Below are 112,924 nucleotides of genomic sequence, written 5' to 3' on the forward strand. Positions count from 1 at the left end.
CCGAAGTGATATTTTCGATTACATCGAGATGTTCTATAACCCCAAGCGTCGACACAGCAGTGCTATGCAGCTGTCTCCAGTAGAGTATGAGAAACGCTACTTCCTGAGCTTGGAGAGTGTCTAGGAAACCAGGGGCGATTCACCACCTCACTCATAATTACTCCCTTTGCCAAGGTCCTCAAGTGCATTTTGAGCTGGCCTGGGCTAAGCTCCCTAGATTAAATATCACCAGGCAAACACTTGCCCTGCAATCAATTCATTCTTCATCCCAAAAAACTCCCGGCGTTACATAAGCGCCATCCTTTAGGACCTCACACCAACCAAAATACCGATGAAACATTTTCAGGTCGACTATCAGATAACGATCCCCCTCAAGCGGCGCCAGACTGACTTCTGAGAATGCATAGTGAGAGCACTCTCCACCTGTCCCTGGGATAACCCGTTGTTCAAGTGCCGCCCTGTCCCACTCCATTACCGTTCCGCTGACGACGGGCAAAGGGTCGAAAAACTCGATCACAAAAGTCTCCGAAACTTTACAAAGGCAGGGGAGATATCGTAGCTCCAGCAGTCTTTTACTTATAAGGTCCTGCTCAAAACGAATCGTCAAAATCATGTTTTCAATGCACTCCATTGCACAGCAATTTCGCCAGAAAAATTCTTCTCATACACTTTCACTGGGGTGAAATTTTGAACGCCATTCGAATTACGTACGGCTACAAGGCAACTCGTATGGGACATGGAAAACCCTCAGGACTGACCGCAAAGAAAAGCATGTCTGATGTTGTTCAGCCACTCCGCAAGGCTGACACCTTCGGAGCTCGGAGCGTAAAAACACCCAATTTTCCACGTTACAAGGTGTTCGAGATCATCCATGGAAAGCTTGGAAGCCAAGAGAACCTCTATCTCCTGTGCTCCTGCTAACAGAGTGGCTTGCGGCTCATGCTTCAGCATGTCGGCTAAAGCTTCACTGCTGTCAGTGTACTCTTCCGGCCAATCTTGATGAAGATAGCAACCGAGTAGTTGAGTGAGTGCGGGAAATTCCATAACATTTACCTCCTCGGGATTTCTGTGCTCCATATAGGGACCCCGAAAATGGACATTTTTATTTTCGACGCACTAATTAAATATCATCTTGGCATACGGCAGCAAAAATCAGAGCAGGACAAGTAAACCTGCCCCTACTGAAACAAGATATTTGCCGCCCATCTGCGTCTCTCTCATCAACCAAACCCTAACCAGAACTAACTAAGCCCTAACTAGGACAAACTCCAAAAACACCCCGCGACCGGCCATGCTTCCAATAACTTCCCGACTCACTTCCACCGACTTCGCAGCGAAATCCACTTCATTCAATGATGCGGAAAAGTCAATAATACAATCCATACATGGAACTCTCTTACCCCCCTTGATTTCAAACCCTTCCATGCCAAGAACTGCAATAGCATTACTTTTGCAGTAGTCAACCAATTTAATTCCATCGCCGACATCAAACAAAGGGGTGCCATTCCATATCAGTGTAGGTGTAATAGGCAAACTTTCAACAAACACTTCTGCAATCAGCCCCATGGCGCAACCCACTCAGGATCGTTTTTATTAGAGACCTGGACGATCGCCCCCGTGCGATCATTCCTCACTACATACGAGAAGGGGACATACTTATTTTTCACACTCTAATTTCGACTTACCCCGCTTCCAGCGCTAAACGTCCTCACTGACATCTTAAGCACCAAGCTTGATCGCCGTCTTGGCCATGCAAGGGCAGAAACTAGAGTAGAAAAATAAATCTGTCCCCTTTTCTCGGTCCCTTTTCTCGATCGAAGAACACAAACGGTGCTTACTTATCTGAATTCAGCTTTAGGCGCAAGAGCCAACCTCACTCAAAAAGCCTCTTGCCAACAGTCGATCAGATTCATTTTTTGCGGCCTTACCCAGAACAGGAGTCAGATAGTAGAGCAGCAACTCCCTGTCAGAAGTGCTAGCTGGAAGATTCTCCCTGACGCACTCAATAAAAGTCTTTACAGACATAAACGAGGAAAACACCTCGTACCCCCTAGCACTGGAAAACGGTATCTTCTTAAAATAGTAACCAGCCAAACGCCTTTGATCGGATCGCTTCCAGGATCGATGAGGAATCAGCAACAGCGCCTCACCATAGTCCTTGGATTCTAACGGATAGGCCCCCATTAGCCATTCAGCAGCCTGCTCTGAGCTCAGTGCTGCAAGGTGTTGACACAGCTGCTTTTGCTGTTCATTCATAATGCCACCTACCTTGGCTTAAACAAATCCTGCGGCAAACCCGAGTTGGCGCGCAACTGGTGGTTCTGGCTGTCGCCGGTCTGCTTGAAGGCAAAGCCGTTGGCCTGGGCCAGGGAGCGGTATTCGCTCTCGCTGTAGCTGTAGGTGAAGTTCCACCAGCCCCACGGCAGGTTGTAATACAGCACGCCGTTCTTCGAGCCCTGGGTGTGGTCGCTGACCACGTCGTGGCCGCCGCGCAGCATCAGCTGGTCGGCCAGGCCCAGCGGGCTGTCCCATTCCAGGCCGAGGTTGAGCATCTGCTCGCCGGTGCTGCGCTGGCCTTCGTTGTTGCGCGACAGCGAAGCGCGCCAGGGTTTCTGTTGGGTGTTGCGCACCAGCACTTCGCTACCGCCGACGGCCTTGCCCGGGGTCAGCTCGATCTGCGCCTTGTTCGACGGCAGGCGGTTGAGCTGGTCGACCATCTGTTCGACTTCGCGCAGGTTCAGGCGCTGTTCGACTTTGCCGGGGAAAACCATGACCAGCTCGCGATCGCTCAGGCCGCTGTTCGGGTCCGGGCGCAGCCCCTCCAGGCGCCCTTCCACCACCAGTACCTGCAGATGGCCCGAGGACAGGTCCTGCTGCGGCAGGTAGGCACGGCTGGTGACCAGGCCGCGCCCCAGGTAATGGTCGGTGATGGCCTTGAGCAAGGCATTGAGCTGGGTGACGCCCAGGCACTGGTCGATGAAGGGCTTGAGCAGGCCGTCGCGGTCGGCGGCGGACAGACTGTCGGCGCCCTTGAGCTCAATGGTGTGGATGGTGAAGCAGCGGCTGTCGGCCGCCGGTTGCGCTTCACCGGGTTCGGCGGCCTTGCCGGGCAGGTTGCGCAGCTCTTCGAGGCGGCGCTGCTGCTCTTCGAGCAGACGGTCCTGGCGGTCGCGGATCAGGTCCTGGTCGCCGGGTGAAACGGCCCAGGCCAGAGGGCTGCATAGCAGGCCGACAAGCGCACAGAGGGCCGTTTTGCGCCCTGAAACTAGACATCCCGCCATGACCAATCCCTGGTGAACAGTGCAAAGTGGCGGGCATACTATTTTGCCATCATATTGGCGTCAATTTGCCATCATCCGGTTTTTTGTAACACCGCTCTCCGTGTTGAATGAAACCATTGAGATAGAGCTGTTGCGCTACAGAGAAAAATTTTTGCCCTGTCGCCGTGAACGATGTGGAGCTGCCGTGCAGCTCCACGACTTGGGCCTTACGGCATCACCGGCGGCACATACTGCAAGGTCGTGCCCAGCGCCCACAGCAACACCAGCACCAGCGGCACATGCACCAGCAACTGCACGAACGAGAAGCCGATCAGGTCGCGCGCCTTGAGCCCCAGCACCCCCAGCAGCGGCAGCATGTAGAACGGGTTGATCAGGTTCGGCAGCGCCTCGGCGGCGTTGTAGATCTGCACCGCCCAGCCCAGGTGGTACTGCAGGTCGTTGGCCACCAGCATCACGTACGGCGCCTCGATGATCCATTTGCCGCCGCCGGACGGAATGAAGAAACCGAGCACCGCCGAGTACACGCCCATCAGCAGCGCATAGGTGTCATGGGTGGCGATCTGGGTGAAGAACACCGAGATATGGTGCGCCAGGGTCTGGGCGTCCGCGCCCTTGACCTGGGTGAGGATGGCGGCGATCGAGCCATACAGCGGGAATTGGATCAACACCCCGGTGGTGGTCGGCACGGCACGCGTCACCGCGTCGAGGAAGCTGCGCGGACGCCAGTGCAACAAGGCGCCGAGCATGATGAACAGCAGGTTGTAGGTGTTCAACCCGGAAATCGCGGTGATCGCAGGCTTGGTGGCGAACTCCTGGTACAGCCAGCCGGCGGCCAGGGCCACCAACAACAGGATCAGGATAGGGCTGTATTCCAGCCACTCGCCCGGGCGGGTGCGCTGTGGCGAAGGCGGCGCGCTGAAGCTCGGGTCGACGCCGCAGTCCTGGGCGCTGCGGGCGCTGTTCGGCCCGGGCGCGGTGGCATAGGCCACGACCAGCGAGACGACCACCAGCGCGGCAAGCATCACCCCGGACTGCCAGAGGAAGATGGTCTCGGTGAACGGAATCACCCCGGTGATCGACAGGATCGACGGCGGCAGGCTGGCCGGGTTGGCCTGCAGTTGCGCGGCCGACGACGACAGGCCCAGCGCCCACACCGCGCCCAGGCCCAGGTAGGCGGCGGCACCGGCGGCGCGGTAGTCCATCTTCAGGTCGCCGCGACGGGCCAGGGCGCGTACCAGCAGGCCGCCGAACACCAGCGACAGGCCCCAGTTGAGCAAGGAGGCGAGCATCGAGATCAGCGCCACCCAACACACCGCCGAGCGGCCGTTCTTCGGCAGGCGCGCCAGGCGGTCGATCAACCGGGCAGCGGGTGGCGAGCTGGCCACCACATAACCGCCGATGACCACGAAGGCCATCTGCATGGTGAACGGAATCAGGCTCCAGAAGCCGTCACCGAAGGCCTTGGCGGTGTCGGTGGGCTTGCCGCCCATGGCCAGGGCGCCGAGGGACACCAGCATCACCGCCAGGGCGGCGAACACCCAGGAGTCGGGGAACCAGCGTTCGGCCCAGTTGGAGCAGCGCAGGGCAAAGCGGGCGGAGCGGCTGTCTTGGATATCAGCGGCCACGATGTTTTCCTTTTTCTGATTTTTATAGGAATGAAACGGCGTCGCCCCATCGCGGGGCAAGCCCGCTCCCACGAGGGATGCGTGGTCCTTCGTGGGAGCGGGCTTGCCCCGCGATGGGGCGCTTGCAACGGTGCTGCTTAGAAAGTCATTTCCTGCACATCGTCCGGCACGATCAGCTTGCCGGCGGTCTTCTCGATGATTTCCTCGATGCTCACGCCCGGGGCGGTCTCGCGCAGGATGAAGGCACCGTTTTCGATCTCAAGGTAGGCCAGGTCGGTCAGCACCTTGCGGATGCAGCCGGCGCCGGTCAGCGGCAGGCTGCACTTGGGCAGCAGCTTGGACTCGCCGTCCTTGGAGGCGTGGGTCATGGTGACGATGATGTTGTCGGCACCGGCCACCAGGTCCATGGCGCCGCCCATGCCCTTGACCAGCTTGCCGGGGATCATCCACGAGGCGATGTTGCCTTCCACGTCCACCTCGAAGGCGCCGAGCACGGTGAGGTCGACATGGCCACCACGGATCATGGCGAAGGATTGCGCCGAATCGAAGATCGACGCGCCACGGCGGGCGGTGACCGTCTGCTTGCCGGCGTTGATCATGTCAGCGTCGATCGTGGCTTCGGTGGGGAACTCGCCCATGCCCAGCAGGCCGTTCTCCGACTGCAGCATCACTTCCATGCCGTCGGGCACGTAGTTGGCCACCAGGGTGGGGATGCCGATGCCGAGGTTGACGTAGTAGCCGTCCTTCAGTTCACGGGCGACGCGTTGCGCCATTTGTTCGCGGGTCAATGCCATGGTCAGGATCTCTTTGTTGTTCTTGAGGGCGGCGCTCAGGCCTTGACGGTGCGCTTTTCGATGCGCTTCTCGAAGGTGCCGACGATGACCCGGTCGACATAGATGCCCGGGGTGTGGATCTCGCTGGGCAGCAGCACGCCGGGCTCGACGATCTCTTCGACCTCGACCACGGTGATCTTGCCGGCAGTGGCGGCCAGCGGGTTGAAGTTCTGCGCGGTGTTGCGGTACACCACGTTACCGTAGTGGTCAGCCTTCCAGCCTTTGACAATGGCGAAGTCGCCGGTGATGGATTCTTCGAGGATGTATTTGCGGCCGTTGAACTCGCGTACTTCCTTGCCTTCGGCAACCGGGGTGCCGTAACCGGTGGCGGTGAAGAAGGCCGGGATGCCGGCGCCGCCGGCACGCATCTTCTCGGCCAGGGTGCCTTGCGGGGTGAGTTCCACTTCCAGTTCGCCGCTGAGCAGCTGGCGTTCGAACTCGGCGTTCTCGCCGACGTAGGAGGCGATCATCTTGCGGATCTGCCGGTCCTCGAGCAGCACGCCCAGGCCGAAGCCGTCGACGCCGCAGTTGTTGGACACCACGGTCAGGCCCTTGACGCCGCGGCGCTTGATCTCGGCGATAAGGTTCTCGGGGATGCCGCACAGGCCAAAGCCGCCGGCCAGCACGGTCATGTCGTCGCTCAGGCCCGCCAGGGCCTCTTCATAAGTTGCTACACGCTTGTCCAGTCCGGCCATGCTCAGTCGCCTTTTGTAGTTGTTGGAACCGTACGGTCATCTTCACTGTAGTCGACTGATTTGTTAATTTTGTTTTCGTCATCGATTGATAATTTTTACAAAACAAAAGGCCACTTCTCATGAACGTCAAGCAGCTGCGCGCCTTCGTCACCGTGGCCAAGTACCAGAGCTTCGCCCAGGCCGGCGAGCATCTGCACGTCTCGCAACCGGCCCTGAGCCTGACCATCAAGGCCTTGGAGGACAACCTGGGCGGCGCCCTGCTCACCCGCACCACCCGCAGCGTCAGCCTGACTCCCGAGGGCGAGGTGCTGCTGCCCCTGGCCCGGCGCCTGCTGGCCGACTGGGACGACACCGAGGAGATGCTGCGACAGCGTTTTACCCTGCAGCTGGGGCGGGTCTCGGTGGCGGCCATGCCGGCCTTCGCCGGCAACCTGCTGCCGCAGTCGCTGAAGGTGTTCCGCCAGCGCTACCCCAAGGTCAACGTCACCGTGCACGACGTGATCAACGAGCAGGTGCTGGAACTGGTACGCCACCGTCGCGTCGAACTGGGCATCGGCTTCGAGCCTGAAAGCAGCGAGGCGCTGCGCTTTCACCCGCTGTACATGGACCGCTTCGTCGCCGTGGTACCGGCCGACTCGCCCCTTGCCCACCAGCCTCAGGTGCGTTGGCAGGAGCTGCTGGCCGAGGATTTCATCGCCCTGCAACGGCCTTCGGCGGTGCGCCTGCTGCTTGAGCAGCACCTGGCCGCCAACCATGGCAAGCTGGCGGTGGCCTTCGAAAGCCACCAACTGTCGACCATCGGTCGCATGGTCGCCAGCGGCCTGGGCGTCAGCGCGGTACCGGCGCTGTGCATCGGGCAGATGCAGGAGCTCGGCGCCCGTTGCGTGCCGTTGGTCCAACCGACCGTGGAGCGGCGCATCGGCGTGATCGCCCTGGGCGATCACAAGCTGTCCAAGGCCGCCGAGGCGCTGCTCGATGTGCTGCTGACCCATACCCATCCACAGGAGGTGACATGCGTTACGTGAATCTGGCGGGCTCCCGCGTTCCGGCCATCGGCCAGGGTACCTGGTACATGGGCGAAGACCCGGCCCGCAGGGCCGCCGAGGTGGCGGCGCTGCAACAGGGTATCGAGCTGGGCCTGGGCCTGATCGACACTGCTGAAATGTACGCCGAGGGCGGCGCCGAGCAGGTGGTCGGCCAGGCCATCTCCGGGCGTCGCGACCAGGTGTTCCTGGTCAGCAAGGTCTACCCGCACAATGCCAGCCGACGCGCTGTGCCGGCCGCTTGCGAGCGCAGCCTCCGGCGCCTGGGCACCGACTGCATCGACCTGTACCTGCTGCACTGGCGCGGCCAGTATCCGCTGGAGGAGACCGTCGAAGCGTTCGAGCGCCTGGTCGAGCAAGGCAAGATCCGTCGCTGGGGCGTGTCCAACTTCGACCTTGACGACCTGCGCGAGCTCGACAACCCCGCCTGCGCCACCAACCAGGTGCTGTACAACCCAGCCGAGCGCGGCATCGAGTTCGACCTGCTGCCGTGGAGCCGCCAGCAGGGCTTGCCGACCATGGCCTACTGCCCGCTGGCCCAGGCCGGGCGCCTGCTGCGCCATCCGGTGATGACGCAGGTCGCTGAGCGCCACGGTGCTACGCCGGCCCAGGTGAGCCTGGCCTGGGTGACGCGGGGTGAAGGGGTAATCGCGATTCCCAAGGCGGTCAATCCAGAGCATGTGCGCCTGAATGCGGCGGCGGCCGACCTGGTGCTTGCCGAAGAAGACCTGCAAGACATCGAGCAGGCATTCCCCGCTCCGACACGCAAGCAGCGCCTGGCGATGGTCTGAGTTGCCTGCACGAGGGGCCGCGCCGCGGCCCTATCGTAGGCAAGCCGGCTCCCACACCGACCGTGCCACCTTCAAGCCAAGTGCCAATGACTAGTGGAAGTCCCGGCTGCGCACATCCAGCCCCTGCAACAGGGGGCTGATGTCCTCGAGACGCCGGGCGATCAGGTGCCGTACCCCGCTCTCCTGCTCCAGGCGCCCGCTCACCTTGAGCAACTTCGAACCCACCAGTGCCCGCCGCTGGCGCTCGGCCAGGTCGCGCCAGACCACCACATTGATCATCCCGTGCTCATCCTCGAGGGTGACGAAGGTCACACCGCTGGCGGTCTGCGGGCGCTGGCGCCCGACCACGATGCCGGCCACGGCGACAGTGTCGCCATGCTCGACCCCCGCCAGCTCCGTCGAGCTGCGACAGCCCAGTGCCCGCAAGCGTGAGCGCAGCAGGGTCAAAGGATGCGGCCCGAGGGTGGTGCCCAGGGTGCCGTAGTCAGCGGCCAGGTCCTCGGCGACACTCGGCACCGGCAACGCCACCGCCTGCTCGGACACCGGCTCGAGCCCGGCGAACAACGGCAACTGCGATTGCACCGCCGCCACCTGCCAACGTGCCTGGTGACGGTCACCGACCAGCCCGCGCAACGCCCCGGCATCCGCCAGGCGCGCACGGGCACGAGCATCGAGCCCGGCGCGCAGGCACAGGTCCTCGACGTCGCGCCACGGGCGCTGTGCCCGCGCCTGTGCCAGGCGGCAGGCATCGCCTTCACCAAAGCCACGGATCTGGCGCAACCCCAGGCGGATGGCCAACGCCCCCTCGCCCACGGCCTCCAGGGTGCAGTCCCAGTCGCTGTGGAACACATCCACCGGGCGCACCTCGATCCCTTGGCGGCGGGCCTCCTGCAACAACTGGTCGGGACTGTAGAAGCCCATCGGCCAGCTGTTGACCAGTGCGCAGGTGAAGATCGCCGGCTCATGGCACTTGAGCCAACTGCTGGCATAGCACAGCAGGGCGAAACTGGCGGCATGGGACTCGGGGAAACCGTAGCTGCCAAAGCCCTTGATCTGCTCGAAGATGCGCTCGGCAAAGGCCAGTTCGTAGCCATTGCGCAGCATGCCCGCGATCAGCCGCTCGCGGTGCGGCTCCAGCCCGCCATGGCGCTTCCAGGCGGCCATGCTGCGGCGCAGCTGGTCGGCCTCGCCCGGGCTGTAGTCGGCGGCGACCATGGCCAGCTCCATCACCTGCTCCTGGAACAACGGCACCCCCAGGGTGCGCTCGAAGACGGCCTGGAGTTTTTCCGATGGATAGGTGACCGGCTCCTGCTTGAGCCGGCGCCGCAGGTACGGGTGAACCATGTCGCCCTGGATCGGCCCGGGACGGACGATGGCCACCTCGATCACCAGGTCGTAGAACTTCACCGGCTTGAGCCGGGGCAGCATGGCCATTTGTGCCCGCGACTCGATCTGGAACACGCCCATGGTCTCGGCGCGGCCGATCATGGCGTAGGTGGCCGGGTCCTCCTTGGGCAGGGTCGCCAGCGTGTACTCGCGTCCCCGGTGCCGGGTGATCAGGTCGAAGCAGCGGCGCAGCGCGCTGAGCATGCCCAGCGCCAGCACATCGACCTTGAGCAGGCCGACCATGTCCAGGTCATCCTTGTCCCACTGGATCACCGTGCGCTCGGCCATTGCCGCGTTCTCCACCGGCACCAACCGGTCCAGCGGCTGCTCGGAGATGACGAAACCACCGGGATGCTGCGACAGGTGCCGGGGAAAGCCGATCAGTTCCCCCGCCAGCACCAGGATGCGCCGCAGCGAGGGACTGTGCGCATCAAAGCCGGCCTCGGCCAGGCGCCCGGCATCGGGAATACGATCGCTCCAGCGTCCGCAGCACTTGGCCAGGGCATCCACCTGGTCAGCTGGCAGGCCAAGCACCCGGGCCACATCGCGCACCGCGCCGGCGGCATGGTAGCTGCTGACCACCGCAGTGAGTGCCGCCCGGTGTCGGCCGTAACGGCGGAACACGTACTGGATCACCTCTTCGCGGCGATCATGCTCGAAGTCCACATCGATGTCCGGCGGCTCGTTGCGCTCGCGGGAGAGGAAGCGCTCGAACAAAAGGCGGTGCTCCATGGGGTCGAGCTCGGTGATGCCGAGCACGAAACACACCACCGAGTTGGCCGCCGAACCGCGCCCCTGGCAGAGGATACGCTGGCGACGGGCGAAGGCGACGATGTCGTGGACAGTCAGGAAGTAACTCTCGTAGCCCAGCTCCTCGATCAATGCCAGCTCCCGTTCCAGCACCGTGCGCACCTTGTCGCTCGGGCCCTGGGGCCAGCGTTCGGGCAGGCCGCGCCGGCACAGTTCGCGCAACCAGCTGGCCGGGGTCTGCCCTGCGGGCACCAGTTCCCGTGGGTACTGGTAGTTCAGCTGGGACAGGTCGAAGGTGCAGCGCCCGGCAATCCGCAGGGTCGGCGCGAGCAGATCGTCCGGGTACAGTTCGCGCAACTGGTCGAGCGAGCGCAGGTGACGCTCGCCGTTGGCGAACAGGAAACGTCCCGCCTCGGCGACCGCGCACTGTTCGCGGATGGCGGTCATGCAGTCCTGCAGCGCACGCCGCCCGCGCACATGCATGTGCACATCGCCGCAGGCCACGAGCGGGATCTCCAGCCGAGTCCCAAGCGCGCGCAGCTGTGCCAGACGCAGGGTGTCGTCGGCCCCGCGATGCAGGTGCACCGCCAGCCACAGGCGTTCGCCGAACAGCGGCCGCAACCAGGCCGCGTCGCCGTCGTCGGGCTCGGCCACCCACAGCGCCAGCAAGCCCTGGTGATGGGCCTCGAGGTCCTCGACGAGCAACTGGTAGCTGCCCTTCTCCGAGCGCCGCCGGGCGCGGGTGATCAGCGCGCAGAGATTCTGGTAACCGACAAGGTCTTCCACCAGCAGCACCAGCTTCGGCCCCTGGTGCACCCGCACCTCGCTGCCGACGATCAGCTTCAACTGATGCTGCTTCGCCGCCTGCCAGGACCGGACAATCCCCGCCAGCGTGCATTCGTCGGTGATCGCCAGGGCCTGGTAGCCCTGCTCGCGGGCGCGGCGAAACAGTTCGTCGGCACTGGAAGCACCGCGCTGGAAACTGAAGTTCGACAGACAGTGCAGTTCCGCATACGCCGGACCGTTCATGCGAACCAGCCCTGCAACCACAGTGGCCCCGGGGCCGCCAGGTCGCGGAAGGCCCAGCCGCACAGGCCATCGCGGGTCTCGATGCGGTAGTAGTCGCGGCGCACGTCGCCACCGTCCCACCAACCGGACTCGATGCGTTCGGCGGCCCCCAGCAGTTGCAGGCCGGCCTCGCTCAAGAGCTGGGGCGTGGGCAGCAGCCAACCGGGACGACGACCAGGGGCCATCACCCGTTGGCCTTCGGCGCCCTGATCCACGCCTTGCCAGGCGCGCTCGGGGCGATGGTCGGCTTCGGCGCGCAGCCCCCTGACCGCCTCGTCACCGAGCCGCGCCCGCAGCCGTTCACGCAACTGCTCCCAGGGCTGGACCTGCTGTGCGCGCGGGTCGAACAGCGCCTGGCGTTGAGGCACGAAGGGCGGCAGGTCGGCGGCCAGCAGGCGCAGGTTGCGCACCGGCGCCGGGATACGCAGCGGCTCCAGGCGGCCACGGGCCAGCTCGAACAGCAGCGAAGCGTCGCGCTCGGCGGCCAGCAGGCCGACCTTGAGCACGGTGTCCGCGCCTTGGGCGTGCTCCAGGTGCAACTCGAAACGCTGCACGCCGCAGTCGCGCCCGGCGAGGAAGGCCGCCAGGTCACTGATGAGGCGACGCAAGGGGAACAGCAGCGCCTGATGCGACTCGACATCGAAGTTCAGTTCCAGCCGCGCCTCGAAACGATCGGGCGGCTGGTAGAAGTCCAGCCCCAGGTTGCGCAGGCCGAGCAACTGGTCCAGGTGCAGTTGCACCTGGGCGCTGAAGCGCCTGGCCAAGGCATCGCGCGGCAGCGCCAGCACCTGCTCGAGCCGGTGCAGCCCCATGCGGGCGAAGGCCTCGACTGCGTCGACCGGCAGGCCGACACGGTTGACGGGCATCTCCAGCAAGGCGGCGCGGGTCGCCTGCGGGCAGGTCAGCGCCAGGCCGTCATGGCCGTTGGCGAGCATCCTCGCCGCCACCGGGTTGCTGGCCACGACAATGCGCTGGCGCAGCCCCAGCGCCGCCAGTTCCTGGCGCAAGCGCGCCTCGAACAGCGGCCAGGGGCCGAACAGTTGCAGGCTCGAGCCCACCTCCAGCAGCAACGCACGGGGATAGTAAAGACTGACTTGGGCGCTGAAACGGTAGGCCCAGGCCGCCAGCAACTGCTGCAACTGCTCGATACGCGCCGGCTCGACCTCGACGCAGGTGAAACCGTCGGCCAGGGCGCGGGCGGCGGTCAGCGTCTGCCCTGCGCGCAGCCCCAGCTCACTGGCCGCCGGGTTGACCGCCCGCAGCACACGGCGCTGGGGCGGACCGCCCAGCAGCACCAGCGGCGCCTCGGGGTCGTCGCGTTCGCGCAGGACGGTGTCCAGCGCCAGCTGTGGCAACAGGATGCAGGCCCAGAGCATGGCGCATTACTCCCGCCCCGGGCAGGCGATGGGCGTGACCGGCGCCAGGCCGCCCCGGCACTTGAGCACGCGCCACTGCGCCGGACGCAGGTCGAGGGCAATGCGCAGGGCGGCGGGCGAAGGGTTCAGCGCGGCCTGGTGCGGGCGACAGGCGAACGCCAGCGCATCGCCGGTCTCCGCAGCCACCTGCAGGCGCCGCAGGGCACGGTCGTCGGCACGCTCTGGCCAGCACAGCACGGCGGCGCAACTGCCCGAGCGCAGGCACTGCTCGGCGGCCCACAAGGCATCGATCGCCTCGGCGTCGACCTGCACCAGCCAGCGCAGGTCCACCCCGGCGGCCTGCCAGGCCGGCGCATAGGGGATGAACGGCGGCGCCACCAGCACCACCCGCTGCCCCTCGCCCGTCAGCCGGGCTAGCGTCGGCCAGAGCAGCTGCAGTTCGCCGCAACCGGGGCTGGCCAGCAGCAGTTCGCTCAGCGCCGCCGCCGGCCAGCCGCCTTCCGGCAGGCGCTGGTCGAGGCCGGCATGCCCGGTGGGCTGCAGGCCCTGCGGACGTGCCTGGGCCTGCCGCCCGCGCCATACCTGGCGCTGGTCGAGCAAACGGTCGAGGTCGACCACGGCGCCCATCAGTCACGCCTCAGCAGGCCGCAGAACACGCCTTCGATGAAGAATTCGTGCCCTGGGGTCACGTCGATGGGGGCATAGGCCGGGTTGCGGGGCAGCAGGCGATAGCCATCACGGGTGCGCTGCAGGCGCTTGATGGTGACTTCGCCGTCGAGCCGGGCGACCACGATCTGCCCGTCACGGGCCTCGCCCTGCTGGCGAATGCCGACCAGGTCACCGTCGAAGATGCCGTCGTCGACCATCGAGTCGCCACGCACCTTGAGCAGGTAGTCGGGGGTGCGCCGGAATAGGCTGGGGTCGAGCAGCAGTTGCTCGTGGATGTCGAGGTCGGGGCCGATCGGCGCACCGGCGGCGACCTGGCCAAGCACCGGCACCTCGAGGATCTCGGGCCGGCGCAGGGGCTCGGCCAGGCGGATGCCACGCGCCTGGTTGGGCGTGACGTCGATGAACCCGGCCTGGCTCAGGGCGGTGATGTGCTTGCGCGCCACGCTGCGCGAGGCGAAACCGAAGCGCTCGGCGATATCGGCCAGCGACGGTGGCTGGCCTTGATCGGTGATGCGCTCGCGGATGAACGCGAGGATGGCGCGGCGTTTGGGGGATAAAGTGTCCATGGAGCACATTTGTACTCTTTTTTCATAACACTGAACAGCTCCCTTCGTCGCCGGCCCTCCCCACCCTGCCTCAGTAGCGAATGGACAGGGCGATCGCCTCGCTCGGCGTCTGGTGTTTTTCCAGCAGCCCCAGCACGTCCTTCTTCAACTGCTCCTGCCTGTCGATCAGCGCCAGGTCGCGGAACTTGTAGTCCAGGTCGGCATAGCTTTCCGATACGCCGGCATTGAGGTGGTTCTTGCCGAAGGTGTGCACGATGTGCTTGGACTTCCAGATGTCGTACTGGCTGAACACCTGGTCCCGCGGCAGGTGCCTGGCAACCGAGAACGGCACCCGGGTCAGCAGGCAGTAGTTCATCTTGTACTTGTGGAACTGGTAGTGCTCCAGGGAGTGGACGAACGACACGTACCAGATATAGGTGGCGATCACTTCGATGTTGAAGTCCCTGTCGCCGGACTGGCACGGCAGGTTGACGTAACGGCACAGCTCGGCAACCCAGTTGTTGATGTAGGGCTCGGAGCCGTCGCGCAGCAGGTCGTCGTAGCTGGCCGAGACGAACTTCAGCACCGCCGCGTAGTAGTCGCGGTACTGGGCATTGAGCGCATGCTGGCCATTGAGGTACTGGTCGAACGGGATGGCGAACCTGATCTCGAATTTCTGGGTCAGCGCCTGGTCTTCGGTCTCGCGCTTGTTGTACATGTTCAGGGCGTTTTCATAACCGACCTTGTAGAAGGTCTGCGCCGAGTAGTAGCCGATGCAGCTATAGAGGAACTTGTCGGCGATGCCGGTGGTTTCGCGCAGCGACAGCGGCGACTCCTTGAACTGGTGATTGAGCATCAGGATATAGGCGGTGTGCGGGTCCATCAGCTTGTGGAAGTTGCAATCCTTGGGCACCAGGTTGAACAGGAATGCCGCGCCCATTTCGGCGAAGAACAGATGGTGGTGCAGGTGCGCGCCAAGGATGAAGAACACCATGGTGTTGGACATGAAGTACACCTTGGCCAGGTCCCAGTCCGGCTCGCCCGGGCCGACGCTGAAGCCGTCGCGCAGGGTGATGCGCATGCTGTCGGCGGCAAAATCCTCGGCAATGGCGATGCTGGCCACGTCGAACACCGAGCTGGACAGGCGGATCTCCCGGGTGAAGTCACGCATGTCGAAGGTCGACACGCCATCGACCGTCTGCAGGTAGTGGGTGATCTGCGACGACATCAGGAACACCCGCAGGTCCTCGTCCGAGATGGCCGTCGGCTGTGGGAACTGACCCAGCGGTACCTTGTAGTAGTCGCGGTTGGCCTTGATGATCGACTGGATGTAGTTGTGGTAGACCTTGTCCTTTCTCCAGCGGTAGACCAGCTCGGCGGGCAGCTTCTTGGGGATGTAGCCCATGTGGTAGTCGGTGCCCGGGATCGGCGTGCTTTCCATCGAGATGGAATCGCGGTTGTAGTGGCGATAGCCGAAGTAACGAGGCAGCAGCCATTTCAGCTGAACCCACTTCCAGGCCAGGAAGCTGGTGCCGAGATTGACCGCGTACAACGCCAGCAGCAGCGGTACGAACTTCACGTAGTACAGGCCCACGTACACATGCTTCAACGGCTCGGCGCGGGTTTTGCTCATCAGTATGATCACGGGGCTGACGGTGATGAAAAACGCCAGCAGGATGACTTCCAGCATGCTTCAAACTCCTTGTTCGATCGCTTTGTTCTTGTTGCGGCTTGCGCCGTAGCTGTACAGGCAGGCGCCTGTAAAAATCACGTTGACGACGCTCCAGGCGAGCGCCGCGTCAGGGCTGTACCAGCCCGTCAGGTCGAAGGCCGGCAGGTTCATCAGGGGTGTGTCGCCGGCCAGCGTGCGCACGAACAGGTAGAAACCGAAGGTGTAGGCACGGGCCTGGAAGTACAGGTCCGAGCGTCGCAGCAGCAAGGCGTAGGCCACCGGCGCCAGCAACAGCGGCAGGGCGTAGCCGAAGGTGGTGATCCGCGCCGAGTACAGGAAACACAGGTTCCAGGTGGTGTAGAGGTAGGGCCAGTAGGCCGGGACATGCACCACGAAATCACTGTGTCGCCCGGAAACCTCCCAATGCTTGCGCGAGTACGGCAGGCAGACGATCAGCCCCACGGCGGCGACGATGTTGAGGATGTTGCCGGTCTGCCAGTCGATCACCGAGGCCTCGATGATGTTCAGCACGATCACCAGGTAGATCAGCTTGTAGATGAAGCCTTCGATCCTTGGCTTGTAGCGGGCATAGGCCAGGAAACACATGGGCAGCAGCACGCTGATGGTCTTGATGCGCATGAACAGGTTGGCGTTGGGCACCAGCAGCGCCGGCAGCGACAGCACGAAGAAGGTCAGGCCCACCAGGCGGTAGCGCCTGAACAGCTCGGCGACCAGCAGGAAGGCGGCGAAGAAGGCCAGCATCAACAGCAATGTGTTCGGCATGAGGGGTTTCCCTACTCGTTCATGGATCGATGTGCGGCGTGAACGCCGGGCACGGCAAAGCCTGCCGCGCACGCCCGGGCCAGAGGCCGGGGACGGTGGAGCAATGGACAGGCGTTGCAGGTATCAGGTGGCTGGCAAGAGGGCCGCAATGCGGCCTGGCTCAGGCCTTGCCGAGGACGTGGGCTTCAGCTTCCAGCCATTTCCTCACGGCTTCGGGCATCGCCGCGGTGGTGGGCTGCACCTTGAGCTTCTCGGCGATCACCGCGTTGGCGACCAGGCCCTTGCGGCCAACCCAGGCGCCTTTGGAGTAGCCAGTCACGACCACGTCGCCTGCGCTGTTGAAGAAGCTGTACTGGAAGTAAGTCCAGTTCTCGTCGAGGCAGCAGATGCTGAATTCAGCTGTGTACTTCTCGAAAATTGAAAGTTGCTTCTTGTAGACGACCAAGTTGCCGCCGAGCATCGGCTTCCAGCCCAACTTGAAGGCTGGAATGAGGATTTTCGCGCGCAGACAAAGTTCCAGCATGAACAAATCGGCGATGGTCATGTAACGGCCATTGTTCATGTGCTTGTTGATGTCGATATCGTTCGGCCAGACCCGCAACGTGCGGTGCAGCGTGTCGGTCAGGGCCATGGGCGGCTTGAAGAAACCACGCAGAACAGCCAGCAACAGGCGGATGTAAAGGTTCATCCGGTTATCCCTCCCTAGGATTTTTTATTATCGTTCCCTGTTCAACCAACCGTTGATTAATCGGTTGGCTGCAAGCGGCGCATTGCAGGCCTGCTTGTTTGCCTCTCAGCGGTGGCGAAACTAACAGCTTTCACCGGGAGCAACCAGAGGCCAACACCTTAATTACTCTAAAAACGCCAACTGAATAACCGGTCACGTTCGGACTTTATATTCAATTGATGCTGAAACGTTTGTTCTTTTATTGGAAAACTATTCGTCGCGGTGCTCCGCTAGTCCATGTGCTTGCACAATGCCTGGCGTAATGCCTCGGGCACTGCAACCGGCTGCTTGCTCTCAGGGCAGACGCACACCTGGGTCATGCTGGCGCGAAAGCAGACTTCGCCACCGACGCCGCGCGCCTCGACGGCAAAACTGAACGAAGTGGTACCCGGCTCGCCACTGCTGACCTGCACGCTGATCAGATCATCCCAAGCCATGGGTGCCAGGAACTCGATGGACAGGGCCCGCGCCGGCGGCATCACGCCCATGGCGAACAACCTGCGCAGGCCTTCGCCGCCCAGGCAGTGGGAGAGAAACTCGTGGACCGCCTCGATGACGAAATAGGAGATACGCGGTGTATAGACGATCCCGGCGGGGTCGCAGTCGCCGAACAAGATCTTGCGGGTGGTGACAAAAGGCATGGCGTTGGGTGCTCCGTGCTAGGAATGCCTGGCAGGCCATACTAACGCACACGGTAAAACGGCTGGCACCTTGACTTACCCCCGCACTGCCCGCCAAGTACATTTTCCAACCCTGATCCCTTATGATGCTGAATGGTTTCTCCAGCCTCAGGATGCCCAATGCTGACCGCCCTGCTGTTCGACCTCGATGGGACCCTCACCGATACCGACACCTTGCACCTGCAAGCCTTCCGCAAGCTGCTGTTCGACCATGACGGTCGCGAGCTGACGCAGGAGCAGTTCAACACTCAGGTCAGCGGCCGCGCCAACGGCCTGTTGTTCGCCGAACTGTTCCCACAGGCCGATGCCGCCAGCCGCCAGGCCTTGGCCGAGCGCAAGGAAGCACTGTTCCGTGAGCTGTCACCGACACTGGCGCCGATGCCCGGCCTGCTGCGCCTGCTGGACCACGCCGAACGACAGGGAATCGGCATGTGCGTGGTGACCAACGCGCCGCGCCTGAACGCCGAACACATGCTCGGGGCCATGAGCCTGGGCGCACGTTTCGAGCATGTGCTGGTAGCGGACGAACTGGCCCGACCCAAGCCCGATCCCCTGCCCTACCTCACCGGGCTGCAGCGCCTGGGAGCCAAGGCCGGGCAGGCGCTGGCGTTCGAGGATTCGCTGCCGGGGGTCAAGGCCGCCGTCGATGCCGGAATCTTCACCGTGGGGCTGGCGACCACCCAGCCTGCCGAACGGCTGATGGAGGCTGGGGCTAGCCTGGTGATCGAGACGTATGATGATCCGCGGTTGTGGGATCTGATCGAACGGATGCAGCGACAGTGTGATTGATCGGAAAATCCCTCATATCACGACCTTGCTCCAACGCCCCGCCAGGAACAGGTAGTCGACCCAGAACACCTGGTGCAGCAGGACGATCCCCCAGAACACCACCTGGTAGGAGACCTTCCGGGTCTTGTGCCGAAACAGCTGCTGCGCCACCAGCGCGCCCGGCCAGCCGCCCAGCAGCTCACTGGCGTGCAGCACCTTCTCGGGGGTACGCCAAGCCTGGCTGCGGGCTTGCTGTTTGTCCTGCCAGTACAACAACAGGCTGACCAGGCTCGCCGCCAGGTACATTGCCAAGGGCAGCCATGTTCGGCCGCCCAGGCCCATTTGCACACCGCCGAAAAGCGGCAACAGGCATAGTACCACCAGCATCAGCATTTTCAGGCGTAAATGGCGTATGCCCGCCTCGCCCGTGGGCGCGTTATGCCTGCGCGCCATGTCAGCCGTGCGCCGTCGACCAATCGACCCAGCCGAATTCCCAGGTCGCCAGGATCAGCAGGCCGAAGGCGATCCGGTACCAGGCAAACACCGCATAGCTGTGGTTGGCGATGAACTTGAGCAGCCCGCGCACAGCGATCATGGCGAAAATGAACGACACCACGAAACCGAGCGCGAACACCGGCAAGTCACCCGGCTGGAACAACTCACGGTACTTGTACCCCGAATACACTGCCGCACCGACCATGGTGGGCATCGCCAGGAAGAACGAGAACTCGGTGGCCGCCTTGCGCGACAGGCCGAACAACAGGCCACCGATAATGGTCGAGCCCGACCGAGAGGTGCCGGGGATCATTGCCAGGCACTGGACGAAACCGATCTTCAGCGCATGGCTCCAGCGCATCTCGTCGACATGGTCGACCTCCACGCGGTGCTGGCGACGCTCGGCCCACAGCATGATCACCCCGCCCACCACCAGCGCGGCGGCGACGGTAACGGGGTTGAACAGGTACTCGTGGATCAGGTCGGCGAACAGCACGCCCAACACCACCGCCGGGAAGAACGCGATCAGCAGGTTGGCGGTGAAGCGCCGCGCCGGCCCCTGCGTGGGCAGGCCCAGTACCACGTCGAGGATCTTGCGCCGGAACTCCCACACCACCGCCAGGATGGCCCCCAGCTGAATGATGATGTTGAACGCCATGGCGCGTTCGCCGCCAAAGCCGATCACGTCGGCAACGATGATCTGGTGCCCGGTGCTCGAAATGGGCAGGAACTCCGTCAGCCCCTCGACCACGCCCAAGATGATTGCCTGCAAGGCACTCCAAAAATCCATCCTTCCCCCAAGTGCGACGCTGCGCATGGCAGGCCGCTTGTTTTGATTGACTCAATGATGCCGCACGCGGCGCGTGCTTTTTACAGTGACTGTAGCTGCCAAGGCCAGCTGAAAAACGCGGTTGCCTAAAGGTTTCATCTGACGCGGCCGAAATCCTAGCAGAGCCTGTGTTTCAAGGCTTGCGTTAGCTGCTACACGGGATGTCAAGAAAGACTCATTAGCCGTTGGTCGAGTGGGGGCCGGCGGCAAAGCATGCTTGGATGCCCTGGATAAAAAGAACAAAGACTGGAGTAACGCATCATGAAGACCCTGAGGTCGATGTCGATCAGCCGCCGCCTGTGGCTGATCCTGCTGGTGGCCGTGGCCATGCTGCTGGTGCTGGGCCTGCTGATGCTGCGCCAGCTCCACGGCGACCTGTACCAGGCCAAGGCCGAAAAGACCCGCCATGTGGTGCAGACCGCCGCCGGCATCCTGACGTATTACCAGGGCCTGGAGGCCGCCGGCACGCTCACCCGCGAAGCCGCGCAGCAACAAGCCCTGCAAGTGGTGCGCGGCCTGCGCTACGACCAGAACGACTATTTCTGGATCAACGACCTGCACCCGAAGATGATCATGCACCCGGCCAACCCCAAGCTCGATGGCCAGGACCTCTCGGCCATCCGCGACCCGGATGGCTTTGCCGTGTTCAACGAAATGGTCGCCCTGGCCCGCAGCCAGGGCGCGGGGCCGGTCGACTATCGCTGGCCCAAACCGGGCGCCAGCGAACCGGTGGAGAAAACGTCCTATATCCAGTTGTTCAAGCCCTGGGGCTGGATCATCGGCTCGGGGGTGTACATCGACGACGTGCAGGTCGAGTTCGCCCGCCAGCTGCGTGACGCCTCGCTGTTGGGCCTGGGCATTGCCCTGCTGATGGCCCTGCTGGTGATGCTGATCGCCCGCAGCATCGCCCGTCCGCTGCAGGAAGCCGTGCAGGCCATGGGCACCATCGCCAGCGGCGAAAGCGACCTGACCCGACGCCTGGACACCCATGGGCGTGATGAAATCACTCACCTGGGCGAGCACTTCAACCGCTTCAACGGCAAGTTGCAGGGCGTGATCGGCCAGTTGCAGGGCGCCGCCCATGCCCTGGCCGAGTCGGCCGGCCATGTCGGCGACAACGCAGGCGCGGTCCAGGCCCGCAGCACCCAGCAATCGCTGCAAATGGACCAGGTGGCCACCGCCATCAACGAGGTTTCCTACGCTGTGCACGACGTGGCCAAGCACGCCGAACAGGCCTCCAGCGAGATGCGCAACGCCCAGACCCAGGTCGGCCACGGCCAGCAGGCGATCCACGGCAGCCTGCAGCAGATCGACCGGCTCTCGGCGACCATCGAGCAGGCGGTGCAGGTGATCCGCGAACTGGCCAGCCACAGTACGAAGATCGGAGGTGTTCTCGAGGTGATCCGCTCGATCGCCGAACAGACCAACCTGCTGGCGCTCAACGCCGCCATCGAGGCCGCTCGCGCCGGTGAACAGGGCCGTGGTTTCGCCGTGGTCGCCGACGAGGTGCGCCTGCTGGCCCAGCGCACCGCCCAGTCGACCGCCGAGATCCAGACCATGATCGAGCATCTGCAAGGGCAGTCGGAGGCCGCGGTACGAGCCATCGACACCAGCAGCGAAGCTTCGCGCCAGACCGTTGAGCAGGCCCGCGAGGCCGGCAGCAGCCTGGATGCCATCAGCCAGGCGCTGGGCAACCTGGGCGCGCTCAACGCCTCGATCGCCAGCGCCACCCTGCAGCAGTCCCATGTGGTCGAGGAAATCAACCGCAACGTCACCGAAACAGCCGACCTATCGCAGCAGACCGCCGAGGCGGCGCGCCAGTCCAGCGACGCCGGGGTGGCCCTGGCGCGGCTGAGCGAAGAGCTGGAGCAACTGTTGCGCCAGTTCAGGGTCTAGCGGCGGCAAGCGGCGGGCTGATACGTCCGCCCGCTGCTTGAAGCGTCCCGCTCGAAGCGGTTAGCATCCCGCCTTTCCCCGCCCAAGGATCGCCGATGTCCGGCCTCGAACTCTTCGCCGCCGCGCTCGGCGTCATCGCCGTCTGGCTCACCGTCAAGCAGAACCCCTGGTGCTGGCCGATCGGCCTGGTGATGGTGGTGCTGTACAGCTGGATCTTCTACGAGGTGAAACTGTACTCGGACATGCTCCTGCAACTGGTCTACGCGGTGCTGCAGCTGTACGGCTGGTGGCAGTGGACCCGGCCGGACCGCATCGAGGACGCCCGCCAGGTGACCCGCCTGGCCCCCGCGCCAATGCTCAAAGGCCTGGCGGCCGGCCTGCTGGCCAGCCTGCTGCTGGGCGCGGGCATGGCGCACTGGACCGACGCCGCCCAGCCCTGGCTGGACGCCGCCCTCACAGGTTTCAGCCTGGTGGCGCAGCTGTGGATGGCGCAGAAGCGTCTGCAATGCTGGGCGTTGTGGGTGGTGGTGGACGTGATCTTCGTCGGCCTGTTCCTGTACAAGGGCCTGTACCTCACCGCCGCGCTCTATGCCCTGTTCACCCTGATCGCCGTGCGCGGCTGGCTGGAGTGGCGCCGCGATCCGGCGCTGGCGGCGGCATGAAGGTCCTGGTGCTGTGCGGCCCGGAGTCCAGCGGCAAGAGCTGGCTGAGCGGCGAGATCCAGGCGCATTTCGGCGGCGTGCTGGTGGGGGAATATGTCCGCCACTTCATGGACTGTGAGCAACGTGACACCTGCTACGCCGACATCCCCGCCATCGCCCGCGGTCAGCTGACTTGGGAAGACCAGGGCCGAGAGCAAGCGCCGGAACTGCTGATTCTCGATACTCACCTGCTCAGCAACATCCTCTGGAGCCGGGCACTGTTTGGCGACTGCCCGGCCTGGATCGAGGAGGCACTGAAGGCGCACCACTACGACCTGCACCTGCTGCTACGCCCCGAAGGCGTCGAATGGGTCGGTGATGGACAACGCTGCCAACCACGACTGGAAGAACGCCAGGCGTTTTTCGACGACAGCCTGGCCTGGTTGCAAGGTCACCGGCAGAATCTACAGGTCATCGACGGTGACTGGCCGCAACGTAGCGCCAAGGTGCTGAGCTCGGTGCAACGCTTGCTTGACGGAAAAGCACCGGTTTTCCCCACTGAATGTTAAGCCGCTGATACACATCGAACGGCCATAGCCCCCGGATTTGCGCGTAATCCCACCGTTTCGGGGGCAGTGTCACACCGTTGATACACCTGCGGCGAATTCCCCTCGAAGCCCAGTATTGCAGGGTTTGACCCTCTCCTCACCCGAGATCTGTCTCAGCCCTGATACAACAATTCTCTGACGCACCAGCACTTCCCACCCAAGATCCTGATTCTTAAGCAATAACCAAAACCGGCACAGCTTCTGCTCTTCTTCTGGCAACGCGGCCCCTGGCCCAAACGCCGAAGAAGGAATTGCCATCGTGGGGAAACCAGAAAAAGGCAAGATCTGTCACCTCCTGCTGCTCGGTTGCGCGTTGGGGTCCAGCTTCAGCCTGCCTGTCCAGGCAGACAACGGCATCGTCGTGATCACTCGCGAGGTGCAGACCCGCAGTGCGATCCGCGCGCCCATGATCCCCGACCCGAATCCAGTCACCGTCAACACTAACCCGTCCGCGCACATTCTCAGGCAGACCAGTGAGCTGAGCGATGGCGACTTCGCCGGCATCACCAGCGGTGCAGGGATCAACTCGCTGATCACCCAGCAGACCAATACCATCGGCGCCAACATCGGCAACCAGACCCAGTTGCCCAACATCGCCGGCGGACGTGGCTCGGGCTCGGGCGGCAACGGTATCGCCAACATGGTCAATTCGAACGTCCAGCAAGGCCTGGGCGCGCTGAAAGTGCTCGGCGGAGGCCAATGACATGAGGCATTCGCTGCTGATTCTGGCCACGCTGTGCAGTGCTTCGGCCTTCGCCCAATCCCCCGTGACCAACACCGCCACTATCGACAGTTCCGGCGCGCAATACCAAGGCAACCTGGGCGTCAACCAGGCGGCCGGCGACCAGCAACAGCAGGTCAATGCACGGGCCATCGCCATTGGCCACGATGCCAACGCCAGCACACAGATCCGTCAGCGCCTGCGCACTCACGTCGACCCTGCGCTGGATGCGCAGTCCAGCATTCAGGGCACGGCGTTCAGTCACGGCAATGGCATCCTCGGTGTCAACCAGAGCGCCGGCGCCAGCAACCAGCAAGCCAACGCACTGCGCATCAGCGTCAGTGCCCAACCGCAAAGCATCGACGACAGCGTCCTTCTGCAACAGAACGTGGCGCTGGTCAACAGCTCGGATCCAACTGCCCAGACTCCCGGCCATCGCCAGGTCAGCACCAGCGACCAGGCATTCACCGGTAGCCGTGGCGTGGTGCAGTTGAATCAGAGTGCAGGGGTGGGAAACCGAACGGCCAACACCCTGAGCATCCGGGTCGCGGATTGACCCAAACAGGTAACAACAACACTTAACCTAAAATAAAGTACGGAGAACCACCATGAAACCCTCGATGGCACTCAAGCCTCTGGTTTTCGCAATTGCTGCGATCATGGCTGTGGCTGTACAAGCTGGGCAGAATGATCCGCGTGGCCATGGACACAATAATGGCCACGGCCACAACAACGGTCATCACACCCCTCCTCCTACCAAGATCCCGGTGTATGCAACCGCCAATGCCTGGGACAAGCAAAGCAGCACCAACAACCGCATCAACAATGAAGGCACCGTGAACGAAGCCGAAATGAGCAGCTCGGCTTCCGGCACCAGCGGCAACGTCGGTGTCAACGTGGCAGCCGGCGCCGGCAACCAGCAGGACAACGCCGCCGCCATCGCCAATGCCGGTGCCGACTCGAGCCTGGACAACAGCTTCGTGTTCGGCTCCGCCTCGGCCACCGCCGACGTGCGTCAGTACAGCAACAACAACAAGGTCAACAACTACGGTGTCACCAACTCCGGCGTCATGAGCGGCTCGGGCAACAACGGCAGCGGCAACATGGGCATCAACATTGCCGGTGGCGACCTGAACCAGCAGAAAAACACCATGGCCATTGCCAACTCCAATGCGCCACTGGGTAACGCCACCGCTACAGCCTCCGCCGACCAGAACGGCCCAGGCCTGGTCGTGAACAACAGCGCCGACCGCACCTATCGGGTCGATACGCTGACCTTGACCACCACCAGAAGCGGCAGCGCCTCGTACGACAAGGACTCCAGCTACAGCAAGGACAGCAGCGCCTCGTCGAGCTGGGATGCTGCAGGTTCGAACAGCTGGAATGCCAGTGGTTCCAACAGCTCCAGCGCCAGTGGTTCGCGCAGCCATGAATCGAGCTCTTCGGCAAGCGGTTCTCTGAACGCTTCGCTGGATGCCTCGGCCAATGGCAGCGTGACCCATACCCAGGACTTCGGTCGCCACGAACGCAGCCGCACCGACTCGTTCGATGCTTCGCTGAGCGCTTCGATCGACGCGTCGTATGACAAGTCGCACGAGAAGTCTTCCAGCTCCTCGTACGAAAAAGCCCGCGACTCTGCGTTCGAGAAAGCCTACGACTCCTCTTATGAGAAGTCGGGCAGCGCCTCCAACGAATCGTCCAAATCCGGCTCGAAGAGCTACAGCGAATCCAGCTCGTACGACCTGAGCAACACCGTGTCCTTCCAGGTGCTGACGCCTACCGGCTGGGCCAACCCTGTGACCAACACCGCCACCCTGAGTGGCTCGGTGAATGGCGGCAGCGGCAACCTCGGCGTGAACGTGGCAGCCGGTGTGGGCAACCAGCAAAGCAACTCGCTGGCCATCTCCAACACCTCGTTCTGACAGCTGTGACCTTGAGGCCCCCTTCGGGGGGCCTTTCCTCAACAGGATCGGGGGGCACGACCATGCGTATGATCGCCTTGGCGTTTTTGCTGTGCATGGCCAGTTACAGCGAAGCGGCGCAGATGCCGCTTTCGGTTTTGCCGGGGGGCGCGGTGATCTACAAGCCCATCCAGAGCATTCGCGAGCGCAAGTTCGCCGACCTGGTGCAACAGAAGACCGATTTCAGTTGCGGCGCCGCGGCGCTGGCAACCATCCTGCGCCAGGCCTACTGGCTGGACGTGGACGAACACACGATCATCGAGGGCATGCTGGCCCACGCCGACCAGGAACTGGTCAAGGTCCAGGGTTTCTCGATGCTCGACATGAAACGCTACGTGGAAAGCCTCGGCATGCGAGCCCGCGGCTACCGGGTCGCCGCCGACACCCTGAGCAGCGTGCGCATCCCCGTGGTGGTGCTGATGGACATCCGTGGCTACAAGCACTTCGTGGTCCTGCAACGGGTCGACAAGGGCTGGGTCTACATCGGCGACCCGGTGCTCGGCCACAAACGCTACAAGGTCGAAGACTTCCTCAAGGGCTGGAACGGCATCATCTTCGCCGTGATCGGCCAGGGCTACGACAAGACCAATGCCTTGCTCGACCCGCCCCTGCCACTGAGCGCCAAGGATCGCATCAATTCCTTCACCCCGGTCAAGGACGCCGAACTGATGGACTTCGGCTTCATTCGCAGCGACTTCTTCTAACGATAATCGAGCGCAACGCGTCGGGAGCATCCCATGAAGACTGCAGCCTGGCTTACCCTGATCTGCCTGGCCACCGCCTTGCCCATCCAGGCAGAGACGTTCAAGCCCATTGAACTGAAGGATCAGGAGTTGGCGAACCTGCGCGGTCGCTATGTGTTGCCAGGGCGCATCATCAGCTTCGGCGTGGTGATGACCAGCACTTGGCAGAACGCCAACGGCGATGTCATCGGCGCCAGGACCTCGATGCAGGTGCAACAGTCGACCATCAAGCCGCAGTTCTATGTGTCCATGATCGACGAGAAAGGCACCGGCTCGTCCAGCGCCAAGGGCACCGGCACCATTACCGGTGGCGCAGGCCTGAACACCACCGTCGGCGTAACTCAGGTCGTGCGCGCGGCCGGGGACAACAACACGGCCAACAACAACGTCGACATCAGCGTCACCAAGGCCAACCAGGTGCCCGAAACGCCGCAGCAAGGCCAACTGCTTGCCGCCGGTTCCACACTGGTCGGCAGCAACGCTGCCGGCTCCCTGAGCGTCTCTGCGAGCGGAACGGGCGTGCAGCTGAACGTGGTGGCCAACAACAACCAGGGCAGCACCCTGCAGCAGATCGCCCAAGGCGGCTTGATGCAAAACGCCACGCTGCTCGGCAGCGGCAACCAGGTCAGCAACCTCACCTCGCTGAACGTCGTGCTGCGCGACCATGTGCCCGCCGCCGCGCTGAACGGCAATCTTGACCAGCTCAAAGGTCTTCGCGCACTCGGATACTGATCTACGCTGAGTCTCATCTTTGTAGTCAGAAGGGACGGCTAACCCATGCAACGATCGTTGACGTTCAGAGCTGTAGTTTGTTTGAGTACATTGGCCCCTGCGACAATGCTTTACGCAGCTCCGGACCCTCAGGTCGAGGCACTGAAGCAAGAACTGCGCGAGCTGAAACAACGTTACGAAGCCCAGCAGAATGCCTTGATGGTGCTTGAGCAGCGCGTCCGTCAAGTCGAGGAAACCCCGGCGGCACCCCCGCCCAAGCGACTCACCAAGTCACCCTCGACACCGGCCAAAGGCGCGCAGACCGTGGCTTCCGGTGCTCCGGGGAGCAGTGGCAGCTCCTACGGCCAGTCGCTCAAGGATGATTCGGAACCTGCGCAAAGCGTTTCCAACCTGTATGACGAGGCCAGTGGATTCTTCGGTGGCGGCAAGTTCAGCGTCGAGACCGGGATTACCTACACGCACTACGATACCCGTGCGCTGACGCTCAATGGTTTCCTCGCCCTCGACTCGATCTTCCTCGGCAACATCAACCTCGACCGGATCAAGGCGGACAACTGGACCCTGGACCTGACCGCCCGCTACAACGTGGATCAACGCTGGCAGTTCGATATTAACGTACCCATCGTTTATCGCGAATCGACCTATTCCTCCGGCGGCGCCGGTGGTGCCGGGCCGGTCACCTCCGATGCAACGGTCACCCGCGACCCGACCATCGGCGACGTCAACGTTGGCGTGGCCTACAAGTTCCTCGACGAGTCGGAGAACCTGCCCGACGCAGTCGTCACCCTGCGGGTCAAAGCCCCTACCGGCAAGGACCCCTATGGCATCAAGCTGGTCGAAGACCCTACCAACAACAACCTGTCGGTGCCCGAGAGCCTGCCGACCGGCAACGGCGTCTGGGCGATCACGCCGGGTATCTCGCTGGTCAAGACCTTCGACCCGGCCGTGCTGTTCGCCAGCCTGTCCTACACCTACAACATGCAGGATTCGTTCAGCGACATCAGCCCCCAGGTCAACAGCAAGGTCAAAGGTGACGTGAAACTGGGTGACTCCTGGCAGATCGGCGGCGGTATCGCCTTTGCCCTGAACGAACGGATGAGCATGTCGTTCTCGGTCACCGACCAGTTTGCCCGCAAGAGCAAGATCAAGCCCGATGGCGGCGACTGGCAGTCGATCACCAACAGCGACTACAACGCCGCCAACTTCAACGTCGGCCTGACCTTCGCCGCCACCGACAACCTGACCATCGTCCCCAACCTGTCCATCGGACTGACCGAGGATGCACCGGACTTTTCGTTCAGCCTGAAATTCCCCTACTACTTCTGAGCCACCAACCGGGCCCGATCCAGGGCCCGGGATTTGGTTACCGGTTTTGTAGCGTCCAACTTTCCCGGCATCGGCCTGTTATCATCGCGCACAGTTTTGTGACGACTTAATGGCAATAAGGAAAGTTTCGTGAACAACCTGCTCGGTCACCCTCGCGCCCGCCTTGCCACGCTGGCAATCCTGGTGCTGGTGATTCCGCTGACCGCGCGCACCCTGCTGGGCTGGTCCAACCCCTTCGGCTACCTATCGGACCTCGCCATCGGCAGCCTGCTTTTGCTGCTTGCCCATCGTCGCTCCTGGTGGCTGGCCTTGCCGCTGCTGTTGGCCTGGGGTGGCCTGTGGGTGGCATCCGCCGAGCTGGTCAGTGCCGTCGGCCGATTGCCCACGGTCGACGACCTGGCCTATCTGGTCGACCCGCAGTTCATGGAGAACTCCACCGCCGGCGCCCTCGCCCATGCCTGGCTGCCTGCCCTGCTGGTCGCAGGCCTTGGCATATGGCTGACGAGCGTATGGCGGTCGCCTGCCGGCGCACCCTTGCCACGGTGTCTCTGGGCCGTGCCTGTGGCGCTGTTCGGCCTGCACTGGGGCGGCCAGCAACTGGCGCCCTCGGACGCCGACCAGTGGCGACAGTACGGCCTCACCCACCAGGCGCTGTCGGCAGCAATGGGCAAGTTACAGCATCAGGCCCTGCGTGGCATGGGCCATGTGCCGGCTGTCACGGCGCTGTCCAGCGCCGGCCTGACCCAATCCGACCTCAATGGCGCCAAGCTGCTCGACGCCCCGGGCAAGGCGCGCAACCTGCTGATCATCACCGTCGAGGGCATCCCCGGCGCCTACCTGCGCCCCAACCGCGAGGCACTCGGCAGCCGCTTCCAACAGGAGCTGATGCCGCGGCTCAGCCAGTGGGCCGAGCGCGGCATGAACACCCCTGACTATGTGCTGCACACCCACCAGACCATTCGCGGGCTCTACGCGATGCTCTGCGGCGACTACGACAAGCTGGCCAACGGCACGCCCAAGGGCGTCGAACTGCTGACCCAGCAGCAGCGCAACCAGGCGTGCCTGCCGGCCCAACTGCGCGAGGCCGGCTTCGCCACCCATTACCTGCAGGGCGCTGGGCTGCGCTTCATGGCCAAGGACCGAATCATGCCGCATATCGGCTTCGACGCGGTGCATGGCCAAGAGTGGTTCGCCAACGACAACTACCTGGAATTCCCCTGGGGCAAGGACGACCGCGCCTTTTTCGAAGGCGCGCTCGACTATGTCGGCGAGCTGCGCAAGCAACCACAACCCTGGATGCTCACCCTGCTCACGGTCGGCACTCACCAGCCCTACTCGGCGCCTGATGCCTATCTGCAACGCTTCGATACGCCCAAGCAGGCCGCAGTGGCCTACCTTGACGATGCACTGGGTGGCTTCCTCGACAGCCTCGAGAAACAGGGCGTGCTGCAAGACACCCTGGTGATCGTCACCTCGGACGAGTCGCACGGCATCGATGGCGTGCGCCTGGCCTCGGCCTGGGGCTTCAACCTCACACTGGCGCCGGAGCAGGCCCAGCTACCCAGGCTCAAGCAGGGCACCTACGGCCACATTGACCTGAGCACCTCCCTGCTCGACTATTTCGCCCTGCCGATTCCGGCAGCCCTGGGCGGACGCTCGCTGTACCGCGACTACGACAGCGGCCGCGAGATGATCTCCTACACCAACGGCATGCTGCGCTACCACGACGGCCAGGGCACCCTCAGCGAGTGCGACTTCCAGCAACGCTGTCGGCGCTATGCCAGCAGTGGATTCATTGCGGACCAGGCCCAGTTCCTTGGCCGTGGCGAGGACAGCCTAGGACCGCAACTCAATCTGCTGGCCGCCAACCTCGACCAGTCGCTGCTGCAGACCCCGCTCAACCTGCGCTACCAGTTCGGTGGGCCCTCGCCCATCGCCTTGGCTGAGCGCATCAAGGATGACTGGGCGGACAACCTGATCGGCGCGCAATACCTGGAGATGCCCGAGGGGTCGCGTACCCGTGTGCGACTGAAGGTGCGGGCGCTGGATCCCCGGCATGCGGCGTATATCCGCCTCAAGGCCAAGGAACTGGAGCAGGACGTGCAGCTCGGGCTGCCCGAAGAGATCCGCGTGACGGCTGATGAACCGTTGGAAATGGCGTTCGACTTCGACAACCCAACCGTGCGCAAGGCGTTTTCCTTCCATCTGCTGGGGTATGGCGGGGGCGAGGTGGAAGTCAGCGATTTCAGCGTGATTACCGCGCTGCCAGATGAGCCGGAGATGGTGGATGAGCTGGCGGACGGGCATCTTGCCCAGTCGAGCTGAGGTCAGCTAGCGAATCTGGTGCTTGTGCAACAGCCGATAGAACGTTGGCCTGGAAACGCCCAACACCTTGGCCGCGATGCTCAGGTTGTCGCTGTGCCGGTTCAGCACATCGCACAGCGCCTGTCGCTCAGCCCGATGCTTGTAGTCCTCCAGCGTGCCCAGCGGCTGGTCCTGCTCCTGCAGCTCCTGCAGGCCCAGGTCCTGCGCCTCGATCTGCCGGCCCTCGGCCAGCACCAGGCCGCGGCGCACCCGGTTGGCCAGCTCACGAACATTGCCGGGCCAATCGTGGCGCCCCATGGCCGCCAAGGCGCCCTCGCTGAACGAGCGCGGCCGGCGCCCCGTCTCGGCGCTGTAGAACTGGGAAAAATGGCTCGCCAGCATCGACAGGTCGCCATGCCGGTCACGTAGCGGCGCGGTCACCACCTGCAGGACATTGAGCCGGTAGTACAGGTCCTCGCGAAAGCGTGCCAGCGCAATGGCCTTCTCCAAGTCCACGTGCGTCGCCGCCAATACCCTGACGTCCACCGCGATGGGCTGATTGCCCCCTACCCGCTCGATGTGCTTCTCCTGTAGAAATCGCAGGAGATTGGCCTGCAACTCCAACGGCAGGTCACCGATCTCATCAAGGAACAGGGTGCCACCATTGGCCGCCTCGATACGCCCCACCTTGCGCTGGTGCGCCCCGGTGAACGCGCCTTTTTCATGGCCGAACAACTCGGACTGGATCAGGTGCTCGGGGATGGCGCCGCAGTTGATGGCGATGAACGGTTTGTCGCGCCGTTGCGATTGTCGATGCAAGGTACGCGCCACCAACTCCTTACCCGTGCCGCTTTCACCCCGGATCAACACCGGCGATTCGGTCGGCGCCAGCTTGCCCAGCAACTTGCGCAGCTCACGGATCGGACGGCTCTCTCCAAGCAGTTCGTGTTCGGGCTCGTCCACCCGCACCGTGCCCTTGCCGCGCAGCCGCGCCATGCCGAAGGCGCGGCCCAGGGTAACCTGCACTCGCGAGACGTCGAACGGCAGGGTGTGGAAATCGAAAAACCACTCGCAGACGAAATCGCCGACATTCTGCAGGCGCAATTCTTCGGCGCTGAGCACGGCGATCCATTCGGTGTTGCTGCGCTTGATCAGGTCCTTGACCGCCTCGGGGTGCAGCAGGTGCGAGGCTTGCAGTCGTACCAGGCCCACATCGCAGGGCTGCTCCATCGCAGCCTCGAGCGTGCAACTTCGCACATCCCAGCCGACGCTGCGCAGGCCCGGCAAGAGGCGGTGGCAATCATCGCAGGGGTCGACGATCAGCAAGCGGCGCAGGGATGCGGTATCGAGCATGACCTTTCCTTGGCGCCAGATTTTGGTTTTTTATCTATAAACAGTCAGTTGCGACGCCCGAATTAACAGTAGCAATGAACTTGACGCTCCCCACTACCGTTGGTCAGCCCGGTAAGAACTGCGCATGCCACGCCGGGAATTTTCCAACTCGATTACCGTCTTATGCGCGATGGACAGGTAGGGAAACATCGCCGATTTAAAAAATTTTCAACGGTCATGTGACTTGAACCCTGACCTGGAGCATCAGTACGAATAACCCCGCGCTGTACACTTTTGTGGAATAACACCGCGGCACTTTATTTCGCTGTTTGGGACCATGAGAGAGACCGAACCATGAACGCCCCGCTCCGTGTCAACGAAGCACTGCTGATCGCCGACCACGCCTTCGAACCCTTCCAGTGCGTAGCCTGGGATGCCCCTAACGGTACTGGTGAACTGAGCCTGGCAGTGATCGACCGGACCAGCACCCGTATCGGCAGCAAGCAAGTGTCCTCGCGCGTCTATTCCGACCCCGCGCAATGGGCCAGCCTGATCGAGGAAGTGCGCGCCGAACTGTCCGGCAAAGGTTACGACCTGCAACCCTGGTCGATGCCGAAGTAAAAGAGCACGGTACTGCAAGTGCGTGGCCACCACGCACTTGTGCAAGTTTCCCCACATTCGGGGATAACTTGGTCAATTGCGACATCCTGTCGCAGTTACATCCTTATTTGATCACCGCGAACTGCTCGATATGCCGATAGTCGGCCTGCAGTTGTTCGGCAAGTTGGCGTGCCCGGCCAATGCGCACCGCCGCTGTTTCCATATCCACCAGCAATGTGCTGCAAGGTAGCGGTTGCAACGCCGCACCCTGTTGCAGGCGGCCATCAGTCAACACCAGGCAGCGCTGGGTTTCATGGGGAAAGCGCTTGCGCCGGGCCAACAACCACTGACGTGCCTCCTCCAGTGCCGCCGGCAACGGTGTACCACCGCCCGCCCCCAGCGCCTGCAACCAGGGCTGTAACGCCGCCGAGGCTTTCAGGCCATGGCGTTGCCATTGCGGTCGGTTGCCACTGGCTGTCAGCAAGGCCAGCCGTGCACGCTGACGGTAGGCCTCATCGAACAACCCGGCCAGCAGCCCCTTGGCCTGGGCCAGTGCCTGATTGCGCCGGGTCGACGCCGAGGCATCGACGATCACCAGCCACAATTCCGGCGCCAGGGCTTGGCGCTGCTGCCAACACAAGTCGCGGCGCTGGCGTGGCCGGCCCTTGAGCAAAGTCGCCAACCAGGCGATACGCCCGCTATCGCTGGTGCGCGGGCGGCCCCGGGAAGACCCCGTCAAATGGCCGACGCGAGGCCTGGCATCCGCCACCCGATCATGGCGCGAGCGGATGCTCAGGGCTTTTTTGCCCAGTTCGGCACCTCGCGCCGAGCCCCCGTGGCCACCGGCTGGGCAGGCAATGCCCCCCAGTCGCCCTGACCGCCCGGCGCCTCCTGCGCACTCGCCTGCCCGCCAGCCGACGTGGCCTGGGGTGGCGGCGCCTCGGTGCGGCGCCGATGACGCAGGGCAAACTCGGCAACCGCCTGCACATCCGCCTCCTCGATCACCGCGTTACCCCGCCAGGCGGCATGGGCCCGCGCTGCGCGCAACCAGACCAAGTCGGCGCGCAGGCCGTCCACGCCAGCGGCGAAGCAGCGTTCGGTAATCCAGGCCAGGGCCTGGTCGTCCAGGGCGATCGATGCCAAGCGCTCACGCGCCGACCGACAGCGCTCGCGCAACGCCGCCTGCTGCTCGGCCCACAGTTCGCAGAACGCCTGCGGATCGCTGTCGAAGGCCAGCCGGCGCCGAATGATCTGCTGACGCGCCTGCGGCGCTGGCAAACCTTCCAGGGCCACGTTGAGGCCAAAACGGTCGAGCAACTGCGGACGCAGCTCGCCCTCCTCCGGGTTCATGGTGCCGATCAGCACGAAGCGGGCGGCATGCCGATGGGAAATGCCGTCGCGCTCGATGCGGTTGGTGCCGCTGGCGGCCACATCCAGCAGCAGGTCCACCAGGGGATCGGGCAACAGGTTGACTTCATCGACGTACAACACCCCACCGTCAGCATGGGCCAGCACGCCCGGCGAGAACCGTGCCTGGCCCTGGCCGAGGGCGGCATCCAGGTCGAGGGTGCCAACCAGGCGCTCCTCGGTGGCTCCCAGCGGCAGGGTCACGAACGGACCGTCGCCAAGCAGATCGGCCAAGCCCCGGGCCAGGGTGCTCTTGGCCATGCCACGCGGGCCTTCGATCAGCACGCCGCCGATCTTCGGGTCGATGGCGGTCAGGCACAGGGCCAGCTTGAGGTCGTCGGCGCCAACCACGGCGGCCAGGGGGAATTGCACGGGTTCACTCATGTTCAGCTGTCTTCCTCGCCGGCGAGCAACTGCTGCTCGAGGCTTTCACGATAGTCGCCCGGCTCCTGCCACAACCCGCGCTGCTGGGCTTCCAGCAGGCGTTCGGTGAGGTCGCGCAGGGCTTCGGGGTTGTGCTCGCGCATGAAATCGCGGGTGGTCGGGTCGAGCACATAGGCATCGGCCAGCCCTTGGTAATGATGATCGTCGATCAGGTGGGTGGTGGCGTCGAAGGCGAACAGGTTGTCGACCGTGGCCGCCAGCTCGAACGCGCCTTTATAGCCGTGACGCTTGGCACCGTCGATCCACTTGGGGTTGAGCGCCCGGGCACGGATCACCCGGTTGAGTTCTTCCTTGAGGGTGCGCACCCGGGGCCGGTCGGCCTGGCTGTGGTCGCCGTGGTAGCTGGCCCGCGAGGTGCCGGCCAGGGTTTCGGCAGCCGCCAGCATGCCGCCTTGAAACTGGTAGTAATCGTTGGAGTCAAGCAGGTCGTGCTCGTGGTTGTCCTGGTTCTGCAGCACCGCCTGGACCTGGGCCAGGCGCTGGACGAACGCGGCGCGGGCCGGGGTGCCTTCGTCAGCGACGCCGTAGGCGTAGCCACCATGGTTGAGGTAGACCTCGGCCAGATCGTCGCGACTGTGCCACAGGCGACCATCGATAGCGTTCTGCACACCCGCCCCGTAGGCGCCAGGTTTGGCACCAAACACCCGCCAACCGGCCTGTCGCGCTGCCTGCTCGGCCTCGACTCCGGCCTCGAGCAGCGCTTGGCGCTCGGCGCGCACCCGCGCGGCCAGTGGATTCTGGTCGTCCGGTTCGTCCAGCGCCGCCACCGCCTGCACGGCGGCGTCGAACAGGCGGATCAGGTTGCCGAAGGCATCGCGGAAAAAGCCCGATACCCGCAGCGTCACGTCCACCCGCGGCCGGTCGAGCAGGCTCAGCGGCAGGATCTCGAAGTCATCGACCCGTTGGCTGCCGGTGGCCCACACCGGGCGCACGCCCATCAGCGCCATGGCCTGGGCGATATCGTCGCCGCCGGTGCGCATGGTCGCCGTGCCCCACACCGACAGGCCCAACTGGCGCAGGTGATCGCCGTGATCCTGCAGATGGCGCTCAAGGATCAGGTTGGCCGAGGCGAACCCCAGGCGCCAGGCCGTGGCGGTGGGCAGGTTGCGCACATCGACGGTATAGAAGTTGCGCCCGGTGGGCAGCACGTCCAGGCGGCCGCGGCTGGGCGCGCCGCTGGGCCCGGCCGGGACGAAACGCCCGGCCAGGGCCGCCAGCAGGCCATCGATCTCGGCGCCGCCGCAGGCATCGAGGTCGGGCGCGACCTGCTCGATGAGCGTGCGCAGCACCGCGCGCACCGCCTCCCATTGCGCCTCGTCCGGCAGCGCCACCGTGCCCATCAAGGCCTGCTCGATCAATGACAACGCCAGCAACTCCAGGCGCTCGCGAGTATCGCCACAGGTTCGCCAGAGGCTGGCGTCGAGTTGCGTCAGCAGGTTCGGGCGCGGCCCTTCCCAGGCCTGCCCCAGGTCGCAATCCAGCGGATCGAAGCCCAGCGCCAACGCCTTGGCCAGCTCGCGGATCAGGCTGGCGTTACCGCCCCTGCCATCGCCCCGCGCCACCCGCAGCAACGCCAGCAGCGTATCGCTGCGCAAACGCCCCTGCGGCGACTGGCCGAACACGTGCAGGCCGTCGCGGATCTGCGATTCCTTCAGGTCGCACAGGTAGGTGTCCAGCCGCGGCAGCCAGACCGCCGCGTCCTCCATCTGGCCTTCGAGCTGCAGTTCGCGGTCGATATGGTGGGTCTTGACCAGTTCGAGGATGTCACGTTGCAGCTCGCGGGCACGGCGTGGGTCGAGCAACTGCGCCTCGTAGTATTCATCGGCCAGTTGCTCCAGGTGGCGCAGCGGGCCGTAGGTCTCGGCACGGGTCAACGGCGGCATCAGGTGGTCGATGATGACCGCCTGGGTGCGGCGCTTGGCCTGGGCGCCCTCGCCCGGGTCGTTGACGATGAATGGGTAGATGTTGGGCAACGGGCCGAGCAAGGCATCCGGCCAGCACTCGGCGGACAGGCCCACGCCCTTGCCCGGCAGCCATTCCAGGTTGCCATGCTTGCCCACATGAATCACCGCGTCGGCGGCATAGCCGTTGCGCAGCCAGAAGTGAAACGCCAGGTAGCCATGGGGCGGCACCAGGTCCGGGTCGTGGTATACGGCGCTGTGGTCCACCTGGTAGCCCCGCGCCGGCTGGATGCCGACGAAGGTCAGGCCGTAGCGCAGGCCGGCAACCATCATGCGCCCACTGCGGAACATCGGGTCCTGCTCGGGCGGCCCCCAGCGCTCCAGCACGGCGCGTTGGTTGGTCTCGGGCAAGGCGGCAAAAGCGCGCTGGTAGTCGGCCAGGGCCAGGCTCTGGGCGCAGGGGCGCTGGTCGAGATGGTCGAGGTCGTTGGTGACCCCGCCGAGCAACTGGTGAATCAGCTCAGTGCCGGTTTCAGGCAGGCCAGCCACTGGGTAACCCTGCGCCTGCAGGGCCTCAAGGATATTGAGCGCCGCGCCCGGCGTGTCCAGGCCGACGCCATTGCCGATGCGCCCGTCGCGGGTCGGGTAGTTGGCCAGCACCAGGGCCACGCGCTTTTCCTGGTTGTCCAGGCGCGCCAGGGTCACCCAGCGCCGTGCCAGTTCGGCGACGAAGTCCATGCGTTCGGGGTGGGCCCGGTAGCAGACCACATCGGACTGGCTGCGCTCGCTGCGCCAGGCCAGGTCCTTGAAACTCACCGGCCGGGTGATGATACGCCCGTCCAGTTCCGGCAAGGCGATGTGCATCGCCAGGTCGCGGGCGCCCAGGCCCTGCTCGCTCTGCTCCCAGCCAGGTTGGTTGTCCTGGGCGCAGATCGCCTGCAGCACCGGCACATCGCGGCGCAGCGGACGCAGGTTGGGTTGCTCGGGGCTGGACAGGGCGAAGCCTGTGGTGTTGATCACCACCTCGGCCTGCACCTCGTCGAGCCAAGCCTCGACCTGGTCCAGGCAGGCGCGTTCCTTTAGGCTGGCCACGGCAATGGGCAAAGGATTCAGCCCGCAGGCCTGCAGGCGCTGGCAGAACACATCGATGAACGCCGTGTTGGCCGCCTGCAGGTGCGAACGGTAGAACAGCAACGGCGCCACCGGATGCTCCGGATTCCACTCGGCGTACCAGTCCTCCAGGCGCGCCGTGGCCTTGGCCGGGTGATAGACCGCCGTGCGCGGCAAGGGCTGCGGCTCATCCCATGGGTAATCACAACCCAGCCATTGGCTGGCCAGGCAGTTGAACAGGTTAACGGCGTTGGCCTTGCCGCCCTGGCGCAGGAAGTGCCAGAGGCGCTCGGCCTGTTCGCCGCGGACCGTGCCCAGGTCGGTAAGCTCAGGATCGGGGCGGTCGTCGCCGGGCACCAGGATCAGCTCGACCCCACGCTCCGCCAGTTCGACCAGTTGCTCGACACCATAGCGCCAGTAGCCGACGCCGCCATGCAGCGACACCAGGATCACCTTGGCATGGCGCAGCACCTGGTCGACATACACGTCGACCGAGGCATGGTTCTGCACCTGCATCGGGTTGGCCAGGCGCACGCTGGGAAAGTGCGCCGGCAGCTGCTCGGCGGTTTCGGCGAGCAGCGCCAGGTGTGAATCACCGCTGCAGAGGATCACCAGGTCGGCGGGGGTCTGGCCGAGGTCGGCGATGCTGTCGTCCGGCACGAAGCCGCCGGGTTGGGTCCGCAGCAGGTGCATGGATCAGGCGCCCAGGGCCTGGCGCAGGCGCGCTTCCAGCTGTGCGGCGTCCAGCGCCTGGCCGATCAGCACCAGGCGGGTGATCCGTGGTTCATCGCTACGCCAGGCGCGGTCGAAATGCTTGTCGAAGCGGGTGCCCACCCCCTGGATCAGCAGACGCATCGGCTTGCCGGGAATCGCGGCGAAGCCCTTGGCGCGCAGGATGCCGAACTCGGTGACCAGCTGGGTCAGGGCGTCGAGCAGCAGGCTCTCGTCGGACTCGGGCAGATCGATGGAGATCGAGTCGAAGGCGTCGTGGTCATGGTCGTCATGGTCATCGCCGTCGTGATGCGAGTCGTGATGGGTACGGCGACCATCGATATGCACCTCGGACTCGGCGCCCACGCCCAGCAGCACTTCCAGCGGCAGGCGGCCGCTGCTGGCCTCGATCACCTTGACCGCCGGCGGCAGTTCCTCGGCCACCTCGGCACGGACCTTGGCCAGGCCCTCGGCGTCGATCAGGTCGGCCTTGTTCAGCACCACCAGGTCGGCACTGGCCAGCTGGTCGGCGAACAGCTCGTGCAGCGGCGACTCGTGGTCGAGGTTGGGGTCGAGCTTGCGCTGGGCATCGACCTGCTCCGGGTAGGCGGCAAAGGTGCCGGCGGCCACGGCCGGGCTGTCGACCACGGTGATCACCGCGTCGACGGTGCAGGCGTTGCGGATTTCCGGCCATTGGAAGGCCTGTACCAGCGGTTTGGGCAAGGCCAGGCCGCTGGTCTCGATAAGGATGTGGTCGAGGTCGCCGCGACGGGCCACCAGCTCGCGCATCACCGGGAAGAACTCTTCCTGCACGGTGCAGCACAGACAACCGTTGGCCAGCTCATAGACGCGGCCGTTGGCCTCTTCCTCGGTGCAGCCGATGCTGCACTGCTTGAGGATCTCGCCGTCGATGCCCAGCTCGCCGAATTCGTTGACGATCACCGCGATGCGGCGGCCCTGGGCGTTGTCGAGCATATGGCGCAGCAAGGTGGTCTTGCCCGAGCCGAGGAAGCCGGTAACGATGGTGACGGGAAGCTTGGCCAGTGTTTTCATGTCGCGATGCCCTTGGCAGCAATGGCGCGGGCATGCAGGACGACAGCCACGGCCCTGCCGGCCTGGCGCGTTCGCCACCGGATCACCCCGCCCGGTTGAAAGTCGAAAACGTCACGAGGCAGGTCTCCTGGCTCGCACCGCTGCGGCTCGCTGGCCGGTGGGCCGGCGCCTTCCCGCGCGCCTGCGCAGTGGCTGTGCCGAACCCTTCAGTGCTTACAGTTGCGGGGGCAGCCGCGGCTTGTACCGCGTTCCCGTCTTAGCTCGGGCCAACGCCCGAGAACCTCGCAGCGGCAAGGCTACGCAGTGCCTGCCTGGCGGTCAACCGCCATGGCGATTGACGCGGGCCCGGCCCCGTGATTTGCTAGCGCATTGCGTTCAGGTGCCCCCGACGGGGGTGAAACGGGAAACCGGTGCGTCGCGCCTCCATTGCTAAGGAGCCGACAAGGCCGGTGCTGCCCCCGCAACGGTAAGCGAGAGAAGCGTCCGAACCACTGTGCCAACAGTAAGGCATGGGAAGGTGACGCCCCACGGAGTCCTGCTCCACCTCGCCAGCCCGGAGACCGGCCTGACACGTGCTCACAGTACACCCCGCGGTGGGCGGGCGTCGTCGTATCACCTGGGCCAATCGTGCCCGGGGTCGTCGCGCATGTCCGTTGCCACAACAAAAGCAGCAGAGGAACGCGTCATGCCCATCACCAGCGCCAAACACAGTATCGCCACCCCCGTCAGCCTCAGCCAGCGACTGATCGTCGCGGTCGGCGCCAGCCTGCTGGGCCTGTGCCTGGTGTACTTCGCCGGTTTCTCGCACATCGAGGCAGTGCACAACGCTGCCCACGATACCCGCCACAGCGCCGCCTTCCCTTGCCACTGAGTAAACCCGCATGATTACGCGCATCGCCCGTACCGCGGGCTTCAGCGGCCTGCTCGCGGCCCTGCTGCTGACCCTGCTGCAAAGCTTCTGGGTCACCCCACTGATTCTCCAGGCGGAAACCTACGAGTCCGCCGCCCCGGTCGACGAACACCATGAGCACGGCGACGCCACCGCGCCCCACGAGCATGAGCACAGCGCCGAAGCCTGGTCGCCGGAAGACGGCTGGCAGCGCGTGCTGTCCACCACCGGTGGCAACCTGGTGGTCGCCGTCGGTTTCGCCCTGATCCTGGTCGCTCTCTACGGCCTGCGTGAACCGAACCGCGTGGCCACCGGCGCGCTGTGGGGCCTGGCCGGCTTTGCCGTGTTCTGCCTGGCGCCGACCCTTGGCCTGCCACCGGAACTGCCCGGCACCGCCGCCGCCGACCTCGGTCAGCGCCAGACCTGGTGGATCGGCACCGCAGCGGCCACCGCCGCCGGCCTGGCGTTGTTGGTGTTCGCCCGGCACTGGCTGCTCAAGGCGCTGGGTGCCGCTCTGCTGGTGATCCCGCACCTGATCGGCGCGCCACAGCCGGCCGTGCATGAAAGCCTTGCGCCGCAAGCCCTCGAGACCCAGTTCAAGATCGCTTCCTGGCTGACCAACGCCGCGTTCTGGCTGGCCCTGGGCCTGCTCAGCGCCTGGCTGTACCGTCGCTCCAGCCAGGCCTGATGCGCGATCTGCCTGCTCAGCCGGCGTTGTACGCCGGCTTTGGCTGTCGCCGCGGCTGCCCGGTCGAGACCCTGGCGGTATTGCTGCGCCAGACCCTCACCCGCAACGCCCTGCCCCTCTCGGCCCTGCGCGGCATTGCCAGCATCGAGCCCAAGGCCCGCGAGCCCGGCCTGCTGGCACTGGCCGAGCGCCTAGGGCTGCCGTACATCTGTTTCGATGCCGCGCATCTACTGGTTTTCGAAGCGCAGCTCAGCCAGCGTTCGCCCACGGCGTACGCGCAGACAGGCTGCTGGGGCGTCGCCGAAAGCGCCGCACTGGCCCTGGCCGGCGATAACGGCCGCCTGCACGTGCCGAGGCAGGTCCTCGGCAGCGCTACCCTGGCCCTGGCCATCGGCGGATAATCCGCCACTCTTCTATACAAGGAACCCCCATGACGGTCTATTTCATCGGCGCCGGCCCCGGCGATCCCGAGCTGATCACGGTCAAGGGCCAGCGCCTGATCCGCCAGTGCCCAGTGATCGTCTATGCCGGCTCCCTGGTCCCCGCCGCCGTGCTGGAAGGTCACCAGGCGCACACGGTAATCAACAGCGCCGAACTGCACCTGGAGCAGATCGTCGAGGCGATGCGCCAGGCTCACGCCAACGGCGAGGACGTGGCGCGCGTGCACAGCGGCGACCCCAGCCTTTATGGCGCCATCGGCGAACAGATCCGCCACTTGCGCGAACTGGATATCGACTACCAGATCGTCCCCGGCGTCACCGCCACCGCCGCCAGTGCCGCGCTGCTCGGCTGCGAGCTGACCTTGCCCGATGTGGCGCAGACCGTGATCCTCACCCGCTTTGGCGACCGTTCGCCAATGCCGGCCGGTGAGCAACTGGCCGACCTGGCCCGCCACGGCAGTACCCTGGCCATCCATCTGGGGGTGCGCCACCTGGCCCGCATCGTCCAGGAGCTGCTGCCACACTATGGCGTCGACTGCCCGATAGCGGTGGTCCATCGCGCCACCTGGCCGGACCAGGACTGGGTCAAGGGCACGCTGGCCGATATCTGCGAGCGCGTTGCCGCCAAGGATTTTCGGCGTACCGCGCTGATCCTGGTCGGTCATGTGCTGGGAGACGCGCCATTCGCCGACTCGGCCCTGTACCGCGCTGGTCACGCCCACCTTTACCGTCCAGGCACGTGAAGCGATTGCCGACCGGGGCGCGGCGTAGCACACTGGGTTTTCCAACTGGAAGGAAACCAAGACCATGCTCGAATTGCGCCCCAACTGCGAATGCTGCGACGCCGACCTGCCGGCCGAAAGCCCAGATGCGCTGATCTGCTCGTTCGAGTGCACCTTCTGCCGAGCCTGCAACGACCGGCACTTCCACCACCGCTGCCCGAACTGCGGCGGCCAGCTGGTTGCCCGCCCCTCCCGCGCCGGCAAGGTGCTGGACAACAATCCCGCCTCGACACAGCGTGTGCACAAGCCGCACGCGCCCTGCGCCTGAACCTCGTTTGTAGGACTTTTCTACAGGTTTGTGCAGGTTTTTCAACACACCTATACTCGCCTATTACCAAGGCTCCTGAATATCCGTAAGGTGCGCGCTGCCCAGCAAGTCCGCTGCTCAGCGCCTTTGATCATAGGCTGGAAGCGGGCTGCACTTTGACAGGAGCTACCTGAATGACATCCGTGCTGTTGGTCGATGACCACCACATTGTTCGACTCGCCGTACGCATGCTGCTCGAACGCGAACGCTTCACCGTCGTGGGGGAAACCGGTAAAGGCAAGGAGGCTGCTCGCCTGGCCGAGCAGACCAAGGCGGACGTGGTCATCCTCGACATCGGCCTGCCGGACCTCGACGGCATGGAGGTGATCAAGCGGCTCAAGCTGATCGACCCACCGCCCCGGATCATGGCCCTCACCGGCCAGCCCGCCGACCTCTACGTGCGGCGCTGCATGGACGCTGGCATCTCGGCCTTCGTCAACAAGGACGAAGACCTCGATGCCCTGGTCTTCGCCCTCAAGGCACTGGTCAAGGGTTACTCGACCTTCCCGCAGATGGCGGTCAACAGCAACACCCTGGAAAGCGAGACCGAGCGCCTGGCACTGCTGTCCAACCGGGAAATGGAAGTGCTGCGCCGGCTCAGCGCCGGCCAGAGCAACAAGCTGATCGGCGAGCAGATGAACCTCAGCGCCAAGACCATCAGCACCTACCGCGGCCGGATCATGGAGAAGCTCAAGGTCGAGTCGCTGGTCGAAATGGTGGACCTCGCCAAACGCAACAACGTGGCCTGAACCATGACTAAGGGGGCATCACTGTGCCTGCTGCTGGTCGCGTTGCTGTCGCCATCCGCACTGAGCGAGGTGCACAGCGAGCCCCGCCACCTGCTTGCCCGTGCCCTGAGCGCGGCGCCACCGCTGGCGTTGGCAGCGACCGACCGACAGTGGCTGAACCAACGCAAGCGCCTGGTGCTGGGCAGCTCGCGCCCGGACTATCCACCCTTCGACATCAACATCAGCCAGGCTGACTACGAAGGCCTCAGCGCCGACTATGCCGGCCTGATCGGCGAACAGCTCGGGCTACCCATCGAGGTGCGACGCTATGCCAGCCGCGCCCAGGCACTCGATGCCTTGCGTGCCGGCGAGATCGACCTGCTGGGCAGCTCCAATGCCTTCGAGGCCAACGATGCTGACCTTACGCTGAGCCTGCCCTATGCCGACGACTTGCCGGTTATCGTGTCCCGGCAGAACCGAAGCCTGCGCGTAGAGGACAAGCTTGAGGGTCTGCGCCTGGCCATGGTCGACCATTACCTGCCCATTCGCACAGTGCAGCAACTCTACCCCCACGCTCAGCTCAGCCTCTACCGCTCCACGCTCGCCGGTGTGACCGCGGTGGCGCTGGGGCAAGCCGATGTCTACCTGGGTGATGCCATCAGCGCCGACTACGTGATCGCCAAGGGCTTCCAGGAAAGGGTCAAGGTCGATCATTTCGTTCAGATGCCGGCCAGCACTTTTGCGTTTGCCCTGGCTCGAGACAACCCGCGCTTGCTGCAACTGGTCGACCTCGCCCTCGGCCGCATCTCCGACAGCGAACGGCTGAACATCCTTCGGCGCTGGACGGGCGGCAGCACCAGCTTCCTGCTCGACCGCCGCCTCGACGCCCTGACCCACGAAGAACGCGAGTGGATCGCCCGGCACCGGCAGGTCAAGGTGATGATCAACACCACCCTCGCCCCCCTGAGTTTCACCGACGCCCAGCAGCAAGCACGGGGGATCGCCCTGGATTTGCTGGAGCGCATCGGCCTGCGCACCGGCCTGCAATTCCAGATCGTCGAGTCGGAGTCATTCGAGGACATGGTCGAGCAAGTCGCCCAAGGCAAGGTGGACATGATCGGTGCTATCGGCTACGGCGTGCATCGTGCCCAACGCCTGCGCTACACACGCCCCTACATGATCAGCCCGCGAGTGCTGGTCACCCGCCAGAATGCACCGCCACTAGACACCAAGCAGCCGCTGCAGGGGTTGCGCGTGGCACTGCTGCGCGGCTCGCCATTGCTCGACGACCTGGAACGCCAGGTCGTCGGCCTGCGTACCGTGGAGGTCGAAAATCCCTTGCAGCTCATGGAGGCGGTGGCCAACGGCGATGCCGACGTCGCCATCAACTCGCACGTCAATGCCGCCTACTTCATCAACCAGGCTTTCAGTGGTCGCCTCAAAATCGCCGGGTTACTGGGCGATGAACCCGCCCTGGCGACCTTCGCCGTCAGCCCCGCGCTGCCACAACTGCAGGCGATCCTCGACAAGGCGTTGCTGAGTATCCCACCTGATGAGCTGGAGCAACTGGTCAATCGCTGGCGCACCAACGCAGTGGCCAGTGACAGCCCCTGGCGCAATTACCGCACACTGGCGCTGCAGGTCCTGGTGCTGGCCACGCTGCTGCTGGCCGGCGTGGTGTTCTGGAACAGCTACCTGCGTAAACTGATCCAGCAACGCAGCGAGGCCCAGCGTGCCCTGCAAGAACAGCTTACGCTCAGCCGCGGGCTGCTCGAACAGCTGCGTCAGGCCAAGGACGACGCCGAGCAGGCCAGCCGGGCAAAAAGCACCTTTTTGGCGGTCATGAGCCATGAGATCCGCACACCGATGAACGCCGTCATCGGGCTGCTCGAAATGGCCCTGGAGGACAGCCGCCACGGCCACAGCGACCGCCAGGCGCTGGAGGCGGCCCACGATTCAGCGATCGGCCTGCTCGAACTGATCGGCGATGTACTGGACATCTCACGCATCGAGGCCGGCCACATGACCTTGCAACCGGTGGCCACCGACCTGGTCGAGATCGTGCGCACCACCCTGAGGGTCTTCGAAGGCAACGCCCGTCTCAAGGGGCTCAACCTGCGTGCTGTACTGCCCGATACCTGCGCCTGGGCGCTTGCCGACCCGTTGCGCCTCAAGCAGGTACTGTCGAACCTGCTGAGCAATGCGATCAAGTTTACCGACCAGGGCCAGGTCGATGTGTCATTGGTGGTGACCCCGCTCGACGGCGACCTGCAGCACGTCACGCTGCAGATCAAGGACAGCGGTGTAGGCATCAGCTCCAGCGACCAGACACGGCTGTTCACCACCTTCTCCCAGGTCGATGGCCGCCAGGCGCGCCAAGGCGCAGGGCTGGGACTGGTGATCAGCCGCGAGCTGTGCGAGCTCATGGGCGGCGAGCTGCGCTTGCACAGCATCGAAGGCCTGGGGACCCAGGTCGATGTCCACCTCACCCTGCCCGCTGCCGAACCCGCCACCCGGGAGTCGCTCGACCGCGCCTCGATCGAAACCGGCAGCGGCCCCCTGCGCGTCCTGGTGGTCGACGATTATCCGGCCAACCTGCTGCTACTCGACAAGCAACTGCGTTCGCTGGGCCACCAGGTGACTCTCGCCGATCACGGCAAGACGGCGCTGGCACTCTGGCAAGTCGGTCGTTTCGACGTGGTGATCACCGATTGCAGCATGCCGGTCATGGATGGCCATACGCTGGCCCGCAGCATCCGTGCCGAGGAACGCGAGGCTCGATCACCGGCCTGTCGCATCATCGGCGTCACCGCCAACGCCCAGGCCGAAGAGCGTCAACGCTGCCTGGACAGCGGCATGGACGAATGCCTGTTCAAACCGATCGGCCTGCAGGCGCTCAGGGCATGCCTGCCACTGGCCACCACCCTGCCCGATCAGGTCGACATGATGCCACGGCCCAGCGGCTTCGACCTGGCCGAACTGCGCCACCTCACCCAGGACGACACTCAGTTGACCCGACGCCTGCTGGAACAACTGGCGCAAAGCAGTGCCGAGGACCTGCAGGCATTGCATGCGCTCGGCGCAGATCCGTCACCCGAGGCCCTGGTGCCCGTTGTCCATCGGGTCAAAGGTGGCGCGAAAATGCTCAAGGTCAGAGGTGTCAGACAGGACTGCGAAGCCTTGGAGCAAGCCATCGCCCTAGGCCTGCCCGTGGATCAATTACTCGCCCGGTTGCGGGCGAGCCTGCAAGGCCTGGAGCTGGAGCTTCGCCAGAGCCTCAGTGCAATTGAAGGGTCGAACTGATCTGACTGATGGCGTCCACCACGTGCCGTGATCCCTGCTGGATCTCCATGATCACCGTGCCGGCCTCGTTGGCCAGCTCCACGCCCAACCCCGTGCGGGTCAGGCTCGACTGCATGCTGGCCACCGCGGTCAGTGACAGGTCGTGATTCTGCCGCACCACCTCGACGATCTCCAGGGTCGCCTTACTGGTGCGCGCCGCCAGGTTGCGTACTTCGTCGGCGACCACGGCGAAGCCTCGGCCATGCTCGCCGGCCCGGGCCGCCTCGATAGCGGCGTTGAGCGCCAGCAGGTTGGTCTGGTCGGCGATGCCGCGGATAGTGAGGACGATCTGCCCGATCACCTCGGACTGCTTGCTCACCGCATCGATGGTACGGGCGGCGTCGTTCAACTCGGAGGAAATCTGCTCGATCACCTCCACCGCCTGCTGCACCACCTGGGTGCCCTTGCGCGCGCAGGCGTCGGTCTGCATCGAACTGGCATGGGCAGCATCGGCGGCGGTCTGCTGGGTGCTGATCTGCCGGGTGATGTCGCTGGCGAACTTCACCACCTTGTACAACCGGCCCTTGTTGTCGAAGATCGGGTTGTAGGACGCCTCCAGGTACACGGTCTGGCCCTGCTTGTTGATGCGTTCGAAGCGGTGCGAGTGGTACTCGCCGCGGTTGAGCGAGGCCCAGAAGTCGCGGTACTCGGCCGACTCGCGCTCATGGGGCAGGCAGAACAGCCCATGGTGGCGCCCGACTACTTCCTCCAGGCGATAGCCCATGGTATCGAGGAAATTCTGGTTGGCCTTGATTACCCGCCCGGCCGGGGTGAACTCGATTACCGCCATGGAGCGGCCGATGGCCTTGAGCAGGCTTTCGCTCTCATGCTCCTCGATCACATGGCGGGTGATGTCGGAGGCCACCTTGATCACGCTGGTGACCTGCTGGCGCTCGTCGATCACCGGCATGTAGCTCGCCTCCAGCCATACTTCGCGGCCCGCCTTGTCCAGGCGCTCGAAGGTACCGCTGATGGCCTTGCCCTGACCCAGCTCACGCCAGAGTTGCTGATACTCGGCACTCTTGGCGTAGGTCGGGTCACAGAAGATCCGGTGGTGCTTGCCACGTATCTCATCGGCACTGTAGCCCATGGTCTTGCAGAAGTGCTCGTTCGCTTCGAGGATCGTGCCATCCGGCGCGAACTCGATCATCGCCATGGAACGGCTGATCGCCGCCAGCTTCGCCTCCATGCCCGCCAGGGCTTGCCGGGCGCGCTGGATTTCGACCAGATCGGACTTGCGATGGTATTCGAACATGGGCCGGGGCTCCTGTATCCACGGGATGTCCTGAGCATAGATCGGCCCAAGCACCATGCAAGCGATCTGATATCACTTTTGGATTATGCATTTGTACCGTCTGTCTGCCCGAGGCCTCAACACCTACCAGTCGAGCCCGGGCGACCTCCTCCGGCCGAGCCATGCGTCCAAGCGAAGTGTCTTGCCATAGTGATTCAGCGCGGCCTTGAGCCAGGGCAGCGCCGCCGTCACCATACCGACCGTGCCCAGCAGGTCGGTTTCGAAGCCCTGGCGCCATAGCGGCACAACGCCTGCAGGCGCCGGTGATGCGGCGCATGGCGACACGGGCAATGCGCTTGCTGTTCGACCTGGTGACGTGCCGACACACCACAAGGCTCAGCGATCTCCGGTTGAAAGTCTGCGAACCAATCCACCCGGTGCAGGCGGCCCTTCTATAATCCCCAGGTACCCGCAGCGCGATGCTGCCCCTTCAGAGGGATACACATGAAGATCGTGGTCACCAGCATCTTCGTCGACGATCAGGCCAGGGCCCATGCCTTCTACCACCATGTCCTGGGTTTCGAACCCAAGCACGATATCCCCATGGGCAAGCACCGCTGGCTCACACTCACCTCCCCCAACGACCCCAACGGCGTCGAGCTGCTGCTCGAACCCGACGCCCATCCCGCGGCAAAAATCTACAAGGCCGCGCTCAAGCAGGACGGCATTCCCGCCACCTCCTTCGGCGTGCGCGATATCCAGGCCGAGTATGAGCGGCTGTGCAAGGCCGGCGTGCAGTTCACCCAGCCGCCCACGGCCATGGGCCCGGTCACCGTGGCCGTGTTCGACGACACCTGCGGCAACCTGATCCAGATCGCCCAGCGGCATTAGCCGGCAGGCCCGCACCTTATACTCGCGTGGTTTTCCACGTGGACTGCTACATTGCTGAACTAACCCGGCGCAGCCAGAACAAGGACAACCCATGCGCTTCGAATTCAGCGAAGTACTCAACGACCTGATCGACTATTTCCTGCTCGGCGATATCCAGTTGCTCGAACAGTTCAAGGAAGACCACGACCTGCCCGACGACCTCGCCCGCGCCTTCACCCGCGGCGACAGTGGCGACCTGGCGGTGGCGCAGGGGGTAATCCTGCCCCTGGCCGGAATCGACAACCTGCCCTACCGCATCCTGTTCACCCTCGACGAGCCCACGCCGGCACTGCTGGAGCCCGGCAGTCGCCTCAAACATCGGCGCGCAGGGTATGTGCTGCGGATCGAGAACCGTGCGCTGATGCTGTTCACCTGGCGCATCCTGCAGCACTTCACCAACAAGGCCTTGGGCGACCTGCTGGCACGCTACCAGGAGCCGGGGCGACCGATCATCGAGCTGGACAACGGCTGGTACACGGTGGAAGTACTGGCGGGTGCCGTGGTGCGCGATGGATTGTATGAACCGGCGTTCGAGTTCGTGCTCAAGAAGGCGTATGCCAAACCGCAGACCTCGGCGGTGGATGTCGGGTACCGGTATACCTTGCGTGGATACTTCGACTGACCGACAAGCCCGCTCCGCGTATGCGGGGAGCGGGCCAGCAGGCAGTCAGGTGTGGTTGATGTCGCGATCCTTGGTCTCCGGCAGGAAGAAGATCCCCAGCACCGCCGTCATCACCGCGATCACGATCGGGTACCACAGCCCGTAGTAGATATCCCCGGTCGCCGCGACCATGGCGAAAGCCACCGTTGGCAGGAAACCGCCGAACCAGCCGTTACCGATGTGGTACGGCAGCGACATGGAGGTGTAGCGGATCCGCGCCGGGAACAGCTCCACCAGCCAGGCGGCGATCGGGCCATAGACCATGGTCACGTAGATCACCAGGATGCTCAGCAGCAGCAACACCATCGGGTAGTGGATCTTCGCCGGGTCGGCCTTCTCGGGGTAGCCGGCCTCCTTCAGGGCCGCCGTCAGGGTGGCGGTGAAGGCATCGCTTTGGGTCTTCAGGTCAGCCGCGGCCAGGCTGCTGCCCTCGAAACTCGGAATCACCCGCTCACCGATGCGGATCTGCGCCACGCTGCCGGGCTCGGCCTTCTCGTTCTCGTACGGGATCGCCCGCTTGGCCAGCAGGCTCTTGGCGATATCGCAGGAGCTGGTGAACCGGGCCTTGCCCACCGGATCGAACTGGAACGCGCACTGCCCGGGGTCGGCCACCACCACCACCGGGTTCTGCTCCTGGGCGACGAACACGTCCGGGTTGCCGTACTCGGTCAACGCCTTGAAGATCGGGAAGTAGGTCAGCGCGGCGATGATGCAGCCAGCCATGATGATCTTCTTGCGCCCGATGCGGTCGGACAGACTGCCGAAGACAATGAAGAACGGCGTGCCGATCAGCAGCGAGCCGGCAATCAGCAGGTTGGCGGTCTGCGGGTCGATCTTCAGGGTCTGCAGCAGGAAGAACAGCGCGTAGAACTGCCCGGTGTACCACACCACCGCCTGCCCGGCGGTACCGCCGAGCAACGCCATGATCACCACCTTCAGGTTGTCCCAGCGGGCGAACGACTCGGTCAGCGGCGCCTTCGACGCCTTGCCTTCGGCCTTCATCTTCATGAACACCGGCGACTCGTTGAGCTGCAGGCGGATGTACACCGAGATCGCCAGCAGCAGGATCGACAGCAGGAACGGGATGCGCCAGCCCCAGGCCTCGAACGCCTCGGTGCCCATGGCAGTGCGGCAGGCCAGGATCACCAGCAGCGACAGGAACAGCCCGAGGGTCGCGGTGGTCTGGATCCACGCGGTGAAGAAGCCGCGCTTGCCCTTGGGTGCATGTTCCGCCACATAGGTGGCGGCGCCGCCGTACTCGCCGCCCAGCGCCAAGCCCTGCAACAGGCGCAGGGTGATGAGGATCACCGGCGCGGCCACGCCGATGGTCGCGTAGCTGGGCAACAGCCCCACCACGGCAGTGGACAGGCCCATGATCACGATGGTGATGAGGAAGGTGTACTTGCGCCCGATCATGTCGCCCAGGCGGCCAAACACGATGGCACCGAACGGCCGCACGGCAAAGCCGGCGGCGAAGGCGAGCAAGGCGAAGATGAACGAGGTGGTTTCGTTGACCCCGGCGAAGAAGTGCTTGGCGATGATCGCCGCCAGTGATCCGTAGAGGTAGAAGTCGTACCATTCGAACACGGTACCAAGGGAAGAGGCAAAGATGACTTTGCGCTCCTCCCGGGTGATGCCACGTTGGGGCGCGCTACTGCCCGTGGATGCGCTGTCAAGGACCGCCATGGGTCGCCTCCGTCTGGTTGGGGTAGACCGGAGTGCTCCATCAGATCCCAAAGCACGCACCCAGGCCCAAGGGCATTACAGGCTGCGCGAAACACGACGAGGCATCGGCCCCGAATCGCGGCAAGTCACTTCAAGCATAATCGGCCTTTGAACGATATCCACTCGCATGAGTGTTTATGGACCAATACGGATAGGAAGCCTGGGATGAACGAACGACAGGACAGCGCTTGGCGAGGTCGACTCTGGCTGGCCGATGACCACTGCCTGTTGCTCGGCACGCCGGGCCGAACCAGCGTCCACGCCCATTATGCCCATCAGGTGCTGCTGTCCCTCGAGGGCGAGCTGTGCGTAGAAATCGCCGGCGAAAAGCGCTGCGGCCGTTCGCTGGCCATCGAGTCGCTGCAGCCCCACGCCATCCCCGAGCGTCAGGCGCCCTGCATCACTCTGTTTGCCGAGCCCCTGGCGTTTACCCTGGAAACTTTGCTCGACGTCTGCCAACAGGCGCCCCGTGATATCCCCGGTCTCGCCCAGGCGTTGCGTCAGGCGCCGCGCCGCCCATTGGACCCGCGTCTGGCACGATCCCTTGCGCGGATCCGGGCGTTGGACGAGCAGCGCCTGCCAGCCACGGCACTGGCTCAGGAAGCCGCACTGTCGATCAGCCAACTGGAGCGCCTGTTCAGCGGCAGCCTCGGCCTGTCGGTACGACGCCTGGTGCTGTGGCAGCGTCTGCGCCAAGCCCTGCGCCAGGCGCTGGCCGGTGCCTCCCTGACCGAGGCGGCCATGGCCGCGGGCTTTGCCGACTCGGCGCACCTCTCCCGCAGCCTGCGTCAGCAGTTCGGTATTCGCGCCAGCGACGCCCTGCGCCACCTGCGTTCAGACGCGCTGATCTAGGGCCTGGCGCAGGCCGCGTGGCAGCGGCGCTGGCGGCTGCGCCGTGGCCGCCGGTCGAAACGGCTCACACAGCTGTGCCAGGTAGGTTTGCGGGTAGTCCGGGCGATCGCCGATACCCATGTCGTCATCGGCCAGCCCATAGTCCGGCAGGTGCAGCGCGGTCCCCAGCAGGCGATCCCACAGCGGGAAGAACAGGGCGAAATTGACGTCGCCCAGCCTGCCGTACTTCAGGTGGTGCAGCCGGTGCACGGGCGCCCAGGCGAACAGATGGCGCAGGCCACCGATGCGCATGTCGACATTGCTGTGCTGCAGCAGCAACTGCACCGAGATACTGAACGCCAGCAGCGCCGCGACATCCTGTGGCAAACCCAGCAGCAACAATGGCACCACACCGCCCAGGGCCTCGGCCAACTGGTGCAGCGGATGCTTCATCAGGCCATTGAAACCGTACAGCCGGGTCACGCTGTGATGCACCGCGTGCAGGCGCCAGAGTAACGCGCTGCGGTGGCTGGCGTAGTGCACAAGGGTGATGCCCAGGTCGGCCAGTGGCAGCGCCAGGAGCAATTGCCACATTACCGGCCAGTGGCTGGGCCACAGGCTGCTGGCCGGCAGCCAGCCGGCAAACAGAGGAATGACGGCGATACTGGCGACATTGAGCGTTTCGTTGACCAGCGCGTGCAGGCCATCGCGTCCGCCCTCCCCGCCGGCCTCGCTCCAGGCGGGCTTGTAGGGGTACAGCGCTTCGCAGGTGAATGACAGCAAGATGGCAACGCCGAGCAGGGGCAACAGCCAGAGGATGTCGGCACCGAGGTTGATCAGCCATACGGCGGTGGCGATGAACCCGAGGAAAAAGCATGGGGCATAGAGGATGCGCATGGAAGGCTCCGAACATGGATGGAGCCCCAGTGTTGCCCGGCAACTGAATCAGGCGCTTGAACGAACGGCGCATCCGCTGCCTCAGGCCAGCAGGCAGCCTGCGATCATTCGCCTTTTCGCGTCGCCAACTGACGGCGCATCTCGTCATTGGCGCCCTGGGCCTGCGCCAGTATCGCTCGCAAGCCCTGCACCTGGGCGTCACGCTGCTGCAGTTGCTCGTCCAGCAACCGGCTCTGGGCCGTTGCCTGGCGCTGCTCGGCGAGCAGGCGCTCATTGTCGCGGTGCAGGCGGGTCACCTCGTCCTGACGAGCGATGGCCCCCTGTTGCAAGGTCTGCAATTGCCCCTGCAACTGTCGCACCTGGGTCTCGTTCCGGCGTTGCTCCTGCTGGCGCTGTTCGAGGCTGGCGCGCAGTTGCTCGTCCTTGTCTGCCAAGCGCGCTTGCAATTCGCCCTGGGACTGGCTCAGACCAGCACTGCGCAGTTGTTCGGTTTGCAGGCTGGCCTGGCAGGAGACCAGGCGTTCTGACTCGGCGTGCAGCGCACCACTCAAGCGCTCCACCTGGCGCAACGCGTTGGCCAGGTCACGCTGAGCCAGTTGCAACTCAGCCTGCATCGCCGCGCAACGGGCCTCTGCGGCGGCCTCAGCGGCGTCGATGCGCGCCTGTCCTTCCTCCTGCAATTGCGCCGCCAGTCGCTCGACCAATCGCCCCAGGGGCTCACTTAGCGCCGCCGTGCTGCCTAGCATTTGCGCCGGCTGGCGATCAAGCTCTTTCAGGTAGCGGTGAATGGTGGTCTTGGACCCGGTATTACCCAGTTCGATACGTACCGCATCGATACTAGGGTGTTCACCCCGGGCCATCAGCGCTTGCCGCGCTTGGTAAACAGATGCCTTGTCGATGCCTATACGCGCCATTGCTCACTCCACCGTTACATACCATGGAATGTACCATGTAATTTCGGTGAATACTGCCTGCTCCACAGTGCCTTTTCAAGCGCGTCGATAGCAATCCGCTTGGATACCCAGCCCTCATAGATGAGATCTATCACCTCATCCAGCCTATCGATTTGACCGCGTCAAATTGCCTCAGCTAACGTGCCGCCCGCTTCGCAGCTCCCCCCCCTGCTGCCAAACCCCGACCCGCGGCCTGAGCCACCGTCCTTGCGTTCGAGTTGTTGATAATGTCTGTGAATACCCCCTCCCGGATCACCGAGCTGGTCATAGAAGCCGGCACCCGCAAAGCCCATCTGCCCACCCGCGCCACCCTGATCCTCGGATTCCTGGCCGGGGCATTTATTTCCCTGGGCTTCCTGCTGGCAATCCACGTCAGCACCATGATCCCCACGCCATGGGCCTCGTTCGGCACCCTGCTGGGCGCCGCGGTGTTCCCCATCGGCCTGATCCTGGTGATCCTGGCCGGAGGTGAACTGCTCACCGGCAACATGATGAGCCTGCCCCTGGCGATGTTTGCCGGGCGTATCCGCCTGTGGGCGGTCGCGCGCAACTGGGCCCTGGTGACCCTGGCGAACTTGCTGGGCGCGCTGTTCGTCGCCTATTGCTTCGGTCATCTGCTCGGGCTGACCGAGGGAGCGTACCTGGGCAAGACCCTGGCGGGCGCGACCAGCAAGGTCAGCGCCGACTTCCTTCACGCCTTCGTCTCCGGCATCGGCTGCAACTGGCTGGTGTGCCTGGCGGTGTGGCTTTCGTACGCCAGCCGTGAAATGAGCGGCAAGATCCTCGGCATCTGGTTCCCGATCATGGCCTTCGTCGCCATCGGTTTCCAGCACGTGGTGGCCAACATGTTCCTGATCCCGGCGGCAATCTTTGCCGGTTACCTGAGCTGGGGACAGTTGCTGGAAAACCTGGCGGCGGTATTCCTGGGCAACGCCGTAGGTGGCGCGATCTTTGTCGGCCTGGCCTACTACGTCTCGTTTGGTGTACCGGCGCAGGAACAGGGCGCGCTGCAGTAACCGACTTCAGCCCTCGTGGCGCCGGCGAAGCGCTGCACGGCCTGGCGACGGATGACTCAGCTGTCCTGGCCCAGCACGTAGCGGTCGAAGTGCTGGATATGCTCATCGAGGTTGTCCTCGAGCATCATCCGGTACTGCTCGCAGAAGTACTTCAGCAGTTCCTCCCGCGCAGCGGCCATTTCCTGTGCGGACTTGAAGCTGCGCGCGGTCATCCAGGCATTGAAGCGACTGGCGGCGAAGGTCAGCGAAGCGCTGACCTTGCCAAGATCCTCAAGCTTTTCGATCTGCTGGTTGGCCAGTTCGATATGCGCGTCGGCGCGGTCGTAGAAAGCCTGGTCGGTGGCTTGTGCCATGGAGATCTACCTATTGGAAAGGTTGAATTCAGGCCGTCTTGGCCTGAACGGTGAACAGGCTGGCACCCAGCGTCATGAACGAGACGCCGAACAGGCGATTCATCAAGCGCGCGCGGCTTGGCGCGGCCAGCTGGTTTTTCAAGGCCTGGGCCAGGGTGACGTAGAAAGCGTGGGACAGCATCGAGCACAGGGCGAAGGTGACTACCAACAGGGCGAGCTGGCCCTCGGCGCCGTGGCCGGTGCGCATGAACTGCGGCAGGAAAGCGGCGAAGAACAGGATCGCTTTCGGATTGGTCAGCGCCACCGTCACGCCATTGAACAGCAGCCGGCGATTGCTGGCGATACCCTTGGCCGGCTGCTCCAGCTGGTCGAAGGCGCTGCTGCGGCTCTTCCACTGCTTGATGCCCAGGTAGATCAGGTAGCTCGCGCCCAGCACCTTGAGCAGCAGGAAGGCCGTGGCCGATGACTGCAGCAGCACCCCAAGGCCGGCACTGGTGGCGGTTGAGACCACCAGCAGGCCGAAGGCGTTGCCAAATGAACCGAGCATCGCCCGCCTCGGTCCGTGGGACAACGAATTGGACAGGGCCATGATGACCCCGGGTCCTGGCGACAGGGTCACCAGCATCGAGACAACGACAAAACCGAACCAATCGTGAAGCGACATCCTTGTACATCCCCGGACCGATAGCGTGAGGCGGCGACTGTAACAGGATGCTGCGCCCAGCGGAAAGGCGAAGGACAGGTGTTTCGTGTGTCAGCTCAAGGCTGGGGATCGGCCCGTGGCGTCCCCGCCCCGCTGTTGCGCATCAATGCTACAGGCCACGAAATCCTCCTGACGCAACACCACCAGCGCCACCAGCGACGCCACGCCGGTGCCCACGTAGAAATACCACGGCGCGGTGATATCTCCGGTCACCTTGATCAGCCAGGTGGAGATCAGCGGCGCGCTGCCGCCGAATACCGCCACCGGAATGTTGTAGGCCATGGCGATGCCGGTGGAACGGATGCGCGTCGGCAGCAGCTCGCTCATCAGCGCGTAGGTCGACGAAGCGTACAGCCCGAACAAGATCGCCACCGCCATCAACGGCCAGAACAAGGTGGCCGGGGTGGCGCCGGGCGCGGTCTTGAAGAACCAGTACATGGCCAGGGTCGCCAGTGTACCGATCACCATCAGGAATGGCTTGCGCCCGTAGCGGTCGGTAAAGGCGCCGCCGAATGGCATCACCAGCGCCGCCGACAGGCTGGCGACGAACACGTAGAGCAAGGTGGTGCCGCTGTCGAACTTCAAGGTGTTGGACATGTAGGTCGAGGCGAAGGTCAGCACCAGGTAGAAGATCGAGCTGTGCAGGGTGATGATGAAGAACACCAGGGCGATCGAGCGCTTCCACTGCCACACCTCGCGCAGCGGCGCCTTGGAAGTCTGCCCGGCTTCCACCAGGGCGAGGAACTCCGGGCTGTCCTCGAGCTTGAGGCGAATGTACAGCGAAATGAAACCCAGGGGGCCGGCAATCAGGAACGGAATCCGCCAACCCCAGTCCTGCATCAGTTCGGCGCCCAGCGCCCAGGTCATGCCATTGGCCACGGCGCCGCCCAGCAGCAGGCCAAGCACCGCGGTGACCATCAGCCAGCAGGTGGCGAAGCCGCGGCGACCAGGGCCGGCGTACTCGGAGATGAAGCTGGTGATGGTGCCGATCTCCCCCCCGGCGGAAAAACCCTGCACGCAGCGGATCAGCACCAGGATCACCGGTGCGGCGATGCCGATGCTGGCGTAAGTCGGCAGCAGACCGAGCAGGAAGGTAGAGCCGGCCATCATCACCAGCACCGTGATCAGCGTGCGGCGGCGGCCGATCTTGTCCGCCAGCGGACCGAAGAACAACCCGCCCAGCGGGCGGATGAAGAAGCTCAGGGCGAAGGCCGCGAAGCTCGCCAGCAGGCTGCTGGTGGGGTCGTCGGAGACGAAGAAGGCCTTGCCGATATACAAGGCCAGGAAGCCGTAGACGCCGTAGTCGTACCACTCGATCAAGTGGCCGGTGGTGGCGCCGATAAAGGCGCGGCGCCGCTGGCGCTGGGTGTTGCCGGGTGACATGCCCATGTCGGGAACTCCTGTCGTGGTGCTTTCCATGAAAAGTGGCGGGTCAGTGGCGGGCGAACGCCCCGTCGGGCTCCTGCAGCCACTGGCGCACCTGGGTCTTGAGAATCTTGCCGTAGCTGTTCTTCGGCAGCTCGGCGCAGAACAGGTACTTCTTCGGCTTCTTGAACGAGGCCATGCGCGCCAGGAACCACTGGTTGAGCGCCTGGGCATCAAGGCTGCCTGGCGTGCGCGGCACGACGAAGGCTACCACCGACTCGCCCCATTCGGCGTCAGCCTCGCCCACCACGCAGGCCTCGAACACCTCGGGGTGCTGGACCAGCACTTCCTCGACTTCGCGCGGGTAGATGTTGCTGCCACCGGAGATGATCACGTCCTTGCTGCGGTCGGTCAGGGTCAGGTAACCGCGCTCGTCGAGGTAACCGATGTCGCCGGTACGCAGCCAGCCGTCCACCAGGGTCGCCTGGGTGGCCTGCGGATTGTCCCAGTACCCCTGCATCACCACCGGCCCACGCACGCTGATCTCGCCGGGTTCGCCGGCCGCCTGCGGCTGGCCGGCGCCATCCACCACACGCACCTCGACACATGACTGCGCCCGCCCCACCGAAGCGGCGATGGCGGGCCAGCCTGCTTGCGCGCGGTCGGCGATAATCTCACGCGACAGCGCGCTGATGGTCATCGGGCATTCGCCCTGGCCGTAGATCTGCACCAGCCGCGGGCCGAAAGTGTCCAGGGCCTCGGTGAGGTCGGCCAGGTACATCGGGCCCCCGCCATAGACGATGGTCTTGATACCCCCGCCGTCATAGCCCTGCTGGCGGGCCTGCTCGACCATGCGCTTGACCATGGTCGGCGCGGCGAACAGGCTGACCTGCCCCAGCGTCTGCGCCAAGCCGAACAGCTCGGCGGCCTGGAACCCCCGGGACAACGGCACCACGTGCCGGGCGCCGCAACGCACGTGGATGAAGTTGTACAACCCGGCGCCATGGGACATTGGCGCAGCGTAGACCACGGCATCGCCGGCGCTCACCGGGTCGACATCCAGCGGGTAGCACAGCGACATGGCGATCAGGTTGCCATGGGACAGCATCACACCCTTCGACCGCCCCGTGGTGCCGGAGGTATAGAACAGCCAGGCCAGGTCGCTGTCCTGGCGCGGATGCGGCTGCGCCAGTTCATCGTTGTCGAGCGCGCCGGGCGCAGCCAGGGCAGGCACGGCGAGCTCACGGCAACCGTCCGGCAGGGGCGCGCCGGCGAAGACCTCGCCCTCGTCGGTATGGATCAGGCGCGCTCCGGCGTTACCGACGATCCAAACCGCTTCCAGGGCATGCAGCTTGCTGTTGATCGGCACCGCCACCGCCCCGCTCCACCAGATGGCGTAGAGCAGTTCCAGGTAGGCGCAGCTGTTCTTCAACAGCAGCGCCACCCGGTCGCCCGGTTCGATGCCATGGGCGTGACGCAGCTCCAGCGCCCGCGCCCGAACCCGGGCGGCGAACGTCCGGTAGTCGGCGACCTGGCGCGCCCCCTCGAACAGCGCCGGGCGCTCGGGCCAGCGCTGGGCCGCATCCTGCAGCCAATGAGCGATGTTCATCCTCAGACCCTGACGGCTTGCAGCACGCTGGCATAGTTGGCCACCGCCATGCCGCCCATGTTGAACAGCAAGCCGAACTCGGCGTTGGGCACGCCCAGGCCGATGGGCTTGCCGGTCAACTGGGCGAAGCCCAGGGCATGCATCGACACCCCGGTGGCGCCCACCGGATGGCCCTTGGCCTTGAGCCCGCCGGACAGGTTCACCGGCAGCCGTCCACCCTGGCGCACGATGCCGTCGTCCAGCGCTCGGTGCCCTTCGCCCCTTGGCGCCAGGCCCATGGCTTCGTAGATCAGCAGTTCGGCGATGGTGAAGCAGTCGTGCACCTCGGCGAAGCTAAGGTCGTTCAGGGTCACCCCTGCCTCGCGCAGCGCCCCGTGGATCGCCCGTTGCGGCCCCTCGAAGGCCAGCATGTCGCGGCGCGACAGTGGCAGGAAGTCGTTGACCTGGACCATCGAGCGGATCGCCACCTGGCGCCGCATCGACCGGGCACGCTCGGGCGAGGCCAGGATGATCGCCGCCGCGCCGTCGCTGATCAGCGAGCAATCGGTCAGGCGCAGGGGCGCGGCGATCAGCGGATTGCTGGGTGACACCTGGTTGCAGTGTTCGAAGTCCATCACCCGGTGCATCTGCGCCAACGGGTTGCCCATGGCATTGGCGTGGTTCTTCACGGCGATGGCGGCCATCGACGCCAGCGGGCTGTGGTAGCGCTCGGTGTACTGCTGCGCCACCTGGCCGAACAGCTGGGCGAAGCTCAGCCCGGCTTCCGCCAGGGCGTTCTGGTAGCCGGCACCGGCCAGGGCCCGGGTGACCTCGACCGTGCTGTTGCCGGTCATCTTCTCCGCGCCGACCACCAGCACCAGGTCGGCGGCGCCGCTGCGAATTGCGTTGATCCCGGCCTGGATCGCCGCCGAACCTGAAGCGCAGGCGTTCTCGCAGCGGGTGGCGGGCTTGAAGCGCAGTTGCGGATCGGCCTGCAGCATCAGCGAGGCCGGGAAGCCGTCGGCCACCAGGCCCGAGTTGAAGTGGCCGAGGAACAGCGCGTCGATCTCGGCGGCGTCGATGGCCGCATCCTGCAGGGCATCGCGGGTGACCTGGACGATCAGGTCCTCGAGGTTCAGGCCATCCAGGCGGCCGAAGGGACTGTGCGCGGCGGCAACGATGGAGATGGAATCGTGGAGCATGGTGGTTTTCTTCTGTCCTTGAAGCGGGTATTGCATACAATGTGGCAGTACCCGATTCCCACGCTAGTTGGGGCAACTACGTACGCGAGTAAGTAGTGAGCCGTACGGGACATGCCCCCAAGCACCGAGGCAGGAAGCCTGATGACCGTACCCACCCACGCCTCCCCGGACCTGGAACGCCTGGCGTTCCAGGTTTCACCCGCGCCACAGCTGATCACCGGCCACCGACGCATGCTCGACTGCAACGAGGCCTTCGCCCGGCTGTTCGGCTATACCCGCGAAGAACTGCGCGGGCATCTGACCTTGCTGCTCTATCCCTCCCACGCCGACTACCAGAGCATCGGCGAACGCAGCGAGCACTGGCTGCGCAACGGGCTGGGCGCTTTCTATTCCGACGAACGCTTCATGCAGCACCGCAACGGCGAGGTGTTCTGGGCCAGGGCCCAGGGCTTCACGCTGACGGTGGACGATCCGTTCAAGCTGATGATCTGGCATTTCGAACGGCTCGACCGACAGCCGGCGCCGACGGTGCAACTGACACCACGGGAGCGTGAGATCTCGCTGCATATTGTCAACGGGCTGACCTGCAAGGAAGTGGCGCGGCAGCTGGGGATATCGCATCGGACGGTGGAAGTGCATCGGGCACGGTTGATGAAGAAGTTGCAGGCCAAGAACAGCGCGGAGTTGGTTTCGAAGATCATCTTCATCAGCTGATCAAGGGCCAGGAACCAGCTTGTGCTTCACAGCAGCCACTGGAGCTGCGTTGCAGCCCCAGCTATTGCAATCCCTTCACCACACCGAGACAATGCGAGCAATTACCATTTACATCATGGACCTCGCCCTATGTCGACGCTCGACCGCTCGGCGCTTCACCAGCTATACAGCGAAAACAACGGCTGGCTGAAAAGCTGGTTGCGCGCGCGCCTGGGCAATGCCGCCGATGCGTCCGACCTGGCCCACGACACCTTCCTGCGGGTCATGACCGCCCGCAACCAGACGCCCATCCGCGAGCCGCGCAGCTACCTCAGCGCCATCGCCCGCGCGCTGCTGATCGACAAGGTTCGTCGCCGCGCCATCGAGCAGGCCTACCTGCAGGCCCTCGCCCTGCGCCCGGAGCTGGTCGAAGTGTCGCCGGAGATTCGCCTGTCGATTATCGAGATGCTGGTAGCGGTCGATGCACTGCTCGACGAACTCGGTCCCAGGACCCGCGACATCTTCCTCGCGGTGCAACTGGAGGGGCTGACCTATGCGGCGGTCGCCGAACGCTTCGACGTCTCGGTGACCACGGTGAAGAACCATCTGATCCGGGCCATGACCCGCTGCCTGCTGGTGGTCGACAATTGAGCGCCGAACAGTGGACCTGAAGACCCTCGAGGCCGCCGCGACCTGGTACGTGCAACTCAATGACGGTGCTGGCGACACAGCACGGATCCAGGCCTGGCGCGATTGGCTGGCGGCAAGCCCTGCGCATGCCGAAGCCTGGTCGCGGGTGGAGAAACTCCAACGCCAGTGGTCAACGGTGCCGCGCCAGGCTGCGCTGGCAGGCCTGGGCGCGGCTCAGGCGCAACGCCGCGAAGTGCTCAAGGTACTGGGACTGCTGCTGGCGGTCGGTGGCGGTACCTGGTTGGCCAGCGAACAGGTGCAGTATCGCGCCCTGCTCGCTCAGCAGCGCACCGGCAGCGGAGAGCGGCGCTCACTGCGCCTGGACGACGGTTCGCAACTGGAGCTGAACGTCGACACCGCACTTGACGTGCACTTCGACGCCCACGTGCGGGCGATCCAGTTGTATCGCGGCGAGATCCTTATCAGTACCGCCCGTGACGCCGCCCGCCGCCCGTTCATCGTGCACACCGACAACGGCAGCGTGCGGGCGCTAGGCACGCAGTTCAATGTGCGCCAAACAGCGCAGCAGACACAGGTCGGAGTGTTGCAGTCCGCCGTCGAGATACGCCCGCAACGCCACCCCGACCAAGTGTTGCGCCTGGACGCCGGCCAGCAGGCCGGATTTGATCGCGACGTGATCGGCCGTACCCAGCCCCTGCCCGCTGATTCCGCGGCCTGGGTCCAGGGTATGCTCAGCGTCAACGACTGGCGCCTGGGGGATTTCATCGCCGAACTGGGCCGCTACCGCCCTGGCCTACTGCGTTGCGCGCCGTCCATCCAAGGCATGCGTATCTCCGGCTCATTCGCCATCGACGACACCGATATCGCCCTGGCGAACCTGCCCAAATCCCTGCCAGTGAAGGTGCGCTACCTGAGCCGCTACTGGGTCAGCGTGGAGCCTGCCTGAGCCCTGCACGAAAAAAAGTTTTCCGCAATCTTGCTGATTTCGATTCTCGTCCGTCCATGACACAAGCCGCGACGACAGCGACTTTCCGCCATGACACGCAAGGATCACCCAATGCCCGCTCCCCACCCCACCGCCCGCCTGCGCCTGGCCGTCCGCCGGTTCGCCTTTGGCCTGTCCCTCGCCAGCGTGCCCTGCGCGCTGCTCGCGCCGGCCCATGCCATGGCCAGCAGCCAGAACACCTACCATATCGCCGCCGGCCCCCTGGGCAATGCGATCACCCAGTTCGGCGTGCAGGCGGGGGTAACCATCTCGTTCGACACCGAGCAGACCCGCCACCTCAGCACCGCCGGGCTCGACGGCAGCTACAGCGTCGAGGCAGGCCTGCTGCGCCTGCTCGCCAGCAGCGGGCTGCAAGCCCAGCGCCAGGGCAACGGCGGCTATGTGCTGGTCCCGGCCGACAACGGAACGGCGATGGAACTGGGCCCGTTGACCATTGACGCCAATCGCCTCGATGCCACCAGCGAGGGCACCCAGTCCTACGCCGCGCGCGCGGTGACCATCGGCAAAGGCGTGCACAGCCTCAAGGAGACGCCGCAGTCGGTAACCGTCATGACCCGCAAGATGCTCGACGACCAGAACCTCAACACCCTCGAGCAGGTGCTGGACAAGACCCCTGGCATCACCGTCTACGACTCGCCCATGGGCGGCAAGTACTTCTACTCCCGTGGCTTCAACCTCGACGGCCAGTACCAGTACGACGGCGTGCCGCTGGATGTGGGCGGCAACTATGTGCAGGCCAACAGCTTCTCCAGCGACATGGCCTTCTACGACCGGGTCGAGATCCTCAAGGGCGCGGCCGGCATGATGAAGGGCTCCGGCTCCTCCGCCGGCGGCGTCAACTTCGTGCGCAAGCGCGGCCAGGACAAGGCCCACACCACGCTAACCTTGTCCGCCGGCACCTGGGACAACTACCGTGGCCAGGTGGACGTGGGCGGCCCGCTCAACGAATCGGGCACCGTGCGCGGCCGCGCCGTGGCCACCCTGCAGGATCGCCAGTACTTCTACGACAACGCCAAGCGCCAGGATCAGGTGCTGTACGGCGCCCTGGACTGGGACGTGACGCCCGACACCACCCTGGGCGTGGGCCTTGCCTATGAAGACGTCGACGCCTCGCCCTGCTACCACGGCCTGCCCCGCTACGCCGACGGCAGCGACCTGAAGCTGTCGCGCTCCACCTGCCTGGGCGCCAGCTGGAACGACCAGCAAAGCCAGCGCACCACCGGCTTCGCCGACCTCAAGCATCGTTTCAACGACGACTGGACGCTGAACTTTGCCTCGGTCTACACCCACAACAACCAGAACATCGAGTACGGCTACGCCGAGGGCGCGGTGCCGGTGGGCGCCGGCAGCGCCGGGATCCGCCGCTATGCCGGGCGGTTCGACTACGACCAGGATGACTACGGCTTCGATAGCTACCTCGACGGCAAGTTCGAGGCGTTCGGCCTCGAGCACGAGCTGATCGTCGGCGCCAACGCCAGCCGCCAGCAGACCCACGATTACTTCGCGCTGATGGGCCTGAGCGGTACCCAGAACCCGTTCGATCCGTCCCCGGCCTTCCCCCATCCGTCCAAGGACGCGTTCCTGAGCGCTCCCAGCCGCGGCGGTAGCGTCCCCACCGACTCCACCACCACCCAGTACGGCACCTACGCCACCCTGCGCCTGAAGCTGGCCGAGCCAGTGACACTGGTGCTCGGTACGCGGGTGAGCTGGTACCGCAACAAGAGCGATTCCTACACCCAGGCCTGGGACTACTGGGTACACAACCGCAGCCAGGAAAACGGCCAGGTCACGCCCTTCGCCGCCGTGCTCTACGACCTCAACGATGAGTGGACCGTCTACGCCAGCTACGCCGACATCTTCCAGCCGCAGAGCAATCTGGTGAATGCCCAGGGCCAGGCCCTGCAGCCCAAGACCGGCGCCAACTACGAGCTGGGTATCAAAGGGGAGCTGTTCGGCGGTGCACTGAACACCGCCTTCAACCTGTTCCGCACGGTCGAGGAGCACCGCGCCGAAACCGACTTCGCCGACACCTGTCTGGGCTCGGGCGACCAGTACTGCTACACCGACAGCGGCAAGGTCCGCGCCCAGGGCTTCGAGGCCGAGGTCAGCGGCTCGCCCATCGAACGCCTGCAGTTGCTGGCGGGCTACACCTACACCCAGACCAAGTACCTGAACACCATCAACCAGACCGACCCGACCGAGCTGACTTTCAGCTCCAGCTTCATCCCGCGGCACATGCTCAAGGTCTGGGGTGACTACCAGCTGGACGGCGCGCTCGAGCGCTGGACCGTCGGCGCCGGGGTTTCCAGCCAGAGCGACAACTTCCGCCGCCAGGGCAACCTGAGCATCGAGCAGGCGGGTTACACCCTGTGGAGCGGCCGCGTGCAGTACCGCCTCGACGAGCACTGGAGCCTGGCGCTGAACGGCAACAACCTGCTGGACAAGCGTTATTACTCGACCGTGGGGGCTACTGGCTGGGGTAACTACTATGGTGAGCCGCGCAACTTCATGGTGACGCTCAAGGGGAGTTTCTGATGGGGGCAGGATCGGCGTTGTAAGCGTCGGGTCTTTCAGGGTGTTCGCCGCAAGCCTTGCAGCGAACACCTGGAGGCCTTCACTCGGTCAATAGCCCCCGCAGCCAAAGACCTTGAGAGGGCTGCACGCCGACCACTCATTGTCCGCGCTCCGCCCCCGGTTCGAGGAAAGCCGCAACAGCGCTGGCAAATCGCTCCGGTTGATCGAGCATGACGAAATGAAAACTGTCATCGATGCGGGTGAAATGGATATCAGGTGTCGAGGCATAGGCCCGACGGAACGTTGCATCGACGCTGGATGCAGGCACACCGTAAAAAGCGTCGTAGGCATACACGACTTCGACCGGCGCGCTGATGCGACCGAGTTCGGGACGCAGATCGGTGATCATCAATTCATATACGGCGTCCGCCACAGTCTTGCGATCGGAGCTGATCCCCGCAGAAACCAGCCCTGGTCTGACCGCCTCGGTCTTGGCGAGTCGGGCGATGGATGCCTTCTGCATCGCTTCACTCTGCTCCGGCGATGCCGCCAACAGCGAACTGCGCATTGCTGCAGCCTGCACGGTAGCAGTTTCGCTGGTGGCCAAAGGGTCAATCAGCAACGTATAGAACGGCAACGCATCGACGATCATCAAGCGCCCAACCTGATCGGGATGACAAGCCCCCAGCATCAATGCAACCTCTCCCCCCAGCGAATGCCCGATGATCACGGGGGCCTCGATATGCTGGGTGCGGATGTAATCAGCAATTGCCTCGGCCACTGGAGCGAGCACTTTCCCTTCGCTATCGGTCACCGCAGGCGAACCGGCAAAGCCTGCGAGCTGCACGAGGTGAAGGCGGTGGTCCTGGCGTAACCGAGTCGCCAGGTCAGACCATACCTCACGAGACGATGCCAGTCCCGGAATCAGGATCACATCCCTGCCCTCGCCTTCGACCTGGACCGAGATACGCTGCTGATCAGTGGGTAATGGAGACGATGGCTGGCCGGGTGACGCCGATAGCGACACCGACATCAACGACAAGGTGGTCCCGACTGCCGCGAGGATCATTGCGATACGCATCGGACTCCCCTCTCCAGACGATGTGCTGCTTGATTCATGGCCACTCCTTTGACTGATGAGAGCTAGGCACTATACGGACTTGTCGCCACGATAGAAGGCGTTGAGGGCACTCGAGCATGCTCTGGGTCGACGCGGCTGCCCACCCAGACCACCGGCCTCTGTTTCACACCTTCTTCAATATCCCCATATGCGCATCATCCATCAAGGCCTTGGCCATATCGCTCAGGTAATGCGATGCCCAGACCAGCACCGGTTCGTTGTCCATCACACCAATGAAGGAAGCCCGGCGGGCGCTGTCGAGCAGCACGGAAGCCTGCTCCATGGCGTGGCTTGCGCAGTTGCCGGGCTCGACGCGGAACAGACGCATACCTTTGGTGGCGCCTTCCAGGCAGGTGCAGCTGCCGACGGTCCAGCCGAGCTGGCCGTGGTCTGCTGGGGTTTCGTTGTCCATTTGCGAAATCCTCTCTCGTAGAACAAACCGTGACTCATTGATTTAGCTAACCCCTGAGCGGCCTTGTGTCGCGAAAGGGCTGCGCAGCGGCCCCGGCAATTTTGATTGCGGCGCGGAACCTGGGGCCTGTGGCAGCTCTATCAGTGCAATGTGTATGACAGCGGTCGCGCACTCATCTGGAGCTGGGCCAGTGCCGACTCCAGCAGCGTGCGGGTGGCATCAAGCTCGTGCATCATCGTCAGCATCACCAAAGTGGCCGGTGATTTGGGCAGGTGGCTGAACGACTGATGGGCGACGGCCAGCGCGCACATGACGTACTCGGTGGCTTGGACGAGGGTATCTTCAAGGAGATGAGGGGATTGAGCGGACGGGGGTGGATCCGGGACGATCTTGAGCATGATGAAATTCTCTAGTTGCGCTGATCGGACCGCAGCCCATCGCTTGCAGGCGATAGGGTGGCGGCTACGTACGGGCCTGCAAGACCGGGGCAACTAGAGTAAGCCCGGCTGACCCGAAGGCCACCCGTACGCAGCCACCATAACGCACTGCCAGTGGCTTGAGACCAATGGCAATGGGTGGCGCTGATCTAGTTGTCCCGCTCAGGCTTGCAGACCCGGCCGCTACTTTTTGCAGCGACCCAGCGAGACTAGACCTCTGTTGGAAGGCGTAAAAGCGGCTAAAGCATGCTTCGGAAACGGACTACTCGAAATAGGGAAAATCTGATTAATCCCTGTAGGACGCGACGCGGGGTCTCTCCCCTGCCCCTCTACCCAGCCGTGCCGTTGGGCGTGGGGCTGTTCGTGACGCGGCGTCGGTTCACGGAGGTGGGCTGAAGCCCAGGTCAAGCTCTTGCAGGAGATCGCCGTGCCCTATGGGCTACGCAGTCGTGCAGGAAACAACGTTACAAGCATTACCAACGTGGAAGCGGGCTTGCCCCGCGATGCGGCGTATGGCACCGGCATTGCCGGTGATCGCGGGGCCAGCCCGCTCCCACGCAGCCCAACAACCAGACTGCATTGAGAACAGCGCCTTGGGTCAATGTCCACTTCGGATCGATCAGGCAGCCCCCTTCGCCTGCTGTTCCAGATGTACCTGCAACGTCGGATCGATCCCCAACGCACTGGCCAATTCATCAAGGTAGGCCCGCTCCGCATCCTGCTGGTCATCCACCAGCATCACACTGGCCAGGTACATTTCCGCAGCCATGCCCGGGTCCTGGGCCGACTGCGCCACTTCGGCAGCATCGAGGGGTTTGCTGACTTCCTCATCCAGCCACTGCTGCAGTTGCGGGTCGCTGGTGTGACGTTTGATTTCGGCGTAGATCAACTGTTCTTCCTGCGGGTCGATGCGACCGTCAGCCTTGGCTGCCGCAATCAGCGCACGCAAGATCGCATGGCTGTGATCCTCGGCCTCGGGGCCGGACAGTTGATCCACGGTACGCACGGCCTGTTGCGGCGCGGCCGCCTGGCTGCGCTGCCAACTTTGATAGGCCTGGAACGCCATCATGCCCAATGACGCCAGAGCCGCGTAATTGACGCCGCCAGCAGAGCGTCCCTGAGCGGAGGCGCCGGCGTTGCCACCACCGCCACCCAAAAGGCCGCCCAGTAAACCACCAAGGCCACCACTGCCACCTGCGGTACTGCCGCCGCCAAGCAGCCCTCCCAGCAAGCCGCCCAGGCCATCCTGCGCTGACATGCCGCCGCGCCCTTGTTGTGCTTGCGAACCCTGCCCGGCCCGGAGCAACTGTTCCAGTAGATCACTCGTGTTCATCGCACCGCCCTCGGTCGGTAGTCGTCGCCCAGACAAGCAACGATAGCCCCCGCAAGGCGAACCGCCATTACCGTCTGGCCGACGGGTAAGCGGGGGCATACCGAGTGCAGCGAAATAGCACGAATGCTCCCTGCGGCTTGAACCGGAAGCAGGGGCTGGACCGCCTCTATTGCGGCAGTTTCGCGATCACCTTGATCTCGAAGTCGAAGCCGGACAGCCAGGTCACGCCAAGAGCGGTCACCGTGGGATAAGGCGCTTCACCCCAATACTCAGCCGCCACCTCCCAGATGGTCTCAAACTTCGAGTCGGGGTCGACCATGAAGATGGTCGTATCAACCACATCCTCGAAACTACTGCCGGCCTCGGCGAGGATCGCATTGAGGTTGGCGAAGGCCAGGCGAACCTGCGCCGCGAGGTCCGGCTCGGCCGAGCCATCCTTGCGGCTGCCGACCTGACCGGATACGAACAGAAAACCGTTGGAGCGAATCGCCGGCGAGTAGCGGTGCAGCTCGTACAAAGCATGGCGATCGGGTGGGAAAACGACATCACGTTTACTGGACATTACCTACCTCGTTCTGGGCTATCGCGGCCCGTTGTCTACGATGAGGCCACTTTAAAAAGGCTACCTACCTGGATAAACGGGCAGCGCTGGCCAGGACTGTTTGTATAATCCAAACAATCCAGGTGCGAACGAGGCGTGGAATGGACCGATTCGATGCGATGCAGGCGTTTGTCCGAGTGGTGGAAACCGGCAGTTTCACCAAGGCAGCCGCCACCTTGCACATGAGCAAGACCACCGTGACGCAGCTCATTCAGCAACTGGAAGCGAGGCTGCGCGTGCGGCTGCTCAACCGCACCACACGCAAGGTCAATGTCACCGCCGACGGCGCGGCCTACTACGAACGCGTGGTCCGGTTACTGGCAGACATGGACGACGCCGAGACCAGCTTGTCCAGCGCCTCGATGACGCCGCGCGGACGGTTGCGGGTGGATGTCCCCAGCCCGCTGGCGCGAATGCTGCTCATACCCGCCCTGCCGGAATTCTTTGCACGTTATCCGGAAATTCAGCTGACCGTGGGCGTGAGTGATCGCATCGTCGACATCATTGGCGAAAACATCGACTGCGTGGTACGTGGCGGCGAGATCACCGATCAGTCCCTGGTGGCAAGGCATGTGGGCGATTTGAAACTCGGTATCTATGCCACGCCCGGGTACTTGCAGCGCTTCGGAACACCAGCACACCCGCGTGTGTTAGCGGAAGGCCAGCACAAAACCATCGGCTTTCTCTGGTTTCGAACAGGCAAAACCTTGCCCTACGTGATGCAGCGAGGTGAGGAGCGCATAGAGGTCCAGCCCCGTCCGCAACTGACGGTCGATGACGGCAATGCGTACCTTGCCGCCGGTCTGGCTGGCTTGGGGATGCTCTGGCTGCCGCAGTACATGGCCAAACCGCACCTTAACAGTGGGGAGCTACTGCCGCTGTTTGAAGACTGGCATATGTCGCCAATGCCGATGTACCTGGCTTTCCCGCCGAATCGCCATGTCAGCGCCAAGGTTCGGGTATTTATCGACTGGATAATCGAATTGATGGCCGAGCATGCGCCAGTGATTGGCTGAAACAGATGCAAGGCCGCTGCACCGAATTTCCGCTGTTGCCCGTTTCTGACAGTGCGGCAGAGGCCAACTATGGGTCGTTAGCGGCATTTCGTGACCGGCCGCTTCCGACCCATAGCAGTCCTTGGCGCAGGCCGGTTAACGATACATGGCTGACTTGTAAAGGTGCAGCAAACGGCGAGTAGACTGCCAGCAGCCAATCGATCTGCACGTTACTCTCCAATCAGGTCTAGTCACTGAACTCCCACTTAAGTATTGGGAGATGCCGGAGCTCGCCACATACTGGACGCGGTACATCGCGCACATGCTGTGCACCGAGCAGCTCGTAGAAGCCCCGTGCCGATGGGTCCGATTCCACCGCTAGCGTATTCACGCCCAGTCCACGCGCCACAGCCAGAGCATGCCCCACCAGGCGCCGTCCGTAACCGCTTCCCATCGACTGTGGGTCGACCCAGCAATGCTCCAACTGCCAGCCATCCTCGCCGCTCTCAAGCCCATAAAAGCCCAGTAGTTGGCCACCCGCTGCGACCAGCACTGCGTAGTGGAAGGTCATTTGCTCGGGGCGGAAAGTCAGCGCTGCCTGCCATGCCTTCATCCAAGTCTCGGGGTATCCCCAATGGGCCTTGCTGCGCTGAGCCAAAGCACTGAGTGCCTGCGCATCAGACCCGCGGGATGGGCGAAGGATCGGTGTGTCGTCCTCCAGCAGAGCTCGCCCCGCCGGGTCAGAGGCCAGCAGGCTGTACTGGTGCAGGCTGAGGAAGCGCCCGTTCTTGTATTCCACATCCCGCAGGGTTCCCTCAAACACGAAGCCGACCCGCTCCAGCAAACGAATACTGGCGGGGTTCTCCGGCTCAACATCTGCGTGAATGCGATGTACGCCGAGGGTGCCCAGGGCGAAGCGGAGGATGGTGGGCAGGCAGTCTTGCATCAGCCCTCGGCCCCAGTGTTCCGGCATCAGCCAATAGCCGATATCCAAGCTACGATCGGAGTGTGACCAATCGTTGAAACCACAAGCGCCTATCAGTTCGTCCCGTCCCGGGAAGGTAATGCCCCACCAAATGCCCCGGTGCTCTTCCAGCAGAGCGTCATACCAGCGCATCTGCTCGTCCGTCGCTTCGAGGCTGTCGTAAGACACGCCGTAGTGGGCAACAACCTGCGGGTTAGAAAGCCCGGCAAAAATCGCCTCGGCGTCATTGCGATTAATCCGCCGCAGCGTGCAACTGGGCAGGAAGAACTCGGGAAACTCGATAGCAAGGTCCATCATAAAAAATCCGCAGGGCTGGGTCAGTGCAAAAATGGTCGCAGCAAAGGGCGCGGGAGTAAAAGGACAGTCAGGAAGCTATTAGGCGGAACAGTCCAATAAAGAGTAATTGAGTGATTACTGGCAGGGGGGGTAGCCAGTTGGTGCTATTGGTCACCGGCGGCTATGGGTCGATAGCTGCCACTCGCAAGTGACCACAGTCGACCCAAAGCGGCCCCACTGCCTTTCGTCATACTTGACTATGTGTTCTAGCCTTTCGTGAGGTCATAAGCGTTTGGCACATAGTCGCCACTTCTGGGATGGCCGCAGCCAGCGTGGACAATACTTGATGCATTTCCTGAGCATCTGGAAATGGATATACATCCAGGCTCATGGCAATCCTAAGCTTGCGCGGATCTTGCTGTTCTCTGAGCCACGTCTCGACCTCACGCGTCATTGCCGAACCGTTATCGTTTGTTTGCCAAGCCAACAAATTGAAAAGTTCGGCCACCAGCTCTTCGGGCACTGTTCGGGGTATTTCTGCGAAGAGACGATTGGCTAGGTCAAGCTCGCCAAATACGCTTACCACGTCATGCACCGCGTCAAACGCCTGGGTGTATTCGGCTACGTTGCGCTCGATTTTAATGATGTCGAGCGCTTGTTTTAGCGATGGGTGCATATAGTCATTCCATGGTGTTGCAGGAGTGTTTGACTATGCGGCCATGCAGACCCAAGGCATCGTCAGCGCGTTGAGCAGCGGTGTCGCAACGTCTCACACCTTAGAGGCAAGCGTTCAGGCCGAAAAGAATTATCTTATTACCTTTTTCAAGCGACCGCTTCTGGCCGACTTCTGCCTGTTCCCACCGTCTGCTCTGGGTCGAAAGCAGCCAGACACGGATAACTGCTCTCGTCCCATAGCTGCCCTTGGCGGAGCACAGATAACAGCCAGCAGCGGTCGACACAAACCAGCCCGGTACAGATAATCAACGTCTCACAGGGATGCCCGGGAACGAATGTCATGGACTGTCTATCGACGCTTATCACTGACCGGCTGGTTCTCACCCCCCTTCAGTTAGAGGATTCACCCATTATTCAGGAGCTGTTCCCCTGCTGGGAGGTGGTTCGCTATCTGGATCGTCGTGTCCCATGGCCGTATCCAGAAGACGGGGCGCTGATCTATGTCCGAGATATCGCCCTGCCTGCAATGGCAGCAGGTCGTGAATGGCACTGGATGATCCGCATGCGCGACGATGCTAGCTGCACCCTGGGTAGCATCAGTTTGTATGATCAGCCTGGAAACAACAGGGGCTTCTGGCTCGCACCACAGTGGTGGGGAAAGGGCTACATGCGCGAGGCATGCCGGATTATCAATGCCTATTGGTTCGAGACACTGTCGCGTCCGGTCATGCAGGTTCCCAAAGCTGTTGCCAACGACGCATCTCGCAAGGTCTCGAAACATGAGGGTATGCGCTTGGTAGAGGTGCGGGCAGGAGATTTCGTATCTGGACGGATGGAGGTCGAAGTATGGGAGATGACTCGTGCTGACTGGTTAGAAAGATCGACTGCCAGTCGCTAGTGCTTTACGTCAGAGGTTGAAGCGCGGGCAGCCGCCCCCGCACCGAAGTGCGGCGTTGGCTTGCCTTTTTGGCTTTTCAGGAAGGGAACAGCTTGCTCAGACAGTTGAACTTTTTCTTATAGGAACGTCGGGCTTGCAGCGCCTCTTCCAGCGTCACCGCAACGAAGCGGGCCTTCTGGTTGGGTTGCATCTGGCCGACCAGGTCGAGGTCGGCGCTGATCACCGTGCCGATCATCGCGTAGCCGCCACCGGACACCGCATCGCGGTGCAGGATGATGGGCTCGAGCCCTGCCGGCACCTGGATCGAGCCGATCGGGTAGCAGCTGTCGACAATGTTCGAAGGATCGGAGCCGGCGCCGAACGGCTGCTCGCGAGGCTGGAAGCTCAGCGGGCTGCCACCCTTGAAGCGATAGCCGATGCGATCTGCCTCCGAACCGACGGTCCAGGCTTCGGCAAAAAAGCTGTCCGCCGCCGCCAGGGTCAGGCGGTCGTAGTACAGCCCCGGCACCACCCGCAGGGTGATCTCCCCTCCCAGCGACTGACGCAACGCCATGGGCAGACTCGCCCCGGCACGCCCCTTGCCGCTGGCGGTGCCGATCGGCAGTTCATCACCCATCACCAGCCTGCGCCCCTGACAACCACCCAGCGCCCCCAGTGCGTAGGTGGAACGACTGCCGAGCACCACCGGCACATCGATACCGCCGGCCACCGCCAGATAAGCCCGCGCGCCAGCCTTGGGGAAGTCAAAACGCAGCACTTGTCCGGCCTTCACTTCGAAGGCGGTGTCCAAGTGCATGTCCACGCCATCGACCTTCGGCGTCATCTGCGCGCCACATACCGCTACCAGGGCGTCCTGCTGAAATTCCAGCTCCGGCCCCAGCAAGGTGCATTCCAGCGCCGCCGAATTGGCCGGGTTGCCCACCAACTGGTTGGCCGCGCTCAGGGCGTACTGGTCCAGCGCCCCGGAAGGCGGGATACCCAGGTGGTAGTAGCCTTCGCGGCCGAGGTCCTGCACCGAGGTGGCCAGACCGGGTTTGAGCACCTTGATCATGCCAGCACCTCCTGCAGCGACTTGGGATAACCGATCGGGTCGGCGAGGAACGCATCGAGCGAGAACTCCACTGGACGGATGCGCAGATCAAAACGCCCGGCTTCGACCTCGGCCACGGCGTGGTCATAGGCATCGCGGTCCATTGGCTTGAACTGCACGATGTCGCCGGGACGGAAGAACACCATGTGTTCCTTCAGGTACGCCAGGTTCTGCTGCGGGTCGTAGATCGGTGCCGGAGTGACGCCAAACATCTGGTAGCCACCGGCTCCACGTACCGAGTAAATGCAACCGAAGCAGCCGCCATGGCCCAGGGTCAGTTTCGGCGTGTCGGTACGCGGTCGCAGGTACTTGGGCACCTGCAACTGGCGTTCGCGCTCGACCATCTGGAACATGAACGGCAGGCCCGCCACGAAGCCCACCATCGAAACGAACCACGGCGCGCCACTGTGGGCGGCGATGAACGCCTCGACGTCGGCCAAGCCGTTGATGCGCGCGGCGTACTCCAGGTCCGTGGCATTCGGGTCCTGGTGGCGGTCGCGAAAGCGCATCAGGGTTTCGTGGGTCCAGGGATCGTTGTAGAGCACCGGGATCTCGATGATCCGGGTGTGCAGGGTGCGCTCGGCCACGGCCTGGGACTCGGCCCCCTTCACTGCTTCAAGCAGATCTGCCGGCGCGATGCGATCCGGGTCAAAGCGGATCTGGAACGAGGCGTTGGCCAAGCACACGTCGAGCACGCCATCGAGGGCCAGACGTTCCACCGCGCGGGTGACCGCCATGCCCTTGAAGAAGGCCTCAAGGGACATGCTGTCGCTGACTTCGGCAAACAGATGTTCGTCGGCGCCAAAGCTGTAGCGAATCGGACTGCTCATGCTGCACCTCCGCTGCGGCGCTCGGCCAGCCAGGTTTCCAACGTGCCGGTGTGGAAATCGGCGGTGTGCAACCAGGGTTGCTCCAGCAGTTCGCCGTGCAACGACAAGGTGCTGGCCATGCCGGTAAGCGTGGTCTGCTCGACCGCCAGTCGCGCGCGGGCCAGGGCTTCGGCGCGGTCACGGCCATGAACAATCAGCTTGGCCAGCAGCGAGTCATAGTAGGGCGGCACCCGGTAGCCTTCATACAGATGACTGTCGACCCGCACGCCCTCGCCTTGTGGCCAGTTCAGCGCTTGCACAAGCCCTGGGCTTGGGAAGAAATCCCGTGCGGGGTCTTCGGCGTTCAGGCGCATCTGCAGGGCCGCGCCGTTGATTGCGATATCGCTCTGCTTGAGTCCCAGTGGCTCGCCACCGGCAATGCGCAGCATGGCCTGGACCAGATCGATACCGGTGATCAGCTCGCTGACCGGGTGTTCTACCTGGATCCGTGTGTTCATCTCGATGAAGAAAAACTCGCCGGTGGCGTCATCGTACAGATACTCAAGGGTGCCGGCGCCCTTGTATCCCAGCGCCTCGGTCAGGCGCACGGCGCTCGCGCACAGAGACTCGCGCTGCTGGGCATCGAGGATCGGTGACGGCGCTTCTTCGAAGATCTTCTGGCGGCGGCGTTGCAGCGAACATTCGCGCTCGAACAGGTGCACCGCCTGCTTGCCGTCGCCCAGCACCTGCACTTCGATATGCCGGGCCTTGCCGATGAAGCGCTCCAGATACACCGCGCCATTGCCAAAGGCGGCCTGGGCTTCGCGCTGGGAACGGGGGAATTCTTCGCGCAACTGTTGCGGGTTTTCCGCCAGACGAATGCCGCGTCCACCGCCTCCGGCCGAGGCCTTGATCAGCAGCGGGAAACCGACGGATCTGGCGGCCTCGAGCGCCGACTCCACATCGAACAGTTCATCGGCAGAACCGGGCACCACCGGCACGCCCGCCGCTTGCGCGGTGCGCCGGGCTTCGGCCTTGTCACCCATGCGGCGGATGGTCTCGGGGCTTGGGCCGACGAAAATCGCGCCAGCGGCGAGTACCGCTTCGGCGAATTCGGCGTTTTCCGAAAGAAAGCCATAACCGGGGTGCACCGCAGTGGCCCCGGTGGCCTTCAGGGCACCGAGCAAGGCCTCGACATTGAGGTAGCTCTTGTCAGCGCGGGCCGGGCCAAGGATGTGTACTTCGTCGGCCATGCGCGCGGCCTGGGAATCGACGTCTGCTTCGCTGCACGCTGCCACGGTTGGAATCCCGAGCGCTTTCGCGGCACGGATGATCCGCACGGCGATCTCGCCACGGTTGGCGATCAGCAGTTTACCAATGCCTTGAGTCATGGTTGTGCCCTCACGCATCTTCGTGTGTCGCGATGACCTGACCCGGCTCCACCGGATCACCGTCTTCGACCAGAAATGCGTCCAGACGCCCTGCCGTACCCGCGGTCAGTTCGGAAAACTGCTTCATGACCTCGATCAGGCCAATCACCGTGTCGGCACTGACGTTGGCACCGGCCTCGACGTAGTTCGGCGATTCCGGGGTGGCTTTGCGGTAGAAAGTTCCCGGCAATGGGGTGATGACGGTGTGCTGCGCCATGTCTGTTCCTCTTGGAATAGTTGTAGAAAGGCAGGCAAAAAATCTGTGTATCGAGCAAACCCTGGCGTCTGTGCGCCAGGTGTCTTCGGTGGCGTTATCGCGGTGCGCGCACCTCGATCCCCGCGCCATCGAGTGCTTTACGGGTGGCCTCGACCAGTGCCAAGGCACCGGGTGTATCGCTGTGCAAGCAGATGGAGTCGAACTCGATCGCCAGGTCTTCACCTTCCACCGTGCGCACCACGCCCTCCTGACAGGCACGCAGGACCCGCGCAGCGACCTGCGCGGGGTCGTAGGCACGCACATTGCGGGTGAAGACGATGGAGCCGCTGATGTCGTATTCGCGGTCGGCATAGAACTCGCGGATCACGGGCTGGCCGAGCTCAGTGGCGATACGCCAGATCGTCGAGTCGGGCATGCAATACAGCAGCAGTTCAGGCTCCAGGCGCTGCAGGTTTTCCACCAGCAAGCGCGCCGCTTCTTCGTCCCGGGCCAGGTGCATGTACAGCGCACCGTGCGGTTTGATGTGCTGCAGGGCCACGCCTTGCGCTCGGGCGAGCTCACGCAGGGCCCCCAGCTGGTACAGCATGTCGTCCACCAGCTCCTGGGCCGATGCATGGATGTGGCGGCGGCCGAACCCGACCAGGTCGCGAAAGCCCGGATGGGCACCGACGGCCACGCACAGGCGCTTGGCCTGCTCGACCGTGCGGCGCATGGTGCCGGGGTCGCCGGCATGGAAACCGGTGGCGATGTTGGCCGAGCTGATGAAGCCCATCAGTTCGTTGTCGACCCCGTCGCCGATCGTCCACGGACCGAAGCCTTCGCCCATGTCCGAATTGAAATCTACTGCCTGCATGACACGTGCTCCTGACGCTTGTGACTTCATGCAGAGCACGTTAAGTTCCAGCCACCCCCTTGGGAAGATCTATTATCTGAGGGGGCATCTTCTGAAAATCAGATACCTCATCAAGCGGAGTGTTCATGTCACTGACCCTGCGCCAGGTTCGCTACTTCGTCGCCACGGCCGAGATCGGGCAAATCTCCCAAGCTGCGATTCATCTGAATATTTCCCAGTCGGCGGTGACCACTGCAATCAAGGAACTGGAGGGCATGCTCGGCACGCTACTGTTCCAGCGCTCGGCCCAGGGCATGAGCCTGACCGATGCCGGACGGCACTTTCTCAATCGGGCCTACGTGATCTTGCGCAGCGTCGAGGACGCCCTCAACAGCCCACTGCCGGACGTTCGCGCCACCGGCCTGTTGCGGGTAGCGGCCAGTTACACGGTGATCGGTTACTTCCTGCCCCATCACCTGCAACGCCTGGAACACTGGCACCCGGACGTGGCCATCGAAGTGCACGAACGGGAGCGCCAGGCCATCGAGCAAGGCCTGCTCGAAGGCGAATTCGACATGGCGGTGGTGCTGACCTCGAACCTGACCCACCCGGACATCGTCTCGAAAACCCTGTTCAATTCCGAGCGCCGGCTGTGGCTGCCCAGCCATCACCCGCTGTGCGAGCGCTCGGCCGTGAGCCTTGCCGACGTCACACAGGAGCCGTTCATCCTGCTTACCGTCGACGAAGCCGAACAAAGCGCCATGCGCTACTGGGAACATGCCCAGCAGCAGCCCAACGTGCGAATCCGCACCAGCTCTGTGGAGGCAGTGCGCAGCATGGTGGCCAACGGCAGCGGCGTGGCGATCCTCTCCGACCTGGTACATCGCCCCTGGTCGCTGGAAGGTAAACGCATCGAAACGGTGACCATCACCGACAAGGTCACCCCCATGAGCGTCGGCCTGGCCTGGCATCGCGAGCGGGAATTCAGCCCGGCGATGCACGCGTTCCACCATTACTTCCACGATGCATTCCTGGCGCCGCAACAACTTTCCGCACGGCGTTGAAAGCAAGCAAATGCCCCTCATCCATCAGGCCAATCATGCCCCGCGCCCTCCTGCATTCTTGTCGCTACCCAATTAATCCCATATGATACTAAGTCTCATTTGCACCAATTTCGTGACAGCTCATGGCATCTATCGATACCGCTCAGCTCACTGCTCTTTACCAACAGCAACACCGCTGGTTGCGTAGTTGGCTGTATCGGCAATTGAGCTGCTCACACCGCGCCGCTGATTTGATGCAGGACACCTTCATGCGCCTGTTGGCCAGCAACGAGGCGCTTGAGATCCGCCAGCCTCGGCCTTTCCTGGCCAAGGTGGCACGCAGTGTCCTGTCCAACCACTACCGCCGCGCACGCCTGGAAAAAGCCTATCTGGATGCGCTCCAGACCGAAGACAAAAGCGTGCTGCCGGACCTGGCGACCCAACTGATTATTTTCGAGACGCTGGTTCGACTCGACGAAGCGCTGTGCGAACTGGATGTCGCCGTCAAAAAGGCTTTTCTCTGGTCACAACTCGATGGGCTCAGCCACGCAGATATTGCCGAGCGACTGGGTATTTCAATCGCTACCGTCAAGCGCCATATCATCAAGGCGGGTGCGCGATGCATGCTGGTGACGGAAGCACTGTAATGACTATCACCGCAAACGCCTTTGGCCGAGAATCCTCGCTATCGCCAAAAATGTGTGAGGAGGCGATGGAGTGGTGGCTCGATATGCAGGAGGCCAATTTCGATTCACCCGCACAGGCCGCATTCATGGCGTGGCGTAGTGAACACCCCTTGCATGAACTGGCCTGGGAAAAAGCCTTGGAGTTGGGGGCGCAGCTCGATTCATTGCGCACCCAAGGCGATCCAGACCTCGCCCGACAGGCCCTGTTGCTTCCCTCCCAGGAAGGGCTGAGCAGGCGTCGGGCAATAAAGGGCCTGGCCTTGCTGTTGGCTGCAGGTACCGGTGCCTGGCTGAGTCGAGACAGCGAGTTGATGTCGCGCATGAGTGCCGACTACACCACGGGCGTGGGCGAGCGCCGACGTGTTGCGCTGGCCTCGGATCTGTCGCTTGAACTCAATACCCGTAGCGCAATAAATGCTCGCACGGCTGACCAGCGCTGGCACCTTCGATTACTCAGCGGCGAGGTCCTGATCAACACCGCCTTGAACCCGGCGCTGTTTATCGAAACCGCACAGGTTCGGGCGCAGGCGTCCTCGGCGCGTTTCACAATGCGGCAGTTTGACAATGGCTCAACCCAGCTGGCGATCTATCATGGCTCGCTTGAAATAAGCCCGACCCAAGTCAACCTCTGGACCACTCTGCAAGCCGGGCAGCTGGCGCGTTTCGGGCCGTTCGGGATACTCGATCAGGGGGCAATGCAAGCATCCTCTCCCGCCTGGGCCGAAGGCATGATCGTCGCCAACGGCCAACCGCTCAAGGCGTTTCTCGACGAACTTGGCCGGTATCGCCATGGGCATCTTGGGTGCGACGCCGCCCTGGCCAACCTGCGCGTATGGGGCACCTACCCGCTGGCAGACAGCGATCGAATCATCGATGCCGTCGCCCACACACTGAAACTGGATGTACAGCGTTTCACTCGCCTGTGGGTCAACTTGCGTCCCCTGCCCGCTAACGTTTGAAATTTTTTCGTCCTCGATGAGCCGTTTTGATTTCTGGCGAGACTCATAGGCCATACATCAAAAATCATCGGGAAACTTCACATGCACCACCGCAGTTTTTCCTCGTACTCCGTTACCTCGCTCGCCACTACCCTGGGTTGCACCGCAGCGGTTCTGCTCGCCACCTCATCGCCAGCCTGGGCAGCCACCGATAGCCGCGTGCAGCACTACGAGATTGCCCCGGCGCCACTGGGCGCTGCGCTCAATCAGCTGGGCCAGCAAGCCCATTTGTTGTTGTCGTTCCCCAATGAGTTGATTGCCGGGCAAAACAGCCCTGGCTTGAGTGGCGATTACACGGTCGACGGTGCCTTACAGGCGCTACTTGAGGGCAGCCAACTCCTTGCGGTTCGCCAGCCGGATGGGCGATACACCCTCCAGCGTGCACCGGCCTCTGCCGTCCTGGAGCTTCAGAGCATTTCCATTTCGGGCAAGGCTCCCGGGTCGACTACAGAAGGCACTGGGCTCTATACCACCTATTCATCCAGCAGCTCGACCCGCTTGAACCTGACCCCCAAGGAAACCCCGCAGTCGCTGACCGTCATGACCCGCCAGCGCCTGGATGACCAGCGCCTGACCAATCTCAGCGATACCCTCGATGCCACACCGGGCATCATCGTGCTGCGCGACGGACAGGGTGCCGAATCCGACGGTTACTTCTCCCGGGGCTTCGAGATCCAGAACTTTGAAATCGATGGCGTGCCCACCGTCAAGCGCATGGACAATTACACCCAGAGCATGGCGATGTACGACCGTGTGGAGGTGGTACGCGGTGCTACCGGCCTGATCAGCGGCCTGGGCAGCCCTTCAGCGACGATCAACCTGATCCGCAAGCGTCCGACCGCCGAGGCTCAGGCCAGCGTCAGCGCTGAAGCCGGCAGCTGGGACCGCTACGGTACCGGCTTTGATGTGTCTGGCCCGCTGACCGAAACCGACAACGTACGCGGTCGCCTGGTCGCCGACTTCAAGACCGAGCAGTCCTGGATCGACCGCTACAAGCAGGACTCGCAACTGATCTACGGCATTACCGAGTTCGACCTGACCGAGGACACCCTGTTGACCATGGGCTTCAGTTATCAACGCACAGACGTCGACTCGCCCATGCGCTCCGGACTGCCGACCCGTTTCACCGACGGCTCTCGCAGCAACCTCAAACGCTCGCTCAATTCGGCACAGACCTGGTCCTACAACGACCATGAACAAACCAGCTTTTTCACCTCGATCGAACAGCAGTTTGCCAATGGCTGGAGCGGGAAGATCGAACTGACCCACTCCGAAAACAAGTTTGACGAAGTCTTCAACTACGTCAACGGCAGCCTCAACCCGGACGGAAGTGGCACCACGCAGTTGCCAGTGCGCTTCTCCGGTGTTCCCCGCCAGAACAACATCGATGCCTACCTGACCGGCCCATTCGATCTGTTGGGTCGCGAGCACGAGCTGATCGCCGGCGTGACCTTGTCCAACTATTACGAGAATGTGCCAAGCTACGGCGGCTGGAAATACGACTATTCCGGCTCCCCGGCCGGCGCAATCGACAACCTGCTGAACTGGAACGGCGCCTCGGTCAAACCGCAATTCGACGTCACGGGCAAGTCCACTGTCGACGAAACCCAATACGCCGCCTACCTCGCCACGCGCCTGCACGCCACCGACGATCTCAGTATCTTGCTGGGTAGCCGCGTGATCGACTGGCATCGCGAGATCGAGGATAAACCCTACAACGCTGAACACACCAAGACCAAGGAATCGGAAACCGGCGTCTACATTCCCTATGCTGGCGTGGTGTATGACGTCAACGATACGTGGTCGCTGTATGCCAGCTATACGAAAATCTTCAACCCTCAGTCGTCCTGGGTTCGCGACATCAACAACAAGCCACTGGATCCGATGGAAGGCACCGGCTATGAAGTCGGTGTCAAGGGCAGCCACTTCGACGGCAAGCTGAACTCCAGCATCGCGCTGTTCAAGATCGAGCAGGACAACCTGGCGATCTGGATCGATACCCCAGGCGGCAATACCTACAAGTCGGAACAGGGCACCACCACCAAGGGCGCTGAATTCACCCTGGACGGAGAGCTGGCCGAAGGCTGGCAGGCCTCCGCCGGTTATGCCTATGCGGTGAGCACCGACGCTGACGACCAGCGTATCGTTACCACCCTGCCCCGCCACAGTCTGAAGACCTTCACCAGCTATCGCCTGCCGGGCATTCTGGACAAGGTCACCCTCGGCGGTGGTGTGAACTGGCAGAGCAAGACCGGTGCCGACCTGCACACCTTCACCCAGGGCAGCTACGCCGTCACCAACCTCCTGGCTCGCTACGACTTCAACCAGCACCTGAGTGCGTCAGTCAACCTGAACAACGTGTTCGACCGCGAATACCTCAGCTATGCCGGCGACCACGGTATGTACGGTGCTCCAAGGAACATCATGACGGGTATCAAGTACACCTTCTGACGTTCGCACGCGCCGTGCTGAAGCAGGGCCATCGGTTTCAATCCAGCGCAGCCCTTGAACCACACCATGACGAAGCAGTAGCGTCAGCATCACCTGGAGAAAATACGCCTGGGTCGATAGCGGTCAGATGCAACCGACAGTTTTCGCCCCATGGCTGCCTTTGGTGAAGAGCAGCCATAGGCCGTAATCGGCAGCATGGCGAGCGTCATGGCATGGGCGTGGGCGTGGGCGTGGGCGTGGGCGTGGCCCAGCCTATTGCCTGAGGGGGGTGTTTCAATGGGTCAAGTAACCATTGACGTAGCGCACTGTCTTTTCCAAAGCTCGCGCCATGTCCGGATGTGTCAACTGATACTTCAGTTCCAGTTGCCGGCTATGACGCATGTCAAAGCGTTGCGTCTGAATAAAGTTCAATGACTCGGCGCTGATCGCGAATCGGGACGCCAGTCCGGGAATTGCCAAAAGCCATCTCAGCAACCCTATCGCTACATGGCGACGGGGTGCCTTTATATTCAGCGTTTTGGCTATCTGCCCCAGCATCTCCTGCAAGTTCGGTGTGTGTTCATAGAGCGCCAGGACCTGCTGGTTGGCCATCGAGGGGTCGAACGCCGCGCAAGTTATCATGGTCACCAGGTAATCGACGCTGACTAAGGGCAACCAGTGCCTGGTGGAGCCGGGGACAGCCTTGAACCGGCCTTGTGCCAGATTTCGAATGAGTTCGGCCAAAGGTTGTCCTTCGACAATGTGTCCACTCTCGCTGTGGCCACACACCGTAGCCGGGTGAACGATTGTGTAATCCGCGCCCACCTCCTGCATGTAACGGATGACCGCAAAATGGGCCTCGAGCTTGCTGCCTTCGTAGCCACCTGCACGGGCGTAGACGGAGGGCCAGTTCGTGTTTTCAGGGCGCTCATTGTCTACCCCGATACTGGCCAGGTGGCAAAGGTTTTGCAGCATGAAGCCACCCACCATCAGCAAGCGGATGCGCTGGCTCGCCGCAAGCCTGGCGACTCGCAGCGCCCCTTGCACATTGACTTCGCGGGCGCGCTCCATTGTCAGCCCCCAGGAAAATTGCGCCGCGAGGTGGAAGGCCACAGAGGCCGACGACACGCGCTGCTTGTCTGCCTCGCTGAGCCCAAGCCCCTCTCTGCTGATATCGCCCTCAACGGCATGGATACAGGCAGGGTTACCACCCAGTCGGCTTACCTGCTCCCTGAGGCGCTCGAGGTTTGCAGGGGTGCGCATAAGCACCCAGACCTTGTGCCCTGTCGCAGTAAGACGAGCCAGTAAATGCTGACCGATAAACCCACTGCCGCCTGTGACGAAACATTCCGCGCTCATGCCTGAATCCTTGTTTGGATGATGGGGGGCAGGCTAAGGTGTAGAGTCTGCTCTACAGTCAAGGAATTTTTACTGTGAACATTGGAGAGTTGGAGCGCCGTAGTGGAGTTGGCCGCCATGCATTGCGCTATTACGAACAACTCGGGCTTATCGTGGCCCATCGACAAGCCAACAACTATCGCAGCTACAGCGATCAGGCCGTTGTTGACCTGGCCTTCATTCAGAGTGCCCAGAGCGTGGGCTTTTCGCTCGCCGAGATTGGCGACATTCTTGCTGCCAAGCGGGGTAATACGATCAATTGCGCGCAAGGCGCGGCCTTGGTGGCCAGCAAGATGGCCGAAATTCAGACGAAGATCACCACCTTGCAAGCCACGTATGTTTTTCTGGAAGCAGAGCGTGTGAAGCTTGAAACCAGTGCCATTGCCCTCGGGCAAACTATTCCTCACCTTCCTGTACAGGGGCATGGCGCAACGCAATAGTCCCGGCTTGACTGTTCAGCGTGGCCCGGCTCCCTGGCGGGCCTGCTCTCCGATTGCTCCGCGTGTATCGCCTGGGCGCCTCGCCAGTAATCAACCGCCCTCATCACCGTCTGATGCCAACCTCAAGCAACGCCGCGATGATAAACGGCCCCTTCTTCTCCAGATACTCAGCCATCCCCCCGGTATTGGTGGCCTCCAGCTCGATCTTGAGGTCTTGATATCGCTGGCGCAGGGAGGCATCGTTCCGGAGCAGATCCCTGAAGGTCAGCATCTGGATGATTGAAGGGTGACCACATCTGCAGATGTGGACCTTGTGGGTGCGCACCTCGCCAATATTGCGGCGATAGAAGTGGTGCCCTTCGGACAGGTCACTGCCGCGTACATACCCCAAGCTAAGCAACACCTCGTCTCGGGCTGCTGCATTGCAATGCTCTGAAACCTCGATCAGCACATCGATCTCGGGCTTGGCGGCGAGTTGCGGGACAGCCGTGCTGCCCACATGGTGCATGGCGATAAGCTCATCACCGAATGCCGAGACGAGCAGCATTTTGTCCGCCTCGTACCGTTGTGGCCATTCAGGGTTGTAGGTCGTGATCTTGCTGGTCAGCGCCATGGGCCATCCTTGCGCAGGTTAAAACGTTCTGACACGCCTTCACGGCAGGCGCCTGCCGCCACGAGATCTAATAACCTTGCGCAGCCTGATCAGCCTGTGCCCAGACTCGCGAGAAATACCTCGGTATCCCGGTTGAACCGCAGGCAGACCACGCGAAATCCCGACGGGACTGTCGCCACGAATCGCTTGATTGCCTCCCGGGACGAGGTTTTCGTCCGCCACATGAAGCCGAGAAACTCCGGCAAGTTGGCCAGCAGTTCCGGGCAGTCGTCCGGCAGGTCGGGCCGGGATCGGCCGCGGTTCAGCATCGTTCTGAGGAACACGCGCCAGAATCGAAGCGGCGCCGAGCGATCGATCCATATCAGCATGTCAGCGCGGGCCAGCCGATTGTTCCATGTGGTCGAGTGCCCACCTTCGAAAATCCAGCGCTCACGGGCCTCGACCTCATGGCAAAGACGCGTCTTCTCGTCCCGGCTGCGTTCGACCCACCCTGGCTGCCAGTGAATCGTGTCGATATGCACGACCGGCAAGCCCGTGCGCTCACCGAGCTTGCGCGCCAAGGTACTTTTCCCAGAACCTGGCTGGCCAATGATCATCACCCGTTGCATTGAAGCGCCCTGCCGGCTGGATTATGGGCGCGCGATTTTACGGCAATGGCCGACATGGTCAACTGCAAGCACACTCTCGAAGCCGTTTGGACGCAGGTCCCGTATTCTGTTCCCTGCCGCTCTCACGGAGCTTATGGCAGACGTTTAAGCCCGCACTGATACCTGGCACCTGCAAGGCTTGCTTCAAACGCTTCGAGCCCTGCGTATATCTTCTGCAGCCCAGTGATTTGCCCCAGCACTTCGCGTTTCTTGTCGGCAATGGCCTTGCCCGCCAAGTCCCACGGCAAATCAGCACCCTGATGCCTCAGCAGAATGGCCTGCAGTTCTTTCAGTTTGAAACCCAACTGCTGCGCGCATTTGATGAACGTCAGCAACTCGACACTCTGCTGATTGTAAACGCGGTACTGCCCTTGGCGCTTGGGCGGTGGCAGCAGGCCAATCGCTTCGTAGTGGCGGATGGTCTTGACCGTGGTGCCCGACAGTTGGGCGGCTTTGCCGATATACATGAATGTCCTTTTCATCAGGGAGCGGGGCATCATTGCATGGCGCCAGCGGTTCGGGAACCACGTAGCCGCAGGTCAGCTGGCGATGCCTCGTGCCTGTTCGAGCCAGGCTCCACGCCGCAGCGCGCTGGAGCCGAGCAGTGGCCCGAACATCAGGGTACGCAGCGTTCTGATACCGCAGAACTGCAACGTGGTCTTGCGCACTTGGTGAAGGCCAGGCATGCGATACACCCAGCGGTAGTACCACGGCGGTGTATCCATCGTCACCAGCAGATGCGCTGTACGACCCTTGAGCAGTTGCTCGGGGAAAGCCTTGCCTGCCCTATACTGAAACGCGAAACCGGGCAGGAACACGCGGTCGAAAAAGCCTTTCATCAGTGCAGGGATACCGCCCCACCAAATGGGGTAGATAAAGACTAGGTGCTCGGCCCAGGTGATGTCGGCCTGGGCCCTGAGCAGATCGGGTTCCAGTGGCTGCGCTTGCCGGTAGCCGCTGCGGAGTACCGGGTCAAAGCTCAAGGCATCAAGCCGTAACACCCTGACATCATGGCCGGCACTTCTGGCCGCCTCGACATAGCTCTCGGTCAGCGCTGCGCAGAAACTCTCGCTTGACGGGTGCCCCAGCACCACCAGTACTCGTTTGCTCATCATCACTTCATCCTGAACATGAAGCGTGCAGGGTAAAGCCTGACCATAACGGGAGAGTCAACTGCTCAGGCTGCTCTGGGGCCGTTTCAGTGCGCGGCATCCAGCGGCCAAAGCTAGAAATCCTGCCGTTGGTGAATGGCAGCTATGGCTCGAAAACGACCGCTCGTGAGCTCCCGCTTCCGACTCAAGGCGCACATCGATCCAAGGCCATATAGTGAGTACCGGCCTCATCGCCTGCATCGTCAACTCAGATCCAGACGTCATTCACCGCAGTTCGCTCCCCTCCTTCATGACCGGTATTCAGAACGCCTCGCGGCTCGATCATCATCAGTTTCGTTTCCGCCTGGGCCGCTGTTCTGTGCGCTCCACCACGCGGCACGACATACAGCTCACCCGGCCGCACATACACGCTGCCCTCTGGCAGATCGATACGCAAGGTGCCTGCAAGCACCAGGAACGCTTCATCCGTCTCCGGGTGCGAGTGCCAGATGAATTCCCCTTCAATGCGCACGACCTTGAATTGGTAGTCGTTCATTTCCGCGACCACCCTTGGGCTCCACTGCTGCTCGATCAGTAAGGCCTCGCTGGCGCGATAGAGGCGCGGGTCGCTGGACAGCCCGCCGGCAATGAACGGCAACGGTTCGCCGCCGAGCACGCTCTGGATCAGCGAAGGATCGATGTAGGCCATCCGGTAGCGAAAGCCGATATCCGTGCCGGCCATGCCGTCATGGAGTTCGTCCGGGTGCAGCACCAGGGTGTTGCCCGGCACGCCGTGGCACAGCGCCCCTTTGTAGTGAAAGCTCTGCACGCCGGCAAGGGTACGGCCTATCGAGTAGGTATCGTGCCGATGGGGGTCGTAGCCATGGCCGCCAAACCACGCCTCAATACGCTCCACGCTGCCAGGCGTGGCACTGCGTATGACCCAATCAGCGCAGGACGGGCTTGCTTTTCGTTCCATGGATAAGCTTGCTGCTAGTGCGCAATGGTGGATGAGGATGGCCCATCCTATTTGAGATTTACGCGGACACCCAATCCATTTCCGCTGAATGTCCGCTGTGGGTCGATAGCATACCCAGGCGCAACCAACGGTCGGCCAGTCATTGGCCCACCCAACGCCTTTGTTGCCTGCATTTCCTGGAGCAGGTCGGCCGGAAGCAGTGTCCCAGCGAGCAGACGCTCCAGGAAAAGGGCAGCCTGCGAAACAGGGCCGATCAGCAATCCGTGGTAGACCCAGCCTGGGTCGTAGTTCAACGAATGGCCCAGATAATCCCCATTCAGATCTGCGCGTTGGGTTGCCAAGCGAACCGCGAGATACCGAGTGGAGTCAGGACTTGCTGCCTGATCGCCTCTTCAAGCGGCAGGCCTGTTGCACGTTCGATAAGCCTGCCGACCAGCAGGTAGCCCACATCCGAATAGCGCCACCCCGCTCCAGGGTCATAGCGAAGCCGAGCGCCATCCAGTCGCTGCATCACCTCGTCCACGGACCACGCGGGCTCATGATTGGCAACCGCCGCGTGGTACTCGGGACGCTCGCCATAATCCGCGAGGCCCGCTTCGTGACGCAGTAGCTGACGCAAGGTGTACGTGGTTTCAGGAAGCGCAGCATCCAGGGCGAGTCGTCGGCGTAATGAATCGACCGTTGGATAACGTGGAAATCAGCATCGAATACTCAAGCAGTCATGACAGGCCAGTAAGCAAGCGCAGAGGCAAGAACATACCCCATTCCGGCGATGCCAGCCGTCAGTCGGCCTCGGGACAATTACTGGATGGCGTATACCAGGGCACCGCAGAATCGATGTAAACGTGCTTTTGCTTGCGTGGCTGGAACGGTGTATCAAGTGTACCCAGCGCGATCGAGATCCAGCCGGCGAACTCACCTTCGGTTCGTGACCAGAACAACGTCGAGCCACACGCCCCGCAGAACTCGCGTAACACTGTCTGCGAAGAGGCGTAGGCCTTGATGCTGTCGGCCCCGCGAAGTAGGCGAAGTGCGCTGCGCGGCACGCTGCCATATGACGCGAATGCAGCCCCGTGCCCTTTGCGGCACTGGCTGCAGTGACAATGACTCACGGCCTTGGGTGGCGTGAGCAGCTCGTAGCTGACCGCTGCGCACAGGCAGCTTCCTTGGTATGCCTCTGTCATATGCCCTTCTGTGCAGGTGAAAAACTTTGAGAGGGATGGCCAAACGCTCTATCCCAGGCCACCCATCGATCCCACTGATGATTACTATCAAGCCGCCCGCCTGTCGAGCTGCAAAATCCACCCCCTATAATCGCCTCCCCGTTTTCCCCTCGCTGCAGCGCCTGTCCCAGGCGACAGTCCCCTATGGAATCCCGCACCATGCCAAGCCCCAATGCGTACCCCCACAGCCCACCCGAACACAGCCAGCAGAGCGTCCGTCAGCAGTGGCTGGCGATTCTCTCGGTCGCCGTGGGCGCCTTCGCCCTGGTGACCAGCGAGTTCCTGCCGGTGGGCGTGCTCAACGATGTCGCCTCTGATCTTGGCATCAGCGCCGGCCAGGCCGGCCTGATGGTGACCCTGCCCGGCATCATGGCGGCCCTGGCCGCGCCCTTGCTGTCGGTGGGCATCGGCGCCCTCGACAGACGCTACCTGCTGATCGCCCTGACCCTGATCATGATCGTCGCCAACGCGGTGGTGGCCTACGCCACCGACTTCGGCCTGCTGCTGTTCGGCCGGGTGCTGCTAGGCATCAGCATCGGTGGTTTCTGGGCGACCGCGATCGCCCTGAGCGGCCGCCTGGCGCCCAAGGGCGTGGGCGTGGCCCAGGCCACCTCGATCATCATGGTCGGCGTGACGTTGGCCACCGTGCTCGGTGTGCCCGTGGGCACCTGGTTGAGCGGGCTCATGGGCTGGCGCATGACCTTCCTGGTCACCGCACTGGTGGGCGTGCCGGTGCTGCTGGCGCAGGTCCTGCTGCTGCCGCGGCTCAACCCGGAGAAGGCCATCCGCATCAGCGACCTGCCGGCGCTGTTTATCAATCCGCAGGCGCGGGTCGGCCTGATCGCGGTGTTGCTGATCGGCCTGGCGCACTTTGCCGCCTACACCTACGTCGCGCCGTTCTTCAAGCACAACGCCGGCTTCGACGGGCCGATGATCGGCTCGCTGTTGCTGCTCTACGGCGTGGCCGGGGTGCTGGGCAATGTCTTCGCCGGTTTCGCCGCCAACCAGAGCGTGCGCTACACCCTGATGCTGGTTGCCTTGATGATCGGCGTCGGCACCGCGCTGTTCCCCTACTTCGCCACCAGCCTCACCGGCGCGGCGATGCTGATCGCGCTCTGGGGCTTCGCCTTCGGCGCCTTCCCCGCCTGCGCCAGCATCTGGATGTTCGTCGTGGCACCCAAGGATGTGGAACGCGGCATGCCGCTGTTCGTCGCCATGTTCCAGGTGATCATCGCCCTGGGCTCGTTCTTCGGTGGGCGGATCGTCGACCAGATGGGCAGCGCGGTGCTGTTCAGCCTGGCCACGGCGCTGGTGGGCTGCGGCTTTGTCACGGTGCTGGTGCTGGGACGCAGCGTCAGCAATCGCCTGGCGGCCCAACCTTCCTGAAATACCGATGTCGCGTGGGAGCGGGCCGGCGGTGTCCGCCCCACGTTTTATCAACTCTTTACACCGACGAGCCGCGAACCGGCAGCAACTTGATACGCAACTCAATTTCCTTGGCCGCATCTGCGGCGTATCGACCTGTTGCCGACGAAGAATTCCCTGCACGCTTGCGCAGGTGTTGCCCAGCGCTTTCTGCTGGGCTAGCCTTTACACCCAACTCCCCCTGCGAGGTGTTCGTCCAATGCGCCATTGATGCCGCCGTCTACCTGACGGCCAGTCTTCAGCCTCCGGCCCGTACCGGAGATGTCGCGGCATGAGTGGAGTTGTGCATGACGAGTTCGTCGATCCTGACGCTGGACAGCGTCACCCTGGTCCTGCCCGATGGCAGACCGCTTTTCACCGACCTCAACGAATCCTTCGACCTGCGCCACACCGGGCTGGTCGGGCGCAACGGCGTGGGCAAGAGCCTGCTTGGGCAACTGCTGGCCGGTCTGCGCAAGCCCAGTGAGGGATACTGCCTGCGCCTTGGCCGAGTCCATCATCTCGACCAGGAGGTGATCGCCAATAGCACCACCGTCGCTGACCTGGCCCAGGTGGGTAGTACGCTGCGCGCCCTCGAGCGGATCGAACGTGGCAGCCTCGACCCGGAGGACTTCGACGCGGTCGGCGAGCGCTGGGACATTCGGGCGCGATTACAGGCGCAACTGCAACACCATGGCCTGGGCCATCTCGACCCACACTACCCGGTAGAGCACCTGAGCGGCGGCCAGGCCATGCGCGTCGCGCTGCTCGGTGCCTGGCTGAGCGAGGCCGACTACCTGATTCTTGACGAGCCGAGCAACCACCTGGACAGCAGCGCCAGGACCCTGCTGCTGGACATGCTCCAGGGCTGGGACAAGGGCCTGCTGGTGATCAGCCACGACCGGGCGCTGCTCGGGCACATGGCACGTATCGTCGAACTGTCGCCCCTTGGCTTGCGCGCCTATGGCGGCGATTTCGGCTTCTACCGTCAGCAAAGCACCGCACAGGCCGAACGGGCCGCGCAGGCACTGCTGCGCCTCAAGCAGCAGCGCCAACGCCAGGTTCAGGCATTGCAACGTCAGCGTGAGAACTTCGAGCGGCACCAGGCCTGCGCCGGGCACCGGGCCAAGCAAGCGAACCAGGCGCAGATTCTGCTCGACCGACAGCAGCAGCGCAGCCAGGCCACCGCCGGGCGCCAGCGCCGCGAACTGCGGGATGCCAAGGCGGCCCTGGACGAACAAGTACGCCAGGCGGCGCGTCAGGTCGAACGCGAGGTGCCGATCGTGCTGCACGCCCCCACGCCGCAACGAAATGCCGGACGCGAGGTACTGGCGCTGGAAAGGTTGTACCTGCCACGGGGCACGACCACGGCGCTGGACCTGCGCCTGTGCCTGGGCCAGCGGCTGGGGGTGGTGGGCGACAACGGCAGCGGCAAGTCCACCCTGTTGCGGGTGCTGGCCGGTGAACTGGCGCCGCGCGCGGGCAGCCTGCGGTTGACCGGCGAAGTCGCCCTGCTCGACCAGCATGGCAGTTGCCTGGGGCCACGGCAGAGCGCCCTGGAACATCTGCGCGCCGCCAATCCACGCCTGCCGAGCGACGAACTGCGTCGTCGGCTGGCGCAGCTGGGCATCGACGCGGCACGCATCACCCTGCCCGGCGCCCTGCTCAGTGGTGGCGAACGGCTCAAGGTCGCGTTGGCTGCCGTGCTGTACCGGGAACGGCCATTGGACCTGCTGCTGCTCGACGAGCCGAACAACCACCTCGACCTGCCGTCACTCGAGGCGCTGGAGCACTTGTTGCACCAGTTCAAGGGGGCGTTGCTGGTGGTCTCGCATGACCAAGTGTTTCTTCAGTCCCTGGTACTGGAAGGCTGCCTGCATTTAAGTCCAGATAGTTTGTCGCCCACCACGCCCTGATGCTCGCCCGGCGGATTGTGTGACTGGCCGTTCCCGATCCGCGCCGGATGTATTATGGTGGCGGGGTGCGCATATAAAAGCAGCCCGCCGTGTTCGGGCCAGAGCAATGAGGGTGTCATGAGTAACGAAAGCATTAACTGGGACAAGCTGGGTTTCGACTACATCAAGACCGACAAGCGTTACCTGTCCGTATGGCGTAACGGCGAGTGGGACAAGGGCACCCTGACCGAAGACAACGTACTGCACATCAGTGAAGGCTCCACCGCCCTGCACTATGGCCAGCAGTGCTTCGAAGGCCTGAAGGCCTACCGCTGCAAGGACGGTTCGATCAACCTGTTCCGCCCCGACCAGAACGCCGCGCGCATGCAGCGCAGCTGCGACCGCCTGCTGATGCCACGGGTCTCGACCGAACAGTTCATCGAAGCCTGCAAGCAAGTGGTCAAGGCCAACGAAAAATTCGTTCCGCCGCACGGCAAGGGTGCGCTGTACCTGCGTCCGTTCGTGATCGGCACCGGTGACAACATCGGCGTGCGCACCGCCCCCGAGTTCATCTTCTCGGTCTTCGCCATCCCGGTTGGCTCCTACTTCAAAGGCGGCATGACCCCGCACAAGTTCCTGATCTCCGACTACGACCGTGCAGCCCCGCAAGGCACCGGCGCAGCCAAGGTCGGCGGCAACTACGCGGCCAGCCTGCAACCAGGCTACGAGGCCAAGAAAGCCGGCTTCGCCGACTGCATCTACCTCGATCCGTTGACCCACAAGAAGATCGAGGAAGTCGGCTCGGCCAACTTCTTCGGTATCACCGCCAACAACGAATTCGTCACGCCGAAATCGATCTCGGTATTGCCGGGCATCACCCGCCTGTCGCTGATGGAACTGGCCGAATCGCGCCTGGGCCTGAAAGTGATCGAAGGCGACGTGGAAATCGACAAGCTCGACCGCTTCGTCGAAGCCGGCGCCTGTGGCACTGCCGCGGTGATCACGCCGATCGGCGGCATCCAGTACAACGGCAAGCTGCACGTGTTCCACAGTGAAACCGAAGTCGGCCCGGTCACCCAGAAGCTCTACGCCGAGCTGACCGGCATCCAGAGCGGTGACGTCGAAGCCCCGGCGGGCTGGATCGTCAAGGTCGCCTGAGGCTTCAGCCTGCAGTGAAAACGGGGCATGCCAGCAATGGCATGCCCCGTTTTTCTTGGCTTTCACGGCCCTGGGCAGCCAGATGAATTTTTCTTAAATCGCCGGTTGTCTATTCTTTGGCACAATCAGGTCTCCACTCGCCGCCCAGGAACCAGCATGCCTCGCGTACTGACCATCGAAGACGACGCCGTCACCGCCCAGGAAATCGTCGCCGAACTGTCCAGCCACGGCCTGGAAGTCGACTGGGCCGACAATGGCCGCGAAGGTCTGGCCAAGGCCATCGCCGGCGGCTACGACCTGATCACCCTCGACCGCATGCTGCCCGAGGTCGATGGCCTGACCATCGTCACCACCCTGCGCAACCTGAAGATCGCAACGCCGATCCTGATGATCAGCGCCCTGTCGGACGTCGACGAACGCGTGCGCGGTCTGCGCGCCGGCGGCGACGACTACCTGACCAAGCCGTTCGCCTCCGACGAGATGGCCGCTCGGGTCGAGGTGCTGCTGCGCCGTAACAGCGTGCCGATGACCCAGACCCGCCTGCAGGTCGCCGACCTCGAGCTGGACCTGATCAGCCACGAGGCGCGCCGCGGCGAACAGGCGCTGAACCTGCTGCCCACCGAATACAAGCTGCTCGAGTACCTGATGCGCCACTCCGGCCAGGTGATCACCCGGATGATGATCTTCGAGGAGGTCTGGGGTTACCACTTCGACCCCGGCACCAACCTGATCGACGTGCACATCGGCCGCTTGCGCAAGAAGATCGACTCGCCCGGCCAGAGCCCGCTGATCCGTACCGTGCGGGGCTCCGGCTATGCCATTGCCGAACCCGTCTAAGGGCTGGAGCTCCTCCACCAGCCGCCTGCTGGCGCTGTACAGCTTCCTGTTCGTGGCCTGGAGCAGCATCCTCATGGGGGTGCTGTACTTCGAGGTCACCAGCTACCTGAACAAGCTCACCCGCCACTCCATGCTGCAGCGCCAGCACCTGTTCGCCCACATGAGCGGCAAGCAGCTGGACGACGCGCTGATCGCAAGCCAGGCCTTCGAGGAGCGCAGCTTCGACGCCTACGGCCTCTTCGACCCCCAGCTGAACCCGATTGGCGGACGCATCCGCACCATCCCGCCGGAGCTGGGCCTGGACGGCACGGTGCATGAGCTCAAGCGCTGCCTGGACGCCGACGATCCGCACCTGCCCCGCGATAGCTGCGATGCCGTGGCGATCAAGGTCCAGGACGGCCGCTGGCTGGTGCTGGTGCGCGACAACGGCTCGCTGTTCGTGGTCACCCGGATCATTCTCGACGCGCTGCTTTGGGGCATTTCCCTGACCCTGATTCCAGGCTTTGCCGGCTGGTACCTGCTGCGCCGCCGACCGCTCAAACGCATCCGGGCGATCCAGGCCCAAGCCGAACTTATCGTCGCCGGCGACCTGACCCACCGCCTGCCGGTGTCGGTGCGCCGCGATGAACTGGACATGCTGGCCGCCATCGTCAACGCGATGCTCGACCGCATCGAAAGGCTGATGCATGAGGTCAAGGGGGTCTGTGACAACATCGCCCACGACCTGCGCACGCCCCTGACCCGCCTGCGCGCGCAGCTCTATCGCATTCGCCAGCAGAGCGGCGCCGATTCTGCCGAAGGCGCGGCGCTGGACCAGGCGATCGGCGAGACCGACACGCTGATGGCTCGCTTCCGAGGCCTGCTGCGTATCAGCGAACTGGAAGACCGCCAACGCCGAGCCGGCTTCGTGCAACTCGACCCACAAGGCTTGCTGGTTGAACTGCACGACTTCTACCTGCCACTGGCCGAGGATGGCGGCATCCATCTGCAACTGAGCCAGCCCGCGCAACTGGCGGCCCTGCATGGCGATCGAGAATTGCTGTTCGAGGCCCTGGCCAACCTGGTGGGCAATGCGATCAAGTTCACCCCGCAAGGCGGCCAGGTGCGCATGGTCGCCAGCGAGGACGATCAAGGCGTGCACATTGCAGTCGAGGACAGCGGGCCGGGGATTCCGGCGGATGAGCGTGAGGCGGTGTTGAAGCGTTTCTACCGCAGCGAGGAAGGCCATCGCCACCCGGGGTTCGGGCTTGGGCTGTCGATCGTCGCGGCGATCGTCGACCTGCATGGGTTCGGCCTGGAGGTGGGGGCCAGTGAGCTGGGTGGGGCGAGATTGGTTCTGCACTGCACCAGCGCGGCCTGAAAAGCATCGCGGGGCAAGTCGTATCGGCGCTGCGCCGATGCGACTTGCCCCGCGACAGGGCTTGAGCCGATCAGTCAGCCAGGCGCCAGGTGGTGGTGCCCTTGCTGTCTTCCAGTACCACGCCCATGGCGGTCAGCTGGTCGCGGATGCGGTCGGACTCGGCCCAGTTCTTGTCGGTGCGCGCCTGCAGACGCGCCTGGATCAGCGCCTCCACTTCGGCAGCATCGACCTTGCCCTCGGCACCGGCACGCAGGAAGTCATCGGCCTCCAGCTGCAGCACGCCCAGCACATCCCCCAGCTCGCGCAGACGACCCGCCAGGCCAGCGGCGGCCTCAGGGTCGCTGTCGCGCAGTCGGTTGATCTCGCGCACCAGGTCGAACAGCACGGCGCAGGCTTCCGGCGTGCCGAAGTCGTCGTTCATCGCCACGGTGAAGCGCTCGACGAATGCCTCGCCGCCCTTGGCCTCGACCCGAGGGAGGCCGCGCAGCGCGTGGTAGAAGCGCTCGAGCGCGCCCTTGGCATCGCGCAGGCTGTCCTCGGAGTAGTTGATCGCGCTGCGGTAGTGGCTGGCCACCAGCAGGTAGCGCACCACTTCCGGGTGGTACTTGTCGAGCACGTCGCGGATGGTGAAGAAGTTGTTCAACGACTTGGACATCTTCTCGCCATTGATGCGGATCATGCCGCAGTGCATCCAGGCGTTGGCATACTGCTTGCCGGTAGCCGCCTCGCTCTGGGCAATCTCGTTCTCGTGGTGCGGGAACTCCAGGTCGCTGCCGCCGCCATGGATGTCGAAGCTCTCACCCAGGCAGCAGGTGGACATCACCGAGCACTCGATGTGCCAGCCCGGGCGGCCCGGGCCCCACGGCGAATCCCAGTAAGGCTCGCCGGGCTTGACGCCCTTCCACAAGACGAAGTCCAGCGGGTCCTGCTTGGCCTCGTCGACCTCGATGCGGGCACCGATGCGCAGGTCTTCGATCTTCTTGCGCGACAGCTTGCCGTAGCCGACGAACTTACCGACGCGGTAGTACACGTCGCCGTTGCCCGGCGCGTAGGCATAGCCCTTGTCGATCAGGGTCTGGATCATCGCGTGCATGCCGGGGATATGGTCGGTGGCACGGGGTTCCAGGTCCGGCGGCAGGATGCTCAGGCGGCGCTCGTCCTCGTGCATCGCGTCGATCATGCGGGCCGTCAGCGCGTCGAACGACTCGCCGTTTTCGTTGGCCCGGTTGATGATCTTGTCGTCGATGTCGGTGATGTTGCGCACATAGGTCAGCTCATAGCCGCTCTTGCGCAGCCAGCGGGTGACCAGGTCGAAGGCCACCATGCTGCGGCCGTGGCCCAGGTGGCAGTAGTCGTACACGGTCATGCCGCACACGTACATGCGCACCTTGTTGCCGTCCAGCGGCTTGAAAACTTCCTTGGTCTTGCTCAGCGTGTTGTAGATGGTAAGCACGAAGGTTCCTCAGCTGCCCCACGAATCGCGCAGGGTCACGGTCCGGTTGAATACCGGGCGACCCGGCTGGGAGTCTTTCAGGTCGGCGCAGAAGTAGCCTTCGCGCTCGAACTGGAAGCGGTCTTCTGGCTGGGCCTGGCCCAGGGAAGGTTCCGCGCGACAACCGCTGAGTACCTGCAGCGAATCGGGGTTGATGTTGTCGAGGAAGCTGCCGCCGTCTTCGGTCTTCTCCGGGTTGGCGGAGCGGAACAGGCGGTCGTACAGACGCACTTCGCACTCGACGCTGCCTTGCGCCGGCACCCAGTGGATCACACCCTTGACCTTGCGGCCCTCGGGGTTCTTGCCCAGGGTGTCCGGATCGTACGAGCAGCGCAGCTCGACGATGTTGCCGTCGGCATCCTTGATCGCCTCGTCGGCGCGGATCACGTAGCTGCCACGCAGGCGCACTTCACCGGCCGGCTCCAGGCGCTTGTAGCCCTTGGGCGGCGCTTCCATGAAGTCGTCGCGGTCGATGTACAGCTCGCGGGCGAACGGCAGCACGCGCACACCCATGTCTTCCTTCGGATGGCGCGGCAGTTCGAGTTGCTCGACCTGGTCCTCGGGATAGTTGGTGATCACCACCTTCAGCGGGCGCAGCACGCACATGGCGCGTGGCGCGGTACGGTCGAGGTCGTCGCGGATGCTGAATTCGAGCATCGCCATGTCGACCACGCCGTCGGAACGGTTGGTGCCGATCATCTCGCAGAAGTTGCGGATCGAGGCCGGGGTGTAGCCACGGCGGCGGTAGCCCGACAGGGTCGACATGCGCGGATCGTCCCAGGCCTCGACATGACCTTCGTCCACCAGCTGCTTGAGCTTGCGCTTGGACGTGATGGTGTAGTTCAGGTTCAGGCGGCTGAACTCGTACTGGCGCGGGTGCGCCGGCACCGGCAGCTTGTCCAGGAACCAGTCGTACAGCGGACGGTGGCTTTCGAACTCCAGGGTGCAGATCGAGTGGGTGATGCCTTCGATGGCGTCCGACTGACCGTGGGTGAAGTCGTAGTTGGGGTAGATGCACCACTTGTCACCGGTCTGGTGATGGTGGGCATGGCGAATGCGGTACAGGATCGGGTCGCGCAGGTTCATGTTCGGCGAAGCCATGTCGATCTTGGCGCGCAACACGCGCTCGCCGTCCTTGAACTCGCCGGCCTTCATGCGCGCGAACAGGTCCAGGTTCTCCTCGACGCTGCGCTCGCGGAACGGGCTGTTCTTGCCCGCCTCGGTCAGGCTGCCACGGTATTCCTTGGCCTGCTCGGGGGTCAGGTCGCAGACATAGGCGTTGCCGGACTTGATCAGCTCCACCGCCCAGGCATGCAGCTGCTCGAAGTAGTCCGAGGCATAGCGCACCGGGCCCGCCCACTCGAAGCCCAGCCACTTGACGTCACGCTGGATGGAGTCGATGTACTCCTGGTCTTCCTTGGCCGGGTTGGTGTCGTCGAAACGCAGGTGGCAGACGCCGCCGAACTCCTTGGCCAGGCCGAAGTTGACGCAGATCGACTTGGCGTGGCCGATGTGCAGGTAACCGTTGGGCTCCGGCGGGAAACGGGTGACGATGCTCTGGTGCTTGCCCGAGTCCAGGTCGGCCTGGACGATTGGCCGCAGGAAGTTCACAGGGACGGCGGGTGCGCCTTTGGCAGCGGCGTTTGGCGCGTTGTCGGCAGTGGGCTTGCTCATAGTGTCCTTGAATGCAGGTAGCCGGCCCGGGTAGGCCGATTGAATCAAAGGGCCTATCATAGCCGAAGCAGTCAAGCTGCTGACAGCCGGAGCACCGACAAAGTGGCGCGTTTTGTCGCCGCAGCGGTCTACAATCCGGCAGAATGTCGACCCAGTGGCGTGTGCCGCGGCTGCCTGATCCTGCGTCAGGTTATCCGAGCGCACCGCGCACCCTATTTCCCGAATGCCTTGAAAGAGCGAGTTTCAGCATGTCCAAAGTCAAACTGAGCACCAACCACGGCGATATCATCCTGCAATTGAATGCCGAAAAAGCCCCGCTGACCACTGAGAACTTCGTTCAATACGTCAAGGATGGCCACTACAATGGCACCGTGTTCCACCGCGTGATCAAGGGCTTCATGATCCAGGGTGGCGGCTTCGAGCCAGGCATGAGCCAGAAGAAGACCCGCGCCAGCATCCAGAACGAAGCCGACAATGGCCTGAAGAACGCCAAGTACAGCATCGCCATGGCCCGTACCATGGAGCCGCACTCGGCCTCCGCGCAGTTCTTCATCAACGCCTCCGACAACGACTTCCTCAACCACAGCGGCAAGAACGTTCAGGGCTGGGGCTACGCCGTGTTCGGTGAAGTGATCGAAGGCAAGGAAATCGTCGACGCCATCGAGAAAGTCGCCACCGGTTCCAAGGCCGGCCACCAGGACGTGCCGAAAGACGACGTGATCATCGAGAAAGCCGAGATCATTGAGTGATCCTGCTGATCTCCGATCTGCACCTGCAAGAAGAACGCCCGGACATCACCCGGGCGTTTCTTGATCTGCTCGACGGCCGCGCCCGTCACGCCAAGGCGCTGTACATCCTCGGCGACTTCTTCGAGGCCTGGATCGGCGACGATGCGATGACACCGTTCCAGCAGTCGATCTGCCAGGCCCTGCGCCGGCTGAGCGACAGCGGCACGGCGATCTACCTGATGCACGGCAACCGCGACTTCCTCATCGGCCAGGCGTTCTGCGACGCAGCCGGCTGCACCCTGCTGGCCGACCCCAGCGTGGTCGAGCTGGGTGGCGAGGCGGTGCTGCTGATGCACGGCGACACCCTGTGCACCCGCGACGTGGCCTACATGAAGCTGCGCCGTTACCTGCGCAACCCGCTGACCCTGTGGATCCTTCGGCACCTGCCGCTGGGCACGCGGCACAAGCTGGCGCGCAAGCTGCGCAGCGAAAGCAGTACCCAGGTGCGCATGAAGAGCACCGAGATCGTCGACGTCACTCCCGAGGAAGTGCCCAAGGTGATGGCCGCCCACGGCGTGCGCACCCTGGTCCACGGCCACACCCACCGGCCGGCGTTGCACAAGCTGGTGGTCGATGGCCAGCCGGCGCGGCGTATCGTGCTAGGGGACTGGGACCGCCGGGGCTGGGCGTTGCAGGTGGACGAACAGGGCTTCCAGCTGGCGCCGTTCGAGTTTTCCTGAGCGACCGCCCATGCGCGCTCCCTGTAGGAGCGGCCTTTCCGACCGGTCCGACGCCTCGGCAAGGCCGCTCCTACAAAGAGCCCGCAGTTACTGGGCGCTGACCACCCGCCCCTTATCCCGCTCACTGATCACATACCGTCGATACTGCGGATCAGCCTTGATCTGTGCCTCGGTGAACGGGATCGGCGCCAGTTGCTTGGCCGCGAAGGCCCGCGTCTGATCGGCGGCATGCGCCGATGCCTGCTCGCTCGACTGGGAGAACGCCAGCAATCCCTGAGCCTTTGGCCCCTGCTCGGTGAAGCTGACCACCTGCAGATAGCTCGAACCACTGACCACCAGGCGCTTGCCCGGCCCCACCGGCACACTGACCATCGCGTTGTAGACGCCCAGGCCCTGCGGACCACCAGGCACCGGCGTGCCATCGGCAGCCTGCTGGATCTGCCCCCAACGCTGATCAGCGGTGATGCCCGCCTCGCCCACCTTCGCCAGGGACGCCAACGCCGCCTCGCGCAGCAGCTTGCCTACCGCGGCCTGCTCCACCGCCAGGCCACGCGGCGTGTGCTGCGGGTCGGCCGGGTCGAACGGCACGCGCCAGCTTTGCGGGTGCTCGGCCAACGCGTCGGCAATGTTCATGAAATGGAGCAAACCGACTCCGCTGTCCAGATCGGCCTTGCCGTTCCAGTCGCGCAGGCTGGCGCACACTGATTCCAGATCCGCCTCCACGCCCTTGCACCACTGCAGCAGGTCCGGCAGCAGCAGGCTGGCCTGGTACACCTCGTCATCGAACACCATGCGCCGCAGCTCGGCGACACCCAGCTTGCCCCGGCCCTGCAGGCGCTGCAGGGCAAAACGGCTGCGCATGCCCAGGGGCTGGTCAGCACGACTCACCAGCGGCGAGAAGCCGGTCAACGGTTGGGCTGGGTTGGCCATCCATGCCGAATCGTTGGCGTGCTGCACATAGTCACGCCGCTCCAGGCTCGGCAGCAGGCTCGCCGGGAAGATCCCCGGTTGGGCGGCCTGCGCATCGACCTTCCACTGGCAGGCGCTGCGTGAGCCATCGAGCACCACCAGCGGGCCGGAAGCAGCCGGATTGCTGCACTGCGCCAGCAGCGCCTGGTCGACATAGGGCACCACCGACTGATTCAGGTACAGGGCCTGGCCAGCGGCATCCACCGCCAGGGTGTTGACCCAGGGGATACCCTGCAACCGCCCCACCGAGGCCTTGAGCGTTTCCAGGCTATCGGCGCGGTTGATCCGGTACCACTGCTGCAGGACCCGGGTATTGTCCAGGTTGGCGTCACGCAGGCTGTAGGCCGCCTGGTTGTCCCAGTCCAGCCGCCCTGGCCACTGCACCACCGGGCCGAACTTCGACAGGTGGATCGTGCGCTCCACCTCGCTCAGCGTGCCGTCCTTGCCCTTTACCATGACCTTGAGCTGTTTACGTTCGAGCGGCAGCGACTGGCCGTCAACCAGGTAACGGGTGGCGTCCTTGGGGTCCAGCTGCAGGCGGTAGAGGGTGAAATGCTTCGAGGTGTCGACAGTGTGGGTCCAGGCCAGGTGTCGGTTGAAGCCGATATTGACCACCGGCAGCCCCGGCAGGGCCGCGCCCATCACATCCAGCTGCCCGGGGATGGTCAGTTGCATCTGGTAGAAGCGCATCCCGCCGACCCAGGGGAAATGCGGGTTGGCCAGCAGCAGTCCGCGACCATTGGCCGAACGCTCGCTGCCCACCGCCACGGCGTTGCTGCCACGCTCGGCGGCGAACTGAGCCTGGCGCGCCAGGGCCACGCTGTAGTCGGCCACCGGGCGTTGCGCCGCCAGCTTCGGCGGGGTCGCGGCCACCACCGCCTCGACAAACTGACCGACACCGCCTTCGGCCAGCAGGCGCCGGGTCAGCTTGACCAAGTCACGGCTGCTGATAGGCCGCACCCAGTCTCCTGCCCCGCACTCGGCCGGCAGGCCTTCGGCGCGCCGCTCGCCCAGGGCACGGTTGTAGCCGCTGGCATAGCCGTCGAGCAGGTCGCGTACCGCCACCGGCTGCGCCTGCAGGAAGTCGTCCACTGCCTCTGGCTCGTTGAGCCAGGTGAAGAACAGATCGCTGGACAGGTTGTCGCGCTGCTCGACGGTTTTACCGTCGCCACCGAAATAACGCGAGCGCTCGCCATTGACCGTCAGCACCTCGCTGGCCAGCAGGCACAGGTTGTCCTGGGCGTACGCGTAGCCGATGCCGTAGCCCAAGCCGCGTTCGTCCTTGGCCAGGATATGCGGCACGCCAAAGCTGGTGCGGCGGATCTGCGCAGAGGCCTCATTGGCGACCTCCCGTGCCTGGACGGCCAGGCTGGAGGCAACCAGGGCGGCGGCAAGGCCCAGGCGAAACAGGGGAAGAGGGATCACAGGCACTCCTCGTGCTATCGGGGTCATCCCGAACAGACGAATGGCCAGATGAAAATTTTACGGTCGAAGCAAGGCTGCAACGTTCTCAACAGAACGTGTCAGATTTTTTCACCGAGGGTTGCAGTTTTGTCGATCTCATTCGTCTTTAGATGTGAGGCAACCATGATTTCGGGACAGTCCACGAAAAGGAGCATTCACATGTACAACCCGCAACAGTCGCTATCGGCGCCGCCCGCCCCTGGCCAGGCCGCCGCCCACCAGGAGGAACGCGTGGGCAACGAACAGATCCGCGAGCTGCTGCGCGCCTACGGCCTGCGCACCAGCCTGATCCGCCTGAAGGTCATCGACGCGCTGCACACCGCCGGGCGCAATGGCCGCAGCATCGGCGTGCGCGGGGTGCATGCGCAACTTGAGCAACTGGATATTCCACTTTCGTTCCTGAGTGTGCGCGAGGTGCTCAAGCGCCTGTGCAGCGAAGGCGTCATCAGCCTGGGCAGCGACAAGTGCTACAGCCTGAACCCCCAGGCCTGGGCCGTGCTCGAGCAACCCGCCTCGCGTTGAGCGCCTGGCCGGCAAGGATATGCCGGCCCGCCCGTTTCAGGGCTTGACCTTGCGCCGCAGGATACCGTTGATCACCACCACGACCACCGCGATGGCGATAGCGATGTACTGGAATGTCTGCTCGCTGATAGTGCCCTGCTTCTGCAGGTAGCTTAGGCCGAGCATGATCCCCAGGACCACCAGGATGATCAGGATCGAGTATTTGAGGCGCTGCACGTGGGTCATCGGTAATTCCTTGCGACATCGGGGACATGAGGCTCCAGCGGAGCCGACGCCATGATACCTCGCCCGCTTTACCCGCGCTGAAGTTCCTGCCCGCCGCCATTCCCGGCACGCCCCTCCTCCAGGCCCAACCGCATCGCCCCGGGATATGCCTTTGCGCCTACGCTTGGGTCATCCACCCAAACCGCCATCATGGAACCCCTTCACTAGACGGTTTGGGGCCTGCAGCCAAAGGGCGGAGGCGTTTCCTACTTCACGCTATCAGGTTACCTGCAAACAACAGGCAGCTGCGACTACAAGCTCCGGTCCGCTTCGCACCTAGCGACCCTTTCCGCTGCTGTTCGAAAATCGGACCACGCCACCCGTGGCCCACCACGCCGCAGCCATTCGGGCCTCGGCGCCTGCCAAACCTACATGACGGAAGGAACCATTTCGTGGAACAGCCAGACCTGAGCAATATCGACATCACCCAACTGCCTCAATCGCTGCAGGCGCTGATCGAGTGCGTAGGCCTGGACAGCGCCTACCGCCTGACCTGCGTATTCGGCGGCCGCCCCAAGTACATTCCCAAGCATCGTGACCGCAGCAAGCTGGCCGACGTGCTGCCAGCCAAAGCACTCGATGCGCTGATCGAGCGCTACGCCGGCCTGGCCCTGGAAATCCCCAAGCCCGATCACTTCCAGCGCCAGTTGCGCAACCAGCAGATCCAGAAGGAAAGCGCCAGCGGGCTGTCGCGCAGCCTGCTGGCCAACAAGTATGGTTTGAGCCTGCGGCAGATCGGCAACATTCGTCGCCAGGAGTGCCATGCCCGCTGAGCAGGCACTCCACCTGGTTTAGAAATCGCGCTTGTAGAAGATATCCAGCGAACTGGCCAGGCCGCTGGCGGCCTCGAGGTAGACCTTCTTGCTGAGTTTGTAGCGCAAGGCGATGGTGTTGGCGGGCTCGAACACGCCGACGCCATAGCGCAGGCTGAGCCGCTCGGTGAGGTTGCCGCTGGCCACCACGCTGGTCTTGTTGCCCGTGCCCTGGGTGTCGAGTTGGAAGTCGTCGATGCCCAGATTGGAAGCCAGGCCGCCGGTGAGGCCGGCACTGCCCATCAGGCCCAGGCCCAGCGCCGCCTCGGCGAGCATGTTGTTGTCCTCGCCGGAGCTGTTCAACGGACGGCCCAGCACCAGGTAGGACAATGCCTGCTCCTGGCTCATCGCCGGCTCCGAGAACACCTTGGTGGTCGGCTGCTCGGCACTGCCGCTCAGGCGGATGCCGGCAATCACGTCATCGACCTGGCGGATGGCCTCGATGTCCAGGTACGGCTGGTCGATGGGCCCGGCGAACAGTAAGCGAGCGCGGCGGATGGTCAGGTTCTGCCCGTATTGCCGGTAGCGCCCGTCAGCCAGGCTCAGTTCACCGCGCGTGTCGAGGTTATCGCCGATATGCACATGCCCCAGCAGGTTGGCGGTGAGGCCGAAGCCCTTGAACGACAGTTTTTCGCTGCCGACCTCGACATCGATGTCCATGGCCACCGCCATCGGCGGCGTGCCCTGTTCGGTCTGGTGACCGACGATCACCGTGTCATCCGAGACCTTGACCGTCGACGGCGGCAGTTCGCGCACGGTGATCTTGCCTTTGGGCACCAGCACCTTGCCGGTCACCGCCAGGCGCTCGTCCAGCAGACGGATGGTCAGGTCGGGCGCCACTTCCAGCGCTGCGTACGGCTCGACGCTGACCGGCAGCTGCTGGCCCTGCAGGCGCAGGTCCATGCCCAGCGCCTGTCCCCAGGTGAGGTGACCGGCCAATTGCCCACGGCCAGCGGCGCCGCTGCGCCAGTTGCCGTTCAACTGCACCTGCTCGCCGGCGATCAGTGCCTGCAGCGACAGGTCCTCGAGACTGATCGGCAGTTCCGCGCCGCTGACTTCGCCGCCGCTCAAGGCCAGGTTGCCATTGACCTGGGGTGCGAGCAGGCTGCCCGACAGGCGCCCGCTGCCGTTGAGCTGGCCGGCCAGACGCTCGACCATGGGCAGGAACGGGCGGATGACCGAGAGATCGAGCCCGGCCAGGCGGAAGTCGCCGGACAACGGCTTGTTGCGGCCCAGCGGGTCGATGCGGGCACTCAGGTTCACCTCGCCCAGGCGCTCGCCACGGAAATCCACGCGGGTGTCGACCCGGCGCGGCGCCAGGGTGCTGTCCAGGCGCAACACCTGGTAGGGGAAATCGATCCAGCGGTCCTTGTCGCGCACGCGCAGGGTACCGCCGCCGGCATCGATGCGGATGCTGCCCTTGGGTCCGCTGGCCGGGATATCGAGGTTGATGTCGGCGTTGAGCAGGCCCTGCCAGGCGAAGTCCTTGGGCAGCCACTGCGCCAGGCTATCCAGCGGGAACTGCTTGAGGTGGTAACGCAGGCGCGGCTCCGGCGCCAGGCGCTGGTCTTCGCCGCACAGGCTGGCCTGGCCGGAACGCCAGCAGTGGGCGCCAAAGTCGAGCTGGCCGCTGGCCAGGCGCTGCAGACGCGCCGGCGCCTGCAGCTGCCAATCCTGGCCGCCGGCCTGGATGCGACCGCTGGCCAGGCGACCCCGCCAGTCGCCCTTGCTCAAGGCGCCGTCCAGCGCCAGGTCGAGCTTGAGTTGCGGGCCGTCGAGCGCCAGCGTCGCAGCCTGCTGGCGGATATCGCCCTTGCCTTGCACGTCGAGGCTGCCCAGGGCGGTGTCCCCCAAACGGATCCCGCCGGCCTTGAGCGCCAGTTGGCCACGCTGGGCGTTGTCCAGCCGTGCGTCCAGGTCCACGCGCTGCACACGGTTGTCGGCCTGGCCCAGTTGCTGCCCCTGCAGGGCCAGGGTGCCCTGGGGCGCAGCCAGGGTTCCGGCCAAGTCCAGGCGGCCCTTGGCCTGCCCTTGCAGTTGAGGCCAGAGCTGACCCAGGCGCGGCAGGTCGAGGTCGATGCGCCCGGATAGGCGTTGCTGCAGACTGGCGCTGCCGGTGATGCGGTTGTCTCCCAGCTGTACCGCCAGTCTACCCAGGGTCCAGCGCTCGCCGGCGCCCTCGGCGTCTACCTTGACCAGCGCCGGCTGGCCACGCAAGCGGCCCTTGAGGTCCAGTTGCGCCTTGAGCGCCAACTGCTCGTGCTTGAGCTCGCCCTGGCTGCGCAGCGGACCGGCCAGGGTGCCCGGCAGCTCCGCCAGCCAATAGGCCGGATCCAGCGCCGACAATTGCAGGTCGACATCCCAGGCCAGGGTGTCGGCAAAGCGCAAGGCGACACTGCCCGCGGCCTTGCCCTGCCCCGCGCTGAGCAGCAGCTGCGGCAGGCGTACCTGGCCCAGGTCGCCCTCGAACGGGCTGGCCAGGGTGAAGGCCCCCGCCGGGCCGTCCAGATCGCCGTTGAACGCGCCCTTGTAGTTACCGCCGCGGTACTGCACCTGGGCGTTGAAACGCTTGAGGGTGACCTGGGGCGCCTGCTCCAGCGGATACAGGCGCAACCAGGGGAAGTCCAGCCAGTCGAGGCTGGCGTCGGCGCTCAGGTCCTGCTGCCAGTCGGCGCTGGCCTGCAGCTTGAGGCGCTGCGTGTCACTGGCATTGAGGTCAAGGGCATCGATTCGGGCGCCCTTGGCGTCCACCTTGCCGGCCAGCACCAGGCCCACCGGCCCTTGCTCGGCGGGCAAGGTGGCGGAGCCTGAGAGTTGATAACCCTTGAGCAGGTCGCCCTGGGCGTCAAGCTTGAGCTGGTCCAATTGCAGGGTGTCGGGCAACTCGCCGGCCGGCTTGAAAGCCTGCGAACGGATGCTCAGGCGGGCCGGCAAATGCTCGGCCAGGGCCTGCAATTCGCCGTTCAGCCGGGCGTCCAGGTAGCCGCTGCTGGTGGCCTCGATGACGAGGGTCTTCTGCAGCTCGCCCTTGGCGTTCAAGGCCAGTTGCCACGGCTTGCCATCCACCGTCGGCAGTTGCAGCGTGCCCTGCAGCTGCAGTGGCCAGTCACCCCGTGGCGTCAGGTCACCTTGAACGTCCAGGTGCAGATCGTCTCGGCGCAGTTGCAGGCTGTCCACCCGCAGCCCGCTGGCGGTCCAGTGGGCCGCCAGGCTCAGGTCGCCCAGCAGGTCGCTGCCATCCAGGCGCAACTGGCCAACCTTGACCTCGCCCAGCTCGATGGCCAGCGGCAGGTTCAATGCTGGCAATTGCAGCGGACCGCTGTCGGGCTGGTCTTCGCCCGGCGCAAAGGCCATGTCGATGCGCTCGGCCTGCAAGCGTTCGACGCACAGGGTCGCACGCAGCAGGCAGGCCGGCGACCAGGCCAACTGCGGCGCCAGCAGCTCGACCCGATCGTCGCCAGCAGACCAGCGCAACAGGCTGGCCTGCCAGTTGCCGCCAAGGCGGCCGGTAAAATCGCTGACCTCGAGCCCCGGCACCCGCGCCAGCGCCCAGCGGCTGCCCGCCTGGGTGCCGAGCACCAGCCCCAGCGCCAGGACGATCAGCACCAGCAGGCCCGCCAGTACCAGCAGGATCGGTTTGAACACACGCATCAAAGCTCGGGCCCCATGGAGAAGTGCAAGCGAAAACCACCGTCGTCATCCAGTGCGCGGGCCAGGTCCAGGCGCAGTGGCCCCACCGGCGACACCCAGCGCACGCCGATGCCGACGCCGGTCTTGAGGCTGGGAAACTCCAGCGAGTTGAACGAGTTGCCTTGGTCGACGAAGGTCGCCAGGCGCCACTTTTCCGCGATCGAGTACTGATACTCGGCACTGCCGGCCACCAGGTAGCGGCCGCCGATGCGGTCGCCCTGGTTGTTCTTCGGCGACAGCGACTGGTAGTCGTAGCCGCGCACGCTCTGGTCGCCACCGGCGAAGAAGCGCAGCGACGGCGGGATGTTCTGCTGGTAGCCGTTGGTGGCGCTGCCGCCGAACTGCACGCGACCCAGTAAACGATGGCGCTTGCCCAGCGTGGTCAGGCCCTTGAGCAGCACGTTGCCATGGATCAGGTTGGTATCCGAACCCAGGCCCTCCTTGGCCGCCTGCAGGTCGAACTGCAGGCGGTAGCCGTTGTGCGGATCGATGCGGTTGTCGCTGCGCAGGTACGAAAAGCTGACACCCGGCATCAACAGGTTGCTCAGCCCCGAGTCGTCGCCCAGGCGGTACTCCTCACGCTGGTACTTGAGCGAGATCACGCGCTGCCAGCCACTGGGCAGCTTGCTGTGCCACTCGGGGCCGACGGTGAGCAGCTTGCTCAAGGTGTCGGTACCGGAAATCTCCTCGTTCTGGTAGCCGCCAGCGAAGCGCAGCTTGTCGGTGAGCGGCGGATCCAGCGGGACGTCATACCACAGCCCGACGTTCTGCCGGGGCGCCGACAGTTCGGTTTCCCAGCCGTAGCTGTGGCCCTGCGGGTTCACCCAGTGACGGGTCCAGTTGGCCTTGCCACGCGGCCCGACGTCGGTGGAAAAGCCCAGGCCCAGGCCCAGGGTACGCGGCTTGCGGGTATCGAGGCGCACGTCCACCGGAATGTCCTCGCCCACCGCGGCGGTGGGCGCGGCATCCACCCGCACGCTGTCGAAGTAGCCGCTCGATTGCAGGTCGTTGTTGAGTTCGGCGATCAGCTCTGAGTCATAGGGGGTACCGGGCTTGAACGACACCATGCGCTGCAGCAGGTCGTTGTCCAGCGGCGCGTCGCCGCCGAAGGTCACCGCGCCGAGACGGTAGCGCGGGCCGCTCTGGTAGACCAGCTCGATGTCGGCCACGCCGGCCTGCGGGTCCACCGCCAGGCGCTGGCGCTCGAAGCGCCCGGCGAAGAAGCCGTAGCGCGACGCCTGGTTCTGGATCAGCCGCTTGGCATCCTCGTAGGTGCCGTGGTTGAGCTGCTCGCCCGGGCGCAGCGCCTTGCTGTCGGGGATGCGAAAGACCTTGAGCTCGCTGGCCGGCCCGTCGATGCGCACGGTCACGTTGCGCAGACGCACAGGCTCGCCGGGCTCGACCCGGATGATCAATTGCGCGGGTTTGTCCTTGTCGCCTGCGGGCTTGACCTCGGTGTCGACCCGCGCCTGGTAGTAGCCAAGGGCCTGGGCCGCCTTGCGCGTCTGCTCCTCGGCGCCCCGGCTGAAACGCAGCAGCGCTTCTTCGTCGCGGTCGCCCAGGCTGCCGATATACCCTTCGATATTGGACTTGAGCGCCTTGTTGGCGGGTTTGACCCGCACCAGCAATTCGCTCTGCGCCCATGCCATGGAGCTGGCGGCCAGCAACAGCAGGCCCCAGCCAAGTCTTCCTGAATACGTCATGCGCGGCATGCTACCAGAGCAAAGGGGTCAAGAGGGCTGTCGGCAAACGCCTGTCACAGGTTCGTCACCCTCGACGAGCGCGGATTGGGATGGAAGAACACCCGTTCGCGGATCGGCCCTACGGCGATCTCGCCGATCTCCTCATAGCCCTGGCGCTGGTAGAACGCCAGGTAGTGCGCATTGCCGGTGTCCAGCACCACACCCTCGGTGCTGGCGTCCTCCGCGCACCAGTCGTGCACGGCCTGCAGCAGTTGCTCCCCATAATGCTGGCCCTGGAACTGCGGGTGCACGCCCAGCAACGGCAGGACGTGGACATTGTCGCCCGGCAGGCAGCCGGCCAGCGCGGCCTGGTAGTCCAGGTAGCGCCGGGTACAGCGCAGGCCGGTACCGAGGATCATGCGCAGGCGCCAAGCCCAGCTGTCGGCCACGCCCAGGCGCCGCTGCGGCGGCACGATCAGCGCCAGGCCGATCAGGCGGTCCTCCAGCAGCAGGCCGATCGCCGGCAGTTGCAGATAGAAGTGCTGGCGCACCCACTCGCGCACCATCACCCGCAGGCGGCGCTCGTAGCCGGGACGCTGGCCCTCGAACAGCCAGGCAAAGGTCGGCTCGTGACGATAGGCATGGTAGAGCAGCGAACGCGCCTCACGGGCGTAGCCGGCGTCGAGCAGGCAGGTCCGGGCCGGGGCGGCGATGACGTCGGGCATTGCGGGCAGTCCTCCTGGAATGGGCGTACAGTGCCTTGGAGCCAGATTCCGGCGCTGGGTTCACCTCCTCCAGCACGTTAGCAGCGCCCGCCGCGCGGCGCCATGCTGGCCGTGGCCGGCGATGTCGGCTAGCATCCGTGGCTTTTTACCAGGATCATCTTTCCATGAAGATCGTCTCGTTCAACATCAATGGCCTGCGCGCCCGTCCGCACCAGCTGGCGGCGCTGATCGACAAACACCAGCCGGACGTGATCGGCCTGCAGGAAACCAAGGTCAGCGACGATCAGTTCCCGTTGGCCGACGTCGAGGCGCTCGGCTACCACGTGCATTACCACGGCCAGAAAGGCCACTATGGCGTCGCCCTGCTCTCGCGACAGGCGCCGCTGTCGTTGTCCAAGGGCTTCGCCGGCGATGAAGAGGACGCCCAGCGCCGCTTCATCTGGGGCACCTTCGCCGATGCCGACGGCACGCCGATCACCATCATGAACGGCTACTTCCCCCAAGGCGAAAGCCGCGACCACCCCACCAAGTTCCCGGCCAAGCAGCGCTTCTACAGCGACCTGCAGGCCCTGCTCGAAGGGCAGTTCAAGAATGACCAGCCCGTCGTGGTGATGGGCGATCTGAATATCTCGCCCCAGGACTGCGACATCGGCATCGGCGCGGACAATGCCAAGCGCTGGCTGAAGACCGGCAAGTGCAGCTTCCTGCCCGAGGAGCGCGAGTGGATGGAGCGGCTCAAGGGCTGGGGTCTGGTCGACAGCTTCCGCCACCTGCACCCGGAAGTGGCCGACCGCTTCAGTTGGTTCGACTACCGCAGCCGCGGCTTCGAGGACGAGCCCAAGCGCGGCCTGCGCATCGACCTGATCATGGCCTCCCAGGGCTTGCTGCCACGGGTCAAGGCCGCCGGGGTCGACTATGAACTGCGGGGGATGGAGAAGCCTTCGGACCATGCGCCGATCTGGCTTGAGTTGGCTTGAGTTCAGCCGTTAGCGCTTTACCGTAGCCTTGCAGCGCTCTCGAGATCGAGCGCCGCCCGCGCGGCACTCGATCTCATAGGCGCCACACCTATCCCGTCAGACACTTGTTACAAAACCACCCTTAAACATCGCCTCGTTCATTTCGTCCATCAGCACGAACTCCCGCTGTCTGCCCAGCAACCCTGAACAAGGCTTCCCCATGACCGCACCCCTGAACCGCCTCACCCTGGCCGCCCTGCTGGTCGCCTGCAGCCTGCCGGCCCTGGCCGCGGCGCCCGCGCACAAACCCGGCACGGTGTTCCGTGACTGCGCCAAGACCTGCCCGGAAATGGTGGTGCTGCCCGCCGGCAGTTTCATGATGGGCACCCCGGATGACGAAAAAGGTCGCCAGGACGACGAGGGCCCACTGCACGAAGTGACGTTCAAGAACGCCTTTGCCGTCAGCCGCTACCAGATCACCAACGGGGAATGGAAGGCCTACCTCAAGGCCAGCGGCTACAAGGTCCCCAACGGCGACACCCGCCCGGGCCGCGAGTGCATCGCCGGCGTGCCGCGCTACCAGCAGGGCGACCGCCAGCCCGCCGTGTGCCTGAACTTCCACGAGGCCGAGGCCTACGCCTCGTGGCTGTCGAAGAAGACCGGCAAGGTCTACAAGGTGCTCAGCGAATCCCAGCGCGAATACGCCGTGCGCGGCGGCAGCACCGGGCCGTTCCCCTTCCCGCTCGATGACAACGACGAGCAGAAGTACCAGATCTCCAAGCACGCCAACACCTACGGCCCCACGGACGGCTTCTCCTTCACCTCGCCCGTCGGCAGCTTCCCGCCCAACGCCTACGGCGTCTACGACGGCCACGGCAATGTCTACGAATGGACCCGCGACTGCTACGTCGACAGCTACGCCACCGCCCCCACCGACGGCAGCCCGCAGACCAACAGCAGCGAATGCGAGGACCGCCGGGTGATCCGCGGCAACGACTACACCGAGGCACCGATTTTCTCCCGTTCGGGCAACCGCAACGAGCGCAGCTCCACCTTGCGCGGCGACTGGATCGGTTTCCGTGTCGCCCGCGAGCTGTAACGCCCGCCCTGCCTCCGGCGCCCCGGCGCCGGATCCGCCTCGCCACTAAATCCGCGCAAAACCCTCTCGTCTACCAAGATCAGGGCCTGGTCCGCCGCCCTGCGCCAACGAATACTCACGAGATGACTCCATGACGTCCACGACCCCCAGCCTCGCCCAGGAAACCCTGCGGATACTCAAGCCGTTCTGGATGCTGGTCGCGCTTTCGGCGGCCCTCGGCGTGGTCAGCGGCCTGAGCGTCACCGCCCTGCTGGCCACCATCAACAGCGCGATGAACGCCGCAGGCGGGCCGGACACCCGCACCGCCCTGCTGTTCGGCGGCCTGTGCCTGCTGACCCTGGCCTGCTCCACCGGCTCGAACCTGCTGACCAACTACGTCGGTCAGAAGGTGGTGGCGCGCCTGCGCCGCGAGCTGGCCGCCAAGGTGCTGGTGGCGCCGATCGCGCAACTGGAGCGCTACCGCGCCCACCGCCTGATCCCGGTGCTGCTCAACGACGTCAGCACCATCAGTGCCTTCGCCCTGTCGGTGGCGCCGATGGTCATCGCCTTCACCGTCACACTCGGTTGCCTGTCCTACCTGGCGCTGTTGTCCTGGCAAATCCTGCTGGTCACCGTGCTGACCGTGGTGATCGGCACCGGCGCGCAGTTCCTCGCCCACCGTTGCGGCATGAAGAACATCCTTACCGCGCGCAACAACGAGGACGAGCTGCAGAAGCACTACCAGGCCCTCTCTGGCGGCGCCAAGGAACTGCGTATCCAGCGCAAACGCCGCCAGCACATGCACGACCAGC

General features: G+C 63.8%; 107 protein-coding genes, 4 pseudogenes and 2 riboswitches (1 of these 113 cut by a window edge). Of the genes and pseudogenes, 50 read left to right on the forward strand and 61 right to left on the reverse strand.

All coding sequences use genetic code 11. The features are described 5' to 3' along the window. On the forward strand, positions 1–124 hold a 124-nt coding region (locus AC25ND_RS22570; RefSeq protein WP_143516827.1), incomplete at its 5' end, for an IS3 family transposase. A 132-nt stretch (positions 125–256) separates the two neighbouring features. Here AC25ND_RS22570 and AC25ND_RS22575 read toward each other — a convergent pair. From AC25ND_RS22575 to AC25ND_RS22615, 9 genes and pseudogenes are all read right to left on the reverse strand, one after another. Beyond that, on the reverse strand, positions 257–613 hold the full coding sequence (locus tag AC25ND_RS22575) for a hypothetical protein (protein ID WP_062360293.1): 357 nt from the start codon (positions 611–613) through the stop codon (positions 257–259). A 134-nt stretch (positions 614–747) separates the two neighbouring features. After that, the gene (locus tag AC25ND_RS22580; protein WP_062360295.1) at positions 748–1,044 is read right to left on the reverse strand and encodes a contact-dependent growth inhibition system immunity protein; all 297 of its coding nucleotides are present in this window, start codon (positions 1,042–1,044) and stop codon (positions 748–750) included. A 201-nt stretch (positions 1,045–1,245) separates the two neighbouring features. After that, the gene (locus tag AC25ND_RS22585) at positions 1,246–1,566 is read right to left on the reverse strand and encodes a hypothetical protein (protein WP_236247982.1); all 321 of its coding nucleotides are present in this window, start codon (positions 1,564–1,566) and stop codon (positions 1,246–1,248) included. Then, complete coding sequence (locus tag AC25ND_RS22590) at positions 1,557–1,667, reverse strand: colicin E5-related ribonuclease (protein WP_139121054.1); 111 nt, start codon at positions 1,665–1,667, stop codon at positions 1,557–1,559. The genes AC25ND_RS22585 and AC25ND_RS22590 overlap by 10 nt, the downstream gene beginning before the upstream one ends. A 187-nt stretch (positions 1,668–1,854) precedes the next feature. Further along, entirely contained in the window at positions 1,855–2,256 is a 402-nt protein-coding gene (locus tag AC25ND_RS22595) for a hypothetical protein (protein WP_083242031.1), read from the reverse strand. 26 nt (positions 2,257–2,282) lie between these two features. Continuing rightward, a pseudogene (locus AC25ND_RS22600) lies at positions 2,283–3,281 on the reverse strand (ShlB/FhaC/HecB family hemolysin secretion/activation protein); the annotation flags it as partial. A gap of 206 nt (positions 3,282–3,487) precedes the next feature. After that, entirely contained in the window at positions 3,488–4,906 is a 1,419-nt protein-coding gene (locus tag AC25ND_RS22605) for a short-chain fatty acid transporter (protein ID WP_182323902.1), read from the reverse strand. 137 nt (positions 4,907–5,043) lie between these two features. Next, positions 5,044–5,700 (reverse strand): CoA transferase subunit B, encoded by a 657-nt coding sequence (locus AC25ND_RS22610; RefSeq protein ID WP_028691538.1) that lies wholly within the window; start codon positions 5,698–5,700, stop codon positions 5,044–5,046. Positions 5,701–5,735: 35 nt separating this feature from the next. Continuing rightward, positions 5,736–6,434, reverse strand: coding sequence for a CoA transferase subunit A (locus AC25ND_RS22615; RefSeq protein ID WP_069016620.1), 699 nt, complete (start codon positions 6,432–6,434; stop codon positions 5,736–5,738). Positions 6,435–6,553: 119 nt separating this feature from the next. Here AC25ND_RS22615 and AC25ND_RS22620 point away from each other — a divergent pair, with 119 nt between their 5' ends. Together AC25ND_RS22620 and AC25ND_RS22625 are read left to right on the forward strand one after the other, a co-directional pair. Then, positions 6,554–7,459, forward strand: coding sequence for a LysR family transcriptional regulator (locus AC25ND_RS22620; RefSeq protein ID WP_197865896.1), 906 nt, complete (start codon positions 6,554–6,556; stop codon positions 7,457–7,459). Then, a complete protein-coding gene (locus tag AC25ND_RS22625; RefSeq protein ID WP_280060975.1) occupies positions 7,447–8,268 on the forward strand; it encodes an aldo/keto reductase in 822 nt (273 codons plus the stop codon). The genes AC25ND_RS22620 and AC25ND_RS22625 overlap by 13 nt, the downstream gene beginning before the upstream one ends. 90 nt (positions 8,269–8,358) lie before the next feature. Here AC25ND_RS22625 and AC25ND_RS22630 read toward each other — a convergent pair whose 3' ends face one another. The 8 genes from AC25ND_RS22630 to AC25ND_RS22665 form a co-directional block, all read right to left on the reverse strand. Beyond that, complete coding sequence (locus AC25ND_RS22630; RefSeq protein WP_486976593.1) at positions 8,359–11,433, reverse strand: error-prone DNA polymerase; 3,075 nt, start codon at positions 11,431–11,433, stop codon at positions 8,359–8,361. Beyond that, a complete protein-coding gene (locus AC25ND_RS22635) occupies positions 11,430–12,848 on the reverse strand; it encodes a Y-family DNA polymerase (RefSeq protein WP_088853038.1) in 1,419 nt (472 codons plus the stop codon). Before AC25ND_RS22635 ends, AC25ND_RS22630 begins: the two co-directional genes overlap by 4 nt. Positions 12,849–12,854: 6 nt before the next feature. Then, positions 12,855–13,475, reverse strand: a complete 621-nt coding sequence (gene imuA, locus AC25ND_RS22640; protein WP_028691544.1) for a translesion DNA synthesis-associated protein ImuA — start codon at positions 13,473–13,475, stop codon at positions 12,855–12,857. Continuing rightward, positions 13,475–14,083 carry a transcriptional repressor LexA gene (gene lexA / locus AC25ND_RS22645; RefSeq protein WP_081791599.1) on the reverse strand — a complete coding sequence of 203 codons (609 nt, stop codon included), beginning with the start codon at positions 14,081–14,083 and terminating at the stop codon, positions 13,475–13,477. The genes imuA and lexA overlap by 1 nt, the downstream gene beginning before the upstream one ends. Positions 14,084–14,153: 70 nt before the next feature. After that, a complete protein-coding gene (locus AC25ND_RS22650) occupies positions 14,154–15,752 on the reverse strand; it encodes a hypothetical protein (RefSeq protein WP_213882974.1) in 1,599 nt (532 codons plus the stop codon). Positions 15,753–15,755: 3 nt separating this feature from the next. After that, positions 15,756–16,517: a hypothetical protein gene (locus tag AC25ND_RS22655; RefSeq protein WP_028691547.1), complete on the reverse strand. Its 762-nt coding sequence runs from the start codon at positions 16,515–16,517 to the stop codon at positions 15,756–15,758. Positions 16,518–16,677: 160 nt separating this feature from the next. Further along, positions 16,678–17,148, reverse strand: a complete 471-nt coding sequence (locus AC25ND_RS22660; protein WP_158509989.1) for a thioesterase family protein — start codon at positions 17,146–17,148, stop codon at positions 16,678–16,680. A gap of 326 nt (positions 17,149–17,474) precedes the next feature. Then, entirely contained in the window at positions 17,475–17,885 is a 411-nt protein-coding gene (locus AC25ND_RS22665) for an acyl-CoA thioesterase (protein ID WP_236179903.1), read from the reverse strand. 159 nt (positions 17,886–18,044) lie between these two features. On the opposite strand from AC25ND_RS22665, the gene AC25ND_RS22670 reads away from it, so the two are divergent. Beyond that, positions 18,045–18,713 carry an HAD family hydrolase gene (locus AC25ND_RS22670; RefSeq protein WP_028691549.1) on the forward strand — a complete coding sequence of 223 codons (669 nt, stop codon included), beginning with the start codon at positions 18,045–18,047 and terminating at the stop codon, positions 18,711–18,713. Positions 18,714–18,725: 12 nt separating this feature from the next. Here AC25ND_RS22670 and AC25ND_RS22675 read toward each other — a convergent pair whose 3' ends face one another. Further along, positions 18,726–19,145 carry a DUF1294 domain-containing protein gene (locus AC25ND_RS22675; protein WP_028691550.1) on the reverse strand — a complete coding sequence of 140 codons (420 nt, stop codon included), beginning with the start codon at positions 19,143–19,145 and terminating at the stop codon, positions 18,726–18,728. A gap of 1 nt (position 19,146) precedes the next feature. Further along, entirely contained in the window at positions 19,147–19,977 is an 831-nt protein-coding gene (locus tag AC25ND_RS22680; RefSeq protein ID WP_028691551.1) for an undecaprenyl-diphosphate phosphatase, read from the reverse strand. A 390-nt stretch (positions 19,978–20,367) separates the two neighbouring features. Here AC25ND_RS22680 and AC25ND_RS22685 point away from each other — a divergent pair. From AC25ND_RS22685 to AC25ND_RS22735, 11 genes and pseudogenes are all read left to right on the forward strand, one after another. After that, positions 20,368–21,039, forward strand: a pseudogene (locus AC25ND_RS22685) (cache domain-containing protein); the annotation flags it as partial. Between the two features lie 138 nt (positions 21,040–21,177). Beyond that, a complete protein-coding gene (locus tag AC25ND_RS22690) occupies positions 21,178–21,912 on the forward strand; it encodes a methyl-accepting chemotaxis protein (protein WP_371877800.1) in 735 nt (244 codons plus the stop codon). A 95-nt stretch (positions 21,913–22,007) separates the two neighbouring features. After that, on the forward strand, positions 22,008–22,574 hold the full coding sequence (gene pnuC / locus AC25ND_RS22695; RefSeq protein WP_028691553.1) for a nicotinamide riboside transporter PnuC: 567 nt from the start codon (positions 22,008–22,010) through the stop codon (positions 22,572–22,574). Beyond that, positions 22,571–23,122: an AAA family ATPase gene (locus AC25ND_RS22700; RefSeq protein ID WP_486976594.1), complete on the forward strand. Its 552-nt coding sequence runs from the start codon at positions 22,571–22,573 to the stop codon at positions 23,120–23,122. The genes pnuC and AC25ND_RS22700 overlap by 4 nt, the downstream gene beginning before the upstream one ends. 298 nt (positions 23,123–23,420) lie before the next feature. Continuing rightward, complete coding sequence (locus AC25ND_RS22705; RefSeq protein ID WP_062360311.1) at positions 23,421–23,864, forward strand: hypothetical protein; 444 nt, start codon at positions 23,421–23,423, stop codon at positions 23,862–23,864. Position 23,865: 1 nt separating this feature from the next. Continuing rightward, positions 23,866–24,438, forward strand: a complete 573-nt coding sequence (locus AC25ND_RS22710; protein ID WP_062360313.1) for a hypothetical protein — start codon at positions 23,866–23,868, stop codon at positions 24,436–24,438. A 52-nt stretch (positions 24,439–24,490) separates the two neighbouring features. Beyond that, a complete protein-coding gene (locus AC25ND_RS22715; protein WP_062360314.1) occupies positions 24,491–25,804 on the forward strand; it encodes a hypothetical protein in 1,314 nt (437 codons plus the stop codon). A gap of 62 nt (positions 25,805–25,866) precedes the next feature. Beyond that, the gene (locus AC25ND_RS22720; protein WP_062360316.1) at positions 25,867–26,547 is read left to right on the forward strand and encodes a C39 family peptidase; all 681 of its coding nucleotides are present in this window, start codon (positions 25,867–25,869) and stop codon (positions 26,545–26,547) included. A 33-nt stretch (positions 26,548–26,580) separates the two neighbouring features. After that, positions 26,581–27,318 carry a hypothetical protein gene (locus tag AC25ND_RS22725; RefSeq protein ID WP_028690806.1) on the forward strand — a complete coding sequence of 246 codons (738 nt, stop codon included), beginning with the start codon at positions 26,581–26,583 and terminating at the stop codon, positions 27,316–27,318. A 45-nt stretch (positions 27,319–27,363) separates the two neighbouring features. Next, the gene (locus tag AC25ND_RS22730) at positions 27,364–28,644 is read left to right on the forward strand and encodes a hypothetical protein (protein WP_486972403.1); all 1,281 of its coding nucleotides are present in this window, start codon (positions 27,364–27,366) and stop codon (positions 28,642–28,644) included. A gap of 129 nt (positions 28,645–28,773) precedes the next feature. Beyond that, positions 28,774–30,969 (forward strand): LTA synthase family protein, encoded by a 2,196-nt coding sequence (locus tag AC25ND_RS22735; RefSeq protein ID WP_486976595.1) that lies wholly within the window; start codon positions 28,774–28,776, stop codon positions 30,967–30,969. Between the two features lie 6 nt (positions 30,970–30,975). On the opposite strand, the gene AC25ND_RS22740 is transcribed toward AC25ND_RS22735, so the two are convergent. Further along, positions 30,976–32,301, reverse strand: coding sequence for a sigma-54 dependent transcriptional regulator (locus AC25ND_RS22740; RefSeq protein WP_028690803.1), 1,326 nt, complete (start codon positions 32,299–32,301; stop codon positions 30,976–30,978). Between the two features lie 333 nt (positions 32,302–32,634). On the opposite strand from AC25ND_RS22740, the gene AC25ND_RS22745 reads away from it, so the two are divergent. Further along, positions 32,635–32,901, forward strand: coding sequence for a hypothetical protein (locus tag AC25ND_RS22745; RefSeq protein ID WP_028690802.1), 267 nt, complete (start codon positions 32,635–32,637; stop codon positions 32,899–32,901). Between the two features lie 103 nt (positions 32,902–33,004). Here the strand turns inward: AC25ND_RS22745 and AC25ND_RS22750 are convergent, their stop codons facing one another. From AC25ND_RS22750 to cobW, 4 genes are all read right to left on the reverse strand, one after another. Next, entirely contained in the window at positions 33,005–33,571 is a 567-nt protein-coding gene (locus AC25ND_RS22750; protein WP_182323987.1) for a vWA domain-containing protein, read from the reverse strand. 101 nt (positions 33,572–33,672) lie between these two features. Next, entirely contained in the window at positions 33,673–34,671 is a 999-nt protein-coding gene (locus AC25ND_RS22755) for a magnesium chelatase ATPase subunit I (RefSeq protein ID WP_062360318.1), read from the reverse strand. Positions 34,672–34,673: 2 nt separating this feature from the next. Further along, a complete protein-coding gene (gene cobN, locus AC25ND_RS22760; RefSeq protein WP_062360320.1) occupies positions 34,674–38,435 on the reverse strand; it encodes a cobaltochelatase subunit CobN in 3,762 nt (1,253 codons plus the stop codon). A gap of 3 nt (positions 38,436–38,438) precedes the next feature. Next, on the reverse strand, positions 38,439–39,506 hold the full coding sequence (cobW, locus tag AC25ND_RS22765; protein WP_028690798.1) for a cobalamin biosynthesis protein CobW: 1,068 nt from the start codon (positions 39,504–39,506) through the stop codon (positions 38,439–38,441). Between the two features lie 100 nt (positions 39,507–39,606). Further along, a riboswitch (cobalamin riboswitch) is annotated at positions 39,607–39,806 on the reverse strand. Positions 39,807–39,867: 61 nt separating this feature from the next. Then, a riboswitch (cobalamin riboswitch) is annotated at positions 39,868–40,089 on the forward strand. A 102-nt stretch (positions 40,090–40,191) separates the two neighbouring features. Here cobW and AC25ND_RS22770 point away from each other — a divergent pair. The 7 genes from AC25ND_RS22770 to AC25ND_RS22800 all read left to right on the forward strand — a co-directional run bounded on the left by AC25ND_RS22770 (position 40,192) and on the right by AC25ND_RS22800 (position 46,643). After that, entirely contained in the window at positions 40,192–40,377 is a 186-nt protein-coding gene (locus AC25ND_RS22770; RefSeq protein WP_028690797.1) for a CbtB domain-containing protein, read from the forward strand. A 10-nt stretch (positions 40,378–40,387) separates the two neighbouring features. After that, positions 40,388–41,083: a CbtA family protein gene (locus AC25ND_RS22775; RefSeq protein ID WP_486976596.1), complete on the forward strand. Its 696-nt coding sequence runs from the start codon at positions 40,388–40,390 to the stop codon at positions 41,081–41,083. After that, positions 41,083–41,484: a cobalamin biosynthesis protein gene (locus AC25ND_RS22780; RefSeq protein ID WP_062360324.1), complete on the forward strand. Its 402-nt coding sequence runs from the start codon at positions 41,083–41,085 to the stop codon at positions 41,482–41,484. The genes AC25ND_RS22775 and AC25ND_RS22780 overlap by 1 nt, the downstream gene beginning before the upstream one ends. A 29-nt stretch (positions 41,485–41,513) precedes the next feature. Then, positions 41,514–42,266, forward strand: a complete 753-nt coding sequence (gene cobM, locus AC25ND_RS22785; RefSeq protein ID WP_028690794.1) for a precorrin-4 C(11)-methyltransferase — start codon at positions 41,514–41,516, stop codon at positions 42,264–42,266. 64 nt (positions 42,267–42,330) lie between these two features. Beyond that, entirely contained in the window at positions 42,331–42,573 is a 243-nt protein-coding gene (locus AC25ND_RS22790; RefSeq protein ID WP_028690793.1) for a DUF1272 domain-containing protein, read from the forward strand. 173 nt (positions 42,574–42,746) lie between these two features. Then, positions 42,747–43,361 (forward strand): response regulator transcription factor, encoded by a 615-nt coding sequence (locus tag AC25ND_RS22795; RefSeq protein WP_028690792.1) that lies wholly within the window; start codon positions 42,747–42,749, stop codon positions 43,359–43,361. A gap of 3 nt (positions 43,362–43,364) precedes the next feature. After that, entirely contained in the window at positions 43,365–46,643 is a 3,279-nt protein-coding gene (locus AC25ND_RS22800) for a transporter substrate-binding domain-containing protein (protein WP_062360325.1), read from the forward strand. Here the strand turns inward: AC25ND_RS22800 and AC25ND_RS22805 are convergent. Beyond that, the gene (locus AC25ND_RS22805; protein ID WP_371349979.1) at positions 46,618–47,112 is read right to left on the reverse strand and encodes a methyl-accepting chemotaxis protein; all 495 of its coding nucleotides are present in this window, start codon (positions 47,110–47,112) and stop codon (positions 46,618–46,620) included. The genes AC25ND_RS22800 and AC25ND_RS22805 overlap by 26 nt on opposite strands. A 42-nt stretch (positions 47,113–47,154) precedes the next feature. Continuing rightward, a pseudogene (locus AC25ND_RS22810) lies at positions 47,155–47,994 on the reverse strand (PAS domain-containing protein); the annotation flags it as partial. Between the two features lie 426 nt (positions 47,995–48,420). On the opposite strand from AC25ND_RS22810, the gene AC25ND_RS22815 reads away from it, so the two are divergent. Together AC25ND_RS22815 and AC25ND_RS22820 are read left to right on the forward strand one after the other, a co-directional pair. Beyond that, on the forward strand, positions 48,421–48,807 hold the full coding sequence (locus AC25ND_RS22815) for a VOC family protein (protein WP_186595799.1): 387 nt from the start codon (positions 48,421–48,423) through the stop codon (positions 48,805–48,807). A gap of 91 nt (positions 48,808–48,898) precedes the next feature. Further along, a complete protein-coding gene (locus tag AC25ND_RS22820) occupies positions 48,899–49,468 on the forward strand; it encodes a hypothetical protein (RefSeq protein ID WP_028690788.1) in 570 nt (189 codons plus the stop codon). A 45-nt stretch (positions 49,469–49,513) separates the two neighbouring features. Here AC25ND_RS22820 and AC25ND_RS22825 read toward each other — a convergent pair whose 3' ends face one another. Next, positions 49,514–51,193, reverse strand: coding sequence for an MFS transporter (locus AC25ND_RS22825; protein ID WP_028690787.1), 1,680 nt, complete (start codon positions 51,191–51,193; stop codon positions 49,514–49,516). Positions 51,194–51,397: 204 nt separating this feature from the next. On the opposite strand from AC25ND_RS22825, the gene AC25ND_RS22830 reads away from it, so the two are divergent. Continuing rightward, complete coding sequence (locus AC25ND_RS22830) at positions 51,398–52,084, forward strand: helix-turn-helix domain-containing protein (protein WP_062360329.1); 687 nt, start codon at positions 51,398–51,400, stop codon at positions 52,082–52,084. Here the strand turns inward: AC25ND_RS22830 and AC25ND_RS22835 are convergent. Then, complete coding sequence (locus tag AC25ND_RS22835) at positions 52,067–52,960, reverse strand: sterol desaturase family protein (RefSeq protein WP_028690785.1); 894 nt, start codon at positions 52,958–52,960, stop codon at positions 52,067–52,069. The two genes, AC25ND_RS22830 and AC25ND_RS22835, sit on opposite strands and share 18 nt — an antisense overlap. 104 nt (positions 52,961–53,064) lie before the next feature. After that, complete coding sequence (locus AC25ND_RS22840; RefSeq protein WP_486972400.1) at positions 53,065–53,874, reverse strand: DNA-binding protein; 810 nt, start codon at positions 53,872–53,874, stop codon at positions 53,065–53,067. Positions 53,875–54,140: 266 nt separating this feature from the next. Between AC25ND_RS22840 and AC25ND_RS22845 the strand changes: the two genes are divergently transcribed. After that, on the forward strand, positions 54,141–54,929 hold the full coding sequence (locus AC25ND_RS22845; protein ID WP_028690784.1) for a formate/nitrite transporter family protein: 789 nt from the start codon (positions 54,141–54,143) through the stop codon (positions 54,927–54,929). A gap of 56 nt (positions 54,930–54,985) precedes the next feature. Here the strand turns inward: AC25ND_RS22845 and AC25ND_RS22850 are convergent, their stop codons facing one another. The 5 genes from AC25ND_RS22850 to AC25ND_RS22870 form a co-directional block, all read right to left on the reverse strand. Further along, positions 54,986–55,282 (reverse strand): DUF3144 domain-containing protein, encoded by a 297-nt coding sequence (locus AC25ND_RS22850; protein ID WP_028690783.1) that lies wholly within the window; start codon positions 55,280–55,282, stop codon positions 54,986–54,988. Positions 55,283–55,310: 28 nt separating this feature from the next. Then, positions 55,311–55,946: a LysE family translocator gene (locus tag AC25ND_RS22855; protein WP_062360332.1), complete on the reverse strand. Its 636-nt coding sequence runs from the start codon at positions 55,944–55,946 to the stop codon at positions 55,311–55,313. Between the two features lie 90 nt (positions 55,947–56,036). Continuing rightward, the gene (locus tag AC25ND_RS22860; protein WP_051555681.1) at positions 56,037–57,374 is read right to left on the reverse strand and encodes an MFS transporter; all 1,338 of its coding nucleotides are present in this window, start codon (positions 57,372–57,374) and stop codon (positions 56,037–56,039) included. A 43-nt stretch (positions 57,375–57,417) separates the two neighbouring features. Then, on the reverse strand, positions 57,418–58,959 hold the full coding sequence (locus AC25ND_RS22865) for a class I adenylate-forming enzyme family protein (RefSeq protein WP_062360334.1): 1,542 nt from the start codon (positions 58,957–58,959) through the stop codon (positions 57,418–57,420). Positions 58,960–58,961: 2 nt separating this feature from the next. Beyond that, positions 58,962–60,140 (reverse strand): acetyl-CoA acetyltransferase, encoded by a 1,179-nt coding sequence (locus AC25ND_RS22870; protein WP_069016596.1) that lies wholly within the window; start codon positions 60,138–60,140, stop codon positions 58,962–58,964. Between the two features lie 141 nt (positions 60,141–60,281). Between AC25ND_RS22870 and AC25ND_RS22875 the strand changes: the two genes are divergently transcribed. The 4 genes from AC25ND_RS22875 to AC25ND_RS22890 all read left to right on the forward strand — a co-directional run bounded on the left by AC25ND_RS22875 (position 60,282) and on the right by AC25ND_RS22890 (position 65,025). Further along, on the forward strand, positions 60,282–60,854 hold the full coding sequence (locus tag AC25ND_RS22875; protein WP_028690779.1) for a LuxR C-terminal-related transcriptional regulator: 573 nt from the start codon (positions 60,282–60,284) through the stop codon (positions 60,852–60,854). Between the two features lie 129 nt (positions 60,855–60,983). Continuing rightward, positions 60,984–61,484: a sigma-70 family RNA polymerase sigma factor gene (locus AC25ND_RS22880; protein WP_028690778.1), complete on the forward strand. Its 501-nt coding sequence runs from the start codon at positions 60,984–60,986 to the stop codon at positions 61,482–61,484. Positions 61,485–61,494: 10 nt separating this feature from the next. Continuing rightward, on the forward strand, positions 61,495–62,430 hold the full coding sequence (locus AC25ND_RS22885) for a FecR domain-containing protein (protein WP_182323924.1): 936 nt from the start codon (positions 61,495–61,497) through the stop codon (positions 62,428–62,430). A gap of 111 nt (positions 62,431–62,541) precedes the next feature. After that, a complete protein-coding gene (locus AC25ND_RS22890) occupies positions 62,542–65,025 on the forward strand; it encodes a TonB-dependent siderophore receptor (protein WP_486972399.1) in 2,484 nt (827 codons plus the stop codon). Positions 65,026–65,161: 136 nt separating this feature from the next. Here AC25ND_RS22890 and AC25ND_RS22895 read toward each other — a convergent pair whose 3' ends face one another. The 5 genes from AC25ND_RS22895 to AC25ND_RS22915 all read right to left on the reverse strand — a co-directional run bounded on the left by AC25ND_RS22895 (position 65,162) and on the right by AC25ND_RS22915 (position 68,868). Further along, positions 65,162–66,085 carry an alpha/beta fold hydrolase gene (locus AC25ND_RS22895; protein WP_486972398.1) on the reverse strand — a complete coding sequence of 308 codons (924 nt, stop codon included), beginning with the start codon at positions 66,083–66,085 and terminating at the stop codon, positions 65,162–65,164. A 163-nt stretch (positions 66,086–66,248) separates the two neighbouring features. Beyond that, on the reverse strand, positions 66,249–66,536 hold the full coding sequence (locus AC25ND_RS22900; protein WP_088853057.1) for a DUF3077 domain-containing protein: 288 nt from the start codon (positions 66,534–66,536) through the stop codon (positions 66,249–66,251). A gap of 140 nt (positions 66,537–66,676) precedes the next feature. Beyond that, positions 66,677–66,934, reverse strand: a complete 258-nt coding sequence (locus tag AC25ND_RS22905; protein WP_069016591.1) for a hypothetical protein — start codon at positions 66,932–66,934, stop codon at positions 66,677–66,679. A gap of 658 nt (positions 66,935–67,592) precedes the next feature. Continuing rightward, positions 67,593–68,306, reverse strand: coding sequence for a tellurite resistance TerB family protein (locus tag AC25ND_RS22910; RefSeq protein WP_486971207.1), 714 nt, complete (start codon positions 68,304–68,306; stop codon positions 67,593–67,595). Between the two features lie 166 nt (positions 68,307–68,472). Then, on the reverse strand, positions 68,473–68,868 hold the full coding sequence (locus tag AC25ND_RS22915; protein ID WP_110737717.1) for a RidA family protein: 396 nt from the start codon (positions 68,866–68,868) through the stop codon (positions 68,473–68,475). A 140-nt stretch (positions 68,869–69,008) separates the two neighbouring features. Here AC25ND_RS22915 and AC25ND_RS22920 point away from each other — a divergent pair, with 140 nt between their 5' ends. After that, entirely contained in the window at positions 69,009–69,923 is a 915-nt protein-coding gene (locus AC25ND_RS22920; RefSeq protein ID WP_486976597.1) for a LysR family transcriptional regulator, read from the forward strand. Between the two features lie 226 nt (positions 69,924–70,149). On the opposite strand, the gene AC25ND_RS22925 is transcribed toward AC25ND_RS22920, so the two are convergent. Together AC25ND_RS22925 and AC25ND_RS22930 are read right to left on the reverse strand one after the other, a co-directional pair. Next, positions 70,150–71,181 carry a GNAT family N-acetyltransferase gene (locus AC25ND_RS22925; RefSeq protein ID WP_248691147.1) on the reverse strand — a complete coding sequence of 344 codons (1,032 nt, stop codon included), beginning with the start codon at positions 71,179–71,181 and terminating at the stop codon, positions 70,150–70,152. A 229-nt stretch (positions 71,182–71,410) separates the two neighbouring features. Continuing rightward, on the reverse strand, positions 71,411–71,839 hold the full coding sequence (locus tag AC25ND_RS22930; RefSeq protein ID WP_028690768.1) for a hypothetical protein: 429 nt from the start codon (positions 71,837–71,839) through the stop codon (positions 71,411–71,413). Between the two features lie 339 nt (positions 71,840–72,178). Here AC25ND_RS22930 and AC25ND_RS22935 point away from each other — a divergent pair, with 339 nt between their 5' ends. Continuing rightward, positions 72,179–72,736, forward strand: coding sequence for a GNAT family N-acetyltransferase (locus AC25ND_RS22935; protein WP_062360357.1), 558 nt, complete (start codon positions 72,179–72,181; stop codon positions 72,734–72,736). Positions 72,737–72,812: 76 nt separating this feature from the next. Here AC25ND_RS22935 and AC25ND_RS22940 read toward each other — a convergent pair whose 3' ends face one another. The 5 genes from AC25ND_RS22940 to AC25ND_RS22960 form a co-directional block, all read right to left on the reverse strand. Continuing rightward, positions 72,813–73,787: a 5-oxoprolinase subunit C family protein gene (locus AC25ND_RS22940; RefSeq protein ID WP_062360359.1), complete on the reverse strand. Its 975-nt coding sequence runs from the start codon at positions 73,785–73,787 to the stop codon at positions 72,813–72,815. Beyond that, positions 73,784–74,656, reverse strand: coding sequence for a 5-oxoprolinase subunit B family protein (locus AC25ND_RS22945; protein ID WP_062360361.1), 873 nt, complete (start codon positions 74,654–74,656; stop codon positions 73,784–73,786). The genes AC25ND_RS22940 and AC25ND_RS22945 overlap by 4 nt, the downstream gene beginning before the upstream one ends. Beyond that, on the reverse strand, positions 74,653–76,026 hold the full coding sequence (locus tag AC25ND_RS22950) for an acetyl-CoA carboxylase biotin carboxylase subunit (protein ID WP_028690764.1): 1,374 nt from the start codon (positions 76,024–76,026) through the stop codon (positions 74,653–74,655). The genes AC25ND_RS22945 and AC25ND_RS22950 overlap by 4 nt, the downstream gene beginning before the upstream one ends. A gap of 10 nt (positions 76,027–76,036) precedes the next feature. Then, entirely contained in the window at positions 76,037–76,282 is a 246-nt protein-coding gene (locus tag AC25ND_RS22955) for an acetyl-CoA carboxylase (RefSeq protein ID WP_486976598.1), read from the reverse strand. A gap of 94 nt (positions 76,283–76,376) precedes the next feature. After that, complete coding sequence (locus AC25ND_RS22960) at positions 76,377–77,135, reverse strand: 5-oxoprolinase subunit PxpA (RefSeq protein WP_062360362.1); 759 nt, start codon at positions 77,133–77,135, stop codon at positions 76,377–76,379. Positions 77,136–77,260: 125 nt separating this feature from the next. On the opposite strand from AC25ND_RS22960, the gene AC25ND_RS22965 reads away from it, so the two are divergent. The 4 genes from AC25ND_RS22965 (at position 77,261) to AC25ND_RS22980 (ending at position 82,292) form a co-directional block, all read left to right on the forward strand. Continuing rightward, the gene (locus tag AC25ND_RS22965; protein ID WP_028690762.1) at positions 77,261–78,178 is read left to right on the forward strand and encodes a LysR family transcriptional regulator; all 918 of its coding nucleotides are present in this window, start codon (positions 77,261–77,263) and stop codon (positions 78,176–78,178) included. Positions 78,179–78,300: 122 nt separating this feature from the next. Then, positions 78,301–78,804, forward strand: coding sequence for a sigma-70 family RNA polymerase sigma factor (locus tag AC25ND_RS22970; protein WP_062360365.1), 504 nt, complete (start codon positions 78,301–78,303; stop codon positions 78,802–78,804). Beyond that, positions 78,804–79,802: a FecR domain-containing protein gene (locus tag AC25ND_RS22975; protein WP_486972397.1), complete on the forward strand. Its 999-nt coding sequence runs from the start codon at positions 78,804–78,806 to the stop codon at positions 79,800–79,802. The genes AC25ND_RS22970 and AC25ND_RS22975 overlap by 1 nt, the downstream gene beginning before the upstream one ends. A gap of 81 nt (positions 79,803–79,883) precedes the next feature. Beyond that, positions 79,884–82,292, forward strand: coding sequence for a TonB-dependent siderophore receptor (locus AC25ND_RS22980; protein WP_486972396.1), 2,409 nt, complete (start codon positions 79,884–79,886; stop codon positions 82,290–82,292). A 273-nt stretch (positions 82,293–82,565) separates the two neighbouring features. Here the strand turns inward: AC25ND_RS22980 and AC25ND_RS22985 are convergent, their stop codons facing one another. Continuing rightward, positions 82,566–83,630, reverse strand: coding sequence for an SDR family oxidoreductase (locus tag AC25ND_RS22985; RefSeq protein WP_062360369.1), 1,065 nt, complete (start codon positions 83,628–83,630; stop codon positions 82,566–82,568). Between the two features lie 74 nt (positions 83,631–83,704). Between AC25ND_RS22985 and AC25ND_RS22990 the strand changes: the two genes are divergently transcribed. Continuing rightward, positions 83,705–84,109: a MerR family transcriptional regulator gene (locus tag AC25ND_RS22990; RefSeq protein WP_062360371.1), complete on the forward strand. Its 405-nt coding sequence runs from the start codon at positions 83,705–83,707 to the stop codon at positions 84,107–84,109. Positions 84,110–84,212: 103 nt separating this feature from the next. Here AC25ND_RS22990 and AC25ND_RS22995 read toward each other — a convergent pair whose 3' ends face one another. The 7 genes and pseudogenes from AC25ND_RS22995 to AC25ND_RS23025 form a co-directional block, all read right to left on the reverse strand. After that, the gene (locus AC25ND_RS22995; RefSeq protein ID WP_062360373.1) at positions 84,213–84,722 is read right to left on the reverse strand and encodes a GrpB family protein; all 510 of its coding nucleotides are present in this window, start codon (positions 84,720–84,722) and stop codon (positions 84,213–84,215) included. Between the two features lie 89 nt (positions 84,723–84,811). Beyond that, a complete protein-coding gene (locus AC25ND_RS23000) occupies positions 84,812–85,330 on the reverse strand; it encodes an AAA family ATPase (RefSeq protein ID WP_486976599.1) in 519 nt (172 codons plus the stop codon). A 131-nt stretch (positions 85,331–85,461) separates the two neighbouring features. Then, positions 85,462–85,836, reverse strand: coding sequence for a MerR family transcriptional regulator (locus AC25ND_RS23005; RefSeq protein WP_207851441.1), 375 nt, complete (start codon positions 85,834–85,836; stop codon positions 85,462–85,464). Between the two features lie 72 nt (positions 85,837–85,908). Further along, complete coding sequence (locus AC25ND_RS23010; protein ID WP_036986114.1) at positions 85,909–86,484, reverse strand: NAD(P)H-dependent oxidoreductase; 576 nt, start codon at positions 86,482–86,484, stop codon at positions 85,909–85,911. A 244-nt stretch (positions 86,485–86,728) separates the two neighbouring features. Then, positions 86,729–87,439, reverse strand: coding sequence for an AraC family ligand binding domain-containing protein (locus tag AC25ND_RS23015; protein WP_182323944.1), 711 nt, complete (start codon positions 87,437–87,439; stop codon positions 86,729–86,731). Positions 87,440–87,543: 104 nt separating this feature from the next. Beyond that, a pseudogene (locus AC25ND_RS23020) lies at positions 87,544–88,097 on the reverse strand (serine hydrolase domain-containing protein); the annotation flags it as partial. A 124-nt stretch (positions 88,098–88,221) separates the two neighbouring features. Then, entirely contained in the window at positions 88,222–88,623 is a 402-nt protein-coding gene (locus AC25ND_RS23025; protein ID WP_081791567.1) for a GFA family protein, read from the reverse strand. Between the two features lie 198 nt (positions 88,624–88,821). Between AC25ND_RS23025 and AC25ND_RS23030 the strand changes: the two genes are divergently transcribed. The 5 genes from AC25ND_RS23030 to AC25ND_RS23050 all read left to right on the forward strand — a co-directional run bounded on the left by AC25ND_RS23030 (position 88,822) and on the right by AC25ND_RS23050 (position 95,316). Next, positions 88,822–90,048, forward strand: a complete 1,227-nt coding sequence (locus AC25ND_RS23030; protein ID WP_186595759.1) for an MFS transporter — start codon at positions 88,822–88,824, stop codon at positions 90,046–90,048. A gap of 326 nt (positions 90,049–90,374) precedes the next feature. Beyond that, positions 90,375–91,982 (forward strand): ATP-binding cassette domain-containing protein, encoded by a 1,608-nt coding sequence (locus AC25ND_RS23035; RefSeq protein ID WP_486972445.1) that lies wholly within the window; start codon positions 90,375–90,377, stop codon positions 91,980–91,982. Positions 91,983–92,099: 117 nt separating this feature from the next. Then, on the forward strand, positions 92,100–93,119 hold the full coding sequence (locus AC25ND_RS23040; protein WP_028690746.1) for a branched-chain amino acid aminotransferase: 1,020 nt from the start codon (positions 92,100–92,102) through the stop codon (positions 93,117–93,119). A 156-nt stretch (positions 93,120–93,275) separates the two neighbouring features. Next, positions 93,276–93,956, forward strand: coding sequence for a response regulator transcription factor (locus AC25ND_RS23045; RefSeq protein ID WP_028690745.1), 681 nt, complete (start codon positions 93,276–93,278; stop codon positions 93,954–93,956). Continuing rightward, positions 93,934–95,316, forward strand: coding sequence for a sensor histidine kinase (locus tag AC25ND_RS23050; RefSeq protein WP_028690744.1), 1,383 nt, complete (start codon positions 93,934–93,936; stop codon positions 95,314–95,316). The genes AC25ND_RS23045 and AC25ND_RS23050 overlap by 23 nt, the downstream gene beginning before the upstream one ends. A gap of 70 nt (positions 95,317–95,386) precedes the next feature. On the opposite strand, the gene cysS is transcribed toward AC25ND_RS23050, so the two are convergent. Together cysS and AC25ND_RS23060 are read right to left on the reverse strand one after the other, a co-directional pair. Next, positions 95,387–96,769: a cysteine--tRNA ligase gene (gene cysS, locus AC25ND_RS23055; RefSeq protein WP_207851445.1), complete on the reverse strand. Its 1,383-nt coding sequence runs from the start codon at positions 96,767–96,769 to the stop codon at positions 95,387–95,389. A gap of 9 nt (positions 96,770–96,778) precedes the next feature. Then, positions 96,779–98,482 (reverse strand): glutamine--tRNA ligase/YqeY domain fusion protein, encoded by a 1,704-nt coding sequence (locus tag AC25ND_RS23060; protein ID WP_028690742.1) that lies wholly within the window; start codon positions 98,480–98,482, stop codon positions 96,779–96,781. A gap of 248 nt (positions 98,483–98,730) precedes the next feature. On the opposite strand from AC25ND_RS23060, the gene AC25ND_RS23065 reads away from it, so the two are divergent. Both AC25ND_RS23065 and AC25ND_RS23070 read left to right on the forward strand, forming a co-directional pair. Then, complete coding sequence (locus AC25ND_RS23065; RefSeq protein WP_028690741.1) at positions 98,731–99,231, forward strand: peptidylprolyl isomerase; 501 nt, start codon at positions 98,731–98,733, stop codon at positions 99,229–99,231. After that, positions 99,228–99,950, forward strand: a complete 723-nt coding sequence (locus AC25ND_RS23070) for a UDP-2,3-diacylglucosamine diphosphatase (protein ID WP_062360385.1) — start codon at positions 99,228–99,230, stop codon at positions 99,948–99,950. Before AC25ND_RS23065 ends, AC25ND_RS23070 begins: the two co-directional genes overlap by 4 nt. Before the next feature lie 87 nt (positions 99,951–100,037). Here AC25ND_RS23070 and pvdQ read toward each other — a convergent pair whose 3' ends face one another. Next, positions 100,038–102,344 (reverse strand): bifunctional acylase PvdQ, encoded by a 2,307-nt coding sequence (gene pvdQ / locus AC25ND_RS23075; protein ID WP_486972446.1) that lies wholly within the window; start codon positions 102,342–102,344, stop codon positions 100,038–100,040. A 198-nt stretch (positions 102,345–102,542) separates the two neighbouring features. Between pvdQ and AC25ND_RS23080 the strand changes: the two genes are divergently transcribed. Then, a complete protein-coding gene (locus AC25ND_RS23080; protein WP_062363250.1) occupies positions 102,543–102,905 on the forward strand; it encodes a hypothetical protein in 363 nt (120 codons plus the stop codon). 36 nt (positions 102,906–102,941) lie between these two features. Here AC25ND_RS23080 and AC25ND_RS23085 read toward each other — a convergent pair whose 3' ends face one another. Then, complete coding sequence (locus AC25ND_RS23085) at positions 102,942–103,130, reverse strand: hypothetical protein (RefSeq protein ID WP_011533313.1); 189 nt, start codon at positions 103,128–103,130, stop codon at positions 102,942–102,944. A 431-nt stretch (positions 103,131–103,561) separates the two neighbouring features. On the opposite strand from AC25ND_RS23085, the gene AC25ND_RS23090 reads away from it, so the two are divergent. Then, positions 103,562–103,942, forward strand: coding sequence for a Mor transcription activator family protein (locus AC25ND_RS23090; RefSeq protein WP_069017617.1), 381 nt, complete (start codon positions 103,562–103,564; stop codon positions 103,940–103,942). A gap of 18 nt (positions 103,943–103,960) precedes the next feature. Here AC25ND_RS23090 and AC25ND_RS23095 read toward each other — a convergent pair whose 3' ends face one another. Genes AC25ND_RS23095 through AC25ND_RS23105 form a run of 3 tightly spaced genes read right to left on the reverse strand, consistent with a single transcriptional unit; the run spans position 103,961 to position 110,078 of the window. Beyond that, positions 103,961–107,635: a translocation/assembly module TamB domain-containing protein gene (locus AC25ND_RS23095; protein WP_486972447.1), complete on the reverse strand. Its 3,675-nt coding sequence runs from the start codon at positions 107,633–107,635 to the stop codon at positions 103,961–103,963. Then, positions 107,632–109,374 carry an autotransporter assembly complex protein TamA gene (locus AC25ND_RS23100; RefSeq protein WP_062363255.1) on the reverse strand — a complete coding sequence of 581 codons (1,743 nt, stop codon included), beginning with the start codon at positions 109,372–109,374 and terminating at the stop codon, positions 107,632–107,634. The genes AC25ND_RS23095 and AC25ND_RS23100 overlap by 4 nt, the downstream gene beginning before the upstream one ends. A 53-nt stretch (positions 109,375–109,427) precedes the next feature. Beyond that, the gene (locus tag AC25ND_RS23105) at positions 109,428–110,078 is read right to left on the reverse strand and encodes a GNAT family N-acetyltransferase (protein WP_028690734.1); all 651 of its coding nucleotides are present in this window, start codon (positions 110,076–110,078) and stop codon (positions 109,428–109,430) included. Positions 110,079–110,242: 164 nt separating this feature from the next. Here AC25ND_RS23105 and xthA point away from each other — a divergent pair, with 164 nt between their 5' ends. The 3 genes from xthA to AC25ND_RS23120 all read left to right on the forward strand — a co-directional run. Next, positions 110,243–111,055 (forward strand): exodeoxyribonuclease III, encoded by an 813-nt coding sequence (gene xthA, locus AC25ND_RS23110; protein WP_062363258.1) that lies wholly within the window; start codon positions 110,243–110,245, stop codon positions 111,053–111,055. 199 nt (positions 111,056–111,254) lie between these two features. Continuing rightward, complete coding sequence (locus AC25ND_RS23115; protein ID WP_062363260.1) at positions 111,255–112,133, forward strand: formylglycine-generating enzyme family protein; 879 nt, start codon at positions 111,255–111,257, stop codon at positions 112,131–112,133. A 130-nt stretch (positions 112,134–112,263) separates the two neighbouring features. Continuing rightward, a protein-coding gene (locus tag AC25ND_RS23120) for a cyclic peptide export ABC transporter (protein ID WP_236179850.1) crosses the window boundary here: on the forward strand, positions 112,264–112,924 show its beginning. The gene runs 1,004 nt beyond the window's last position; 661 of the gene's 1,665 nt are visible here — the first part of the coding sequence; its start codon is at positions 112,264–112,266; its stop codon lies off the right edge, out of view.

Source organism: Pseudomonas sp. P110(2024) (assembly GCF_057480795.1).

Bases quoted from the DNA above. Each gene is read 5' to 3' on its own strand.
- AC25ND_RS23115 (WP_062363260.1), top strand. From the start codon at position 111,255: ATGACCGCACCCCTGAACCGCCTCACCCTGGCCGCCCTGCTGGTCGCC.
- AC25ND_RS23035 (WP_486972445.1), top strand. From the start codon at position 90,375: ATGACGAGTTCGTCGATCCTGACGCTGGACAGCGTCACCCTGGTCCTG.
- AC25ND_RS22620 (WP_197865896.1), top strand. From the start codon at position 6,554: ATGAACGTCAAGCAGCTGCGCGCCTTCGTCACCGTGGCCAAGTACCAG.
- AC25ND_RS23025 (WP_081791567.1), bottom strand. From the start codon at position 88,623: ATGACAGAGGCATACCAAGGAAGCTGCCTGTGCGCAGCGGTCAGCTAC.
- cobW (WP_028690798.1), bottom strand. From the start codon at position 39,506: ATGAAAACACTGGCCAAGCTTCCCGTCACCATCGTTACCGGCTTCCTC.
- AC25ND_RS22610 (WP_028691538.1), bottom strand. From the start codon at position 5,700: ATGGCATTGACCCGCGAACAAATGGCGCAACGCGTCGCCCGTGAACTG.
- AC25ND_RS22625 (WP_280060975.1), top strand. From the start codon at position 7,447: ATGCGTTACGTGAATCTGGCGGGCTCCCGCGTTCCGGCCATCGGCCAG.
- cobN (WP_062360320.1), bottom strand. From the start codon at position 38,435: ATGCACCTGCTGCGGACCCAACCCGGCGGCTTCGTGCCGGACGACAGC.
- AC25ND_RS22930 (WP_028690768.1), bottom strand. From the start codon at position 71,839: ATGCACCCATCGCTAAAACAAGCGCTCGACATCATTAAAATCGAGCGC.
- AC25ND_RS22700 (WP_486976594.1), top strand. From the start codon at position 22,571: ATGAAGGTCCTGGTGCTGTGCGGCCCGGAGTCCAGCGGCAAGAGCTGG.
- cobM (WP_028690794.1), top strand. From the start codon at position 41,514: ATGACGGTCTATTTCATCGGCGCCGGCCCCGGCGATCCCGAGCTGATC.
- AC25ND_RS23005 (WP_207851441.1), bottom strand. From the start codon at position 85,836: ATGTATATCGGCAAAGCCGCCCAACTGTCGGGCACCACGGTCAAGACC.
- AC25ND_RS22940 (WP_062360359.1), bottom strand. From the start codon at position 73,787: ATGATCAAGGTGCTCAAACCCGGTCTGGCCACCTCGGTGCAGGACCTC.
- AC25ND_RS22670 (WP_028691549.1), top strand. From the start codon at position 18,045: ATGCTGACCGCCCTGCTGTTCGACCTCGATGGGACCCTCACCGATACC.
- AC25ND_RS22720 (WP_062360316.1), top strand. From the start codon at position 25,867: ATGCGTATGATCGCCTTGGCGTTTTTGCTGTGCATGGCCAGTTACAGC.
- AC25ND_RS22955 (WP_486976598.1), bottom strand. From the start codon at position 76,282: ATGGCGCAGCACACCGTCATCACCCCATTGCCGGGAACTTTCTACCGC.
- AC25ND_RS22795 (WP_028690792.1), top strand. From the start codon at position 42,747: ATGACATCCGTGCTGTTGGTCGATGACCACCACATTGTTCGACTCGCC.
- AC25ND_RS22595 (WP_083242031.1), bottom strand. From the start codon at position 2,256: ATGAATGAACAGCAAAAGCAGCTGTGTCAACACCTTGCAGCACTGAGC.
- AC25ND_RS22815 (WP_186595799.1), top strand. From the start codon at position 48,421: ATGAAGATCGTGGTCACCAGCATCTTCGTCGACGATCAGGCCAGGGCC.
- AC25ND_RS22825 (WP_028690787.1), bottom strand. From the start codon at position 51,193: ATGGCGGTCCTTGACAGCGCATCCACGGGCAGTAGCGCGCCCCAACGT.
- AC25ND_RS22845 (WP_028690784.1), top strand. From the start codon at position 54,141: ATGTCTGTGAATACCCCCTCCCGGATCACCGAGCTGGTCATAGAAGCC.
- imuA (WP_028691544.1), bottom strand. From the start codon at position 13,475: ATGGGCGCCGTGGTCGACCTCGACCGTTTGCTCGACCAGCGCCAGGTA.
- AC25ND_RS22890 (WP_486972399.1), top strand. From the start codon at position 62,542: ATGCCCGCTCCCCACCCCACCGCCCGCCTGCGCCTGGCCGTCCGCCGG.
- AC25ND_RS22690 (WP_371877800.1), top strand. From the start codon at position 21,178: ATGGACCAGGTGGCCACCGCCATCAACGAGGTTTCCTACGCTGTGCAC.
- AC25ND_RS23060 (WP_028690742.1), bottom strand. From the start codon at position 98,482: ATGAGCAAGCCCACTGCCGACAACGCGCCAAACGCCGCTGCCAAAGGC.
- AC25ND_RS22910 (WP_486971207.1), bottom strand. From the start codon at position 68,306: ATGAACACGAGTGATCTACTGGAACAGTTGCTCCGGGCCGGGCAGGGT.
- AC25ND_RS23065 (WP_028690741.1), top strand. From the start codon at position 98,731: ATGTCCAAAGTCAAACTGAGCACCAACCACGGCGATATCATCCTGCAA.
- AC25ND_RS22830 (WP_062360329.1), top strand. From the start codon at position 51,398: ATGAACGAACGACAGGACAGCGCTTGGCGAGGTCGACTCTGGCTGGCC.
- AC25ND_RS23000 (WP_486976599.1), bottom strand. From the start codon at position 85,330: ATGCAACGGGTGATGATCATTGGCCAGCCAGGTTCTGGGAAAAGTACC.
- AC25ND_RS22770 (WP_028690797.1), top strand. From the start codon at position 40,192: ATGCCCATCACCAGCGCCAAACACAGTATCGCCACCCCCGTCAGCCTC.
- AC25ND_RS22715 (WP_062360314.1), top strand. From the start codon at position 24,491: ATGAAACCCTCGATGGCACTCAAGCCTCTGGTTTTCGCAATTGCTGCG.
- AC25ND_RS22635 (WP_088853038.1), bottom strand. From the start codon at position 12,848: ATGCTCTGGGCCTGCATCCTGTTGCCACAGCTGGCGCTGGACACCGTC.
- AC25ND_RS22615 (WP_069016620.1), bottom strand. From the start codon at position 6,434: ATGGCCGGACTGGACAAGCGTGTAGCAACTTATGAAGAGGCCCTGGCG.
- AC25ND_RS22800 (WP_062360325.1), top strand. From the start codon at position 43,365: ATGACTAAGGGGGCATCACTGTGCCTGCTGCTGGTCGCGTTGCTGTCG.
- AC25ND_RS22675 (WP_028691550.1), bottom strand. From the start codon at position 19,145: ATGGCGCGCAGGCATAACGCGCCCACGGGCGAGGCGGGCATACGCCAT.
- AC25ND_RS22855 (WP_062360332.1), bottom strand. From the start codon at position 55,946: ATGTCGCTTCACGATTGGTTCGGTTTTGTCGTTGTCTCGATGCTGGTG.
- AC25ND_RS22660 (WP_158509989.1), bottom strand. From the start codon at position 17,148: ATGGCCCTGACCGACACGCTGCACCGCACGTTGCGGGTCTGGCCGAAC.
- AC25ND_RS22740 (WP_028690803.1), bottom strand. From the start codon at position 32,301: ATGCTCGATACCGCATCCCTGCGCCGCTTGCTGATCGTCGACCCCTGC.
- AC25ND_RS22650 (WP_213882974.1), bottom strand. From the start codon at position 15,752: ATGCTGGAAGTCATCCTGCTGGCGTTTTTCATCACCGTCAGCCCCGTG.
- AC25ND_RS23030 (WP_186595759.1), top strand. From the start codon at position 88,822: ATGCCAAGCCCCAATGCGTACCCCCACAGCCCACCCGAACACAGCCAG.
- AC25ND_RS22880 (WP_028690778.1), top strand. From the start codon at position 60,984: ATGTCGACGCTCGACCGCTCGGCGCTTCACCAGCTATACAGCGAAAAC.
- AC25ND_RS22995 (WP_062360373.1), bottom strand. From the start codon at position 84,722: ATGGCGCTGACCAGCAAGATCACGACCTACAACCCTGAATGGCCACAA.
- AC25ND_RS23010 (WP_036986114.1), bottom strand. From the start codon at position 86,484: ATGATGAGCAAACGAGTACTGGTGGTGCTGGGGCACCCGTCAAGCGAG.
- AC25ND_RS22950 (WP_028690764.1), bottom strand. From the start codon at position 76,026: ATGACTCAAGGCATTGGTAAACTGCTGATCGCCAACCGTGGCGAGATC.
- AC25ND_RS22820 (WP_028690788.1), top strand. From the start codon at position 48,899: ATGCGCTTCGAATTCAGCGAAGTACTCAACGACCTGATCGACTATTTC.
- AC25ND_RS22875 (WP_028690779.1), top strand. From the start codon at position 60,282: ATGACCGTACCCACCCACGCCTCCCCGGACCTGGAACGCCTGGCGTTC.
- AC25ND_RS22870 (WP_069016596.1), bottom strand. From the start codon at position 60,140: ATGCTCCACGATTCCATCTCCATCGTTGCCGCCGCGCACAGTCCCTTC.
- AC25ND_RS22665 (WP_236179903.1), bottom strand. From the start codon at position 17,885: ATGCCTTTTGTCACCACCCGCAAGATCTTGTTCGGCGACTGCGACCCC.
- AC25ND_RS22805 (WP_371349979.1), bottom strand. From the start codon at position 47,112: ATGCAGACCGACGCCTGCGCGCGCAAGGGCACCCAGGTGGTGCAGCAG.
- AC25ND_RS22935 (WP_062360357.1), top strand. From the start codon at position 72,179: ATGGACTGTCTATCGACGCTTATCACTGACCGGCTGGTTCTCACCCCC.
- AC25ND_RS22925 (WP_248691147.1), bottom strand. From the start codon at position 71,181: ATGGACCTTGCTATCGAGTTTCCCGAGTTCTTCCTGCCCAGTTGCACG.
- AC25ND_RS22580 (WP_062360295.1), bottom strand. From the start codon at position 1,044: ATGGAATTTCCCGCACTCACTCAACTACTCGGTTGCTATCTTCATCAA.
- AC25ND_RS22790 (WP_028690793.1), top strand. From the start codon at position 42,331: ATGCTCGAATTGCGCCCCAACTGCGAATGCTGCGACGCCGACCTGCCG.
- AC25ND_RS22960 (WP_062360362.1), bottom strand. From the start codon at position 77,135: ATGCAGGCAGTAGATTTCAATTCGGACATGGGCGAAGGCTTCGGTCCG.
- AC25ND_RS22970 (WP_062360365.1), top strand. From the start codon at position 78,301: ATGGCATCTATCGATACCGCTCAGCTCACTGCTCTTTACCAACAGCAA.
- xthA (WP_062363258.1), top strand. From the start codon at position 110,243: ATGAAGATCGTCTCGTTCAACATCAATGGCCTGCGCGCCCGTCCGCAC.
- AC25ND_RS22835 (WP_028690785.1), bottom strand. From the start codon at position 52,960: ATGCGCATCCTCTATGCCCCATGCTTTTTCCTCGGGTTCATCGCCACC.
- AC25ND_RS23080 (WP_062363250.1), top strand. From the start codon at position 102,543: ATGTACAACCCGCAACAGTCGCTATCGGCGCCGCCCGCCCCTGGCCAG.
- AC25ND_RS22850 (WP_028690783.1), bottom strand. From the start codon at position 55,282: ATGGCACAAGCCACCGACCAGGCTTTCTACGACCGCGCCGACGCGCAT.
- AC25ND_RS22755 (WP_062360318.1), bottom strand. From the start codon at position 34,671: ATGAGTGAACCCGTGCAATTCCCCCTGGCCGCCGTGGTTGGCGCCGAC.
- AC25ND_RS23105 (WP_028690734.1), bottom strand. From the start codon at position 110,078: ATGCCCGACGTCATCGCCGCCCCGGCCCGGACCTGCCTGCTCGACGCC.
- AC25ND_RS22865 (WP_062360334.1), bottom strand. From the start codon at position 58,959: ATGAACATCGCTCATTGGCTGCAGGATGCGGCCCAGCGCTGGCCCGAG.
- AC25ND_RS22775 (WP_486976596.1), top strand. From the start codon at position 40,388: ATGATTACGCGCATCGCCCGTACCGCGGGCTTCAGCGGCCTGCTCGCG.
- AC25ND_RS22980 (WP_486972396.1), top strand. From the start codon at position 79,884: ATGCACCACCGCAGTTTTTCCTCGTACTCCGTTACCTCGCTCGCCACT.
- AC25ND_RS22920 (WP_486976597.1), top strand. From the start codon at position 69,009: ATGGACCGATTCGATGCGATGCAGGCGTTTGTCCGAGTGGTGGAAACC.
- AC25ND_RS22745 (WP_028690802.1), top strand. From the start codon at position 32,635: ATGAACGCCCCGCTCCGTGTCAACGAAGCACTGCTGATCGCCGACCAC.
- AC25ND_RS23045 (WP_028690745.1), top strand. From the start codon at position 93,276: ATGCCTCGCGTACTGACCATCGAAGACGACGCCGTCACCGCCCAGGAA.
- AC25ND_RS22965 (WP_028690762.1), top strand. From the start codon at position 77,261: ATGTCACTGACCCTGCGCCAGGTTCGCTACTTCGTCGCCACGGCCGAG.
- AC25ND_RS22915 (WP_110737717.1), bottom strand. From the start codon at position 68,868: ATGTCCAGTAAACGTGATGTCGTTTTCCCACCCGATCGCCATGCTTTG.
- AC25ND_RS23100 (WP_062363255.1), bottom strand. From the start codon at position 109,374: ATGACGTATTCAGGAAGACTTGGCTGGGGCCTGCTGTTGCTGGCCGCC.
- AC25ND_RS22900 (WP_088853057.1), bottom strand. From the start codon at position 66,536: ATGGACAACGAAACCCCAGCAGACCACGGCCAGCTCGGCTGGACCGTC.
- AC25ND_RS22680 (WP_028691551.1), bottom strand. From the start codon at position 19,977: ATGGATTTTTGGAGTGCCTTGCAGGCAATCATCTTGGGCGTGGTCGAG.
- pnuC (WP_028691553.1), top strand. From the start codon at position 22,008: ATGTCCGGCCTCGAACTCTTCGCCGCCGCGCTCGGCGTCATCGCCGTC.
- AC25ND_RS22725 (WP_028690806.1), top strand. From the start codon at position 26,581: ATGAAGACTGCAGCCTGGCTTACCCTGATCTGCCTGGCCACCGCCTTG.
- AC25ND_RS23040 (WP_028690746.1), top strand. From the start codon at position 92,100: ATGAGTAACGAAAGCATTAACTGGGACAAGCTGGGTTTCGACTACATC.
- AC25ND_RS22985 (WP_062360369.1), bottom strand. From the start codon at position 83,630: ATGAGCGCGGAATGTTTCGTCACAGGCGGCAGTGGGTTTATCGGTCAG.
- AC25ND_RS22575 (WP_062360293.1), bottom strand. From the start codon at position 613: ATGATTTTGACGATTCGTTTTGAGCAGGACCTTATAAGTAAAAGACTG.
- AC25ND_RS22840 (WP_486972400.1), bottom strand. From the start codon at position 53,874: ATGGCGCGTATAGGCATCGACAAGGCATCTGTTTACCAAGCGCGGCAA.
- AC25ND_RS22630 (WP_486976593.1), bottom strand. From the start codon at position 11,433: ATGAACGGTCCGGCGTATGCGGAACTGCACTGTCTGTCGAACTTCAGT.
- AC25ND_RS22780 (WP_062360324.1), top strand. From the start codon at position 41,083: ATGCGCGATCTGCCTGCTCAGCCGGCGTTGTACGCCGGCTTTGGCTGT.
- AC25ND_RS22585 (WP_236247982.1), bottom strand. From the start codon at position 1,566: ATGGGGCTGATTGCAGAAGTGTTTGTTGAAAGTTTGCCTATTACACCT.
- AC25ND_RS22655 (WP_028691547.1), bottom strand. From the start codon at position 16,517: ATGCCGAACACATTGCTGTTGATGCTGGCCTTCTTCGCCGCCTTCCTG.
- AC25ND_RS22860 (WP_051555681.1), bottom strand. From the start codon at position 57,374: ATGGGCATGTCACCCGGCAACACCCAGCGCCAGCGGCGCCGCGCCTTT.
- AC25ND_RS22945 (WP_062360361.1), bottom strand. From the start codon at position 74,656: ATGAGCAGTCCGATTCGCTACAGCTTTGGCGCCGACGAACATCTGTTT.
- AC25ND_RS22975 (WP_486972397.1), top strand. From the start codon at position 78,804: ATGACTATCACCGCAAACGCCTTTGGCCGAGAATCCTCGCTATCGCCA.
- AC25ND_RS23015 (WP_182323944.1), bottom strand. From the start codon at position 87,439: ATGGAACGAAAAGCAAGCCCGTCCTGCGCTGATTGGGTCATACGCAGT.
- AC25ND_RS22905 (WP_069016591.1), bottom strand. From the start codon at position 66,934: ATGCTCAAGATCGTCCCGGATCCACCCCCGTCCGCTCAATCCCCTCAT.
- AC25ND_RS23050 (WP_028690744.1), top strand. From the start codon at position 93,934: ATGCCATTGCCGAACCCGTCTAAGGGCTGGAGCTCCTCCACCAGCCGC.
- lexA (WP_081791599.1), bottom strand. From the start codon at position 14,083: ATGGACACTTTATCCCCCAAACGCCGCGCCATCCTCGCGTTCATCCGC.
- AC25ND_RS23085 (WP_011533313.1), bottom strand. From the start codon at position 103,130: ATGACCCACGTGCAGCGCCTCAAATACTCGATCCTGATCATCCTGGTG.
- AC25ND_RS22710 (WP_062360313.1), top strand. From the start codon at position 23,866: ATGAGGCATTCGCTGCTGATTCTGGCCACGCTGTGCAGTGCTTCGGCC.
- AC25ND_RS22730 (WP_486972403.1), top strand. From the start codon at position 27,364: ATGCAACGATCGTTGACGTTCAGAGCTGTAGTTTGTTTGAGTACATTG.
- AC25ND_RS22895 (WP_486972398.1), bottom strand. From the start codon at position 66,085: ATGCGTATCGCAATGATCCTCGCGGCAGTCGGGACCACCTTGTCGTTG.